General features: G+C 69.2%; 106 protein-coding genes. 57 read left to right on the top strand and 49 right to left on the bottom strand.

Annotation, left to right across the window (positions count from 1 at the left end; translation table 11 throughout):
* Positions 1-77 precede the first annotated feature (77 nt).
* Positions 78-1,067, top strand: coding sequence for a GlxA family transcriptional regulator (locus tag AC1RQF_RS11225; protein WP_273999479.1), 990 nt, complete (start codon positions 78-80; stop codon positions 1,065-1,067).
* Between the two features lie 364 nt (positions 1,068-1,431).
* On the opposite strand, the gene flgL is transcribed toward AC1RQF_RS11225, so the two are convergent.
* Positions 1,432-2,658, bottom strand: coding sequence for a flagellar hook-associated protein FlgL (gene flgL / locus AC1RQF_RS11220; RefSeq protein WP_273999480.1), 1,227 nt, complete (start codon positions 2,656-2,658; stop codon positions 1,432-1,434).
* Between the two features lie 15 nt (positions 2,659-2,673).
* A complete protein-coding gene (gene flgK / locus AC1RQF_RS11215; RefSeq protein WP_273999481.1) occupies positions 2,674-4,674 on the bottom strand; it encodes a flagellar hook-associated protein FlgK in 2,001 nt (666 codons plus the stop codon).
* 402 nt (positions 4,675-5,076) lie between these two features.
* Between flgK and AC1RQF_RS11210 the strand changes: the two genes are divergently transcribed.
* A complete protein-coding gene (locus AC1RQF_RS11210; RefSeq protein WP_492872060.1) occupies positions 5,077-5,754 on the top strand; it encodes a class I SAM-dependent methyltransferase in 678 nt (225 codons plus the stop codon).
* A gap of 40 nt (positions 5,755-5,794) precedes the next feature.
* Here AC1RQF_RS11210 and AC1RQF_RS11205 read toward each other — a convergent pair whose 3' ends face one another.
* From AC1RQF_RS11205 to flgB, 10 genes are all read right to left on the bottom strand, one after another.
* Positions 5,795-6,550, bottom strand: coding sequence for a flagellar brake protein (locus AC1RQF_RS11205; protein WP_492872059.1), 756 nt, complete (start codon positions 6,548-6,550; stop codon positions 5,795-5,797).
* 218 nt (positions 6,551-6,768) lie between these two features.
* Positions 6,769-7,707 carry a flagellar assembly peptidoglycan hydrolase FlgJ gene (flgJ, locus tag AC1RQF_RS11200; RefSeq protein ID WP_273999485.1) on the bottom strand — a complete coding sequence of 313 codons (939 nt, stop codon included), beginning with the start codon at positions 7,705-7,707 and terminating at the stop codon, positions 6,769-6,771.
* Positions 7,708-7,709: 2 nt separating this feature from the next.
* A complete protein-coding gene (locus AC1RQF_RS11195) occupies positions 7,710-8,891 on the bottom strand; it encodes a flagellar basal body P-ring protein FlgI (protein WP_443111543.1) in 1,182 nt (393 codons plus the stop codon).
* A gap of 5 nt (positions 8,892-8,896) precedes the next feature.
* Positions 8,897-9,595: a flagellar basal body L-ring protein FlgH gene (gene flgH / locus AC1RQF_RS11190; RefSeq protein WP_273999488.1), complete on the bottom strand. Its 699-nt coding sequence runs from the start codon at positions 9,593-9,595 to the stop codon at positions 8,897-8,899.
* 26 nt (positions 9,596-9,621) lie between these two features.
* Positions 9,622-10,410 carry a flagellar basal-body rod protein FlgG gene (gene flgG, locus AC1RQF_RS11185; protein WP_273999489.1) on the bottom strand — a complete coding sequence of 263 codons (789 nt, stop codon included), beginning with the start codon at positions 10,408-10,410 and terminating at the stop codon, positions 9,622-9,624.
* Between the two features lie 28 nt (positions 10,411-10,438).
* Positions 10,439-11,197: a flagellar basal body rod protein FlgF gene (locus tag AC1RQF_RS11180; RefSeq protein ID WP_273999490.1), complete on the bottom strand. Its 759-nt coding sequence runs from the start codon at positions 11,195-11,197 to the stop codon at positions 10,439-10,441.
* A gap of 31 nt (positions 11,198-11,228) precedes the next feature.
* The gene (flgE, locus tag AC1RQF_RS11175; protein WP_273999491.1) at positions 11,229-12,476 is read right to left on the bottom strand and encodes a flagellar hook protein FlgE; all 1,248 of its coding nucleotides are present in this window, start codon (positions 12,474-12,476) and stop codon (positions 11,229-11,231) included.
* Positions 12,477-12,503: 27 nt separating this feature from the next.
* Positions 12,504-13,310 carry a flagellar hook assembly protein FlgD gene (locus AC1RQF_RS11170; protein WP_492872058.1) on the bottom strand — a complete coding sequence of 269 codons (807 nt, stop codon included), beginning with the start codon at positions 13,308-13,310 and terminating at the stop codon, positions 12,504-12,506.
* 31 nt (positions 13,311-13,341) lie between these two features.
* Complete coding sequence (gene flgC, locus AC1RQF_RS11165) at positions 13,342-13,767, bottom strand: flagellar basal body rod protein FlgC (RefSeq protein ID WP_273999494.1); 426 nt, start codon at positions 13,765-13,767, stop codon at positions 13,342-13,344.
* A gap of 60 nt (positions 13,768-13,827) precedes the next feature.
* Positions 13,828-14,316, bottom strand: a complete 489-nt coding sequence (gene flgB, locus AC1RQF_RS11160) for a flagellar basal body rod protein FlgB (protein WP_273999495.1) — start codon at positions 14,314-14,316, stop codon at positions 13,828-13,830.
* Positions 14,317-14,517: 201 nt separating this feature from the next.
* Between flgB and flgA the strand changes: the two genes are divergently transcribed.
* The 4 genes from flgA to AC1RQF_RS11140 all read left to right on the top strand — a co-directional run bounded on the left by flgA (position 14,518) and on the right by AC1RQF_RS11140 (position 18,236).
* Positions 14,518-15,801, top strand: coding sequence for a flagellar basal body P-ring formation chaperone FlgA (gene flgA / locus AC1RQF_RS11155; RefSeq protein WP_492872057.1), 1,284 nt, complete (start codon positions 14,518-14,520; stop codon positions 15,799-15,801).
* A gap of 101 nt (positions 15,802-15,902) precedes the next feature.
* A complete protein-coding gene (flgM, locus tag AC1RQF_RS11150; protein WP_273999497.1) occupies positions 15,903-16,241 on the top strand; it encodes a flagellar biosynthesis anti-sigma factor FlgM in 339 nt (112 codons plus the stop codon).
* Between the two features lie 75 nt (positions 16,242-16,316).
* Positions 16,317-16,757, top strand: coding sequence for a flagella synthesis protein FlgN (locus tag AC1RQF_RS11145; protein ID WP_273999498.1), 441 nt, complete (start codon positions 16,317-16,319; stop codon positions 16,755-16,757).
* Between the two features lie 135 nt (positions 16,758-16,892).
* Positions 16,893-18,236, top strand: coding sequence for an SGNH/GDSL hydrolase family protein (locus AC1RQF_RS11140; RefSeq protein WP_273999499.1), 1,344 nt, complete (start codon positions 16,893-16,895; stop codon positions 18,234-18,236).
* Between the two features lie 166 nt (positions 18,237-18,402).
* On the opposite strand, the gene AC1RQF_RS11135 is transcribed toward AC1RQF_RS11140, so the two are convergent.
* The 4 genes from AC1RQF_RS11135 to AC1RQF_RS11120 all read right to left on the bottom strand — a co-directional run bounded on the left by AC1RQF_RS11135 (position 18,403) and on the right by AC1RQF_RS11120 (position 23,334).
* Complete coding sequence (locus AC1RQF_RS11135; protein WP_273999500.1) at positions 18,403-19,647, bottom strand: multifunctional CCA addition/repair protein; 1,245 nt, start codon at positions 19,645-19,647, stop codon at positions 18,403-18,405.
* On the bottom strand, positions 19,644-20,291 hold the full coding sequence (locus tag AC1RQF_RS11130; protein WP_273999502.1) for a glutathione S-transferase family protein: 648 nt from the start codon (positions 20,289-20,291) through the stop codon (positions 19,644-19,646). Before AC1RQF_RS11130 ends, AC1RQF_RS11135 begins: the two co-directional genes overlap by 4 nt.
* A 68-nt stretch (positions 20,292-20,359) precedes the next feature.
* Positions 20,360-21,319 carry a complex I NDUFA9 subunit family protein gene (locus AC1RQF_RS11125; protein ID WP_492872056.1) on the bottom strand — a complete coding sequence of 320 codons (960 nt, stop codon included), beginning with the start codon at positions 21,317-21,319 and terminating at the stop codon, positions 20,360-20,362.
* Positions 21,320-21,378: 59 nt separating this feature from the next.
* Complete coding sequence (locus tag AC1RQF_RS11120) at positions 21,379-23,334, bottom strand: lytic transglycosylase domain-containing protein (protein WP_273999505.1); 1,956 nt, start codon at positions 23,332-23,334, stop codon at positions 21,379-21,381.
* Positions 23,335-23,354: 20 nt separating this feature from the next.
* Here AC1RQF_RS11120 and AC1RQF_RS11115 point away from each other — a divergent pair, with 20 nt between their 5' ends.
* Positions 23,355-23,951 carry a 5-formyltetrahydrofolate cyclo-ligase gene (locus tag AC1RQF_RS11115; RefSeq protein WP_492872055.1) on the top strand — a complete coding sequence of 199 codons (597 nt, stop codon included), beginning with the start codon at positions 23,355-23,357 and terminating at the stop codon, positions 23,949-23,951.
* A gap of 7 nt (positions 23,952-23,958) precedes the next feature.
* Here AC1RQF_RS11115 and AC1RQF_RS11110 read toward each other — a convergent pair whose 3' ends face one another.
* Positions 23,959-24,471: a winged helix DNA-binding protein gene (locus AC1RQF_RS11110; protein ID WP_273999509.1), complete on the bottom strand. Its 513-nt coding sequence runs from the start codon at positions 24,469-24,471 to the stop codon at positions 23,959-23,961.
* Between the two features lie 149 nt (positions 24,472-24,620).
* Between AC1RQF_RS11110 and pxpB the strand changes: the two genes are divergently transcribed.
* From pxpB to AC1RQF_RS11085, 5 genes are all read left to right on the top strand, one after another.
* Entirely contained in the window at positions 24,621-25,277 is a 657-nt protein-coding gene (pxpB, locus tag AC1RQF_RS11105) for a 5-oxoprolinase subunit PxpB (RefSeq protein ID WP_273999510.1), read from the top strand.
* Entirely contained in the window at positions 25,274-26,344 is a 1,071-nt protein-coding gene (locus tag AC1RQF_RS11100; RefSeq protein ID WP_273999512.1) for a 5-oxoprolinase subunit C family protein, read from the top strand. Before pxpB ends, AC1RQF_RS11100 begins: the two co-directional genes overlap by 4 nt.
* 47 nt (positions 26,345-26,391) lie before the next feature.
* Positions 26,392-27,156: a 5-oxoprolinase subunit PxpA gene (gene pxpA, locus AC1RQF_RS11095; RefSeq protein WP_273999513.1), complete on the top strand. Its 765-nt coding sequence runs from the start codon at positions 26,392-26,394 to the stop codon at positions 27,154-27,156.
* 188 nt (positions 27,157-27,344) lie between these two features.
* The gene (locus AC1RQF_RS11090; protein ID WP_492872054.1) at positions 27,345-28,064 is read left to right on the top strand and encodes a DUF969 domain-containing protein; all 720 of its coding nucleotides are present in this window, start codon (positions 27,345-27,347) and stop codon (positions 28,062-28,064) included.
* Entirely contained in the window at positions 28,061-29,017 is a 957-nt protein-coding gene (locus AC1RQF_RS11085; RefSeq protein WP_252982494.1) for a DUF979 domain-containing protein, read from the top strand. Before AC1RQF_RS11090 ends, AC1RQF_RS11085 begins: the two co-directional genes overlap by 4 nt.
* Before the next feature lie 429 nt (positions 29,018-29,446).
* Here AC1RQF_RS11085 and AC1RQF_RS11080 read toward each other — a convergent pair whose 3' ends face one another.
* The 6 genes from AC1RQF_RS11080 to AC1RQF_RS11055 form a co-directional block, all read right to left on the bottom strand.
* Positions 29,447-30,592, bottom strand: coding sequence for a TraB/GumN family protein (locus tag AC1RQF_RS11080; protein WP_492872053.1), 1,146 nt, complete (start codon positions 30,590-30,592; stop codon positions 29,447-29,449).
* Positions 30,585-31,589 carry a peptide ABC transporter ATP-binding protein gene (locus tag AC1RQF_RS11075; protein WP_273999519.1) on the bottom strand — a complete coding sequence of 335 codons (1,005 nt, stop codon included), beginning with the start codon at positions 31,587-31,589 and terminating at the stop codon, positions 30,585-30,587. The genes AC1RQF_RS11080 and AC1RQF_RS11075 overlap by 8 nt, the downstream gene beginning before the upstream one ends.
* A complete protein-coding gene (locus AC1RQF_RS11070) occupies positions 31,586-32,581 on the bottom strand; it encodes an ABC transporter ATP-binding protein (protein ID WP_492872052.1) in 996 nt (331 codons plus the stop codon). The genes AC1RQF_RS11075 and AC1RQF_RS11070 overlap by 4 nt, the downstream gene beginning before the upstream one ends.
* Positions 32,582-32,665: 84 nt before the next feature.
* The gene (locus AC1RQF_RS11065; RefSeq protein ID WP_273999522.1) at positions 32,666-33,583 is read right to left on the bottom strand and encodes an ABC transporter permease subunit; all 918 of its coding nucleotides are present in this window, start codon (positions 33,581-33,583) and stop codon (positions 32,666-32,668) included.
* Positions 33,584-33,587: 4 nt separating this feature from the next.
* A complete protein-coding gene (locus tag AC1RQF_RS11060; protein WP_273999523.1) occupies positions 33,588-34,598 on the bottom strand; it encodes an ABC transporter permease subunit in 1,011 nt (336 codons plus the stop codon).
* A 114-nt stretch (positions 34,599-34,712) separates the two neighbouring features.
* Positions 34,713-36,341, bottom strand: coding sequence for an ABC transporter substrate-binding protein (locus tag AC1RQF_RS11055; protein WP_273999524.1), 1,629 nt, complete (start codon positions 36,339-36,341; stop codon positions 34,713-34,715).
* A gap of 57 nt (positions 36,342-36,398) precedes the next feature.
* On the opposite strand from AC1RQF_RS11055, the gene AC1RQF_RS11050 reads away from it, so the two are divergent.
* Positions 36,399-36,665: a hypothetical protein gene (locus AC1RQF_RS11050; RefSeq protein ID WP_492872051.1), complete on the top strand. Its 267-nt coding sequence runs from the start codon at positions 36,399-36,401 to the stop codon at positions 36,663-36,665.
* A gap of 73 nt (positions 36,666-36,738) precedes the next feature.
* On the opposite strand, the gene AC1RQF_RS11045 is transcribed toward AC1RQF_RS11050, so the two are convergent.
* The 4 genes from AC1RQF_RS11045 to AC1RQF_RS11030 form a co-directional block, all read right to left on the bottom strand.
* Positions 36,739-38,049 (bottom strand): MFS transporter, encoded by a 1,311-nt coding sequence (locus tag AC1RQF_RS11045; RefSeq protein ID WP_492872077.1) that lies wholly within the window; start codon positions 38,047-38,049, stop codon positions 36,739-36,741.
* A 172-nt stretch (positions 38,050-38,221) separates the two neighbouring features.
* On the bottom strand, positions 38,222-38,533 hold the full coding sequence (locus tag AC1RQF_RS11040; protein WP_273999527.1) for a high-potential iron-sulfur protein: 312 nt from the start codon (positions 38,531-38,533) through the stop codon (positions 38,222-38,224).
* A gap of 136 nt (positions 38,534-38,669) precedes the next feature.
* A complete protein-coding gene (locus tag AC1RQF_RS11035) occupies positions 38,670-39,785 on the bottom strand; it encodes an NAD(P)/FAD-dependent oxidoreductase (protein WP_492872050.1) in 1,116 nt (371 codons plus the stop codon).
* 69 nt (positions 39,786-39,854) lie between these two features.
* The gene (locus AC1RQF_RS11030; protein WP_273999529.1) at positions 39,855-40,832 is read right to left on the bottom strand and encodes an AAA family ATPase; all 978 of its coding nucleotides are present in this window, start codon (positions 40,830-40,832) and stop codon (positions 39,855-39,857) included.
* A gap of 223 nt (positions 40,833-41,055) precedes the next feature.
* Here AC1RQF_RS11030 and AC1RQF_RS11025 point away from each other — a divergent pair, with 223 nt between their 5' ends.
* The 9 genes from AC1RQF_RS11025 (at position 41,056) to AC1RQF_RS10985 (ending at position 49,547) form a co-directional block, all read left to right on the top strand.
* Complete coding sequence (locus AC1RQF_RS11025) at positions 41,056-41,763, top strand: nitroreductase (RefSeq protein ID WP_273999530.1); 708 nt, start codon at positions 41,056-41,058, stop codon at positions 41,761-41,763.
* Positions 41,764-41,838: 75 nt separating this feature from the next.
* Complete coding sequence (locus AC1RQF_RS11020; RefSeq protein ID WP_492872049.1) at positions 41,839-42,384, top strand: hypothetical protein; 546 nt, start codon at positions 41,839-41,841, stop codon at positions 42,382-42,384.
* Between the two features lie 6 nt (positions 42,385-42,390).
* Entirely contained in the window at positions 42,391-43,200 is an 810-nt protein-coding gene (locus AC1RQF_RS11015; protein ID WP_273999532.1) for an endonuclease/exonuclease/phosphatase family protein, read from the top strand.
* A gap of 70 nt (positions 43,201-43,270) precedes the next feature.
* On the top strand, positions 43,271-43,915 hold the full coding sequence (locus tag AC1RQF_RS11010) for a LysE family translocator (protein ID WP_273999534.1): 645 nt from the start codon (positions 43,271-43,273) through the stop codon (positions 43,913-43,915).
* A gap of 190 nt (positions 43,916-44,105) precedes the next feature.
* Positions 44,106-44,876 carry a ferredoxin--NADP reductase gene (locus AC1RQF_RS11005; RefSeq protein WP_273999536.1) on the top strand — a complete coding sequence of 257 codons (771 nt, stop codon included), beginning with the start codon at positions 44,106-44,108 and terminating at the stop codon, positions 44,874-44,876.
* Positions 44,877-45,288: 412 nt separating this feature from the next.
* Positions 45,289-46,116 (top strand): sensor histidine kinase, encoded by an 828-nt coding sequence (locus tag AC1RQF_RS11000; protein ID WP_273999538.1) that lies wholly within the window; start codon positions 45,289-45,291, stop codon positions 46,114-46,116.
* 9 nt (positions 46,117-46,125) lie between these two features.
* The gene (gene rqpR, locus AC1RQF_RS10995; protein ID WP_273999540.1) at positions 46,126-46,782 is read left to right on the top strand and encodes a response regulator transcription factor RqpR; all 657 of its coding nucleotides are present in this window, start codon (positions 46,126-46,128) and stop codon (positions 46,780-46,782) included.
* A 173-nt stretch (positions 46,783-46,955) separates the two neighbouring features.
* Complete coding sequence (gene bcaP, locus AC1RQF_RS10990; protein ID WP_492872045.1) at positions 46,956-48,356, top strand: branched-chain amino acid transporter BcaP; 1,401 nt, start codon at positions 46,956-46,958, stop codon at positions 48,354-48,356.
* Between the two features lie 162 nt (positions 48,357-48,518).
* Positions 48,519-49,547, top strand: coding sequence for an XdhC family protein (locus AC1RQF_RS10985; RefSeq protein WP_273999542.1), 1,029 nt, complete (start codon positions 48,519-48,521; stop codon positions 49,545-49,547).
* Here the strand turns inward: AC1RQF_RS10985 and AC1RQF_RS10980 are convergent.
* Positions 49,540-50,262, bottom strand: a complete 723-nt coding sequence (locus AC1RQF_RS10980; protein ID WP_273999544.1) for a PepSY-associated TM helix domain-containing protein — start codon at positions 50,260-50,262, stop codon at positions 49,540-49,542. The genes AC1RQF_RS10985 and AC1RQF_RS10980 overlap by 8 nt on opposite strands.
* A gap of 296 nt (positions 50,263-50,558) precedes the next feature.
* On the opposite strand from AC1RQF_RS10980, the gene AC1RQF_RS10975 reads away from it, so the two are divergent.
* Positions 50,559-51,671 carry an arginase family protein gene (locus tag AC1RQF_RS10975; protein ID WP_273999546.1) on the top strand — a complete coding sequence of 371 codons (1,113 nt, stop codon included), beginning with the start codon at positions 50,559-50,561 and terminating at the stop codon, positions 51,669-51,671.
* 831 nt (positions 51,672-52,502) lie between these two features.
* Here AC1RQF_RS10975 and AC1RQF_RS10970 read toward each other — a convergent pair.
* From AC1RQF_RS10970 to fliE, 5 genes are all read right to left on the bottom strand, one after another.
* Positions 52,503-52,835 (bottom strand): EscU/YscU/HrcU family type III secretion system export apparatus switch protein, encoded by a 333-nt coding sequence (locus AC1RQF_RS10970; RefSeq protein WP_273999548.1) that lies wholly within the window; start codon positions 52,833-52,835, stop codon positions 52,503-52,505.
* The gene (gene fliK / locus AC1RQF_RS10965) at positions 52,832-54,214 is read right to left on the bottom strand and encodes a flagellar hook-length control protein FliK (protein WP_492872042.1); all 1,383 of its coding nucleotides are present in this window, start codon (positions 54,212-54,214) and stop codon (positions 52,832-52,834) included. Before fliK ends, AC1RQF_RS10970 begins: the two co-directional genes overlap by 4 nt.
* A gap of 102 nt (positions 54,215-54,316) precedes the next feature.
* Positions 54,317-54,652, bottom strand: a complete 336-nt coding sequence (locus AC1RQF_RS10960; protein ID WP_273999550.1) for a flagellar protein FliT — start codon at positions 54,650-54,652, stop codon at positions 54,317-54,319.
* Positions 54,649-55,083, bottom strand: a complete 435-nt coding sequence (fliS, locus tag AC1RQF_RS10955) for a flagellar export chaperone FliS (protein ID WP_273999551.1) — start codon at positions 55,081-55,083, stop codon at positions 54,649-54,651. The genes AC1RQF_RS10960 and fliS overlap by 4 nt, the downstream gene beginning before the upstream one ends.
* Positions 55,084-55,224: 141 nt before the next feature.
* Positions 55,225-55,569 carry a flagellar hook-basal body complex protein FliE gene (gene fliE / locus AC1RQF_RS10950; RefSeq protein ID WP_273999552.1) on the bottom strand — a complete coding sequence of 115 codons (345 nt, stop codon included), beginning with the start codon at positions 55,567-55,569 and terminating at the stop codon, positions 55,225-55,227.
* 247 nt (positions 55,570-55,816) lie between these two features.
* On the opposite strand from fliE, the gene fliF reads away from it, so the two are divergent.
* From fliF to AC1RQF_RS10920, 6 genes are read left to right on the top strand one after another with little or no spacing between them, the layout of a single operon-like run.
* A complete protein-coding gene (fliF, locus tag AC1RQF_RS10945) occupies positions 55,817-57,595 on the top strand; it encodes a flagellar basal-body MS-ring/collar protein FliF (protein ID WP_273999554.1) in 1,779 nt (592 codons plus the stop codon).
* Positions 57,585-58,580, top strand: a complete 996-nt coding sequence (gene fliG, locus AC1RQF_RS10940; protein WP_252982468.1) for a flagellar motor switch protein FliG — start codon at positions 57,585-57,587, stop codon at positions 58,578-58,580. Before fliF ends, fliG begins: the two co-directional genes overlap by 11 nt.
* Positions 58,573-59,265 (top strand): flagellar assembly protein FliH, encoded by a 693-nt coding sequence (gene fliH / locus AC1RQF_RS10935; protein ID WP_273999555.1) that lies wholly within the window; start codon positions 58,573-58,575, stop codon positions 59,263-59,265. The genes fliG and fliH overlap by 8 nt, the downstream gene beginning before the upstream one ends.
* The gene (fliI, locus tag AC1RQF_RS10930) at positions 59,259-60,737 is read left to right on the top strand and encodes a flagellar protein export ATPase FliI (protein ID WP_443111545.1); all 1,479 of its coding nucleotides are present in this window, start codon (positions 59,259-59,261) and stop codon (positions 60,735-60,737) included. Before fliH ends, fliI begins: the two co-directional genes overlap by 7 nt.
* Positions 60,738-60,739: 2 nt before the next feature.
* Entirely contained in the window at positions 60,740-61,207 is a 468-nt protein-coding gene (gene fliJ / locus AC1RQF_RS10925; RefSeq protein ID WP_273999558.1) for a flagellar export protein FliJ, read from the top strand.
* 36 nt (positions 61,208-61,243) lie between these two features.
* Positions 61,244-62,629, top strand: a complete 1,386-nt coding sequence (locus AC1RQF_RS10920; protein ID WP_273999559.1) for a flagellar hook-length control protein FliK — start codon at positions 61,244-61,246, stop codon at positions 62,627-62,629.
* A gap of 33 nt (positions 62,630-62,662) precedes the next feature.
* On the opposite strand, the gene AC1RQF_RS10915 is transcribed toward AC1RQF_RS10920, so the two are convergent.
* Complete coding sequence (locus AC1RQF_RS10915; protein ID WP_273999560.1) at positions 62,663-64,297, bottom strand: GMC family oxidoreductase; 1,635 nt, start codon at positions 64,295-64,297, stop codon at positions 62,663-62,665.
* Positions 64,298-64,528: 231 nt separating this feature from the next.
* On the opposite strand from AC1RQF_RS10915, the gene AC1RQF_RS10910 reads away from it, so the two are divergent.
* Complete coding sequence (locus AC1RQF_RS10910; protein WP_273999562.1) at positions 64,529-66,211, top strand: isovaleryl-CoA dehydrogenase; 1,683 nt, start codon at positions 64,529-64,531, stop codon at positions 66,209-66,211.
* Positions 66,212-66,243: 32 nt separating this feature from the next.
* Entirely contained in the window at positions 66,244-67,662 is a 1,419-nt protein-coding gene (locus tag AC1RQF_RS10905) for a coniferyl aldehyde dehydrogenase (RefSeq protein ID WP_492872039.1), read from the top strand.
* A gap of 45 nt (positions 67,663-67,707) precedes the next feature.
* On the opposite strand, the gene AC1RQF_RS10900 is transcribed toward AC1RQF_RS10905, so the two are convergent.
* Positions 67,708-68,748 (bottom strand): serine/threonine protein kinase, encoded by a 1,041-nt coding sequence (locus tag AC1RQF_RS10900; RefSeq protein WP_273999564.1) that lies wholly within the window; start codon positions 68,746-68,748, stop codon positions 67,708-67,710.
* Between the two features lie 32 nt (positions 68,749-68,780).
* On the bottom strand, positions 68,781-68,993 hold the full coding sequence (locus AC1RQF_RS10895; RefSeq protein WP_273999565.1) for a hypothetical protein: 213 nt from the start codon (positions 68,991-68,993) through the stop codon (positions 68,781-68,783).
* A 315-nt stretch (positions 68,994-69,308) separates the two neighbouring features.
* On the opposite strand from AC1RQF_RS10895, the gene AC1RQF_RS10890 reads away from it, so the two are divergent.
* The 3 genes from AC1RQF_RS10890 (at position 69,309) to AC1RQF_RS10880 (ending at position 72,109) form a co-directional block, all read left to right on the top strand.
* The gene (locus AC1RQF_RS10890; RefSeq protein WP_492872037.1) at positions 69,309-70,529 is read left to right on the top strand and encodes an MFS transporter; all 1,221 of its coding nucleotides are present in this window, start codon (positions 69,309-69,311) and stop codon (positions 70,527-70,529) included.
* 340 nt (positions 70,530-70,869) lie between these two features.
* Entirely contained in the window at positions 70,870-71,739 is an 870-nt protein-coding gene (locus AC1RQF_RS10885) for a DMT family transporter (protein ID WP_273999568.1), read from the top strand.
* A gap of 184 nt (positions 71,740-71,923) precedes the next feature.
* Positions 71,924-72,109 carry a hypothetical protein gene (locus AC1RQF_RS10880; protein WP_252982457.1) on the top strand — a complete coding sequence of 62 codons (186 nt, stop codon included), beginning with the start codon at positions 71,924-71,926 and terminating at the stop codon, positions 72,107-72,109.
* 51 nt (positions 72,110-72,160) lie between these two features.
* On the opposite strand, the gene mgrA is transcribed toward AC1RQF_RS10880, so the two are convergent.
* Entirely contained in the window at positions 72,161-73,204 is a 1,044-nt protein-coding gene (mgrA, locus tag AC1RQF_RS10875; RefSeq protein ID WP_273999571.1) for an L-glyceraldehyde 3-phosphate reductase, read from the bottom strand.
* A 200-nt stretch (positions 73,205-73,404) separates the two neighbouring features.
* On the opposite strand from mgrA, the gene AC1RQF_RS10870 reads away from it, so the two are divergent.
* Entirely contained in the window at positions 73,405-73,611 is a 207-nt protein-coding gene (locus AC1RQF_RS10870; RefSeq protein WP_273999572.1) for a DUF3185 family protein, read from the top strand.
* A gap of 9 nt (positions 73,612-73,620) precedes the next feature.
* On the opposite strand, the gene AC1RQF_RS10865 is transcribed toward AC1RQF_RS10870, so the two are convergent.
* Positions 73,621-74,391, bottom strand: coding sequence for a phytanoyl-CoA dioxygenase family protein (locus tag AC1RQF_RS10865; RefSeq protein ID WP_273999574.1), 771 nt, complete (start codon positions 74,389-74,391; stop codon positions 73,621-73,623).
* 355 nt (positions 74,392-74,746) lie between these two features.
* Between AC1RQF_RS10865 and AC1RQF_RS10860 the strand changes: the two genes are divergently transcribed.
* Entirely contained in the window at positions 74,747-75,103 is a 357-nt protein-coding gene (locus AC1RQF_RS10860) for a hypothetical protein (RefSeq protein ID WP_273999575.1), read from the top strand.
* Positions 75,104-75,182: 79 nt separating this feature from the next.
* On the opposite strand, the gene metK is transcribed toward AC1RQF_RS10860, so the two are convergent.
* A complete protein-coding gene (metK, locus tag AC1RQF_RS10855; protein ID WP_492872036.1) occupies positions 75,183-76,370 on the bottom strand; it encodes a methionine adenosyltransferase in 1,188 nt (395 codons plus the stop codon).
* A gap of 261 nt (positions 76,371-76,631) precedes the next feature.
* Between metK and AC1RQF_RS10850 the strand changes: the two genes are divergently transcribed.
* From AC1RQF_RS10850 to hslU, 9 genes are all read left to right on the top strand, one after another.
* A complete protein-coding gene (locus tag AC1RQF_RS10850; RefSeq protein ID WP_492872035.1) occupies positions 76,632-77,516 on the top strand; it encodes a lipid A biosynthesis lauroyl acyltransferase in 885 nt (294 codons plus the stop codon).
* A 30-nt stretch (positions 77,517-77,546) separates the two neighbouring features.
* Positions 77,547-78,404 (top strand): diaminopimelate epimerase, encoded by an 858-nt coding sequence (gene dapF, locus AC1RQF_RS10845; RefSeq protein ID WP_492872033.1) that lies wholly within the window; start codon positions 77,547-77,549, stop codon positions 78,402-78,404.
* Between the two features lie 27 nt (positions 78,405-78,431).
* Positions 78,432-79,151, top strand: coding sequence for a DUF484 family protein (locus tag AC1RQF_RS10840; protein ID WP_492872032.1), 720 nt, complete (start codon positions 78,432-78,434; stop codon positions 79,149-79,151).
* A gap of 13 nt (positions 79,152-79,164) precedes the next feature.
* Positions 79,165-80,085: a tyrosine recombinase XerC gene (xerC, locus tag AC1RQF_RS10835; RefSeq protein WP_273999582.1), complete on the top strand. Its 921-nt coding sequence runs from the start codon at positions 79,165-79,167 to the stop codon at positions 80,083-80,085.
* Positions 80,086-80,178: 93 nt separating this feature from the next.
* Positions 80,179-81,381 (top strand): class I SAM-dependent rRNA methyltransferase, encoded by a 1,203-nt coding sequence (locus AC1RQF_RS10830; RefSeq protein ID WP_273999583.1) that lies wholly within the window; start codon positions 80,179-80,181, stop codon positions 81,379-81,381.
* Positions 81,382-81,556: 175 nt separating this feature from the next.
* Entirely contained in the window at positions 81,557-82,639 is a 1,083-nt protein-coding gene (locus AC1RQF_RS10825; protein ID WP_492872031.1) for a CobW family GTP-binding protein, read from the top strand.
* A gap of 443 nt (positions 82,640-83,082) precedes the next feature.
* Positions 83,083-83,499 carry an RNA polymerase-binding protein DksA gene (dksA, locus tag AC1RQF_RS10820; protein ID WP_010090354.1) on the top strand — a complete coding sequence of 139 codons (417 nt, stop codon included), beginning with the start codon at positions 83,083-83,085 and terminating at the stop codon, positions 83,497-83,499.
* Positions 83,500-83,724: 225 nt separating this feature from the next.
* Positions 83,725-84,261, top strand: a complete 537-nt coding sequence (gene hslV / locus AC1RQF_RS10815; protein ID WP_252982445.1) for an ATP-dependent protease subunit HslV — start codon at positions 83,725-83,727, stop codon at positions 84,259-84,261.
* Between the two features lie 12 nt (positions 84,262-84,273).
* Positions 84,274-85,617 (top strand): ATP-dependent protease ATPase subunit HslU, encoded by a 1,344-nt coding sequence (hslU, locus tag AC1RQF_RS10810; RefSeq protein WP_273999599.1) that lies wholly within the window; start codon positions 84,274-84,276, stop codon positions 85,615-85,617.
* Positions 85,618-85,726: 109 nt separating this feature from the next.
* Here hslU and AC1RQF_RS10805 read toward each other — a convergent pair whose 3' ends face one another.
* The 3 genes from AC1RQF_RS10805 to AC1RQF_RS10795 are packed head-to-tail and all read right to left on the bottom strand — an operon-like array spanning position 85,727 to position 87,823.
* On the bottom strand, positions 85,727-86,269 hold the full coding sequence (locus tag AC1RQF_RS10805) for a response regulator transcription factor (protein WP_252982443.1): 543 nt from the start codon (positions 86,267-86,269) through the stop codon (positions 85,727-85,729).
* The gene (locus tag AC1RQF_RS10800; RefSeq protein ID WP_273999600.1) at positions 86,266-87,591 is read right to left on the bottom strand and encodes an ATP-binding protein; all 1,326 of its coding nucleotides are present in this window, start codon (positions 87,589-87,591) and stop codon (positions 86,266-86,268) included. The genes AC1RQF_RS10805 and AC1RQF_RS10800 overlap by 4 nt, the downstream gene beginning before the upstream one ends.
* A gap of 16 nt (positions 87,592-87,607) precedes the next feature.
* The gene (locus AC1RQF_RS10795) at positions 87,608-87,823 is read right to left on the bottom strand and encodes a cysteine-rich CWC family protein (protein ID WP_273999601.1); all 216 of its coding nucleotides are present in this window, start codon (positions 87,821-87,823) and stop codon (positions 87,608-87,610) included.
* 225 nt (positions 87,824-88,048) lie between these two features.
* Between AC1RQF_RS10795 and argB the strand changes: the two genes are divergently transcribed.
* From argB to AC1RQF_RS10760, 7 genes are all read left to right on the top strand, one after another.
* Complete coding sequence (argB, locus tag AC1RQF_RS10790; RefSeq protein ID WP_492872029.1) at positions 88,049-88,948, top strand: acetylglutamate kinase; 900 nt, start codon at positions 88,049-88,051, stop codon at positions 88,946-88,948.
* A complete protein-coding gene (locus AC1RQF_RS10785; protein ID WP_273999605.1) occupies positions 88,945-89,721 on the top strand; it encodes a pyrimidine 5'-nucleotidase in 777 nt (258 codons plus the stop codon). The genes argB and AC1RQF_RS10785 overlap by 4 nt, the downstream gene beginning before the upstream one ends.
* Entirely contained in the window at positions 89,688-90,365 is a 678-nt protein-coding gene (slmA, locus tag AC1RQF_RS10780; RefSeq protein ID WP_273999606.1) for a nucleoid occlusion factor SlmA, read from the top strand. Before AC1RQF_RS10785 ends, slmA begins: the two co-directional genes overlap by 34 nt.
* A 387-nt stretch (positions 90,366-90,752) precedes the next feature.
* A complete protein-coding gene (gene metX / locus AC1RQF_RS10775) occupies positions 90,753-91,898 on the top strand; it encodes a homoserine O-succinyltransferase MetX (RefSeq protein WP_273999607.1) in 1,146 nt (381 codons plus the stop codon).
* On the top strand, positions 91,895-92,503 hold the full coding sequence (metW, locus tag AC1RQF_RS10770) for a methionine biosynthesis protein MetW (RefSeq protein ID WP_273999608.1): 609 nt from the start codon (positions 91,895-91,897) through the stop codon (positions 92,501-92,503). The genes metX and metW overlap by 4 nt, the downstream gene beginning before the upstream one ends.
* 15 nt (positions 92,504-92,518) lie before the next feature.
* The gene (locus AC1RQF_RS10765; RefSeq protein ID WP_273999609.1) at positions 92,519-93,832 is read left to right on the top strand and encodes an AmpG family muropeptide MFS transporter; all 1,314 of its coding nucleotides are present in this window, start codon (positions 92,519-92,521) and stop codon (positions 93,830-93,832) included.
* Positions 93,723-94,748 (top strand): M48 family metallopeptidase, encoded by a 1,026-nt coding sequence (locus AC1RQF_RS10760; RefSeq protein WP_443111605.1) that lies wholly within the window; start codon positions 93,723-93,725, stop codon positions 94,746-94,748. Before AC1RQF_RS10765 ends, AC1RQF_RS10760 begins: the two co-directional genes overlap by 110 nt.
* 9 nt (positions 94,749-94,757) lie before the next feature.
* Here the strand turns inward: AC1RQF_RS10760 and AC1RQF_RS10755 are convergent, their stop codons facing one another.
* Complete coding sequence (locus AC1RQF_RS10755) at positions 94,758-95,702, bottom strand: AraC family transcriptional regulator (RefSeq protein WP_273999613.1); 945 nt, start codon at positions 95,700-95,702, stop codon at positions 94,758-94,760.
* Positions 95,703-95,923: 221 nt separating this feature from the next.
* Between AC1RQF_RS10755 and AC1RQF_RS10750 the strand changes: the two genes are divergently transcribed.
* On the top strand, positions 95,924-96,988 hold the full coding sequence (locus AC1RQF_RS10750) for an NAD(P)-dependent alcohol dehydrogenase (RefSeq protein ID WP_492872028.1): 1,065 nt from the start codon (positions 95,924-95,926) through the stop codon (positions 96,986-96,988).
* Between the two features lie 60 nt (positions 96,989-97,048).
* On the opposite strand, the gene AC1RQF_RS10745 is transcribed toward AC1RQF_RS10750, so the two are convergent.
* From AC1RQF_RS10745 to gatC, 6 genes are all read right to left on the bottom strand, one after another.
* The gene (locus AC1RQF_RS10745) at positions 97,049-98,983 is read right to left on the bottom strand and encodes a right-handed parallel beta-helix repeat-containing protein (protein ID WP_492872027.1); all 1,935 of its coding nucleotides are present in this window, start codon (positions 98,981-98,983) and stop codon (positions 97,049-97,051) included.
* Positions 98,984-99,100: 117 nt separating this feature from the next.
* Complete coding sequence (locus tag AC1RQF_RS10740; RefSeq protein WP_273999618.1) at positions 99,101-99,871, bottom strand: exodeoxyribonuclease III; 771 nt, start codon at positions 99,869-99,871, stop codon at positions 99,101-99,103.
* A 31-nt stretch (positions 99,872-99,902) separates the two neighbouring features.
* The gene (locus AC1RQF_RS10735; RefSeq protein WP_492872026.1) at positions 99,903-100,742 is read right to left on the bottom strand and encodes a PPK2 family polyphosphate kinase; all 840 of its coding nucleotides are present in this window, start codon (positions 100,740-100,742) and stop codon (positions 99,903-99,905) included.
* Positions 100,743-100,865: 123 nt separating this feature from the next.
* Positions 100,866-102,335: an Asp-tRNA(Asn)/Glu-tRNA(Gln) amidotransferase subunit GatB gene (gene gatB / locus AC1RQF_RS10730; RefSeq protein ID WP_273999622.1), complete on the bottom strand. Its 1,470-nt coding sequence runs from the start codon at positions 102,333-102,335 to the stop codon at positions 100,866-100,868.
* 2 nt (positions 102,336-102,337) lie between these two features.
* Positions 102,338-103,828, bottom strand: a complete 1,491-nt coding sequence (gene gatA / locus AC1RQF_RS10725; RefSeq protein ID WP_273999624.1) for an Asp-tRNA(Asn)/Glu-tRNA(Gln) amidotransferase subunit GatA — start codon at positions 103,826-103,828, stop codon at positions 102,338-102,340.
* Between the two features lie 74 nt (positions 103,829-103,902).
* Positions 103,903-104,202: an Asp-tRNA(Asn)/Glu-tRNA(Gln) amidotransferase subunit GatC gene (gatC, locus tag AC1RQF_RS10720; RefSeq protein WP_273999625.1), complete on the bottom strand. Its 300-nt coding sequence runs from the start codon at positions 104,200-104,202 to the stop codon at positions 103,903-103,905.
* 357 nt (positions 104,203-104,559) lie between these two features.
* On the opposite strand from gatC, the gene AC1RQF_RS10715 reads away from it, so the two are divergent.
* The 4 genes from AC1RQF_RS10715 to mrdA all read left to right on the top strand — a co-directional run.
* A complete protein-coding gene (locus AC1RQF_RS10715; RefSeq protein ID WP_004189550.1) occupies positions 104,560-105,603 on the top strand; it encodes a rod shape-determining protein in 1,044 nt (347 codons plus the stop codon).
* Positions 105,604-105,723: 120 nt separating this feature from the next.
* Positions 105,724-106,779 carry a rod shape-determining protein MreC gene (gene mreC, locus AC1RQF_RS10710; RefSeq protein WP_273999626.1) on the top strand — a complete coding sequence of 352 codons (1,056 nt, stop codon included), beginning with the start codon at positions 105,724-105,726 and terminating at the stop codon, positions 106,777-106,779.
* Positions 106,776-107,288, top strand: a complete 513-nt coding sequence (gene mreD / locus AC1RQF_RS10705; protein ID WP_273999628.1) for a rod shape-determining protein MreD — start codon at positions 106,776-106,778, stop codon at positions 107,286-107,288. Before mreC ends, mreD begins: the two co-directional genes overlap by 4 nt.
* Before the next feature lie 110 nt (positions 107,289-107,398).
* Positions 107,399-109,650, top strand: a 2,252-nt coding sequence (gene mrdA, locus AC1RQF_RS10700; RefSeq protein ID WP_492872017.1) for a penicillin-binding protein 2, incomplete at its 3' end; no start/stop codon positions are given.

Raw genomic sequence — 109,650 nt, 5'->3', positions numbered from 1 at the left:
GCGCGCCCGTTCCGGGCGCGCGCCGCCGTAAGATGAGCGCTCCGCCGCTTCGCGCCGCCCCGGCGGCGCCTCCAGCCATGACCCGATCCATCGGCCTCGTCGCGCCGCCCGACGCACAGGCGCTCGACCTCAGCGGGCCGCTCGACGTCTTCGCCGAAGCCAATCGCTTCCTGCTGCCCGACGCACGCTACGAGGCTGCGGTCATCGGCATCGAACCCGGTGCGGTGCGCTGCTCCAACGGCATGCTGGTGCAGCCGCAGCATCACTACCGCGACGCGAACCGCGCCTTCGACCTGCTGCTGGTCGCGGGCGGCCCGTCGGTGCCCGCGCTCGCGCCGCCGGCGCCGTTCGAGGCCTGGCTGCGCCACGCGGCCGGCCGGGCCGCGCGCTTTGGTTCGATCTGCAACGGCGCGTTCCTGCTGGCCCGCGCGGGGCTGCTGGCCGGACGCACCGTCACGACCCACTGGAACGACGCGGCCGCGCTGGCCGCGCTGTGCCCCGACGCGCGCGTCGAGGCGGACCGGCTCTATGTCTGCGACGGCGCGCTGTGCACCTCCGCGGGCGTCACGGCGGGCATCGACCTCGCCTTGTTCCTGGTCGCGCTCGACCACGGGCAGGACCTCGCGCTCAACGTCGCGAAGCGGCTCGTCGTGTTCATGCAGCGCGCCGGCGGGCAATCGCAATTCAGCCCCTATCTGATGCCGTTCGCCGCCCCGGAATCGCCGATCGCGCACGTGCAGCAGCACATCCTCGCGAACCTCGCGGGCACATTGGACCTGCACGCGCTCGCGCGCGTCGCCAACATGAGCGTGCGGAATTTTTCTCGGGTGTTCCTGCGGGAGGCCCGCGTGTCGCCGGCGGAATTCGTCGAACGGGCGCGAGTGGACGCGGCGCGCCGGCTGCTGGAGCGCGGGCGCAAGCCGCTCAAGACGATCGCGGCCGAGTGCGGCTTTCGCGACGGCCAGCACTTGCGCGAGGTGTTCCGTCGCCGCCTCGGCGTCGCGCCGCTGCAATACCGTTCGAGCTTCGGCGGGATCGGCGAGCCGCGGGCCCGCGACGATGCCTGAGCGACACGCCGCCACGCGACGATCGACGTGGGGTCACGTCCCGCCGGTGGCGGCATGGTCTATTTCATCCGGATTTTAGGACCAGTCCTATTCGCTTGCGCGGCCGATCCCGATACATTCAAGTGACTGCACGGATCCGCACAGAGACGTGCAGGTCTTGAGGTATCTCTGCGTTGGCCGTTCGAACTGCCCTCTGTTCGAACGGCTTTTTTTGGTTCATCGCGGCAACGGCCGGAACACCGGCGAACCCCGGCGGCGTATCGCGTGCCCCGCACGCGGCCCGTGCCGGGCGGGCCGCGGCTCCTGTCGACAGCGTGGGCACGCGCGCGCAGAGCGAACGACACCCGAAGCGCGCCGCGCGCGATCAGGGATTGATGTACTGGAACAGCGACAGGTTCTGCATCTGCACGAAGGTCTTCTGCGTCGCCGTCAGCGCGTTCTGCACCTGCAGGAACTGGCTGATCGCCGCCGGCATGTTGGTGCTCGTCAGGTCGGCCAGCGAATTCGAGGTCTGCAGCGAATTGTTCGTCGTCACCGTCTGCATCGCCTGCACTTCCTGCGCGCGCCCGCTCACCGAAGCCTGCACGGTCAGCACGTTCGTCATCGTGTTGGTGAGCTTCGTCGCGCCCGTCGTCATGATGTTCTGCAACGCGGTCGCCGCGACGGTGCTGCTGCCCACCGGCTGCTGCAGCGCGGCGATCATCGTGTCGAGCGCGCCGAAGATGTCGGTGCCCGACTGCGGCGCCGGCGTCACCGTGAACGTGTCGCCCGCCGCCGGCGTGCCCGAGATCGCCACCTTCTCGCCGTTGCCCAGCGCGATCGCCGCGCCGCTCGTGTACGGCTGCGGGGTCGGCGGCGTGACGGCCGACGGCGTCACCGTGTAGGTCGGCGCGGCCGCGGTCCCGCCGAACGTGATCGTGAACTGTTGCGTGTTGCTCGTCGCCGTCGGGTCGGTGATCGTCACCGCGCCGATCGCGCCCGTGCCCGTGTTCGACGCGCCCGCGGCCGGCACCGGCGAGCTGCCGAGCATCGGCACGGACTGGAACACGCTCGCGCCGTCGTCGCTCTGCGCGACCGTGCTGTTCGCCGTGATCTGCACGACCCGCTGGCCGCCGTCGCCGCTGTACGACACCCCGCCGCCCGCCTTGTTCGTGAACGGCGGCGTGTTCGCCTGGAAGCCCGAGAACACGTAGTTGCCCGAGCCGTCCGTCGAATTCGCGAGATTCAGCAGCTGGTCGCGCGCGCCCTGCATCTGCGCGGCCAGCGCCGAGCGGTCGCTGTCGGACAGCGTGCCCTTGCCCGCGCTCATCACCGTCTGGTAGATGTTGTTCAGCACCGAGTTGACGCTGGTCAGCGTCTGGTACTCCATCTGCAGCGAGGTCAGCGCCGACGACTGGTTCGCGCTGTACTGCGTGAGCGTCGCCGAGGTCATCGACAGCTGCACCGCCTGCGCCGCGTTGAGCGGATTGTCGGCGGGCGTCGTCAGCGAGACGCCGCTCGCAATCTGCTGGTACAGCTGCGACAGCTGGGCCTGCTGGTTGTTCATCGTGCTGACGTTCTGGCTGTAGAACTGGGAAGTGGAGATGCGCATGGTCGTCTACCTTGATCAGTTGAACAGGCCCAGCACGGTCTGGAACAGCGTCGACGCCGTCTGGATCACCTTTGCGTTCGCCTGGTAAAGCTGTTGGTACTGCATCAGATTGGCGGCTTCCTCGTTCGTGTTCACGCTCGACACCGCCTGCATCGCGCTCGTGATCTGCCCGACCAGCCCCGTCTGCGCGGAACTCGACGCCTGCAGCTGGCTCGCGGCATTGCCGATCGTGTTCACGTAGCTCGAATACGCGCCCGTGAGCGTCAGGGTGCCGTTGTTCAGCGTCTTCGCGCTGACGAGCGCGGCCAGCGCCTGCGCGTTGCGCGGGTCGCTCGCGCCGTTGGTGTTCTTGCCGATGGTGAACGTATCGCCGTTCGCCGGCGCGCCCGCCATCGTCACCGTGACGGCGTTCAGGCCGCCCGTGCCGGTGATCGTCATCGCGTTGCCCTGCAGCGCGCTGTACGGCACCGACTGCACCTGCCCCGGCCCCGTGCCGATGTTGAACGACTGCGGCGGCGCGGTGTTGACCGTCACCACCGAACCGTTCGGGAAGCCCGACACCGACGGCGGCGTCGTGGTCCCGTTGTAGCTGAGCGTCACCCCGCCCGCCGGAATCTGGTAGCCGGCGCTCACCGAGCCCTGCGTGATCGTGCCGGTGCCGGTGTTGGTCGACACTTTCTGCGCGAGCACCGGCGACGCCGCCGCGATCGCGGAGTAGTTGGTCGTCGCGACGCCGAAGCCGTTGAGCGCGCCGCGCGTCGGCTGCACCGTGAACGAATCGCCCGCGTTCATCGTGCCGTTCACGTTGAGCTGCAGGTTGCCGATCGTGATCGGCATCGTGGAGCCCACCGGCTGCGCGCCGATGACGTTGCCGGTCGCGCGGTCGGTCAGCGTGTAGTTGCCGTTGTTGATCGCCAGCGTGTAGTCGCTCGTGGTCGGCTGCGAACCGTTCATGATCGATACGCTCAGCGTCGCGCTGCTCGTGTTCGCCTGGTTCGCATACACCACCGGCGCGCCGACCTTGAACAGGGCGCCGCCCGCATTGCCCGACAGGTCGAGACCCAGGCTGTTCTGCGCGTTGACTTGCGAGGCGAAGCTGGTCGCGATCGCGCCGAGCTGCGCTTCGGCCGGATCGAGCGTCTGGTTGCGGAACGACAGGAGGCCGCCGAGCGTGCCGCCCGTCAGCGACGATTCCGGCAGGTAGGTGGTCTGCCCCGGCGGGTTCGCACCCGCGACGCCTTGCGACGCGATCGTCAGCTCGGTCGGATCGGACGGCGACGTGACGGCCGCGAGCTGGTAGCTCTGCCCCGCGACGACGAGCGGCTGTCCGTTCGACATGAACACGCTGTAGCCGTCGCTGTTCTGCACCATCTGCACGCCGGTCAGCTGCGACAGGTTCGACAGCGCGAGGTCGCGCTTGTCCATCAACTGGTTCGGCGGCTGGCCCTGCGCGCTCGCCGCCGAGATCTGCTGATTCAGCTGCGCGATCTGCGAGGTGTAGCTGTTGATCTGCGTGACGGTGTTGCTGAGCTGGGTGTTGACGCTCTGGCGCAGCGCGTCGTACTGCTGGCCGGCGGCCGTGATCTGGTTGGCCAGCACCTGCGCGTTGCTGAGCGCGGTCTGGCGCGTGGCCGGATCGGACGGGTTGTTCGCGACGCTCTGCATCCCCGTGAAGTAGCTCGTGATCGCGGTGGAGATCCCGGTCGTCGGGTTGCCGATGTAGTTGTTCAGCTGCGAGACGAGGTTGTAGTACGTCGTCAGGGCCCCGCCCTGGGTCTGCGCGCTGTTCAGCTGGTTCGCCAGGTACTGGTTGTACTGGCGCTGCACCGTCGTGGTCGTCACGCCGGCGGGCAGGTAGCCGCTGCTCGTGTACTGGCCGCTCGTCTCGGCGTAGACCGGGCGTTCGACCGAATAGCCGGGCGTCGCCGAGTTGGCGATGTTCTGGCCCGTCGTCGTAATACCCCACATCGCGGCATTCAGTCCGCTGGTGGCGATATACATGAGATTGTTGGACATGCGCGATCCTGCTGGTGAGCCGGCCGCGCCGCGGCCGCCGGGTTGCGTGACTCCCGATATAACGGCGGCGGACGGAAAAAGTTGAGCGAAAAAACGCACGAAAACGCCAGCCGGCGAGGCCGTGCGCGAACGCCGCCCGCGCGACGCGCCGGCCCTTGCCCGGCGGGCGCTTCCGGCCGGACGCCCTCGACGCCGCCCAGGCCCGGCGCGGGGCCGCGGGCGTCTCGTCCGGAATCCCGCCGGGAAGGCTGGATGGGGCTTGTTTCCGAGCCCGGCGGATGCTTCCATATCGGCGGCGCCCCCGGCCCGCCGCCGCGCCGCGTCGATGCGTCCCGCCCCCCGCGCGGCAGCCGTTCCGTCACCGGCCCACCCGCGCCGGGCCTCATTCGCAAGGAGTCAACCGTGCCCGGCTCGTTCAACAATTTCGACGGCATCGTCCGCCATCTGATCACGGCCATCGCGCCGGACAGCCTGCTCGACATCGGCTGCGGCGCCGGCAAGTACGGGCGGATGGCCCGCGACGCGGCGCCGTCGTGCCGTCGCGTGGGCATCGAGGCCGCCCCGTCGTACGTGACGGCATTCGATCTGGGCGCGCTGTACGACGAGATCCGCGTCGGCGAGGCCTGGCCGGCCCTGCTCGCGAAGCCGGACGATTGCCATGATCTGTGCATCATCGGCGACTGCATCGAGCACATGCCCAAGTCGGTCGGTCTCGATCTGCTGAACTTCCTGACCTACCGCACCCGTTACCTGATCGTGCTCGCGCCCGAGTTCTACGTGCAGGGCAGCGTGAACGGCATCGCGTCGGAAGCGCATGTTTCCGTCTGGAGCGAACGCGATTTCACCTGGCACGACCGCTGGGCGTGGGATCACTGCTTCATGATTTCGTGCTTCGTGCTGCGCGGCTACCAGCCGTCGCCGCTCGACTTCGACACCCTGATCGACGGCCTGAACACGGCCCGGATCCCGATCGTCGCCCCCGACGACGGGCGCGACTTGCGGCCCGCCCGGTTCAACAAGCAGGTGACGCCGCGCGTGGACTGCATCGGCGGCGCGCGGCACGCCTTCCGTCCGCAGTAAGGACCGCGGCCGCCCCGGGCGGGGCGGCGCGCGCGCAGGATCAGGCGCGCGCGAGCTGGCGGCGCTTCATTTCAAGCTGCGTGATCAGGCGCTGGAGCGTGTTTTCCGCGCTGCCCGGCAGCGACATGAAGCGGAAGCCCAGTTGGTAGCGGCGCGTGCCGTTCGGCGCGTCGGTCGCGCGGTGCGACACGAGCTGAAGGTCGAGCGACAGCTTGCCGTGGCCGTTCAGGTTCAACTCGACGTCGGGCAGCGTCACGCCGACCTCGAGGGCGGCCACCCGCTCGTCCGCGGTGCGCAGGCCGAGACCGCCGAGCGACAGGTTGTGCACCTCGAACAGGAAGCTCTCGCCGTCGGGCAGGCTGCCCCGGCACACGTAGGGATCGAGCACGGGCGCGTCGACCCGGAAATACTCGCGGCGCTGCACGCAGTACAGCACCTCGGGGAACGCGGCCTCGAAGGCCGGCAGGTTCTCGTAGCGGGTTTCGCGCGGCGCCGCGGTCGCGAATTCGACCCGCACGCCTTCGGGCGAGGCGAGGAACATGCAGCGCGGCGCGGCGAGGATCCCCGCGTTCTGTTCGGCCAGCGCGCCCCAATCGAACACGAAGGTTCGGGCGCCGACATCGACATCGAGGAGTCGGGTAACGAGCTGACCGCCCTGGTACTGGACGGTCAGGAAATCCCCGCGATTGACGAGGTTGCGCAATTGCACGCCGATTTCCAGCGGATTGCGGCGGCCGTAGTCATGACCGGAATGCGCAGCATCCTGATCATGATCCGTCGACTGTTCGGTATTCATGGCTTGCCGATGTTCGTCTTCTTGTTTGCGCCCAGCGTGCCCCGGGGCGCCGATTGACCGGGACAAAACAGGCCCGGCCGCTGGTCTCTCACATTTAGCGGCAACAGCAAGCCAAAGTTTAGATCGAAAACGGCTTTTATTTTTTAAGCAAACGTTAAAACCGCGCGGAGCCCAAGCCCGGCGCGGCCCAAATGCCACGAACGACCGTTCGATTTCGTTCAGCCGAGCTGCTGCATGATCGAAATCAGCTTCTTCGCGTAGTGCGGATCGGTCGCGTAGCCGGCGCGCTGCATGCCGTGCGCGAAGCCTTCCGCGGTGCCGCCCGCGTTCAACACGCCCGCGTAGCGCGGGTTGTTCTTGAGCAGCGACGCGTAGTCGGTCATCGCGTGCTCGTAGGAGTCGTAGGCGCGGAACTGCGCGACCACCTTGCGCGGCGCGCCGTTCACGTACTCGGTCGTGACCGCCGACACCGTGCGGCCGGTCCAGCCCTTGGTCGCCTTGATGCCGAACACGTTGTGGCTCGTCGAGCCGTCCGAGCCGCGGATCTCGCGCTTGCCCCAGCCCGATTCGAGCGCCGCCTGGCCCACGATGAAGCGCGCCGGAATCCCGGTCGCCGCGCTCGCGGCCTGGGCGGGCGCGGCCATCTTGTCGACGAACGCATCGGCGTCCGGCGAGCTGCCGTTGCCCTTCACCGCCGGCGTGAGCGCGCTGTTCGACGAGAAGCCGCGCTTGCCGGCGAGCCCGCCGTTGTTCGCGGCGGCGTCCGAGTACGCCTTCGCCATCGCGTTCATCGCGACGAGGCCGCCCTCGCCGCCCTGGCCTTCCGCGTCGCCGCCCGACGGATCGATGTTGCGCATCAGCTGCTTCATCAGCGCGTCGGCGATGCCGATGCCTTTCGACGACATCTGCTGCGACAGCTGCTGGTCGAGCATCGACGTGTACATCTTCGAGGTGCTCGAATCGAACAGCCCGCCCGACGGCGTGGCGTCGCGCATGCTCTTCAGCATCATCTGCGTGAACATCGCGTCGAACTGGCCCGCGACCATCTTCGCGCTCTGGCGCGGCGAGGCAGTCGCCTGCGCGCGCAGGCCGTCGAAACCCTGTACATCGAGCGCGAAACGCTGCGACAGATCCGCGCCCTTCGGAAGATTCGCCATGATCAGATAATCTCCAGATCGGCCCTGAGCGCCCCGGCGGCCTTCATGGCCTGCAGGATCGACATCAGGTCGGCCGGCGTCGCGCCCAGCGAGTTCAACGCCTTCACGACATCGGCCAGGTTGGCGCCCGCCGTCACCATCTTCAGCGCGCCGTTGTCCTGCTTCAGCTGGATCTGCGACTGTTGCGCGACGACCGTCTGGCCGTTCGAGAACGGCCCCGGCTGCGACACCACCGGCTGGGTGTTGACCACCACCGACAGGTTGCCGTGCGCGACCGCGCAGCTTTGCAGCGTCACCATCTGGTTCATCACGATCGAGCCCGTGCGCGCGTTCAGGATCACCTTCGCCGCGGCCCGCTCCGGCTTCACGTCGAGGTTCTGCAGGCGCGCCATGAAGGCGACCTGCTGCGTCGAATCGGCCGGTGCGGTGAGCTGGATCGTGCGGCCGTCGAGCGCCATCGCGGTGCCCGGGCCGAAATTCGAGTTGACCGCCGCGACGATGCGCTCGGCGGTGCCGTAGTCCATGTCGTTCAGCTGCAGCTGCAGCATGCCGTTCATCTGCGCGATCGCGTTCGGCACCGAGCGCTCGACGATCGCGCCGCCGACGATCCGGCCGGCCGCGAGCTGGTTGACCTGCACGCGGCTGCCGTTCGCGCTCGCGCCCGCGCCGCCGACCGCCATGTTGCCCTGCGACAGCGCATAGACCTGGCCGTCCGCGCCCTTGAGCGGCGTCAGCAGCAGCGTGCCGCCGCGCAGGCTCTTGGCGTTGCCGAGCGACGACACCGTCACGTCGATCGCCTCGCCCGGCCGCGCGAACGGCGGCAGCGTGGCGGTCACCATCACGGCCGCGACGTTCTTCAGCTGCATGTTGGTCAGCGCCGACGCCCCGCCGTTCGCCGACCCGTTGTTGATCGAGATGCCGAGGTTCGCGAGCATGTTCGCGAGCGTCTGCGTCGTGAACGGCGTCTGCATCGTCTGGTCGCCGGTGCCGTCGAGGCCGACCACGAGGCCGTAGCCGATCAGCGGGTTGTCGCGCACGCCCTGGATCTGCGCGAGATCCTTCAGGCGTTCCGCGTGCGCGACGGCCGGCAGCCCGAGCGCCGCGCACGCGAGCGCCGCGGCCGCGACGCTCGCGCGCCAGGCGGCGGGCGAGCGCGGGAAACGGAGACGAGACAGGATCGACATGAGCATCACCACGGCGCGACGTTGAGGAAGAAGCGCTGCAGCCAACCCATGTTCTCGGCTTCGTTGATGTAGCCCTTCGCCGAGTATTCGATCTTCGCGTCCGCGACCTGCGTGGAGTACACCGAGTTCGCGCCCGAGATCGTGTTCGGATTGACGACGCCCGAGAAGCGCACGAATTCGTTGCCCTGGTTGATCAGCATCTGCTTCTCGCCGCTCACGACCAGGTTGCCGTTCGGCAGCACGTTGGTGACCGTCACCGTGATCGTGCCGTTGAAGGTGTTCGCCGCGCTCGCGCCGCCCGTCGCGGTGAACTTGTTCGCGCCGTCGGCCGTCAGGTTCGCGCGGTTGATGATGCCGCCGAGGAAGCCCGCCGTCGGCACCTCGAAGTTGGTGTTGCCCTGGCGGTTGGTGTTCGCGCCGGACGACTTGGTCGCATTGATGTTTTCCGCGATCACGATCGTCAGGATGTCGCCGATGTTGCGCGGCCGCTGATCCTCGAACAACGGCCGTCCCGCGTAGCCCGGGTTGTAGATCGAGCCCGGCGCCTGCATCGACGGCGGCGGCGGCGGCGCGGCCGTCATCGGCTGCTGGATGATCGGCTCGTGCGGCACGAGCCCGCAGCCGGACAGCGCCGCGGCGAACGCGACGGCCGCCGCCGCGCGCAGGCGGGCGGACGGGAACGGGAGAAAGCGGACCGGCTTCATTGCGACGTGACCTGCATGCGATTGGGTTAGCTCTTCATCTGATTGACGGTCTGCAGCATCTGGTCGGACGTCGTGACCGCCTTGCTGTTGATCTCGTACGCGCGCTGGGTCTGGATCATGTTGACGAGCTCCTGCACGACGTTCACGTTCGACGCCTCGACGTAGTTCTGGTTGATCGAGCCCGCGCCGTTCAGGCCCGGCTGCGACACGTTCGGCGCGCCCGACGTGCTGGTTTCCGCGAACAGGTTCTCGCCCAGGCCCTGCAGGCCGGCCGGATTGATGAAGGTGGCGACCTGCATCGCGCCGATCTGCACCGCGTTGCTCGAGCCCGGCTGCGTGATCGTCACCACGCCGTCCTTGCCGATCGTGAGCGAGGTCGCGTTCGCCGGGATCGTGATGGCCGGGATCACCTGGTAGCCGCTCGAGGTCACGAGCTGGCCCTGCGCGTTGGTCTGGAACGAGCCGTCGCGCGTGTACGAGGTCGTGCCGTCCGGCATCAGCACCTGGAAGAAGCCCGCGCCGTTGATCGCGACGTCCTTCGAGTTGCCGGTCGGCTGCAGCACGCCCTGCGTATACAGGCGCTCGGTCGCGACCTGCTGCACGCCGGTGCCGAGCTGCAGGCCCGACGGCAGTTCGGTCTGCTGGGTCGAGTTCGCGCCGGGCTGGCGGATGGTCTGGTACAGCAGATCCTCGAACACGGCGCGCGACGACTTGAAGCCGTTCGTGCTCACGTTCGCGAGGTTGTTCGAGGTCACATCCATCTGCGCCTGCTGCGCATTCATGCCGGTGGCGGCGATGTAGAGGGAACGGTTCACGGTGAATCTTCTCCTGGAAGCGGGGCGCTCAGCTGAAGTTGAGCAGCTGGTTCGCCGACTGCTCGTTCTGGTCGGCGGTTTCGATGAGCTTGGTCTGCAGCTGGAACGCGCGCACGTTGTCGAGCATCGACACCATCGCGCTCACCGGGTTGACGTTGCTGCCCTCGAGCGAGTTCGGCGTGACCACGACGGCCGGATCGACCTCGGCCGGATTGCCGTCGACGGTGCGGAACACGCCGTCGTCGCCGCGCGTCATCGTGCCCGCGTCCGGATTGACCAGCTTCATCTGGTCGACCATCGCGATCGCGGTCGGCGGATCGCCCGGCATCAGCGCCGACACGGTGCCGTCCTTGCCGATCGTGACCTGCGCGTTCGGCGGCACCGAGATCGGGCCGCCGTTGCCGACCACCGGCAGATTGCTCGCGGTCATCAGCTGACCGTTCTCGTCGATGTGCAGGTTGCCCGCGCGGGTGTAGCCCTCGCTGCCGTCCGGCAGTTGCACGGACATCCAGCCCGGGCCCTGCACCGCGACGTCGAGCGGGTTGCCGGTGCGGGTGATCGGCCCCGGGGTGTAGTCCGCGCCCGGCGTCGACGACAGCACGTAGGTGCGGGTGGTCTGCGGGTCGACCGCGCCGCCCGTGCCGAAATTCATCGGCACCGCGCGGAACGTCGCGAGCTGCGCGCGAAAGCCGGTCGTCGACACGTTCGCGAGATTGTTCGCGACGATGGCCTGCTGTTCGAGCGACTGCGTCGCGCCCGTCATCGCCGTATAGATCAGTCGGTCCATGGCTCGATGTGGTCCGTATGCGTGGCTACGTTCAGAGGTTGATCAGCGTCTGGTCGACCGTCTGCTGGGTCTTGATCGTCTGCGCGTTGGCCTGGTAGTTGCGCTGCGCGGTGATCAGGTTCACCAGCTCGCTCGTCAGGTCGACATTCGAGTTCTCGAGCGAGCTGCCCTGCAGCGTGCCGTGGTTGGTGCTGCCCGGCGCCGAGATCTGCGGCACGCCCGATGCCGCCGTCTCGATGTACTGGTTGCCGCCGATGCTCACGAGCCCGTTCGGGTTGTTGAAGTTCGCGAGCACGATCTGGCCGAGCGTCGCGGTCTGGCCGTTCGAGTAGTTGCCGGTCAGCTTGCCGTCCGCGCCGATCGTGAAGGTCGTCAGCGTGCCGCTCGCGAAACCGTCCTGCGCGAGGTTGTTGACGCCGTCCTGGCCGCCGTACTGGGTCGTGCCCGTCAGGTTCAGCGTCAGGTTCTGCGGGTTCGCGCCGCCCGTCGTGTTCGGGATCGTGAAGTTGAACTGGCCGACGTTCGCGGTCGGCGCGGGCGGCGTGCCCGTGGTCGTGCCGGTGATCTGGCCCGACGTGTTGAAGCTGATCGTGCCGAGGTTGGTCGGCGTCTGGCCCGACACGCCCGCGTAGGCCTGCCAGGTGCCGGCCGGCGCCGCGCTCTTCACGAAGTACATGTTGACCGTCTGCGTGCCGCCGAGCGTGTCGTACACCTGAACCGAGGTGTTGTAGTTGAACGTCGTGAGATCGGTCGGATTGAACGGCGTGTTGGTCGGCACCGCATCCTGCGAGTTCAGGTTGAACTGCGCGTTGATGTTGGCGGTCGCCTTGGGCGCGATGTTGGTGGTCGGCGCCTGCAGCGGCACGGTCGCGGCCGTGTTGATCACGCCGTTCGCACCGGCTGCGTAGCCCATCACGTTCATGTTCTGCGAATTGACGATGTTGCCGTTCTTGTCGCGCGAGAACGTGCCGTCGCGCGAATACGTGATCACGCCGTTGTTCGACATCTGGAAGAAGCCGTTGCCGTTGATCGCGACGTTCAGCGTCGAGTTGCTCGACGTGATGTTGCCCTGCGTGAACTGCTGCTGCACCGACGCCATCGTCGTGCCGATGCCGATCTGGTTGTTGACCGCCGACGCGATCGAATTCGCGTACATGTCGGCGAACTGCGCCTGGCTGGCCTTGAAGCCGACCGTGTTCGCGTTCGCGATGTTGTTGCCGATCACGTCGAGGTCGCTCGACGCGCCTGCCAAGCCGCTCAGACCTTGTTGATAGCCCATTTCGTGCTCCGTGCCGTGAATGCTGGATCAGTTGGATGAAGACGTGGACGGCGTGCTGGTCGACGCGGTCTTCGTGCTCGGGAAGATCGACGCCACCTGGGTCAGGCCGACGGTCGTGCCGTTGGACAGCACGAGCCCCGGGGTGCCGTCCGCCTGCTTGACCACGCTCAGCACCTGCGAGGCCGACAGCGTGGTCGGCGTGTACTGCTTGCCGCTCGCATCGGTGTAGCTCGCGCTGATCGTGTAGGTGCCGTCGGGCAGCGGATTGCCGGCGGCGTCGGTGGGCGTCCAGTTGAACGGCACGGTGCCGGCCGCCTGCTGCTTCGCGTTGATCGTGTTGACCACCGTGCCCGCCGAGTTCGTCACGGTGATGGTCAGGTTCGACACGGCGGTCGGGAGCTGCACGCCGAACGGCGAAGCGGCGCCGCCCTTGACCGGCACGGTGTTGCCCGGCGCGAGCACATTCGAGCCGATCAGCAGCGCGGCCTGGGTCTGCTGGCCTGCCGTCAGCTGCGTCGACAGCGACGTCAGCGACGAATTCAGCTGCGCGATGCCGCTCACGGTGTTGATCTGCGCGAGCTGCGAGGTCATCTGCGAGCTGTCGACCGGGCTGGTCGGATCCTGGTTCTGCAGCTGCGTGACGAGCAGCTTCAGGAAGGTGGTCTGCAGGTCGGCCGCCGAGGTGGTCGACAGGCTGCCGCTCGTGCTCACGCCCGTGCTGGTGCTCGTGCTGAGGCTCGACTTCGAGCCGCCGCCGTTCGAGCTCATCGTATCGAGCGGGATCGCGCCGATCGTCGTGCCGTTGCCGCCGATCGTGGTGGAAGAGGAAGTCATGTCCGATGCACCTTCACAAGAATTTTGCGGTTCAGGAACCGATCGTCAGCGTCTTCAGCATCAGCTGCTTCGCCGTGTTGAGCGTCTCGACGTTGGCCTGGTACGAGCGCGACGCCGAGATCATGTTGACCATCTCCTGCACCGGGTCGACGTTCGGCATCTCGACATAGCCGTCCTCGCCGGCGGCGGGATTCGACGGATCGTAGGTGCGCTTCATCGGCGACGGATCGTCGATCACCTGCGTCACCTTCACGCCGCCCACGCCCTGTCCCGAGCGGGTGCGCGCGCCGCCGACGGGATCGGCCGCGAACACCACCTGCTTCGCCTTGTAGGGCTTGCCGTCGGGGCCCGTCACGCTGTCCGCGTTGGCGAGGTTCGACGCGGTCACGTTCAGACGCTGGGACTGGGCCGACATCGCCGATCCGGCGACGTCGAAGATATTCATCAACGAAGGCATGCGTGCTCCTTAACGCGTGGCGTGCTGACTGAAAGGTTCCGGGCGGTGCGACGGCATCGCTCAGCTGCCCGACGAGATCGCCGCGAGCATCGACTTGATCTGCTGCGTCATCACGGTCAGGCCGGTCTGGTAGTGCAGCGCGTTGTCCGCGAACTGCACGCGCTCCATGTCGGGGTCGACGGTGTTGCCGTCGAGCGAGGGCTGGCGCGGGTTCCGATACTGCGCGCGCCCGTAGTCGTCGCTCGGGCCGCCCGTCGGGATCAGCTTCGCGTTGCCGGCCATGTGGCCCGCCGCGGTCGCCGCCATCGCCATCCCGGCCGTCACCCCGGCCGGCTGCGCGAGCTGCAGCTGCGCGGCGTTGCCGGCCGTGGCGCCGCCCGCATCCTTGCGCAGCGCGCGCGACAGCGTCGACGCGAAGTCGACGTCGCGGGCCTGGTACCCGGGGGTGTCGGCGTTCGCGATGTTCGACGACAGCAGCTCCTGGCGGTAGGCGCGCACGTCGAGCGCCTCGCGGCCGAAGGCAAAAGCAGCATCGAGTTGGTCCAGCATCGGGGCTCTCCGTCTCAAGCAGGGCAGTGCTCTTTCGCCGCGCGGCGGCCAAAGAGGCTTTTTTCCATGACACGGATAGTAGGCGGCCGAGGCAAGAGGCAATCGGGCGAATAACCGGGAAAGCCCCCCTCTGTTCGTCGTTTGCGCGCGCGCCCCGCTCCCTAGAATGCAATTCGTACCAACGGCTTACAGGAGGCGGCGATGACGATTGACGCAGGCGGCGCGGCGCGCACGCGCTGGCGGCATGCGCGCGCCGCCCTTGCCCTCGTGCTGGCCTGCGCGGGCCACGCCGCCCCCGCCCTCGCTCAGCAGGCTGCGGCGGGCCCGAACGACGGGATGATCGTGATCCCGGGCCGCGGCGAATCGGCCGAGGCCGCGCTCGCCAACGCCAATGCGCATGCGCCGTCGCGCCCGGCCGACGTGAGCGCCGCACTCGAGGCCGCCGCGCTGAACCGGCGCCAGATTACGCAGGCCCCGCAGACCGACCCGCAGCAGGACGACCCGGTGCAGCCCGGCTGGATCCGCGTCGCGCCGGCCGAGCCGACGCCGCGCGCCGCGCGGCCGATGCCCGGCGCGCCCATGGCAACCGCGTCTGCGCCGGCCGCGCCTTTCCAGGCCGCGCCTTTCCAGGCCGCGCCTATGCCGGCCACACCTATGCCGGCCGCGCCTATGCCGGCCGCGTCCGTCGCCCCCGCCCGGTCCGGCTTCGCCGGCGCGCAAGGCGCGAGCGGCGCACCGGCCCCAACCCCGGCCGCGCTGCGCACGCAGCCGGCCGCCCGGCCGCTGCCGCTCCAGGCCGCCGCGCGTCCCGCCCGCCCGATCGCGGCAGCCGCGCCGGCCGCCTCGGCCGCCGTCCCCGACGGGCAGCAGGACGGCGAATCGATCCGCCGCGCCGCGCTCGCGTTCCTGCAGCAGCAGTCGGCCGGCCTGCCCGGCAAGACCACCGTCACCGTGGCGCCGGCGTTTCCGCGCGGCCTGGCCGCCTGCACGACGCTCGAACCGTTCATGCCGACGGGCGCGCGCCTGTGGGGGCGCACGACGGTCGGCGTGCGCTGCGCGGGCGAACACCCCTGGACGATCTATCTGCAGGCGAAGCTGAGCGTGCAGGCCACCTATTACGTCGCCGCGCGGCAGATCGCGCCCGGCGAGGCGCTGAGCGCCGCCGACCTGGTGGCCCGCGACGGCGACCTGACGGCGCTGCCGCTCGCGATCATCACCGCCCCGTCGCAGGCGGTCGGCGCCACCGCGCTGTCGCGCATCGGCGCGGGCCTGCCGCTGCGTCAGGACATGCTGAGGAGCGCGGCGTCGGTATCGATCGGACAGACGGTGCGGGTGGTCGCGGCGGGCCAGGGTTTCACGATCTCGTCGGAGGGCAGCGTGCTCAACAACGCAGCGCCCGGCCAGCAGGTGCGGGTGCGGATGGCGGCCGGACAGATCGTCACCGCGATCGTCAAGGATGCCGGGACCGTGGAAATCCCGCTCTAGGATTGCAAAGTTTCGTTTAATCAGGCGTTTACCGAGGAACGGGTGCTAAAGTTTGAGCCGGCCCTGCCGTTATCTTGCTCAAACCGTTCAGGAAATCCATCGTGAAAGTCGATTCCACCTCCTCTTCGAGCGCCCGCCCGCTGTCGAACGCCACCGCCGGCGCGGCCCGCACCCCGTCCAGTCCGGCAGCCGCCGCGGGCGGCGCGCAAGGCGCCGCAGGCGCGGCGCCCGGCGACACGAACGTGAATTTGTCCGGCCTGTCCTCGAACCTGCGCGCGCTGGCGGCCTCCGGCAGCGCCGATATCGATACCGCGCAAGTCGAGTCGATCCGCGATGCGCTGCGCAGCGGCACGCTGTCGATCGACGCCGGCAAGATTGCCGACGGCGTCTTGCAGACGGCCCGCGAGCTGCTGCAGAACAAGCCGCAGACGGGCAACTGAACGGGCCCCGAGGCCCGCGACGGGAAGGAACAGGCGAGCGGACGGTCCGCCCGCCGGCGTTTTGAGCGAGACGCGATGAGAGAAGAACTGCTGGCCACGGTCAACGACGAGCATGCGACGGTCGAGGCATTCGCCTCGCTGCTCGCCTATGAGGAAAAAGCGCTGACGACCCCGTCGCCGCTCGAGGCGCTGCCCGGAATCATCGAGCGCAAGAACGCGCTGATCGAGCAGCTGGCAAGCCTCGAACGCCGGCGCGACAGCCAGCTCGGCGCGCTCGGCTTCCCGGGCGGCAAGGCGGGCATGGATCAGGCGTCCGGGCAGGACGCCCGGCTCGCGGGCAGCTGGCAATTGCTCCAGCAATCGGCCGAGCGCGCGCAACGCGCCAATGCGAACAACGGGATGCTGGTGCGCATCCGGATGGATTACAACGAACGCACGCTCGCGGTGCTGCGCGCGGTCCCCGAGCGGGCCGGCTTCTACGGCCCCGACGGCCGGGTCAGCGCCGCCACGCCCTGAATTTCCCCTGAAGCCCGAACCCGGGCTTCCCCCGATTCGATCAGACCGGGCCCGAGCCCGGCGTTTCCCGCGTCCTCCGATACAGCCATAGCCGTGCGGCCGCACGGCGCCAATAACAACGATTCGAGGGCAACCATGACCCATGACTGTCGCATCCACGCGATCCGCCGCCGGTTCGCACTGACGGCGCTCGCCGTCGCCCTGCCGCTCGCGGCGCACGCCGCCGCCGCGCCCCCCGCCGAACCGCCGATGCCGACGGGCGACATGACGCTGTCGCCGTCCGGCCCGCTCGCGGCGCCGCCCGCCCCGGCCTCCGACGCGCTGCGCGCGGCCGGCCAGGGCAAGGACACCTACACCTACCTGCGCTGCTGGTATCGGATCAGCGACAGCGCGCTCGCGCCGAAGGCCACCTACGAGTGGGCGCGCGACCCGGGCAGCGGCGACTGGTACCGGGTGCCCGGCTACTGGTGGGCCGACGGCATCACCCAATGGAAGAACATGTTCTTCAGTGCCGTCGCGCAGGAGACGCTCGCCGACGTATGCCGCCGCACGCTCGATGCGCGCGGGATCCGTCAGCCGCTGACCCAGGCGGTCGCGGCCAACAACGCGCTGTCGTTCAACCATACGATCTGGACGCTCGACGCCGCGCAGCAGCCGCCGCGCGCGAACAAGCTGATCGTGTTCGGCGACAGCCTGTCCGATACGCAGAACATGTTCAACGCGAGCCAGTGGACGCTGCCGAACGGCTCGACCTGGCACGCGGGCCGCTTCAGCAACGGGCCGGTGTGGGTCGAGTATCTGGCGCGCGCGCTCGGGCTGCCGATGTACAACTGGGCGATCGGCGGCGCGGCGACCGATCGCTACCTGGTCGTGCCGGGGCTGGTGCAGCAGGTGGATTCGTGGCGCGAGTACATGACGCGCGCGCCGGGCTACCGGGTCGAGAACACGCTGTTCGCGGTGTTCGCGGGCGGCAACGATTTCGTGAACTACGGACGCACGCCCGAGCAGGCCGCCGACGCAGTGCGCACGAGCCTCGAACGGCTGACGGCGGCGGGGGCGCGGCGCATCCTGCTGCTGACGCTGCCCGACGTCTCGCGCGCGCCGGTGTTCGCGACCCGCGACGACGCCACGCGCGTCGCCGCGCAGGTGCTGGACTACAACCGGCGGCTGGCCGAGACGGCCGCCGCGCTGCGGACACGCTATGGCGCGACGCTGAAGCTCGAGGTGTTCGATGCGTACGCGCTGTTCGACGATCTGCTGAGCAACCCGACGCGGTACGACTTCGACGATGCGCGGCACGCCTGCCTCGACATTCCGAAGCCGTCGTCGCTGACCTACATGGCCTCGCAGACACCGCGCGGCGACTGTCGCGATCCGGCGCGCTTCGTGTTCTGGGACACGCTGCACCCGGGCACGCGCACGCATGCGTGGCTCGCGGAGCGGATCGCGCCGGTCGTGCGCGACACGCTGATGGATTGAAGCGGCGCGGGACGAGGGTGGCGGCCGGGACGGTCGTCGCCGTCGTCCCGGGGCGGCGGCGGCCGGCGCGCCGCCCCGTCGGGCAGCACACCTCATGCGCCCGGCCCGCGCGCCTCGGACACCGACGCGCCACCGCTCGAACACGCCGGCCCCGGTCCGACGCGCGCTACGCCGCCTCCATCCCCAACGCCTGCGCCACCGCGCGCACCCGCGCGGCGTGCACGGCCTCCTTGATCCGCGCCGCCTCGCCCGCGTGCTCGCGCGCGACCGCGCCCGCATCCACCGCGCGCGCCGCGACGAGCGCGAGGCGCAGCCGCTCGGCCTGCGGATACGGCCGCGTCTCGAAGCCGAGCCGGCCGCGCGCATCGGATTCGCTCGCCTGCAGCGCCTCGGCGAAACGCGCGGGCTTGCGCAACGCGTCGGCGCGCTCGAGCAGCCGCACCAGCGCCGCCGCGCCCATCTCCATCACGCGATGCAGATTACCGTGCTCGCGCGCGACGAGCACCGCCAGATCGCGGCACTCGTTCGGCACCCGCAGACGCTCGCACAGCGGTTGCAGCAGGTCGACGCTGCGCCCTTCGTGGCCGAGATGGCGCGGCAGCACGTCGGCGGGCGTGGTCGCCTTGCCGAGATCGTGGGTCAGCGCCGCAAAGCGCACCGGCAGCGAATAGCCGTGCTTGGCCGCATGGTCGATCACCATCATCACGTGCACGCCCGTATCGACTTCCGGATGGTAGTCGGCGCGCTGGGGCACGCCGAACAGCGCATCGACCTCGGGCAGAATGCGCGCGAGCGCGCCGCATTCGCGCAGCACCGCGAACATCCGCGACGGCCGCGCCTCCATCAGGCCGCGCGCGACCTCCTGCCAGACCCGTTCCGGCACGAGCGCGTCGACCTCGCCCGCCGCGACCATCGCGCGCATCAGCGCGAGCGTGTCGGGCGCGACCGTGAACGCGGCGAAGCGCGCGGCGAAGCGGGCCACCCGCAGGATCCGCACCGGGTCCTCGACGAACGCGGGCCCCACGTGGCGGAACAGCCGCGCGCGCAGATCCGCCTGCCCGCCGTACGGATCGATGACCGGCCCGATCAGCTGACCGTCCGGGCTCAGCTCGCGCGCCATCGCGTTGATCGTCAGGTCGCGGCGCGCGAGATCCTCGTCGAGCGTCACGTCCGGCGCGAAGTGGAACTGGAAGCCGTGATAGCCGGCCGCCGTCTTGCGCTCGGTGCGCGCGAGCGCGTATTCCTCGTGGGTCGTCGGATGCAGGAACACCGGGAAATCCTTGCCCACCGGCTTGAAGCCCTGCGCCGCCATCTGCTCGGGCGTCGCGCCCACGACCACGTAGTCGCGGTCCTGCACCGGCACGCCGAGCAGTTCGTCGCGGATCGCGCCGCCGACTGCATAGAGGTTCATGCCGGGCCGCCGTACAGATCGATCTGGTGGGTCTCGCGCCGCGACGCGTCGATCCACGCCGCCACCGCCGGCAGCGCCGTGACGCGCGCCGCATATGCGGCCGCCTCGGGCGACAGCGGCGTCGCGTAGGTGTTGAAGCGCAGCACGACGGGCGCGTACATCGCGTCCGCGATCGAGAACGCGCCGAACAGGAACGGGCCGCCCGACGCCGCGATGCATTCGCGCCACAGCGCGTCGATGCGCGCGATGTCGGCCTGCGCGGCGCGCGTCGGCGTGCGTCCCGGCACCGTCTCGCGCACGTTGAGCGGCAGCTCGTCGCGCAGCGCGCCGAAGCCCGCGTGCATCTCGGCCGCGACGCTGCGCGCCCGCGCGCGCACGGCGGCGTCGCGCGGCCACAGCGCATGCTGCGGGAAGCGCTCGGCCAGGGTCTCCGCGATCGCGAGCGAATCCCAGATCGCGCCGAGCGCGTCGTCGACGAGGCACGGCACCTTGCCCGACGGCGAATAGGCGCGGATCCGCGCGGCGGTGTCGTCGCGCCGCAACTCGATCAGCACTTCCTCGAACGGGATGTCGAAGTGCGCGAGCAGGACCCAGGGCCGCATCGACCACGACGAATAGTTCTTGTCTCCGATGATGAGTTTCATGAGGCTTCCAGGTGCGTGAAAAATGGATAACGAAACCAATGGGTGCGACGCGGGGCGCCGCGCCCGGCTCAACGCCGCGCGCGCCACGCGTCGAAGCGGGAACGCGCCGCGCGCTCGTCCAGATAGGCGGGCGCGACGCTCTCGAGGCTCGCGGGGCGCAGCGCCAGCTCGGGCGCGAGCGGGCCGCTCAGCACGTTCGGCACGCGCATCGATGCGAGATTGTCGCGCGTGATCACGGGCTCGCCCGGCAGATGCTCGAATGCGAACGCCTGCCAGCGCGCGAGCGTGTCGGGCAGCCGCACGATGCGCGCCGAGCGGCCCGCGAGCAGGCCGCAGTAGCGCACCAGCTGTTCGAGCGTATAGACGGCGGGACCGCCCAGCTCATAGGTCCGGCCGCGCGCCGCCTCGAGTCCGAGCGCGGTGACGAGCGCCTGCGCGACATCGCCGACGTAGACCGGCTGGAACAAGGCGTCGGGCATCGCGAGCGGCAGGATCGGCAGGCTGCGCTGCAGGCGCGTGAAGGTGGTCAGGAACGCATCGCCGGGCCCGAACACGACGGACGGACGAAACACGGTCGCCGCGATCCCGCCCGCCGCCGCCTCGGCATGCAGCGCGACCTCGCCGTCGCCCTTCGAGCGCAGGTACATGCTCGGTCCGCGCGGATCGGCGCCGAGCGCGCTCACGTGCAGCAGGCGGGGCACGCCGACCTGCGCGCAGGCGGCCGCGAACGCGCCCGGCAGCGCGACGTGCAGGCGCGCGAAGCGCTCGCCGTAGGGCGCGCCGGACCCGCCATGCAACACGCCGACCAGATTGACGGCGGCGCGCGCGCCGGCGACGAAGCGCGCGAGCGCGCGCACCTCCAGGCCGTCCAGCTCGACGATCTCGATGGGCAGCATCGCCAGGTGGCGCGCGTGCTCGCGCCGCCGCACGCCGAGCCGCACATGCGCGCCCGCCGCGACCAGCGCGCTGACGAGCCGGCTGCCGACGAACCCGGTGCCGCCCAACACCGCGACGGGATGTGCGTGCATGGTCATGACCTGCGAAAACCGCCTGCCGCCTCAGGCGCGGCAGGCCGGCGAAACGATGGCTAGGGCGCGATGAAGCCCAGCCGCGCCTTCAGCGACTGCGGCTTGCCTTCGAACAGCGCCGCGTAATACGTGGTGTTGGACAGCACGTTCTTCACGTAGTCGCGGGTCTCGTTGAACGGGATCGTCTCCGCGAAGATCGCGCCTTCCACCGGCTGCACGAGCACCTGCCGCCACTGCCGCGGGCGGCCCGGCCCGGCGTTGTAGCCGGCCGTCGCGAGCACCGCGGAGTTGTCGAACTTCTGGTAGATATCCGACAGATACCAGGTGCCGAGCTGGATGTTGGTGTCGATGTCGTGCATCTGCGCGCGCGACACGGCGCCGAGCCCGAGCTTCTTCGCGACCAGCTGCGCGGTGGCCGGCATCAGCTGCATCAGGCCGCCCGCGCCCACCGACGAACGCGCATTGGTGATGAAGCGCGATTCCTGCCGGATCAGCCCGTACGCCCATTCGACATCGAGCCCGTTGCCCTGCGCGTAGCGCTCGACGATGCTGCGGTACGGCGACGGATAGCGCAGCGTGAAGTCGTGCTCGACCTTGGTGCGGTCGGCGGTGTTGACCGTGCGGTCGAGCAGGTCGACGCGCTTGCCGTATTCGGCCGCGGCGAGCAGTTGGCGATCGGTCATGCCGCGCAGCGGCCAGTTCCATTCGCGATTGCCTTCGAGGCGCAGGTTCAGCGCATAGAAACGCTGCGCGAGCGCGAAGCCCGGCACCTTGCTCATCTCGCTGATCTCGGCGTCGGTCACCGTGGTGCGCGGCGGGATCTCGGTCTTCTGGCCCAGTTCCTCGCCCGCCAGCTGGCCGTAGAAGTTGAACTGACCGGCGATCTGTTCGAATTCCTGGTTCGCCTTCAGCGTGTCGCCGCTGCGCTTGAGCGCGCGCGCATGCCAGTAGATCCAGGTCGGCTGGGCGCGCAGCGCATCGGGCATCTGCTCGATCGACCAGCGCACCATCGGCCAATCGCCGACCAGCAGCGCGCTGCGGGTGCGCCACTCGTACGCGCCGGTCGACAACGACGCGTCCTTCGATTTCTGGTACCAGAGCGCGGCCTGCGGCAGCCGCTTCAGCGCGGCCTGATAGCCGATCGCGCCCCAGGCGGTCGCCTGCTCCGCGTTGTTGAGCGACGCCGCGACCGAGGTCAGCGAGCCCGCCGCCGCGTCCGGATCGTTGCGCGCCATGCGCATGATCGCGAGCAGCGCGAGCTGCCGCGAAGCCGGATCGCTGCCGACGCCGCGCGCCAGATACAGCGGCGGCGCGCTGGTGGCCTGGTCGAAGCCGGCCGGGCGCGGGCCCAGCGCGTCGACCAGCTTGCCGCCGAGGGTCGTGTAGTTCTGCTCGTACGCGGCGCGCACCTGCGCCCACACGTCGTCGCTCGAGAACTGCTGGTTGACCGACAGCGCGGTGACCAGGTCGACGCACGCGTCGCCGTAATACTTGGGCTCGACGAGCAGCGCGCGCGCCGCGTCCGCGACGTTCTCGCCGCGCGACGCGCGCGATTCGAGCGCGTAGCACTTGACCTGGGTGTCGTCGTCGAGCACGAAGCGCTTGTACTGGTCGTCGAAGTTGCGCCAGTCGTGGCGCGCGCCGAGCACCAGCAGGTAGTCGTTGCGCAGCCGGTCGGCGATCGCCTGGCCGTCGTAGCGCGCAAGGAACGACAGCACCGGCGCGTCGGGCGCGTCGGGCCGCGCGCGGCCGCTCGAATCGAACAATTGCGGCTTGATCTGGAAATACTCGACGTAGGACTGCGCCGGATAGTTCGGCAGCAGCGCGGCGAGCTGCGCGGCGCGCGCGGGATCGTTCCTGCGCGCGGCTTCGCGCAGCTGCACGAAGGTCTGGTCGTCGCCCGAGGTGGCGTCGTCGGCGGACTGCGCGGCGCAGGAGACCGTCCCCGCGGTCAACACCGCGGCGACGAAGCTCATCAGGGCCGCGCGATATACTCGAAAAAAGCTGGTCGACATCGTTTTGAATGGAGCACGAAGTGAGCGAAAGCATAGCACGCCCCCCCGCCGCGAACGCGAAGCAGGCGCTGCGCAAAACGCTTGCCGCCGCCCGCCGCGACGCGGCCGCCGCGCCGCTTGCCGACGCCGCGCTCGCCCGGCGGCTGCGCGCGCTGCTCGATGCCCAGCCGGCGCGCACGCTCGGCTTCTACTGGCCCCTCGCGGGCGAGTTCGACGCGCGCCCGACGGTGTCCGACTGGCTCGCCGCCGACGCCCGCCGGCGCGCCGCGCTGCCGGTGATCGAGACGCCCCACGCGCCGCTCGCGTTCCATGCCTGGGCGCCCGGCGCGCCGATGCGCGAGGGCCATCACCGGATCCCCGAGCCGGCCGCGGGCGCGCCGCTCGTGCCGGAGCTGCTGCTGATTCCCTGCGTGGGCTTCGACGAGGCGGGCTACCGGCTCGGCTACGGCGGCGGCTACTACGACCGCACGCTCGCGGCCTGGCCCGGCGCCGCCCCGCCCGTCACGCTCGGCGTGGCCTACGACGCCTGCGGCGTGGCCGCGCTGCCGCGCGATGCGCACGACCGGCCGCTCGACTGGATCGTCACCGACGCGCGCACGCTGCGGCGCGCCGGCTGACGCGCGGCTACAACGACGCCGCCGCGCGCGCGGCCGTGTCGTAGAGGCCCGAGGCATTGCGCAAAAGCTGCGCGGATTCGCCGATCTGCTCGTTGGTCAGGCCGCTTTCCTTGAGCGTCTCGATCAGGCAATGCTCGCGCACCTCGCGATACTTGAGGCACAGGTCGCGACCGGCCGGGGTGGCCGAGAAGAACACCTCCTTGCCGGTCTTTTCGCTTTTTACATACCCTCGGGCCACAAGTTTCTTGAGGGCGTAGGTCGCGACATGCGTATCCTCGATATTGAGGACGAAGCAGATGTCCGCGAGCTTCTTCTTGCGCTCGCGGTGGCTCACGTGATGCAGCAGCGACACCTCGACCGCCGTCATGTCCTTCGCGCCCGCGGCCGCCATGCACCTCACCATCCAGCGGTTGAATGCGTTGCTCGCCATGATGAGGCCATATTCCAGCTCGGATAATTCCGCGCTGGACTCGGAGACGAGATGTTCGGAAGACACGATCTTGGTCGGTGCGCGCTGCATGGCGGAAACAATCCGGCTCGGGTCGAAGGTGAGCCGCAGTGTACGCCAGAACCCCCGCGCCGCCTGCTCCGCAAAAACGCTTATTGAGAAGTTATCGACATTTTATTGACAATGTATTCTTGATCGATGCCCTGCCGCATCCTGGACCGATGACCACACCCCGCCTCTATCCGCTCGGCGATTCCGCGCTGGTCTGCGAAACGCCTCCGCCCGCGACCCTGGACTGCCAGCGCCGCATCTGGGCCGTCGCCGACACCGCGCGCGGCTGGCCGCACGTCGTCGACGTCGTGCCGGGCATGAACAACCTGACCATTGTGTTCGACCCGCTCGCCACCTCCGCCGACGCGCTGCTGCCGCTGCTGCAGGCGGCCTGGGACGCGCCCGGCGACCTCGCGGACGACGGCCGCGAGGTCGAGATCCCGGTGGAATACGGCGGCGCATCCGGCCCCGATCTCGACGCGGTCGCCGCGCATACCGGGCTGTCGGCCGACGAAGTCGTGCGGCGTCACGCGGCCGGCCGCTACGTGGTGTTCTTCCTCGGCTTCCAGCCGGGCTTCAGCTACCTGGGCGGGCTCGAACCGGCGCTCCACACGCCGCGCCGCGCCGCGCCGCGGCTCGAAGTGCCGGCCGGCTCGGTCGGCATCGGCGGCGCGCAGACCGGCATCTACCCGGCCGCCGCGCCGGGCGGCTGGCAATTGATCGGCCGCACCCGGCTGCCGCTGTTCGACCCGGCGCAGACGCCGCCCACCTTGCTGCGGCCGGGCGACCGGGTCCGCTTCACGATCGCGGAGGGCCCCCGCCGATGAACCGTCACGCATCCGCAGGCAGCATCGAGGTGCTGCGCGCCGGCCCCTTGTCCACGGTGCAGGATCTCGGCCGGCAGGGCTTCCGCCACCTGGGCGTCGCGCAGGGCGGCGCGCTCGACTCGCTCGCGCTCGAGGTCGGCAACCGGCTGGTCGGCAACCGGCCGGACGCGGCGGCCGTCGAGATCACGCTCGGCCCCGCGTCGTTCCGCTTCCCGCGCGCGGCCCGGGTCGCGATCACCGGCACCGAATTCGGCGCGACGCTCGACGGCCAGCCCGTCTATTCGTGGTGGAGCCTGCCCGTCGCGGCCGGCCAGACCCTGGTGCTGCCCGCCGCGAAACGCGGGATGCGCGGCTACCTGTGCATCGCGGGCGGGATCGACGTGCTGCCGATGATCGGCTCGCGCAGCACCGACCTCGCCTCGCGCTACGGCGGCCTCGGCGGCCGCGCGCTGCGCGACGGCGACCGTCTGCCGGTGGGCGCGCCCGCGGCCGACACGCCGGGCTGCCTCGCGCCCGACGCGCGCGAATTCGGCGTGAAGGCGCCCGCCTGGTGCGCCTTCACCCGCTTCGACGACGCGCCGCGCCGCCACAAGAGCACGCACGCGGCCTGGGCGATGCCGGTGCGGGTGCTGCCCGGCCCGCAGTATCCGAGCTTCACGCCGGCCGCGCAGCAGGCGCTGTGGGACGACGAATGGCTCGTGACCCCGAACAGCAACCGGATGGGCTACCGGCTCTCGGGCACCGCCCTGACGCGCGCGAAGTCCGACGACCTGCTGTCGCACGCGGTGCTGCCCGGCACGATCCAGGTGCCGCCGAACGGCCAGCCGATCGTGCTGATGCATGATGCGCAGACGACGGGCGGCTATCCGAAGATCGGCTCGGTGATCCGCGCCGATCTGTGGAAACTCGCGCAGGCGCGCCTGAACCTGCCGATCCGCTTCGTGCTCGCCACGCCCGACGCCGCGCGCGATGCGCTCGCGGCCGAGCGCGCGTACCTGCGGCAGATCGACGTGGCCATCGACATGCACGAAGAAGCGCGCGCACGCGCGCAGTCCCGGGCCGCGTGACGGCGGCCCGCCCATCCCGACAACAACAGGCTCCTGACGAGGACAACATGGAAATCGATCTGAACGCCGATCTCGGCGAAGGCTGCGGCTCCGACGAGGCGCTGCTCGAACTCGTGAGTTCCGCCAACATCGCGTGCGGCTGGCACGCGGGCGGCGCGCAGGCGATGCGCGACTGCGTGCGCTGGGCCGTCGAGAAGAACGTCGCGATCGGCGCGCACCCGAGCTTCCACGACCCCGAGAACTTCGGCCGCAAGGAAATGGACCTGCCGGCGGGCGAGATCTATGCGGGCGTGCTGTACCAGCTCGGCGCGCTGTCCGCGATCGCGCAGGCCGAGGGCGGCCGGATCGCGCACGTGAAACCGCACGGCGCGCTCTACAACCAGGCCGCGCGCGACCCGCAGATCGCCGACGCCGTGGTGTCCGCGATCCATGACTTCGACCCGTCGGTGGCGGTGTTCGGCCTCGCCAACAGCGGCTTCATCGCGGCGGCGCGGCAGGCGGGCCTCAGCGCGGTCGAGGAAGTATTCGCCGACCGCGGCTACCGCGCCGACGGCTCGCTCGTGCCGCGCAGCCAGCCCGGCGCGCTGATCGAAAACGAAGACGAGATGCTCGAGCGCACGCTCGAGATGGTGCGCGGCCAGCGGGTGCGCGCGGTCACGGGCGAGTGGGTGCCGCTCAGCGCGCAGACCGTCTGCCTGCACGGCGACGGCCCGCATGCGCTCGCGTTCGCGCGCCGCATCCGCGCGGCGCTCGAACACGCCGGCATCGACATCGCCGCGCCCAACGCGCTGCACGCGGACGCGCGCGCCTGACGCGCAGCCGCCGCCAACCGTTTTTCGCTTTATCCGTCGCGCGCCGCTTCCGGCGGCGCGCGCGGCGACGTGCAGCCTCAAGCGGCCGTTAGAGCCGCTGAAGCGCGCCGGCGCGGCCCTGTCGCGCGCCGCGGCGCGCCGGCCCGCCATCGGCGGCCGGCGCCTTTTCCCTAGTTTGGAGATCGTCCATGCAGAGCACCGTGAATCTATGGCCGCTGATCGGCGTCGCCGTGATCATCCTCGGCTTCGTGCTGCGTTTCAATCCGATGCTGATCGTCACCGCCGCCGCGCTCGCGACTGCCGTGAGCGCCCACTTTCCACCAGATCGCATCCTCGCCGCGATCGGCGCCGGCTTCCTGAAGACCCGCAACATCCCGCTCATCATCCTGCTGCCGCTCGCGGTGATCGGCCTGCTCGAACGGCACGGCCTGCGCGAGCGCGCGCAGGCGTGGATCTCGACGATCCGCGCGGCCACCGCGGGCCGCCTGCTGATCGTCTACCTGCTGGTGCGCGAGCTGACGGCCGCGGTCGGGCTCACGGGCCTGGGCGGGCATCCGCAGATGGTGCGGCCGCTGATCGCGCCGATGGCCGAGGGCGCGGCCGAGCACCGCTACGGCCCGCTGCCCGAATCGATCCGGCACCGGCTGCGCGCGTATGCGGCCGCCACCGACAACGTCGGCCTGTTCTTCGGCGAGGACATCTTCGTCGCGTTCGGCGCGATCGTGCTGATGGTGACCTTCCTGAAGGAGGCGGGCATCGCCGTCGAGCCGATGCACGTCGCGCTGTGGGGCATCCCGACCGCGCTCTGCGCCTTCCTGATCCACGGCTTCCGGCTGTGGCTGCTCGACCGCCGGCTCGAGCGCGAGCTGGGCGGAGCCGCCGCCGCACCGTCGGGAGACCGCGCATGACGCTCACCCTCACCTATCTGTTCTGGCTGCTCGGACTCGTGCTGCTCGCGGTCGGCGCGATGATCGTCAGCGATCGCGACCATCCGCGCCGCTTCACCGCGGGCGGCTTCTGGATCGTCTATGCGCTGGTGTTCCTGGTCGGCGACCACCTGCCCGTCGAGCTGGTCGGCCTGCTCGTGATCGTGATGGCGCTGATCGCCGGCTTCGGCGGCGTGACGGCCGCGCGGCCGCGGCTGCTGTCCGACGACGCGCGCCGCGCCAGCGCCGCGCGGCTCGGCAACCGGCTGTTCGTGCCGGCGCTCACGATTCCCGCCGTGACGGTCGTGGTGACGCTCGCGGCCCCGCACCTGCACGTCGCGGGCGCGCCGCTGATCGATCCGAAGAACGCCACGCTGGTCGGCTTCGGCATCGGCTGCGTGGCCGCGCTCGCGCTCGCCTGCGCGCTGACCCGCGACACGGTCGGCCAGTCGCTGCGCGAAACGCGCCGCCTCGTCGACGCGCTGTCCTGGGCCGCGGTGCTGCCGCAGCTGCTCGGCATGCTCGGGCTCGTGTTCGCGGACGCGGGCGTCGGCAAGGCGGTCGCGCACCTGACCACCGCCTATATCAGCGTCGACTTCCGCCTCGTCGCGGTGGCCGTGTACTGCATCGGGATGGCGCTGTTCACGATGGTGATGGGCAACGGCTTCGCCGCGTTCCCGGTGATGACGGGCGGCGTGGGCGTGCCGATCCTCGTCAACGTGTTCCACGGCGACCCGGCGGTGATGGTCGCGATCGGCATGTTCTCCGGCTACTGCGGCACGCTGATGACGCCGATGGCAGCGAACTTCAACATGGTGCCCGCCGCGCTGCTCGAACTGCCGGACAAGAACGCCGTGATCAAGGTGCAGGTGCCGACCGCGCTCGCGATCCTCGCCGCCAACATCGTTCTGCTGAATATCCTGATGTTCCGGTGAACGCGCGCGGAAAAAGAAAAAGCGCCGAACCGGCGCTTTTTTTCGAACACGATGTGGCGAATCAATCAGCCATCCTTAAATGTGACATCGAAAGACGTCACCCTTATTCGTGGCCCGCTGCGCATCGCGGATCAAAACGCGTCCGCCCATCCGGTACGACCTCCCCCCGGCCAGACGGCGGAACGTTCAGATCAAGCTGCACGTGCCCGCATGCGATTCATTTTGATGTGGCCCCGCCTGCATGCAGACCGAACGCCGCCGGCACGTCGATACGTGCCGGCAACGCCAACCCCGCGCTGTTTTTCTGGTGCTTCCCCGTAGTGCTTTTGTCGATTTGAAAACGTTGTGGAGTGGAGAATAGATTTTGCCCGCGGGGGTGTCAATTACTGAAACGCGATTCATCGACAACCGGGGGAATGTCCCGATGCGTCAGCCGGCGTCGATCCGCCAACCTTGCTGACGCAACAGTTCGAGCACGCCTTTCAGGCCGCCGAGATGCAGCGCGCCGATCGCAACGAACACCGGCCGGTTCGGCGCGGCGATCTGCGTCATGCGGACCACGAAGCGCCGGTTGCGCTCGTACAGGATCTTGCCGTCGATGCGCTCCGCCACCGCCCTCACGCGCGCGAGCCGCTCGGTCTTCGCGGTCGCCCATGCGGCGAGCGCATCGGCGTCGCCAATTCGCCACAGTCGATGCAGCGCCTTCACGTCGGCCGCGTTCTGCGCGGGCGTCTGCACCATGTCCTGCGCGAGCATTTCGCGCTGCTCCGCGAGCGTGAGCCCGGTGAACGCGCGCATCTGCTCGGCCAGCGTTTCGAGGCCGACCACCTTGCCGCCCTTCTTGCCCAGGAACACGTTCTGCAATTGCGCCTCGGTGCCGTATTCCGTCTGCAAGCCGGCCGACAGCGAATCATAGGTTTCGACCACCAGCGCCGCGAGCCACGGGCGCATCCGGCGGATCCCCGCGAGCGCCGCCGGATTCCCGTGCAGGCGATTCGCGAGCTTCTGCCACAACGGCTCGGGCAGCAGCTTCGGCAGGCATTCGTAGCGGCACACGCCGTACTTCGATACGTCGTCCTGCGATTCGAGCAGGTCGTCCGGCGACAGTTCGAGCGCGAGCGTCGGCGACGCGGCGAGCGCGGCCAGGATCGTCCGGCGGAACGGCAGGGCCGGCGGATAGTCGGCGGGGTCGCCGATATGCAGCGTGCCGAGCACGTAGAGCGTGAGCTTGCCCTTGGTCGCGACGTAGAACGGCATGCGTGCGGGCTGGGTGCGCACCGCGCCGCTCGACACCGTGCCATTGGTCGTGGCGGGCGGCGCGTGGAAGCCCGGCAGCGACAGGCCGGGCGGCGGGATCTGCGCGGGATGCAGCGGCGCGTTCGCGGCGGCCGCGCCGCTCGCATGGGCGGGCCGCACCGGCGTCAGCACGCCGGCCGCCGCGCACGCACCGGCGAGCAGCAGCCCGGCGAGCGCGCGGATGCGCCAGCGCCGGGCCTGCCGGCGGGCCCGCATCACGCGGGCGCCGGCGCAACGCATACGGCGCGCGAACCGGCGCGCCGCTCCTGCTTCAGGCATTCACCTCCCCTACTTCCTCGGCGCGATGGCACGCCACGAGCCGGCCGTCGACCTCGCGCAACGCCGGCACCTCGGCCCGGCAGCGCGCGGCCGCATACGGGCAGCGCTGGTGGAACGCGCAGCCCGACGGCGGATTGAGCGGCGACGGCAGCTCGCCCTCGAGCTTGATCTGGATCCTGCGATCCGACTCGAAGATCGCGGGCGTCGCCGACATCAGCGAGCGCGTGTACGGATGGCGCGGCCGCGCGTAGAGCGTCTGCTTGTCGCCCACTTCCGCGACGCTGCCGAAATACATCACCATCACTTCGTCGGCGATGTGCTCGACCACCGCGAGGTTGTGCGAGATGAACACGTAGCTGGTGCCGAACTGTTCCTGCAGGTCCATGAACAGATTGAGGATCTGCGCCTGGATCGACACGTCGAGCGCGGACACCGGCTCGTCGGCGACGACAATCTGCGGATCGAGGATCATCGCGCGCGCGATCGCGACGCGCTGGCGCTGCCCGCCCGAGAACATGTGCGGATAGCGCTTCGCATGCTCGGGACGCAGCCCGACCGTGCGCATGATCTCGGCGATGCGCTGCGCGCGCTCGGCGGCCGACAGCGGCGTGTTGATCGCGAGCGGCTCGCCGAGCGTCTGCTCGACGGTCTTGCGCGGATTCAGCGACGCGAACGGATTCTGGAACACCATCTGCACGCGGCGGCGCAGCCCGGCGATCGTCGCGCGGTCCGCGCCGGCGACGTCGCGGCCGTCGATCGACAGGCGGCCCGAGGTGGGCGGCTCGATCAAGGTCAGCTGGCGCGCGAGCGTCGATTTGCCGCAGCCCGATTCGCCGACGACGGCAAGCGTCTTGCCGCGCTTCAGCTGGAACGACACGCCGTTGAGCGCCTTCACGGTGCCCTGCCCGAACATGCCGCGACGCACCGAATAATGCTTCGCGAGCTGATCGGCGACGAGCACGACGTCGTCGCGGGACGTTGCTGGTACTGCGTTCATCGTGCGCCTCCCGGTGTGCCGATCGCATGCAGGTTCAAGGGCTTGATGCAGCGCGCGCGCATCGCGTCGTTGCCGGCGACGAGCACGTCGAGCGCGGGACGCGCCTTCGTGCAGCCGTCGGCCACGTACTTGCAGCGCGGCGCGAACAGGCAGCCGCCCGGCCGGTCGTCGCGGCCCGGCACCATCCCCGGCAGCGCGGCCAGCCGGCGCGCGCCCGCGTTGTGCTCGGGAATCGCGGCCAGCAGCGCCTCAGTATACGGGTGATGCGGCGACGCGAAGATGTCGGGCACCCGGTTGGTCTCGATCACCTCGCCCGCATACATCACGGCAACCCGCTGCGCGACCTCGGACACCACCGCGAGATCGTGCGAGATCAGCACGAGCGCCATGCCGCGCTCTTTCTGCAGCCGCACCAGCAGGTCCATGATCTGGGCCTGGATGGTCACGTCGAGCGCGGTGGTCGGTTCGTCGGCGATCAGCAGCTTCGGATTGCACGCCACCGCCATCGCGATCATCACGCGCTGGTTCATGCCGCCCGACATCTGGTGCGGGAAGGTGTCGATGCGGTTCTTCGCATCGGGGATCCCGACCTGGTCGAGCAGCTCGAGCGCGCGCCGCTTGAGCGCATCGCCGCGCAGCCCCTCGTGCAGCTTCAGCACCTCCTTGATCTGGTAGCCGACCGTGTAGCTCGGGTTCAGGCTCGTCAGCGCATCCTGGAACACCATCGCGATGTCCTTGCCGATGATCCGGCGCCGCGCCTTCGGGCTCGCCTTGAGCAGGTCGACGCCGTTGAACGTGACCTCGTCGGCGGTGACGACGCCGGGCGCGTCGATTAGGCCCATCAGCGCCATCATCGTCACGCTCTTGCCCGAGCCGGATTCGCCGACCACGCCGACCACCTCGCCCGGCGCGATCGACAGGTTGATCCGGTCGACCGCGGGCAGGCCGTTGAAGTTCACCGCGAGATTGCGGATGCTCAGAAGATCGCTCATGCCGCCCTCCGCCGCGCCGTCCCGTCCAGGATGGCCGCGCCCCCTCGGGGCCGCGCGCACAACAAGCTTGGGAGTCGTTTCATCTCAGGCCATCCGTTTGAGTTTGGGGTCGAGCGCGTCGCGCAGCCCGTCGCCGAGCAGGTTGATCGCGAGCACCGAAATCAGGATCGACAGGCCGGGCATCGTGACGATCCACCAGGCGTTGTCGATGTAGTCGCGCGCGGAGGCGAGCATCGCGCCCCACTCGGCGGTCGGCGGTTGTACGCCGAGGCCGAGGAAGCCGAGCGCGGCCGCGTCGAGGATCGCCGACGAGAAGCCGAGCGTGGCCTGCACGATCAGCGGCGCCGTGCAGTTCGGCAGCACCTGCGAGAACATCAGGCGCAGCGTGCCGGCGCCCGCGACGCGCGACGCGGTCACGTATTCCTTTTGCAGCTCGCCGAGCGCGGAGGCGCGCGTCAGGCGCACATAGCCCGGCAGCGCGACGATCGCGATCGCGAACATCGTATTGGTGAGCCCGGGCCCGATGATCGCGACCACCGCGACCGCGAGCAGCAGCGACGGCAGCGCGAGCAGCACGTCCATCACGCGCATCACCGGCGTGTCGGCCCACTTCTGGAAGAACGCGGCGACGAGCCCGAGCACGATGCCCGGGATCAGCGCGAGCACGACCGACACGAAGCCGATCCAGAACGACATGCGCGCGCCGTACATCAGGCGCGAGAGGATGTCGCGGCCCGCCTCGTCGGTGCCGAGCACGAACTGCCAGTTGCCGCCCGCGAGCCACGCGGGCGGGATCTTCACGTAGTCGCGGTACTGCTCGATCGGGCTGTGCGGCGCGATCAGCGGCGCGCACAGCGCGACGAAGATCAGCACGAACACGACGAGGCCCGCGCCGACCGCGCCACGGTTGCGGGAGAAATTGGCCCAGAACTCGCGCAGCGCGAGCGCCCGGCCGCTCGCCGGCGCGACCCGGCCCGGCATGGCGTTTTGCAGATTGCTCATGGCATTACCTCGTATGACGGATGCGCGGGTTCAACACGCCGTACAGCAGGTCGACGACCAGGTTCACGACGATCACGAGCGTCGCGATCAACAGGATGCCGCCCTGCACGACCGGATAGTCGCGGCGGCCGATCGCATCGATCAGCCACTTGCCGACGCCGGGCCACGAGAACAGGGTTTCGGTCAGCACCGCGCCGGCCAGCAGCGTGCCGACCTGCAGGCCGATCACGGTGACGACCGGGATCAGCGCGTTGCGCAGCGCATGCACGACGATCACGCGGCCGGGCGACAGGCCCTTCGCGCGCGCGGTGCGGATGTAGTCCTCGCGCAGCACCTCGAGCATCGAGGAGCGCGTCATGCGCGCGATCACCGCGAGCGGGATCGTGCCGAGCACGATCGCGGGCAGGATCAGATGGCTGACCGCCGACGCGAACGCGCCTTCGTCGCCGGACAGCAGCGTGTCGATCAGCATGAAGCCGGTGGCGTGCGGGATCTCGTATTCGACCGCGATGCGGCCGGACACCGGGGTCCAGCCGAGGTACGACGAGAACACCATGATGAGGATGAGGCCCCACCAGAAGATCGGCATCGAATAACCGGTGAGGGCCGTGCCCATCACGCCGTGGTCGACCAGCGTGCCGCGCCGCAGCGCGGCGATCACGCCGGCCGGCAGGCCGACGGCGAGCGCGAACAGCAGCGCGCACAGCGACAGCTCGACGGTGGCGGGGAAACGGGCGAGGAACTCGCTCATCACGCTGGTGTTGGTGATGATCGAGGTGCCGAGGTCGCCGTGCAGCGCACGGCCGACGTAGTGCAGGTACTGGGTCGGCAGCGGCTCGTCGAGCCCGAGGCGATGCATCGCCTCGGCGTGCATCGCGGGGTCGACGCCGCGCTCGCCCATCATCACTTCGATCGGATCGCCCGGTATCAGGTGAATCAGCGCGAACGCAAGGATGGTGATGCCGATGAAGGTCGGAATCACCATCCCGATGCGGCGCAAGACAAATCGGAACATGAGGCGTCTCGAGTTTTCTTGGGGGGAAATGTGCGACCGGCGACGGGGAGCGTCAGGCCCCCCGTCGCCGGATGGTTATCGTCCAGCCGATGGGAACAGCTTACCCGCCGCGCCTTACTTGACGCCGACGCCGTCGAAGCGCAGGTAGCCGAGCGGCTCGATGCGCATGTCGACGACGTTCTTGCGCACCGGCAGGTAGACGGTCGAGTTCGCGATCGGCGAGAACGGCAGCTGCTGCGCGAAGATCTGCTGCGCCTGCATGTAGATCTTCGTGCGGGCGTCCTGGCCCGAGGTCACGCGGCCCTTCTGGACCAGGTCGTCGAACGGCTTGTAGCACCACTTCGAGAAGTTGTTGCCCTTGACGGCCTCGCAGCCGAGCAGCGTGCCGAGCCAGTTGTCGGGATCGCCGTTGTCGCCCGTCCAGCCGATCAGCATCGTGTCGTGCTCGCCCGCGTGGGAGCGCTTCATGTACTCGCCCCACTCATACGAGACGATCTTCGCGCGCACGCCGATCTTCGCCCAGTCGGCCTGGATCATCTCGGCCATCAGGCGCGCGTTCGGGTTGTACGGGCGCTGCACGGGCATCGCCCACAGCGTGATGTCGAAGCCGCCCGCGAGGCCGGCCTTCGCGAGCAGCGCCTTGGCCTTCGCGAGGTCGGTCGGCGCGGCCTTCAGGTTCTTGTCGTACGACCATTGGGTCGGCGGCATCGGCGCATCGGCGGCCTGGCCCGCGCTCTGGTAGACGGATTCGAGGATCGCCTTCTTGTTGATCGCCATGTCGAGCGCCTGCCGCACCTCGAGCTTCTCGAGCGGCTTGTGCTGGACGTTGTAGGCGACGTAGCCGAGATTGAAACCGGCCTGCGACGGCATGTCGACGCTCGGCTCGGCCTTGAGGGTCGCGATGTCGGCGGGGCGCGGATAGATCATCACCTGGCACTCGTTGCGCTTGATCTTCTGCACGCGCACGCCCGGGTCGGGGGTGATCGAGAAGATCAGCTTCGCGAGCTTCACCTCGCCCTTCTTCCAGTAGTCGGGATTGCCGTCGAAGCGGATCGTCGCGTCCTTCGTGTAGCTGCGGAACACGAACGGGCCGGTGCCGATCGGCTTCTGGTTGATGTCGGCGGCCTTGCCCGCCTTGAGCAGCTGGTCCGCGTACTCGGCCGACAGGATCGACGCGAATTCCATCGCCATGTTCTGGATGAACGGCGCGTTCGGCTCCGCGAGGACGAAGCGGACCGTGTACGGGTCGACCTTCTCGACCTTGGTGATCAGCTTGTCGAGGCCCATGTCGGTGAAGTACGGGAACGACGCCGGGTAGGCCTTGCGGAACGGCTGGTTCGGATCGAGCATGCGCTGGAACGTGAACACGACGTCGTCCGCGTTGAATTCGCGGCTGGGCTTGAAGTAGTCGGTGGTATGGAACTTGACGCCGTGGCGCAGCGAGAACGTGTAGACCTTGCCGTCGGGCGAGACGTCCCACTTCTCGGCGAGGCCGGGCTCGACCTTGGTGCCGCCGCGCTCGAACTCGACGAGGCGGTTGTAGACCGTGAAGGTGGCGGCGGTGAAATCGACGCCGGTGGTGTACTGCGCGGAATCGAAACCCGACGGGCTGCCTTCTGAGCAGTAGACGAGCGTTTTGTTCGGGATCTGCGCGAATGCGGAGCCCGCGATGCCGAGCGATGCCGCTGCGACGCCCGCGATGGCGGTAACACGCAGTGCGCGCAACAGACGGTTATGTTCCATGTTTCCTCCAAGTCTCCAGTTCGGGGCTGGCCTGGGGCCAGCGTAGGCGGATATTACTTGAGCTTTCGATCGGGAAACAAGCTGGAGAAAATTCGCGATGCGGAGCGAATTGCGGCGGGAGCGGTAAAGGGCTTTTATCGCGCGGCCGGCCGGCCTGCCCCGGCCCGCTTGCCTGACAAGCATCCGGCGACAACTCGCGCCATCGTCATGTCATTTTGCGCGCGAGTCCCGTTTATTTTGTCCGCAGCATTTTGCGCTATGACCGGATTTTCTTTGTTTAAGCGCCTTTTTGCTTTTTGTTTATCACTTTTTCGTCGACGATGATTTTAGACCGGGCGCAGGTCATGCATCGCGCGCCTGCGTTCGCCCACCCCCGCCGCGTCATCAATGCCGACGCTCAAGCCGGCCGCCGCCCCGAATCGAGGTCCGCCGAGCGCGCGGGCACGAACGCCACCGCGACGATCGACAAGGCGAGCCCGGCCATCACGTAGTAGGTCGGCGCGAGCGGCGTGCCGGTCGCCTGGATCAGCCAGGTCACGACGAACTGTCCGAAGCCGCCGAACAGCATCACCGCGACGTTGTAGGCCAGCGACAGGCCGGTCGACCGGATATGAGCGGGGAACAGTTCGGCGATCATCGCGCCGAACGGCCCGTAGTAGCCGGCCAGCGTGACCGACAGCACCGCCTGCACGATCACGAGGCGCGCGATGCTCGGCGCCGCGTCGAGCCACACGAACAGCGGATAGATGAGCACGAGCGTGAGGCCGAGCGACCACAGCGACAGCCCCTTGCGGCCGATCCGGTCGGACCAGGCGCCCGCGACGGGCGACAGCACGGTGAGCAGCAGGTTGCCGACGATCACCGCGTAGAACGATTGCGCATAGGGCAGCTTGAGTTGCTTGACCGCGAAGGTCGGCAGATAGCCGATCAGGATGTAGATCGTCACCGTCAGCGCGACCACCGAGCCCAGCCCGCAGACGACTTCGCGCCCGTGCGAGGCGAACACCTCGCGCAGCGTGGCGCGCCGCGCGCTCTGGCGCCCGTGCAGGAACGCCTCCGAATCGGCGAGATGCCGGCGGATGTAGAAGCCGACCGGCCCGATCACGAGCCCGAGCAGGAACGGCACGCGCCAGCCCCACGCATGCAGCGCCTCGGTCGAGAGCCCGCGCGTGACGGCCGCGCCGACCAGCGCGCCGATCAGGAACGCCGACGCCTGGCTCGCCATCTGCCAGCTGCCGTAGAAGCCGCGCTTCGAGAACGGCGCCGCCTCGATCAGCAGCGCGGTCGCGCTGCCGAATTCGCCGCCCGCCGAGAAGCCCTGCAACAGCCGCCCGAACACGATCAGGAGCGGCGCGCCGATGCCGATCGCCGCGTAGGTCGGGGCGACCGCGAGCAGGAACATGCCCACCGTCATCAGCAGGATCACGAGCGACAGCGCCGCCTTGCGCCCCGCCCGGTCGGCGTAGAGCCCGAGCACGACGCCGCCGATCGGGCGCATCACGAAGGCCACGCCGAAGGTGGCCGTGGTCAGCAGCAGGGACGCGTATTCGTCGTGAGTCGGAAAGAACAGCGCGGCGATCACCACCGCCATGAAACTGAACACGGTGAAGTCGTACCATTCGAGCGCATTGCCGATCACCGCCGCCACCACCGCGCGCCGGTTCAGCGTCCGGCCCGCCATCCTCGTCGAATCCGCCACCGATGCCATGCCTCCCCCACCCGTCGATTCCATGGCGTGCGCATTGTCGCGGCGCACCGCTCGTCTGTCGTGCAGCGAGTGTAGAAAGCACCGGAATCGTTTTCAAGCAATAAAAAAACGCCCGTCATCGTTTCATGACGGGCGCTCTTCAGGTCGTGCACGGCGCGATGCGCCGCGGGCGTCACGCCATCTTCGTGAAGGCGCTGCACCAGCCCTTCGCCGACACCTGCTTGCCCGCGAAGGCGCCGCACGGGCCCGAGGCCGCCCCCTTCTTGCCCTGGTACAGCATGCAGGCCGCGCAATCCTGGCCGGCCGCGTACCTCGGATACTTGGCCTTGTCGACCTTGGTCGCATCGGCCCTGTAGCCGAGCGCGGCCGCGGTCGGATCGGTTTCGGCCAGCAGCGGCGCATCGGCCAGCGCCTGGCGCGACAAGGCGAGCGCCGACACGGCGCCCACGCTCGAAATCAGGAAACTCCGGCGAGACGTTTTCATGGGAACTTGCTCCGACATATTGTGGGTGTTGTGCTGCTCTGGCGGCAGCAGCGCACAAGCATACCCCTCAAGTCCCCTGCGTGCGCCCCCAATTCCGGAGATAAGCCGCGGCGCACGCCGCCCGGGCGCGCCCCGGCTACGCGCGCGCCGCGAACTCGCCGACCCGCTGCGCGATCGCGAGCGCGGCGGTCAGCCCCGGCGACTCGATGCCGTACAGGTTCACGAGCCCGCGCACGCCGTGCTGCGCCGGCCCCTGGATCATGAAATCGGCGGCCGGCTCGCCCGGCCCGGCGATCTTCGGCCGGATCCCCGCGTAGGCCGGCTGCAGCGCGCCGTCGGGCAGGCCCGGCCAGTAGCCGCGGATCGCCGCGTAGAACGCCTGCGCGCGATGCGGATCGACGTCGTAGCGCAGCGTGTCGATCCACTCGACGTCGGGGCCGAAACGCGCCTGGCCGCCGAGATCGAGCGTGAGGTGCACGCCGAGCCCGGCCCGGTCGGGCATCGGATAGACGAGGTGGGAGAACGGCGCGCGCCCCGCGAGGCTGAAGTAATTGCCGCGCGCCAGATAGAGCGGCGGCACCCAGCGCGGATCGAGCCCCGTGATGCGCCGCGCGAGCGCCTGGGCGCCCAGCCCCGCGCAGTTGATCACGCAGCCCGCGCCGAACTCGGCCGGCTCCGCGCCGCCCGTGCGCACCACGAAGTCGCCGCCGCGCGTCGCGTCGATGGTCTCGACGGGCGACTGCAGCGCGCACGCCGCGCCGCCGCGCTCGGCGTCGCCGAGCAGCGCGAGCATCAGCTGGTGGCTGTCGACGATGCCCGTGCTCGGCGAGAACAGCGCGCCGATGCATTCGAGTTCGGGTTCGAGCGCCTGCACCTCGTCGCGCGACAGCGGCAGCAGGTCGAGCACGCCGTTTTCTTCGGCGCGCGCGGCGATCAACTTCATCTGCTTGAGCTGCGCGGGATTCGCGGCGACGATCAGCTTGCCGCAGCGCCGGTGAGGTACATGGTGGGTTTCGCAGAAGTGATACAGGAGATCGCGGCCGTGCACGCACAGCGCCGCCTTCAGCGAACCGCGCGGATAGTAGAGCCCCGCATGGATCACCTCGCTGTTGCGCGAGCTCGTGCCGGTGCCGATCGCGTCGGCGGACTCGAGGATCAGCGTCTCGCGGCCGCGGGCCGCCAGTTCCCGTGCAATCGCCAGGCCGACCACGCCGGCCCCGATCACCACACAGTCAATCCGCTCCATTGTCATTCGCGTCGCTCGCGCACGAAAGCAGAGCCCCGATTGTACGTCGTGCGGCGCAGCACTGCCGATCCCGGCTCAGAAACCGATCGGACGCCGCCGCCCGCCGCCCTCCGCGCGGATGTCGTGCGGCGCCACCGCATCGCGGCCGTCGAGGCGCGCCGCGCCGAACGCGTGCAGCAGCGCGCGCCGCATCGCGCGCGGCGGCAGCGCCGCGAGCACGTCGAGCACGGCGGCGTCGGGCGCCTCCGGGAAGCGCCGGCCCCAGGCGTGCGCCTCGCGGATCTCGCCGTAGATCGCGCGCGCGATGCGCCGCGCGCCCGCCGCGTCGGGCGGCTCGATCTCGTAGACGTTCATGCGGTTGAGAATCGGCTCGGGAATCGCCTGCGCGTCGTTCGCGGTCGCGATCCAGATCACGTTGCCCGCATCGATCGGCACCTCCGCGAACTCGTCGATGAACGCGCGCGCGGTATCGTGCTCGAGCAGCGCGTACAGCGCGCCGAGCGGATCGTACTGAGCGTCGCTGCCAGCCTTGTCGAGTTCGTCGACCGTGATCACCGGGTTCGCGTAGCTGCCGTTGACGAGCGCGTCGAACACCTTGCCCGGCTTCGCGTTCTTCCATTGCGACGACGCGCCCGACAGGATCCAGCCGGCCGTCAGCGAACTCATCGGCACGTAGTGGTACGCGGTGCCGAGCAGCTGCGCGAGCGCCTTCGCGAAATGGGTCTTGCCGATGCCCGGCGCGCCGAGCAGCAGGATCGGCATCAGTTCGAGCCGATCCTCGGTTTCGAGGCACAGCGCGACCTGCTTGCGCACGTCGTCGAGCGGCGCGGCGAAGTTCGGCAGCGCGTCGACCAGCTCGTCGAAGGCCGGCATCCGGTTCGGCTTCACGCAGAAGCGCAGGTTGCCCGTCTTCAGCATCTTCTCGTAGGTCGCGCGCAGCGCATCGCTCGCGCCTTCGTTCAGGTCGTTCAGCGCCGTCTCCACCCGCTCGAGATCGTAGACCGTGCTGAACGACGCGACCGCCAGTTCCTGCCTCACCATCGCCGTCGTCATCGCCCACCTCTTCCCGCCGTCGTCCATCCATCGGACCCCTTCGATTTCAGTGTAGCGGGCCCGCCCGCGCGCGCAAGCCAGCAGCCGACCGCGTCTGCTGCTGACACCGGCGCGCCGCTGCACGCGGCGCGCGCCGCGCGTATCATCTAAGCTTCGCCGTGCGGGCCGCGGGCGGGCCGTCGGGTCCGGCGCGCGGGCCGCGCCGCCGCTTCAGGAATCGCCGATGTCCGACCCTTCCCCCTCCGACGACGCGCTGCGCGCCGTCGACGCCGCCCTCGCCTCGCGCCGCTCGGTCCGCGCCTTCCTGCCCACGCCGGTGCCGCGCGCGACGCTCGAGGCGATCCTCGCGGCCGCGAGCCGCGCGCCGTCGGGCAGCAACCTCCAGCCGTGGCGCGTCTACGCGGCGACGGGCGCGACCCGCGACACCCTGGCGGCCGCGCTGACCGCCGCGCACGACGATCCCGCGCGCGACGCGAAATATGCTGCGGAATACCCCTATTACCCGCGCGAATGGCGCTCGCCGTACCTGGAGCGCCGCCGCAAGATCGGCTGGGACCTGTACGGGCTCCTCGGCATCGCGCGCGGCGACCACGCGCGCATGCATGCGCAGCTCGCGCGCAACTTCTGTTTCTTCGACGCGCCCGTCGCGCTGTTCTTCACGATCGACCGCCTGATGACGCAAGGGGGCTGGCTCGACTACGGGATGTTCCTGCAGAGCATCATGATCGCGGCCCGCGCACGCGGCCTCGACACCTGCCCGCAGGCGGCGTTCACGCCGTTCCACGGCGTCATCGCCGCGCACCTGGCGGTTCCGGCGCACGAACAGCTCGTATGCGGCATGTCGCTCGGCTACGCCGACCCCGGCGCGCGCGCGAACCAGCTCGTCACCGAACGCGCCGAGGTGACCGAGTTCACCCGCTTCTTCGCTTGAAGATGCCGGCGCGACGCCCCACCTGTTCTCCTCGTCCGGCCTGCTCCGCCCCCGTGCGCCGCATCCCGGCGTTCGTTGCTTTCGTACAAGCGTAAGATGACTCCCTGCTTCTTTATCCGGCGTTCGCGCCACCTCGTCATGCTCAGAACCTGCGTTGCCGGCGCGCTCGCCGCCGTCTCGCTCGCCGTGCTCGCGCAGAGCGGTGCGCCGCCCGTCGTGGACTGGCAGATCCAGGTGGTGCGCGACGGCCAGACGATCGATACGTTCGAGCATCGCACCACGGTCGGCCAGACCCGCACCGACACGCACCGCACGACGCCCGCCGGCTGCGCGGCGTCGGCGGCCGCCTCGGCCGCCGGCGCGCAGCCCGAGCCGTCGCGCACCGTGACGGTCGCGCCGCTCTACGTCGAGGGCGCCTCGATCGCGCTCGCGATCGACACGCAGGACACCCTCGCCGACACGTCGTCGCACGACAGCGGCGGCTGCGTCGCGGCCACGCGCCAGATCGTCGCGAGCCACCCGGGCCTGAACGTGCGCGCCGACGACTGGACCGACTGGGTCGTGGCCGAGCACGATCCGCGCCTCGTCTACCGCGTGCGCGCGCGCACCGCGCAGGACTGAGCCGTCATGGCCACGCCCGACCTTCGTCCGTTCGCCGCGCCGCAGGCCGCGCCCGCCAACGAGATCACCGCGGTCAGCTGGAACCTGCACAAGGGCCGCTCGCCGCTCGGCTTCACCGCGTGGAACGCGATGCGCAACTGGATGCAGTCGACCCACGCCGACGTGTACTTCCTGCAGGAAGCGATGGCGCGCCGCCTGCCGCGCCCGGTGCTCGCCCCCGGCTTCGGCGCGCCGATGGACGATGCGCTCGACGACGTCTGGCATTGCCAGGCGACCGAGATCGCCCGCGCGCTCGACTGGCAGATCGCGCTCGGCCCCAATGTGTTCAAGCCGTCATGGCGGCACGGCAATGCGATCCTGTCGCCGCATCCGCTCGACCTCGGCGGCCGCTGGGACATCTCCGCGCACCGCTTCGAACGGCGCGGGCTGCTCGTCGCGCGCGCGACGCTCGCGGGCGCGCAGCCCGTCACGCTGCTGTGCGCGCACCTCGCGCTCACGCGCGCCGCGCGCCTGCGCCAGATGAACTGGATCGCGCACTGGATCGACCGCCACGCGCGCACCGGCCCGCTCATGCTGGCGGGCGACTTCAACGACTGGCGCAACGATTCCGTGCCGCTGTTCGGCGAGATCGGGATGACGGAGGTCGCGACGCTGCTCGGCGAATCCGGCCGCACGTTCCCCGCGTTCTCGCCCGCGCTCGCGCTCGACAAGATGTTCGTGCGCGGCCTCACGCCGCTCGAATGGAGCGCGCCCGGGCAGGAAGCCGCGTGGCTGTCCGACCACCTGCCGTACATCGCGCGGCTGCGGCTCGACTGATGCGCGCGGGCGCGGCGGCGGCGCGTTACAGTAGCGGCTTGCCCCCGTTCCGTCCGTTCCGCGCCGCGCCATGAGCTACCTGCCGATCCTGCTGCAAATCGCCGTCGTCTACCTGGTCGCCGCCATCACGCCGGGGCCGAATTTCTTCATGGTGTCGCAACTGTCGCTCGCCGGCCGGCGCGGCCTCGGGGCCGCCTCGGCATGCGGCGTCGGCACCGCGTCGGTGATCTGGGCGAGCCTCGCGCTGCTCGGGCTGTCCGCGCTGCTGCATCAGGTCGCGTGGCTCTACGAGGGCATCCGGATCGCGGGCGCGCTCTACCTGGTCTACTTCGGCGCCAAGCTGCTGCGCGCGAGCGCACGGCCCGGCCCGGCCGCGCCGGACGAAACGGCCGGCGTCCCTGCCGGGCCGGCGCGGCCGGCGGACTATCTGCGCGCGTACCGCACCGGGCTCTTCACCTGTCTCACCAATCCCAAGTCCTGCGCGTTCTGGACCAGCGTGTTCGCCGCGATGCTGCCCGCCCGCGTGCCGACGTGGTTCGACGGCGCCGTGCTGGTGACGATCGGCGCGCTGTCGGCCGGCTGGTATCTCAGCGTCGCGCTGCTGTTCGCGAGCGCGCGCGCGCAGGCCGGTTACCGGCGCGTGCGCCGGCCGCTCGACGCGCTGTGCGGCGCGGCGCTCGTGGGCCTCGGCGCGAAGCTCGCGGCCGACCGCTGAGGCCCGCGCCGACGCGCTCGCCCGGCCGGCTTCCCCCGGTCGCGCCCGGGTCCGCCACGCGGGCGCGCCAAGCAAGGTAAAATAACGAGTTTCCCATTCGTCTGTTATCGAGTAGGCGTGCGTTCCCGCCCGCCATCGGCCGGTCCGCGGATCGGGCCGGTGCCCTCGTTTTTCGCCCGATTCCGAAGCCATGAGCAAATACGACACCGCTATCGTCCAATCCGTCCACCACTGGACCGACACGCTGTTCAGCTTTACCTGCACCCGCGAGCAGAGCCTCCGTTTCAACAACGGCGAATTCACGATGGTCGGCCTGGAAGTCGACGGCAAGCCGCTGGCCCGCGCGTACAGCATCGTCAGCCCGAACTACGAGGAGCACCTCGAGTTCTTCAGCATCAAGGTGCAGGACGGCCCGCTGACCTCCCGCCTGCAGCACCTGAAGGTCGGCGACCCCGTGCTGATCGGCAAGAAGCCGACGGGCACGCTGATCGCCGACAACCTGCTGCCGGGCAAGGTTCTGTGGCTGTTGTCGACGGGCACGGGCCTCGCGCCGTTCATGTCGATCATCCGCGATCCGGAGATCTACGACCGCTTCGACAAGATCGTGCTCACGCACACCTGCCGCCTGAAGGGCGAGCTGGCCTATATGGATTACATCAAGCACGACCTGCCGGGCCACGAGTACCTGGGCGACATCATCAAGGAAAAGCTCGTCTATTACCCGACCGTCACCCGCGAGGAATTCGAGAACGAGGGCCGCATCACCGACCTGATCGCGACGGGCAAGCTGTTCACCGACCTGGACCTGCCCGCGTTCTCGCCGGAACACGACCGCGTGATGCTGTGCGGCAGCACCGCGATGCTGCGCGACACCACGGAACTGCTGAAGCAGGCCGGGCTCGTCGAAGGGAAGAACAGCGCGCCGGGCCACTACGTGATCGAGCGGGCCTTCGTTGATTGAACCCCGTTAGTTAATCTGCATCAAGAACCGGAGCCGCGCGCTCCGGTTTTTTTATTTGGGGCCTTGGCAAAGTCGTAACAAGGCGTCATCTTGGCATCTCAAAATAGTTACAACTCCGATGCCACCCTCTACCCACGGTCTGTCGGTGTTTTTCCTACATCGGGTACATCCCGAGACGGGATGTGTGCGGTTAAACCAACGGCTGGTATGACTTTTCCTATAATTCTGGGATATCATGCGCGGCGCATAGAGGTAATCGGAAAGTGTGCTATCAGGGCCGGATCAAATGTTACTAAGTGTAAATTTTGTTACTCCGCTATCTGGCAAATCCCTTACAGTAGTTTCGCCTTCGCAACCGCGATCGACGCTGCTGGCAACGGATATCTGCTCAGCTTTCTGACAAGGGAGAGTCATGGATACGCCGTATAGCGCGTCGGCCGGCGCGAACTCCCCGTCCCCGTCTCCGCAATCGATTGCCGGCGACGTTCGCCCCCCCACCACCTTTCATCCCGCTGTCACGCACGCCACGATCGCCGCGCTCGAAACGCGCGTCGGGCAGCTTGCCGCCGAACTGGTCGCCGCGGGCGAATCCGCCCGCCGCCACTTCGCGGGCGAGCTGCATGACAGCCTCGGCGCCGACCTGACCGCGGCTCGATTTGCGCTCGCAAACGTTGACACCTGGCTGCCGGCCGATGCGCCGGAGGGATGCCGGCGCGCGCTCGCGCTTGCCCAGCAGGCGCTCGACGCCGCATCCGACACCAATCGCCGCCTGATCACCGACCAGGACGCGCCCGGGCTTGATACCGGCCTCGTCGGCACGCTGTCGGCCTGGATCGGCGCTTACTCGGAGCGCACCGGCCTGCGCACCAGCTTCATCTGCATCGCCGACGCGCGCATCGCGCACCTGAGCGCGAGCGGCGCGCTCGCCGTGTTCCGCGTCGCGCAGGAAGCGCTCGCCAACACCGCGAAGCATGCGCGCGCCCGCGCCGCCGACGTGCGGATCGAGGCCGAGGAGCACCATCTCGTGCTCGCCGTCAGCGACGACGGCGTCGGCCTGGGCGCGCCCCGCGGCCGCGTCGGGCATGGCCTGCGCGGCATGCGCGTGCGCTGCGAGGCATTCGGCGGCGCGCTCGAGGTCGGCGCGTCGCGCGCCGGCCGCGGCACGACCCTGCGCGCGCGCTTCGACTGGGCCGCGCTGAGCCCGGCCGAGTGCGCTCCCCGCAGCATCCAGCATTCGTGAGGCGCCGTCATGACCCTGCACATCCTGCTCGTCGATGATCACGCCATCGTCCGCCAAGGCATCCGGCAACTGCTGATCGACCGCGGCATCGCACGCGAAGTGGCGGAGGCGGAAACCGGCTGCGAAGCGGTCGCCGCGATCGACAAGGCCGCCTACGACGTGATCCTGCTCGACATCTCGCTCACCGACATGAACGGCATCGAGGTGCTCAAGCGCATCAAGCGCAAGCTGCCGCGCACGCCGGTGCTGATGTTCTCGATGTACCGCGAGGATCAGTACGCCGTGCGCGCGCTCAAGGCGGGCGCGGCAGGTTATCTGTCGAAGACCGTCAACGCCGCGCAGATGATCTCCGCGATCCAGCAGGTCGCCGCCGGACGCAAGTACGTGAGCCCGGCGATGGCCGAGGCGCTCGCCGAATACGTGTCGTTCGAGAACGAACCGCTGCCGCACGAGAAGCTCTCGGACCGCGAGTACCAGACCCTGTGCATGCTCGCGTCCGGCAAGCGCCTGACCGATATCGCGCACACGCTGTCGCTGTCGGTCAAGACCGTGAGCGTGTACCGCACGCGGCTGCTGGAAAAGATGAAATTGTCGAACAATGCCGAGCTGACGTTCTATGTCATGAGCAATCGGCTCGTCGACATGAATCCGCAGATCGGCGCGTGAAACGCCGCGCGCCGTTGTTGCGCGCGCAAGCATCTGTTTTCATTGGATGATTCAATGCCGGCTCCATCGCGCGCCGGCATCGCGGAACTCGGCGGCGCAGCCCTTATCCGTTAAAATTACGGATTTTCCACTATCCGACGCGCGCCTGGCGCGCCTCAGGTCATCCATCCGCAATGTCTCTCTTCCGCAAGAAAAACGTCGATCACATGATCGCCAGTGCGCATGCCGCGGGGCTCAAGAAAGCCCTCGGCGCGCTCGACCTCACGTTCCTCGGGATCGGCGCGATCATCGGCACCGGCATCTTCGTCCTGACCGGCACGGGCGCCGTGCAGGCCGGCCCCGCGCTGATGCTGGCCTTCGTGATCGCCGCCATCGCGTGCGGCCTCGCTGCGCTGTCCTACGCGGAATTCGCGTCGACCATCCCGGTCGCCGGCTCGATCTACACGTATTCGTACGCGACCCTCGGTGAGCTGGCCGCCTGGATCATCGGCTGGGACCTGATGCTCGAATACGGGCTCGCGGCCTCGGCCGTGTCGGTCGGTTGGTCGGGCTACCTGCAGTCGCTGCTGCAGGGCTTCGGCGTCTCGCTGCCGGCCGCGCTCAGCGCCGCGCCCGGCGCGATCCCCGGCGTCACCACCTACTTCAACCTGCCCGCGTTCCTCGTGATGCTGGTGATCACGACACTGCTGTCGGTCGGCATCCGCGAGTCGACCCGCGTCAACAACATCATGGTGTTCGTGAAGGTCTCGGTGGTGCTGCTCGTGATCGCGGTCGGCGTGTTCCACGTCAAGCCCGCCAACTGGACCCCGTTCATGCCGCACGGCTGGAACGGCGTGTTCGGCGCGGCCGCGGTGATGTTCTTCGCGTTCATCGGCTTCGACGCGGTGTCGTCGGCGGCCGAGGAAGTCAAGAATCCGAGACGCGACCTGCCGATCGGCATCATCGCCTCGCTCGCCGTGTGCGCCGTGCTGTACGTGACGGTGGCCGGCGTCGCGACGGGCATCGTGCCGTCCGCGCAGTACGCGAGCATCTCGCACCCGATCTCGTACGCGCTGCAGGCGGCGGGCGAGCGCTGGGTCGCGGGCTTCATCGACCTCGGCGCGGTGCTGGGCATGCTGACCGTGATCCTCGTGATGAGCTACGGCCAGACCCGCATCATCTTCGCGATGTCGCGCGACGGCCTGCTGCCCGGCGCGCTGTCGAGCGTGCATCCGCGCTTCGCGACGCCGTTCCTCACCACCTGGCTGGTCGGCCTGTTCTTCGGCCTGATCGCCGCGCTGATCCCGCTCAACGTGCTGGCGGAACTGATCAACATCGGCACGCTCGCGGCGTTCTCGATGGTGTCGATCGCGGTGCTGGTGCTGCGCCGGACCCATCCGGACCTGCCGCGCGCGTTCCGCTGCCCGGGCGTGCCGGTCGTGCCGCTGCTCGCGGTCGCGGCCTGCCTGTTCCTGATGCTGAACCTGCAATGGGTCACCTGGGTCGCGTTCCTCGTGTGGCTCGCGATCGGCCTCGTCGTGTACTTCGCGTACTCGCGCAGCCGCTCGAAGCTCGCGCACGGCAACCCGCACTGACCGGCCGCCGAGGGCGCCTCGCGCCCCGGGCCACGGCGCCCCGCTTCGGCGGCGGCGCCGTTTTTTTTGGCCGGCGCGGCCTGCGCCTGCAGCGTCGCGGCGGGCGGTTCATAATCGCGCCATCGGACGGCCCGCAGGCTGCCCCGCAACAAGGAACGGAAGATGGAAAGCGTCGATCTCGAAGTATTGAAGACGAGCGCGCGCTGGCTCGCCGAGGGCCGGCGCGCGCTGCTCGTCACGGTGGTGCAGACCTGGGGCTCGTCGCCGCGCCCCGAGGGCGCGATGCTCGCGGTGCGCGACGACGGGCTCGTGGTCGGCTCGGTATCGGGCGGCTGCATCGAGGACGATCTGATCGCCCGCGTGCACGCGGCCGGCATCGCGCCGCACGCGCGCCCGGAGGCGGTCAAATACGGCGTCACGGCCGAGGAGGCGCACCGTTTCGGGCTGCCCTGCGGCGGCACGATCGAGCTGGTGCTGGAGCCGCTCGGCGCCGCCGGCGAGATCGCGGCGCTGTGCGACGCGGTCGAAGCGGGCCGCCTCGTGACCCGCACCCTCGAACTCGCGACCGGCGCGGTTACCCTCGCGCCCGCGCAGGCCGCCGACACGCTGCATTTCGACGGCGCGCGCCTGACGACGGTGCACGGCCCCCGCTACCGGATGCTCGTGATCGGCGCGGGCCAGCTGTCGCGCTATCTGTGCCAGATCGCGGCGGGGCTCGACTATCAGGTGACGGTGTGCGATCCGCGCGAGGAATACACCGATGCGTGGGACGTGCCGGGCACGCGGATCGTGCGCACCATGCCGGACGACACGGTGCTCGACATGAAGCTCGACGCGCGCTCGGCCGTGATCGCGCTGACCCACGACCCGAAGCTCGACGATCTCGCGCTGATGGAGGCGTTGAAGACGCCCGCGTTCTATGTCGGCGCGCTCGGTTCGCGGCGCAACAACGCGGCGCGCCGCGAGCGGCTGCGCGAATTCGACCTGAGCGCGACGGAACTGGCGCGGCTGCACGGCCCCGCCGGCATCTACATCGGCAGCCGCACGCCGCCCGAGATCGCGGTGTCGATCCTCGCCGAGGTGACGGCCGCGAAGAACGGCGTGTCGCTGCCGACGATTCTTCAGGTGGAAGGGGCGAAAGCCGCGCGCGAGCTGGCCGCGACGGACGGCGGAACCTGCGGCGTCAGCTGAGGCCCGCCGCGAGCGCGGCCGCCACCGAGCCGACGACGAGCACGACGCCGACCGTGCGGCGCTTGTTCAGCTCGGTCCACAGCAGCACGCCCGTCAGCGACAGCAGGATCATCGAGCCGGCGATGGTGTCCATCAGCAGCACCCAGAACAGGTTCATGCCGACGCCGCGATGCAGGTTGTTGAGGGTCGCGAGGAACGCATTCTCGCTGCGTTTCACCGACACGTAGCCGTTGCCCACCCAGTATTCGGCCTGCACGTTGCTGCCCGGGCCGAAGATGCCGACCTGCCAGCGCTCGGGCTGGATCAGCTTGCGCTGGCCCCAGGCGACCGGCTGCGCCGGTTCCTTGCGGAGCCGGCCGGGCTCGCCGTCGAACTTCAGCTCGCGCTTGAGCCACGCGGCGAGCGCCGCCGGGGTCGCCGGCGCGGGCGTGGGCAGCGCCAGCTGCAATTGCTGGACCTGCGGCTCGCCCGACGAGATCTTGAGCGGCGGCGCGCGGTGGTTGAGCAGCACGCCCGTCACGCCGAACAGCAGCCCCATCACGGCGCCCCACAGCCCCACCCAGCCGTGCACCTTGCGCAGCCACTTGATGAAGGTCGCGCGGCGCGAGCGCTGACGGCGGGCCGCCAGCTCGCCGGCCTCCATCGCGCGGGGCGCGGGACGCAGCACGGTGACGCCGGCCAGCCGGGGGGATTCGATCGATTCGGGCGCGTTCACGCTGCTGGCTCCATCCGCACAAAGGCAACGGGCGGCGCACGACTCCGTCGTGCGCCGCCCATTCGGTTCAAAATGAGAATGGATATCATTACATAAATTTCATCCCGGCTCAATCCGCGCCGGGTCCGGGAGCGGTCCGGGCGCCTCGCCGGGGCGCGCGCCGCGCGTCCGCCCTATCCGGATGCCGCGCCGATGCGTACGCTATCGGCAGCGGCCGGCCGTCGAGACCGGGGCCGCCTTCGTCATCGCATTCCGCCGGGCGCGCCCCGGCGGCGCCAGCCCAGGGAGGCGACCCCGTGATACCGACCGGCCTGCTGTTCGATCCCGCGTTCCTGCAGCACCGGCAGGGCGATCTCGTCTACACGGTGCCGCACGGCACGCTGACTCTCGGCGAGCAGTTCGACAGCCCGCTGCGGCTCGCCTACACGATGCAGTTGCTCGATGCGGTCGGCATGAATGCGCGCCTCACGCGCCTCGCCTTCGCGCCGGCGACCGACGCCCAGCTGCTGCGCGTGCATGAGCCCGGCTACCTGCGCTGGCTCGCGGAAACCTGTGCGCTCGCCGGCCCGGCGATCGTGCCGCTCGGCGACGACGCGGCGGGCGGCAGCGACACCGAGCGCATCGCGCGGCTCGCGGCGGGCGCCGCCTGCGCGGCCGTCGACGCGGTACTGGCGGGCCCGCTGCGGCAGGCCTACGCGCTCGTGCGGCCATCGGGCCACCATGCGGGCGCCGAGGTCGCGATGGGCTATTGCTACTACAACAACATCGCGGTGGCGGCCCGCCACGCGCAGGCCGCGCACGGCATCGAGCGCGTCGCGATCGTCGACTGGGACGTGCATCACGGCAACGGCACCCAGCAGGTGTTCTACGCGGATCCGTCGGTGCTGTTCATCTCGCTGCACGAGACCGGCAACTTCCCGCTCGACGGCGGGCGGCCGGACGAAACCGGCGTCGCGCCCGCGCTCGGCCACAACGTGAACGTCGCACTGCCGTCCGGCACCGGCGACGCGGGCTACGCGCACGCGTTCGACGCGCTGGTGCTGCCGCTGCTCGACGCGTTCCGGCCGGCGTTGATCCTCGTGTCGGCCGGACAGGATGCGAACGCGCTCGATCCGCTCGGCCGCATGCGCGTGCAGCGCGACGGCTTCCGCCGGATGGCGCGCGCGCTGCGGCAGGCCGCGCAAACGCTGTGCGGCGGCCGGATCGCGTTGGTCCAGGAAGGCGGCTACAGCCTGCCCTACCTGCCGATCGCGACGCTGGGCGTGCTGGAGGGGCTCGTCGATTGGGACGCGCCGTTCGTCGATCCGCATGCGTTCGTCCAGCATGCGCTGAGCCAGCCCGAACGCGACGCGGTGGCGGCGACGCGCGCGTCGCTGCGCGGCTATTGGCCGGTCTTGCGGGACGGGTGAGCCGGAGGGCGGGCGATGAGCGGACCGCGATGTCGATGCGGTCGCGCGGCTGACGACAAGTCAGGCTTGTCATTTACGCCAGGAAATTGGGCGGGCGAGCGCGGTGCGTTCGGATTTCGACGTCGAGGCGTTCGCCTCCCTATCGCGCGCGATTGCCCCATTTGCGAAGGCATTCGGCGGCAGGCCACGCGGATGTGGCAAATGAAAATTGACAATAGCTGCTTGTCACGCCTCATCCGAGCAGAACACGCCTCGGGCATTCGCTTCCGCGCCGCAATGCTTGCACGCGCATGGCCGGGATGCATCTCGATTCGATCAAGCGCCGTCCGAGGATAGGTCGGCAAGCGCTCGCATTCGCGCCGAACGTGCACGGTGCCGCGTCGGGGCGGTTGTCGCGCCATCACGCGCGATTGCCCCGTCTGCTGAGGCATTCGGCAGCAGGCCGCACACATGCAATGAATGCAAATTGACAATGGTTACTTGTCATATTTCGTCCGAGCAAAACACGTCTCGTGCATTTGCTTCCGCGCCGCGACGCTTGCGCGCGCATGGCAGAGTCGCATTTCGACTCGATCAATCGCCGCCCGAGGGCAGATCGGCAAGCGCTCGCATTCGTCGAGTGGAAATCGACAATGTTCGCTTGTCAGATACGATTCAGGACAGACGTCGGCACATCGACGTCCCTACCGGGCCCCTTGAGCCCGCTGCTCGGCAACGCTCACCTCCACTCAGGTCGGAAGCGTCGGGCAGTCCGCTCGGGAACCGCTTGGGATGCCGCGAGACATAGACAATAGTCGCTTGTCATTTTTCACCAAAACCCGCCTTCTCCACTCAACGCGCCGGCTTCAGCGTCGGAAATGCCGGCTCGGGCTCGGACTCGCCCCCCGCGCCGTCCCCGACGTCGCTTTCGAGCGCGTACAACCATGCGAGCAGTTCGGCCACCGCCTGATACAACTGCGGCGGAATCCTCGAATCCAGATCGACCTGCATCAGCAGCGACACCATCTCCGGCGCCGTATGCACGTAGAGGCCCGCCTCCTTCGCGCGCGCGACGATCATCTCGGCGACCAGCCCGTAGCCCTTCGCGATCACGCGCGGCGCCGCATCCCCGCCCTTCGCGTCGTAGGCCAGCGCGGCCGCGCTCTTGCGATGGGTGCGGCTCATGGCAGCAGCTCCCAGTCGTCGAGCGGATCGCGCACCGGGGCCCGGGCGGGCTGCTTCGGCTTCGGTTCGGCCGGCAGCACCTCGGTCACGACCGCGCTGCGCGCATAGGCCGACGCGGCGGCGTGCGCGGCGGCGGTGTCGAAGCTCTCCGGGGCATCCTCGATCGCGCGGATCGACAGCCCGCTCAGTTGCAGACCCGCCGCCGCGAGCCGCTGGCGCAGCTGTTCCCCATGCGATGAAAGCCGCGCCGCGCCGGTCTCGTTCGCGCGCAGGCGCGCGGTGATCTGCTCGCCATTCAGCGTGAGGTCCGCGTCGACCATGCCGAGCGACGGCAAGGCCAGCGTGAGCCGGGTGCGCCAGGCGATCCCGTCGCCGGGATCGGCCGCCCCCGGGTCGCGCCCGCGCGTGTCGTCCGGCTCGATCAGCCAGTCGAGCCGCGCGCCCGGCCACACCTCGCCGATCCAGCGAAACTGGTCGGTCGCCAGCAAGTCGAGCTGTTGGCGCACGATCGGCAGCGTCGCCGGATGCAGCGACGACGCGAGCGAGGCGGGCGGATCGGCACTCGCCTCGCCGCGCGTCGCGCCCTGGGTCGCGCTGCTGCTCAAGGTCTTGGCGTCCGGCTCCGGCGTTCCATAGGCGCCGGCCGCGCGGGCGGGCGGCGCGCCCGCGCCGGATTGGGCCGGGTTCTGCGGCGCGGCGGAGGCGCCCTGCGTCTGCGCGCCGGCGTCGCCCGCCGGCCGGCCCGCCTGCGGCAAGGGCAGGCGCGCGGCGAGCGCCTCGGCGAGCGGATCGTCGGGCGCGGGCTGCGCCCCGCCCGGCCGCGCCGACGCAAACACGCCGTCATCCGCGAATTGCGCCTGCGGCTCGCGCGCGAGCATCGCGAAGCTGCGCTGGCCGGCCAGCCATTGGGCAAGATGGGATTCGTAGAACAGGCCGCTGTCGGCCACCGCCTGCACGAGCGCGCTGCTCAGCGCCGCCGCGGGCGAAGCCGGCGCGCCGCCCGAGGCCTGCGCGCGCGCCGCGGCGTCGGCCGGCGCGCCGCCGGCTGCCGCCGGCTGCTGCGCGGTCGCGGCCTGCGGACTCGGCCCGCTCGGCAACAGGGGCGCGTTGCCCAGCACCGGCGCGCTCGCTTCGCCGCCGAAACGGGAAATCGCATCGAGCGTCAGCGCCACCTCGGACAGCACCGCCTGCGCCGACGCGAGCGGCGGCCCGGCCGCGCCGGCCGGCAGCGGCGCGGGCGCGGCCGTGCCCGACGCGGTCGCCGAGGTGCCGACCTGCGGCGTCGCGGCGCCGGCCGACGGGGCCGTCACGGGGGTATTCAGCAGGCTGTCGATGCGGCTCGCCAGGATGGCGGCGGCAACTGTGTCGATACCGGTCATCGTGAATCCTGGCGCGGGCCGGAGAGAAAGCGGGACGATTCCGCGCAGCGGCCGTCCGGCGCGACGGGCGCCGCGCGGCGCCGGCGCGTGTGCATCGGACGGTCAGCGACGCGCCTGGTACAGGTCCTTCAACACCTTGGTCGAACGCCCGGTTTCGAACAGCGCCGACAGGCGCGCGACGTCGGGGCTCGCGAGATCGCGGATCGCCGCGTCGTCGGCGAGAATCTGGCGAATCAGTTCGTACTTGCGGCCGCGCTCGGACTCGTCGAGCGCAATCCCCGGCCCGGCGGCCTCCTTCAGGCTGTCGACGAGCCGCAGATATTCCTCCTGCAACCCGCCCAGCGCCTGCCACTCCTCGCCGCGGGCGGCGATCAGCATGCGGCCGGACACGGCCGCGATCGCTTCGTAGCGTGCGATGTATTCGGCTTTCGGGCTCATCTCGGCAATTCCGTCCCGGCTTGTGCGCTCATCTTCGCGAATTCGGGCGCGATCCCCGTCCAGGCTTCCTCGAGCGTGGCGAGCAGCCCGTCGACCTCGACCAGCATCGGTTCGCTCGATTGCACGTTGGCTTCGAGCAGCCGGCGGCTGATATAGGTGTAAAGCGCGTCGAGCCGGCCCGCGATCTCGCCGCCGACGTCGAGGTTCAGCGATTGCTGCAAACCGTTCTCGACGATCCGGATCGCCTTGCCGATCGCATCGCCGCGCGCCGCGACATTGCCCTGTTGCAGATGCATCCGCGCCAGCGCGATGGCTTGCCGCGCCCCCTGGTACAGCATGGCGATCAGACGATGAGGGTTCGCGCCCATCACCCCTGTTTCGACGCCGACCCGAGCATAGGCGCTGGCTCCAGCGTGTCCTGGGGAAAACATGGCGGCCTCCTAATTTTGAGATAAGTGGCGTAGGTCAGGCCCGCCGCCGCGCAGCGCACGGTGCGAGAAGGTCTACCGGAGTTATCGGAAAGGAATGTAAAAGCTTTAGGGAAAACGCCCGGAAAACACCCCGAAACCGACTCAAACCGACATTTGCATGATGTCGTTGTAGGCGCTCACCAACTTATTGCGCACCTGCAGGCCGAACTGGAAGCCGATGCCGGCCTTCTGCATGTCGACCATCACGTCGTTGAGCGACACGTTCGAGGCGCCGATCTCGAATGCCTTGGCCTGTTCGAGCGAGCGCTGCTGGTCACCGCTGATCTTGTCGAGCGAGGCCTTCATCGCGCTCGCGAAAGTGCCCGCCGTGGCCGCGCCCGATCCCGCCAGGGCGGCGCTGGGGCTGGCGGTTCCGCCCGACGCCTGCGCGGCCATCGCCTGCATCTGTTGCAAAGCCGAAGCGATTCCGTTGACGGGGGCAGTCATGTGGTTCTCCGCGAAAAAGCCGGCCGGGTCGAGGGCCGGCCGTCGTCCGGTGGCGCGCCCGTCGCGGGGGCCATGCCGGATTGCGAAAAAGCATAGCAGCCGGGCTCGCATCAAAGCCGCGAAAGTACGGGTGAAACCCCGCTCTATTCCTCCGATCAGCCCGCACGCGCGTACGGATAATCGCATCGTGTCAATGTGCGCCCGCTCGTCCGAACGGGCCCTAAGCCCGCTTGGAGAACACCGAAGCATGGATTCGCAGGCCAACTCGCTGATCAACCCCGATGCCCGCGCGAGCCTCGCCGCCACGCCGCCCAATGCCGCGGCCGCGGCCGGCGCGCTGCCGGGCGGCGCAGGGGCAGGCGCGGACTTCGGCCTGGGCGGCTTCGCCGAGCGCTTCTCCGGCCTGTCGCGGATGCGCACCAACCCGCGCCTGCCGTTCATCATCATCACCGCGCTCGCGATCGCCGCGATCGTCGGCCTCGTACTGTGGAGCCGCGCGCCCGATTACCGCGTGCTGTACAGCAACCTGTCCGACCGCGACGGCGGCGCGATCATCGCCGCGCTGCAACAGGCCAACGTGCCGTACAAGTTCGCCGATGCCGGCGGCGCGATCCTCGTGCCGTCGAACCAGGTGCACGAGACGCGTCTGCGGCTCGCGTCGATGGGGCTGCCCAAGGGCGGCTCGGTCGGCTTCGAGCTGATGGACAACCAGAAATTCGGCATCAGCCAGTTCGCCGAGCAGGTGAACTACCAGCGCGCGCTCGAAGGCGAGCTGCAGCGCACGATCGAATCGATCAACGCGGTGCGCGGCGCGCGCGTCCACCTCGCGATCCCGAAGCCGTCGGTGTTCGTACGCGACCGCGAGGCGCCGTCGGCGTCGGTGTTCGTCGACCTGTACCCGGGCCGCGTGCTCGACGAGGGTCAGGTGGCGGCGATCACGCGGATGGTCGCGTCGGGCGTGCCCGACATGCCGGTCAAGAACGTCACGATCGTCGACCAGGACGGCAACCTGCTGACCCAGCCCGCCGCCGCGAGCGGCCTCGACGCGAGCCAGCTCAAGTATGTGCAGCAGGTCGAGCGCAACACCCAGAAGCGCATCGACGCGATCCTCGCGCCGATCTTCGGCGCCGGCAACGCGCGCGCGCAGGTCAGCGCCGACATCGATTTCGCCAAGGTCGAGCAGACCTCGGAGAGCTACGGCCCGAACGCCACGCCGCAGCAATCCGCGATCCGCAGCCAGCAGACCAGCACCGCGACGGAACTCGCGCAGAGCGGCGCCTCGGGCGTGCCGGGCGCGCTGTCGAACACGCCGCCGCAGCCGGCGTCCGCGCCGATCGTCGCGGGCAACGGCCAGAACGGCGCGCAGTCGACGCCGGTCAGCGACCGCAAGGACTCAACGACCAACTACGAGCTCGACAAGACCGTGCGCCACGTCGAGCAGGCGATGGGCGGCATCAAGCGGCTGTCGGTCGCGGTGGTGGTCAACTACCAGCCGAGCGCCGACGCGAAGGGCCACGTGACGATGCAGCCGCTGCCCGCGCCGAAGCTCGCGCAGATCGAGCAGCTCGTGAAGGACGCGATGGGCTACGACGAGAAGCGCGGCGACTCGGTCAACGTGGTCAACAGCGCGTTCACGACGGCCGCCGATCCGTACGCCGACCTGCCGTGGTGGCGTCAGCCGGACATGATCGAGCTGGCCAAGGATGTCGCGAAGTGGCTCGGCATCGCCGGCGCGGCCGCCGCACTCTACTTCATGTTCGTGCGCCCGGCGATGCGCCGCGCGTTTCCGTCCGCCGAGTCGGTCGCCGCGGCGGCGCTGCCCGCGCCGAACGAACCGATCGCGCTCGACGGCCTGCCCGCGCTGGACAAGCCGGCCGCCAACGACGAACCCGATCCCGCGCTGCTGGCGTTCGAGAACGAGAAGGGCCGCTACGAACGCAATCTCGACTACGCGCGCACCATCGCGCGCCAGGATCCGAAGATCGTCGCAACCGTCGTGAAGAACTGGGTGTCCGATGAACGCTGAAGGTTTGACCAAGAGCGCGCTCCTGCTGATGTCGATCGGCGAGGAAGAGGCCGCGCAGGTATTCAAGTTCCTCGCGCCGCGCGAGGTCCAGAAGATCGGCGCCGCGATGGCCGCGCTGAAGAACGTCACGCGCGAGCAGGTCGAGGAGGTGCTGCACGAATTCGCCAAGGAAGCCGAGCAGCACACCGCGCTGTCGCTCGATTCGAGCGACTACATCCGCACGGTGCTGACCAAGGCGCTCGGCGAGGACAAGGCCGGCGTGCTGATCGACCGGATCCTCCAGGGCAGCGACACGAGCGGCATCGAAGGCCTCAAGTGGATGGACTCGAGCGCGGTCGCCGAGCTGATCAAGAACGAGCACCCGCAGATCATCGCGACGATCCTCGTCCACCTCGATCGCGACCAGGCCTCCGAGATCGCATCGTGCTTCACCGAGCGGCTGCGCAACGACGTGCTGCTGCGGATCGCGACGCTCGACGGCATCCAGCCGGCCGCGCTGCGCGAGCTGGACGACGTGCTGACGGGTCTGCTGTCCGGCAGCGACAACCTGAAGCGCAGCCCGATGGGCGGCATCCGCACGGCGGCCGAGATCCTCAACTTCATGACGAGCGTGCATGAGGAAGCGGTGCTGGAGAACGTCAAGCAGTACGACGCGGACCTCGCGCAGAAGATCGTCGACCAGATGTTCGTGTTCGAGAACCTGCTCGACCTCGAAGATCGCGCGATCCAGCTGCTGCTCAAGGAAGTGGAATCCGAGGCGCTGATCATCGCGCTGAAGGGCGCGCCGCCCGCGCTGCGCCAGAAGTTCCTGTCCAACATGTCGCAGCGCGCGGCCGAACTGCTCGCCGAGGATCTCGACGCGCGCGGCCCGGTGCGCGTGTCCGAGGTGGAAACGCAGCAGCGCAAGATCCTGCAGGTCGTGCGCAACCTCGCCGAGAGCGGCCAGATCGTGCTCGGCGGCAAGGCGGAAGACGCCTATGTCTGATCCGTCGAGCGCTCGCGCGAAGCCGCTCACCGCGTACCAGCGGTGGGAGATGGCCTCGTTCGATCCGCCGCCCCCGCCGCCGCCCGACGACGGCGGCGTGGCGGCCGCGGCGGCCGCGGCGGCGCTCGCGGCGGACCTGCAGCGCGTGCGCGACGCAGCGCATGCGGAAGGCCATGCGGCGGGCCACGTCGAAGGCCAGGCGCTCGGCTACCAGGCCGGTTATGAACAGGGCCGCGCGCAGGGCTTCGAGGCCGGCCAGATCGATGCGCACACGCAGGCCGCCCAGCTCGCGGCGCTCGCCGCCTCGTTCAGGGACGCGCTCGCCGGCGTCGAACACCTCCTCGCCGACGACCTCGCGACGCTCGCGCTCGACATCGCGCAACAGGTCGTGCGCCATCACGTGCAGCACGACCCCGCCGCGCTGATCGCGGCGGCCCGCGAGATCCTCGCGGCCGAACCCGCGCTCGCGGGCGCCCCCTACCTGCTCGTGAATCCGGCCGACCTGCCGGTCATCGAGGCCTACCTGAAGGACGAACTCGACGCGCTCGGCTGGAGCGTGCGCACCGAGCCCGCGATCGAACGCGGCGGCTGCAGCGCGCACGCCGCGACGGGCGAAGTCGACGCGACGCTGACGACCCGCTGGGAGCGGGTCGCCGCCGCGCTCGGCAAGGTGAGCGCGTGGTGAACGCGATCGCCCGCGACGACCTCACGCCGCTCGAACACGAGCTGGCGCTGGCGTCGCACGGCGCGCGCGCCGCCGCGCCGGCCGCGCTCGCGAATCCGCATCTCGCCCACTGGCGCCAGCATCTCGACGCGCTGCGCGCGCGTAACGCCCGCGCGCTGCCGCTGCGCCCGTGCGGGCGCCTGACGCGCGCTGCCGGCCTGGTGCTGGAAGCGATCGGGCTGCGCCTGTCGGTCGGCGCCGAGTGCACGATCGAATTGCCCCCGGGCAGCACACTGCCGCTCGCCGAGGCCGAAGTCGTCGGCTTCGCGGGCGAACGCCTGTTCCTGATGCCGACCACCGACGTCGCCGGCGTGCTGCCGGGCGCGCGCGTGTGGCCGCTCGAAAGCGCGCCCATCGCCGACCCGATGTCCGGCGCGAAGCGGCTGCCGGTCGGCTGGAACCTGCTCGGCCGCGTCGTCGACGCGTCGGGCCGCCCGCTCGACAGCCTCGGGCCGCTCGCCGCGCAGGTCGATGCGCCGCTCACCGCGCCCTCGATCAACCCGCTCGACCGCGAACCGATCCATCACGTGCTCGATGTCGGCGTGCGCGCGATCAACACCTTGCTGACCGTCGGCCGCGGCCAGCGCATGGGCCTGTTCGCGGGCTCCGGCGTCGGCAAGTCGGTGCTGCTCGGCACCATGGCGCGCTACACCAGCGCCGAGGTGATCGTGATCGGGCTGATCGGCGAACGCGGCCGCGAAGTGAAGGAGTTCATCGAGCAGATCCTCGGCGAGGACGGGCTCGCGCGCTCGGTCGTGGTGGCCGCGCCGGCCGACGTGTCGCCGCTGCTGCGCATGCAGGGCGCCGCCTACGCGACCACGCTCGCCGAATATTTCCGCGACCAGGGCAAGCACGTGCTGCTGCTGATGGATTCGCTGACGCGCTATGCGATGGCGCAGCGCGAGATCGCGCTCGCGATCGGCGAGCCGCCCGCGACCAAGGGCTATCCGCCGTCGGTGTTCGCGAAGCTGCCCGCGCTCGTCGAGCGCACCGGCAACGGCCCGGAAGGCGGCGGCTCGATCACGGCGTTCTATACCGTGCTCACCGAGGGCGACGACCAGCAGGATCCGATCGCCGACTCCGCGCGCGCGATCCTCGACGGCCACATCGTGCTGTCGCGCTCGCTCGCCGAGGCGGGCCACTATCCGGCCATCGACATCGAGCAATCGATCAGCCGCGCGATGACCGCGCTGATCGACGACGCGCATCTCGACCGCGTGCGCCAGTTCAAGCAGATGCTGTCGCGCTACCAGCGCAATCGCGACCTGATCGCGGTGGGCGCCTACGCCGCCGGCCGCGACGCGCAGCTCGACCGCGCGATCGCGCTCTATCCGCGCATCGAGGCCTTCCTGCAACAGGGCTTCCGCGAATGCGCGCCGTTCGCGCCGAGCCTCGCCGCGCTCGACGCGCTGTTCGACACCGAAGGAGGCTGACCATGGCTCAAAGCTTTCCGCTCCAGTTGCTGCTCGATCGCGCGCTCGACGCGCTCGACCACGCGACCAAGCAACTCGGCCACGCGCAGCGCGACCGCACCGATGCGCAAACGCAGCTCGACGCGCTGCTGCGCTACCGCGACGAATACCACGCGAACTTCGCGATCTCCGCGCAGACCGGCATGCCGGCCGGCAGCTGGCTCAACTTCCAGGCCTTCATCAACACGCTCGACGACGCGATCGGCCAGCAGCGGCGCGTGCTGGCCGCGGCCGAGGCGCGCATCGACGCGGCCCGCCCCGAGTGGCAGGCCAAGAAACGCACCGTGGGCTCGTTCGAGATCCTGCAGGCCCGCGGCGCGCAACAGGAAGCCCAACGCGTCGCGAAACGCGAGCAGCGCGACGCCGACGAACACGCGGCCAAAGTGCTGCGGATGCGCAAAGACGCGGCAAACGCCGACGCGGCAAAATAAGCGCCGCGCGAACCGAACCCGAACCTGAGACCCGCCATGCCCTCTCTTCCTCTCCTCGGCACGCTTCTCGACACCGCCGGCGCCGCCGTCGGCGGCGCACGCGGCGCGAGCCCGGCCCCCGCGACGGGCAGCCCGGACACGCCCGTCTCGACCGCGCCGTTCGCGCAGACCCTGCGGCAGAGCGTGCAGTCGCAGCGCCAGGCCAATGCCAACGGCGCGCAGGCGGGCGGCGCGGCGACGCAGTCGAACGGCAGCGCGAGCGCCAACGATCCGAGCGCGCCGACCACCACGCCGACGGCCGGCGCGGGCACGACGACGGGCGGCACGAAGCCGTCCTCCGGCAAGGACGACGGCAAGACGGGCGACAGCACCGCGCAAACCGCGCCCGATCCCGCCCAGGCCGCCGCGCTCGCCGCCGCCGCGGTCCAGGCGCAACTGCAAGCGCGCCCGGACGCGGCGTCGCAGCCGGTCGACGAAGCCGCGGACGCCGCCGCCTCGATCGCGGATGCGGCCAGCACGCTGGCCGCCAAGCTCGACGCCAAGGCCAACGGCGCCCAGACGGATACGACCGACGCGGCCGGCAGCGCGCCCGCGACGATCCGCGACGCGCTGCAAAGCGCGCTCGACAAGCTCACGAACGGCGGCCAGGGCGCCGCGGCGCCGACCGTCACCCCCGGCACCGGCGGCGGCAGCAGTGCGGGCGCGGACAGCGCGCCGCTGCGCGCGCCGCTCACCGCCAAGGGGCTGATGGCCGACAAGACGCTCGCCGCCTCGAACGCGACGGCGACCGCCGCCGATACGGCCGCCGCGACCGCCCCGACGGGCGAGGCGAAGCCGGCCGCCGGAGCGCTCACCACGTCGCAGCCGGCCGTCGATTCCGGCCAGGCGTCGCTCGCCGCCGCGAGCGCCGCGCTCCAGCAAAGCGTGCCGACCACGCAACAGGCGGGCGCGGCCGTGGCCGGCACGACCCACGTCGCGCCGCCCGTGGGCGGGCCCGACTGGGCCGACGCGCTGGGCCAGAAGGTCGTGTTCCTGTCGAACGCGCACCAGCAAAGCGCGGAACTCACGCTCAATCCGCCGGATCTCGGGCCGCTGCAGGTCGTGCTGCGGGTGGCCGACAATCATGCGCACGCGCTGTTCGTGTCGCAGCATGCGCAGGTGCGCGAAGCCGTCGAGGCGGCGCTGCCCAAGCTGCGCGAGGCGATGGAATCGGGCGGGCTCGGGCTCGGCAGCGCGAGCGTCAGCGACGGTAGCTTCGGCGCCGCGCAGCAGCAGAACCCGCAACAGCAATCGGCGCGCGGACAGGGCGCGCAGCGCGGCTTCGGCGCGTCGGCGGCCGACGATGGGCTCGGCGACGCCGACGCAACGCTCGCCGGCACGGCGACGCGACGCGTCGTCGGGATGGTCGACACCTTCGCGTAAGCGACGTCGCCGCGCCGCGCCCGCGCGCCGCCATCAGCGGCCGTGCAGCGCGGGCGAGCGCACCGCTTCGCGCCCCTGCCGCGCGGCGACGATGAAGTCCGCCGCGCGCTCGCCGATCATCACGGTCGGCGCATTCGTGTTGCCGCCGATCAGGGTCGGCATCACCGACGCATCCACCACCCGCAATCCCTCGACTCCGCGCACGCGCAATTGCGTGTCGACCACCGCGCGCGCGTCGCTGCCCATCCGGCAGGTGCCGACCGGGTGGTAGATCGTGTCCGCGTGCGCGACGATCGCCGCGCGCAGCGCGTCGTCGGAATCATCCGGGTGCGTGTACAGCTCGCGGCCGCCCTGCGACGCGAGCGGCTCGGCCGACAGGATCGCGCGCATCGCCTTCGCGCCGCGCAGCAGCAGCGCGAGATCGCGTTCGTCGCTGAAGAAGCGCGGATCGATCAGCGGCGCGACGCGCGCGTCGCCGCTCGCGAGCGCGACGGTGCCGCGGCTCTTCGGCCGCAGCGCGCACACGTGCAGCGAATAGCCGAAGCCCCAGTGCATGCGCCGATTGTGGTCATCGACGATCGCGGTGCAGAAATGCAGCTGCAGGTCGGGCCGGTCGAGCCCGGGCTCGCTCTTGATGAAGCCGCCCGCCTCCGCGACGTTGCTCGACATCATGCCGTCGCGCTTCGACAGATAGCGAAACAATTGCGGCGTCATTTTCGCGAGGCCGCGCACGCAGATGCCGACGAGCGCGGACGAGTTCACGCGCTTGTTGATGATGAAATCGATATGGTCGATCAGGTTCTCGCCGACGTCGGGCGCGTCGTGCACGACCGCCACGCCGTGCCGGCGCAGCTGCGCCGCCGGCCCGACGCCCGAGCACATCAGCAGCTGCGGCGTATTGAACGCGCCCGCCGCGAGGATCACCTCGGCGCGCGCATCGAGCGTCTCGACGCGGCCGTTCCGCGCGAGTTCGACGCCCGCCGCGCGCTTGCCCTCGAACACGACGCGCAGCACGGTCGCGTCGACGATCACGTGCAGGTTGGAACGCTCGCGCCCATAGACATAGGCCCGCGCGACGCTGCAGCGCGCGCCGTCGCGATGCGTGACCTGATAGAAGCCGACGCCTTCCTGCTGCGCGCCGTTGAAATCGTCGTTGAGCGGATAGCCGGCCGCGTGCGCGGCCGCGATGAATCGTTCGGAGAACGGATTGCGAAAGCGCAGGTCCGACACCGTCAGCGGGCCGTCGGCGCCGTGCCATGCGTCGGCGCCGCGCTGGTTGCCTTCCGCCCGGCGGAAATACGGCAGCACGTCGCGCCAGCCCCAGCCGTCGCAGCCGAGCTGCGCCCACTCATCGTAGTCCTGAGGATGGCCGCGCGTATAGATCATCGCGTTGATCGCACTCGATCCGCCCATCCCGCGCCCGCGCGGCTGATAGCCGCGCCGTCCGCCGAGCCCCGGCTGCGGCACCGTCTCGTAGCCGTAGTTGGTGCCGAACTTGAACGGCACGAGCGCGGCGATGCCGACCGGCATGTTGACGAGCACGTTGCGCTCGGTGTGCCGACCCGCCTCGACGAGCGCGATCGTCGCGTCGGGGCACGCGTCCGCGAGACGACCCGCGAGGCTCGCCCCGCCCGAGCCCCCGCCAACGATGATGTAGTCGTACTGCATGTCATGTCTCCTTCATGCATGAACAGTAAGCGGCGCGCGCGCCGTCCGACGGCCTGGTGCGACCTTGTAATGTTCGCGCATTGTAGGAAGCCCGCCCGGCGCGGCGGCGCATCAATTCAAGAGCGATTCCTCTAAACGCATCCCCGATCTCACTCTAAGATGAATGTCTTCGCCTTGCGCGCACCAACGCGGCCGCCAGAAGCCGCCCGTCGCGAAACGGGAGAGACAGGCATGCACGAACACGTTCTGACAGTCACGCATCAGGTCACGAATCAGGCGCCGCCGCTTGTCGATTACAACGCGTTTGAAACGGACGTCGCGCTCGCCGCCGCGCTGGAACGCCACGCGGCAGCGTGGTATCGAACGAAGCTCGCCGAGTTGGGCGCCGCGTTGACGACCCCCGAGGCGCTCGCGCTCGCCGAGGCCGCGAACCGCCATACCCCCGAACTCGTGACGCACAGCCCGCGCGGCGAACGGATCGACGCGCTCGAATTCCATCCGAGCTGGCATGCGCTGCTCGGCATGGTGCGCGGCGCGGGCCTGCACGCGCTGCCGTTCGCAACGCCGCGCGCCGGCGCGATGCCGGCCCGCTGCGCCGGCTATTTCCTGCACTCGCAACTCGAATCGGGCTCGCTGTGCCCGCTCACGATGACCTTCGCGAGCATTCCCGTGTTGCGCCGCGAACCGGCCCTTTTTGAAACGCTGCGCACGCGCCTGTACGCGTGCGAATACGATCCGCGCGACGCGCCGCTCGAGCAGAAGCGCGCGATCATGGTCGGGATGGGGATGACGGAAAAGCAGGGCGGCTCCGACGTGCGCACGAACACGACCCGTGCGACGCCGCTCGGCACGGGCGGCCGCGGCGGCGCGTATCGCCTGGTCGGCCACAAATGGTTCTTCTCCGCGCCGCAATGCGACGCGCATCTCGTGCTCGCGCGCACCGACGCGCATCCGGGTGTGTCGTGCTTCTACGTGCCGCGCTACACGCCCGACGGCGCGAAGAACGCCGTGCAGATCCAGCGCCTGAAGGACAAGCTCGGCAATCGCTCCAATGCGAGCAGCGAGGTCGAGTTCCTCGACGCCTATGGTCTGATGATCGGCGAGGAGGGGCGCGGCGTGCCGACCATCATCGAAATGGCGAACTATACGCGGCTCGATTGCGTGGTCGGCAGCGCTTCGCTGATGCGCATCGCGCTCATCGAGGCGATTCATCATACGCGCCACCGGAGCGCATTCGGCCGCCTGCTCGTCGAACAACCGCTGATGCGCAATGTGCTCGCCGATCTCGCGCTCGAGTCGGAAGCCGCGACCGTGCTGTTCATGCAGCTCGCGCACGCGTTCGAGGCGGCCGACGGCGCCGCGCCGCCGGCCCTTGCGCGCGGCTGGCGGCAGATCGTGCTGCCGGCTGCGAAATTCTGGGTCTGCAAGCGCGCGCTCGCCTTCACCGGCGAGGCGATGGAAGTCTGGGGCGGCAACGGCTACGTCGAGACCGGCCCGATGGCGCGCTTCTATCGCGAGGCGCCCGTCAATTCGATCTGGGAAGGATCCGGCAACGTGATGTGCCTCGACGTGCTGCGCTCACTCGAGCGCGATCCCGACGCCGCCGCCGCGCTGCTCGACGATTGGCGCGACGACGCGCGGCGCGACCCGCGCTTCGCCGCCGCGCTCGCCGGGCTCGACGATCTGCTCGCGCTCGCGCCCGAGGCGCGCGAAGCGTGCGCGCGCGGGATCGCCCAGCGCATCGCGCTGCTCGCGCAGGCCTCGCTGCTGCTGCGCGACGCACCCGCGCCGGTTGCCGACGCGTTCCTCGCGACGCGCCTCGCCGCGTCGAACCACGACACCGGGCGCGTGTACGGCACGCTGCCCGCCCGCTTCGACCACGCCGCGCTCGTCGAGCGGGCGTTCCCGGCCTGACGGCCGGCCACACCCGCTGCCAAGGAGACCCAGTGAAAAACGACCTGCCCGATCTCGCCCATCTCGATGCGCTGCTGCGCGACCAGCGCGCCGCGTACCTGCGCGCGCCGTATCCGTCCTGGGACGCGCGCGCGAGCCACCTGCGCGCGCTGCGCGCGATGCTGCTCGACCATCGCGACGCGTTCGCCGAGGCGATCAGCGCCGACTTCGGCCATCGCGCGAAGGAAGAGGTGCTGCTGTCGGAAGTGTGGCTCGCGAAGGAGGAAATCGACGACGCGCTGCGGCACGGCAAGCGCTGGATGAAGCCGAGCCGCCGCCCGATGAGCAAGTGGATGCAGCCGGCGCGCGCGAAGGTGATGCCGCAGCCGCTCGGCGTGGTCGGCATCATCGCGCCGTGGAACTACCCGCTGCTGCTCGCGGCCTCGCCGCTCGCCTGCGCGCTCGCGGCGGGCAACCGCGCGATCATCAAGATGTCGGAGCTGACGCCGCGCACCGCCGCGCTGTTCGAGCAGCTGATCGCCAAGACCTTCTCGCGCGACCACGTCGCGGTCGTGAACGGCGACGCCGAGGTGGGCGCGGCGTTCAGCGCGCTGCCCGTCGATCACCTGCTGTTCACCGGCTCGACCCAGGTCGGCCGTCACGTGATGCGCGCGGCCGCCGAGCATCTGACGCCCGTCACGCTCGAACTGGGCGGCAAGTCGCCCGTGATCGTCGGCCCGCACGCGCGCTTCGACGCGGCGGTCGACGCGGTGATCGCCGGCAAGACCCTGAATGCCGGGCAAACCTGCATCGCGCCCGACTACGTGCTGGTGCCGCGCGGCCAGGAGCAGGCGTTCATCGCGCGGGCGCGGGCGCGGGTCGCGCGCCTGTACCCTGACTTCGCGCGCAACGCCGATTACACCTCGATCGTCTCGGATCGCCATTTCGCGCGCCTGCAGCGGCTCGCGGACGAAGCCGAGGCGGCGGGCGCGCAACTGCATCCGCTCGCCGACGTGGCGTCCGACCCGGCGCGGCGGCGCTTCGTGCCGACCATCGTCACGCAGGCGCCCGACGCGGCCACGCTGATGCAGGAGGAAATCTTCGGGCCGCTGCTGCCGGTCGTTCCGTACGACCGGCTCGACGATGCGATCGCGTACATCAATGCGCGGCCGCGGCCGCTCGCGCTGTATTTGTTCGACGAAACGCGGGCGACGGTCGAGCGCGTGATGCGCGACACGATCTCGGGCGGCGTGACGGTCAACGACACGCTGATGCATATCGCGTGCCTCTCGCTGCCGTTCGGCGGCGTCGGCGCGAGCGGGATGGGCGCGTATCACGGCCATGACGGCTTCGTGACGTTCTCGAAGATGAAGCCCGTGCTCACGCAACCCCGCTTCAATACCCGCAATCTGCTCGCGCCGCCTTACGGCAAGCGCTTCGCCTCGGTCATCAAGATGATGCTGCGGTTCTGAACCAAGCTCAGGAAGCGGGCCGGCCGGGACGCGGGCGCGCCGCGCTCAGACCGGCCACAGCGGCCCTTCCTGCATCGCGCCGACCTGCTCGCGCAACTCGAGCACGCGCGCTTCCCAATAGCGCGGCGTGTTGAACCACGGGAACGCGGCCGGGAATGCCGGATCGTCCCAGCGCCGCGCCAGCCAGGCCGCGTAGTGGATGAGGCGCAGCGTGCGCAGCGCCTCGACGAGGTGCAGCTCGCGCGGATCGAATTCGCAGAAATCCTCGTAGCCCGCCAGCAGGTCCGTCAACGCGCGCGCCGCCTCGGGGCGGTCGCCCGGCAGCAGCAGCCACAGATCCTGGATCGCGGGCGCCATCCGGCTGTCGTCGAAATCGACGAAGTGCGGGCCGGCGTCGGTCCACAGCACATTGCTCGGATGACAGTCGCCGTGCGCGCGCAGCCTGCGCACGTCGCCCGCGCGCGCGAAGGCCGCCTCGACGCCCTCCAGCGCGAGCGCAAGCACCGCTTCGTACGCGGGACGCACGTCGTCCGGCACGAGGCTGCCGGACAGCAGGAAATCGCGCGGCGCGTGGCCGAAGGTCGCGATGTCGAGCGCGGGCCGCGCCGCGTAGTCATGCGTCGCGCCGACCGCATGGATGCGGCCGATGAAGCGGCCGAGCCATTCGAGCGTGTCGGCCCGGTCGAGATCGGGCGCGCGGCCGCCGCGCCGCTCGAACAGCGCGAAACGGAAACCGTCGAAATGATGCAGCGACGCGCCGTCGAGCACGCGCGCGGGCACGGCGGGAATCTCGCGCGCCGCAAGCTCGGCGACGAACGCATGCTCTTCGAGAATCGCATCGTCCGACCAGCGATGCGGCCGGTAGAACTTCGCGACGACGGGCGGGCCGTCCTCGATGCCAACCTGGTAGACCCGGTTTTCGTAGCTGTTGAGCGCGAGCAGGCGGCCGTCGGTGCGCGCGCCCGTGGGCATCAGCACGCTGTCGAGCGCATCGAGCACGCATTCCGGCGTGAGGCCGGCAAAAGGCACGCCGGCGCTCGGGCCGGCGGCGGATGAATCAGGAAGGGCGTCGTTCATGTCCCGCATTGTGCCGTGCACGGGACCGAAAGACGAGCGCTTCAGTGCAGCGCCGCGCCCGCGGGCAGCACCGATTCGCCTGTATCGATCAGGTCCTCGAGGAAGAAGGGCTCGGTGTTGAGTTCCTTGGAATCGCCGGGCACGCCCGCGTACCAGGTCACCATCGCCATGTCGCCGAGGATGCGCTGGACGATGCCGCGCGCGCCCTTGGGCACTGCGATATGAGTGGTACAGACAATCGAACCGACATGCATGATGTTCCCCCGCTTTCAGGGCCGGCCGGTGGTCGCCCGGCCAGGCAAATACACGAAACGCGCGCCGCCGCACGAAGGGCGGTGCTGCGCATCCATTGTCAATCGCGGCTGAAATCGCGAAAAGAGAAAATAGCGCTGAATGGGCCGGTGTCCACGCGGATGTCGCCATTCAGCCACGGCCGTCGCATCAGGCTTGCGCGACGGCTTCGCATCATCATAACCTGACAGGTGAGACGGACGTCTACATCCGTTCGTCGCGCCACCGCAACCGCGCCGTCCGCACACCCCGCCCCTCCCGCCGCCCGGAGAACCCGCTTGACCGCCGCCCCCGGATCCGCCCGCTATCTCGAACGCGGCACGCGCGATTACCGGCGGGCCAGCGCCGCGCTGCTGTGCGCGGGCTACGCGACCTTCTCGCTGCTCTACTACGTGCAGCCGCTGCTGCCCGCATTCTCCGCGCAGTTCGGCGTGAGCCCCGCGCAGAGCAGCCTCGCGCTGTCGCTGTCGACGGCCTCGCTGGCCGGCGCGATCTTCGTCGCCGGCTTCGTGTCCGAAGCGCTCGGCCGCCGCCAGTTGATGACCGCGTCGCTGACGCTGTCGGCCCTGCTCACGCTCGGCGCCGCATGCGCGCCGCATTGGTCACAGCTGCTCGCGCTGCGCGCGCTCACCGGGCTCGCGCTCGGCGGCGTGCCGGCCGTCGCGATGGCCTATCTCGCCGAAGAGGTGCACCCCGACGGCCTCGGCCTCGCGATGGGCCTCTATGTCGGCGGCACCGCGATCGGCGGCATGTCCGGGCGGGTCGTCGCCGGCGTGCTGGCCGATCTCGGCTCGTGGCGGATCGCCGTGGGCGCGACCGGGGTGCTCGGCCTCGCAGCGATGCTCGCGTTCCGCGCGCTGCTGCCGCCGTCGCGCCATTTCACGCCGCGCCGCGGCGTCGGCTTCGCGCAGCATCGCGCCGCGCTCGTCGGCCATCTCACGCGCCGCCCCGGGCTGCCCGCGCTGTTCGCCACCGGCTTCGTGCTGATGGGCAGCTTCGTCACGCTCTACAACTACCTCGGCTACCGCCTGCTCGCGCCGCCGTACCGGATGAGCCAGGCGAGCGTCGGCGCGCTGTTCGTGGTCTATCTGGCGGGCGTCGTCGCCTCGCCCTGGTCCGGTCGCGCGGCCGACCGGCTCGGCCGCGGCCGCGTGCTGATCGCGAGCCTCGGGCTGATGCTCGCGGGCCTCGCGCTCACGCTGCTGCGTCCCGTGCCCGCGATCGCGGCCGGCCTCGCCTGCGCGACCTTCGGCTTCTTCGCCGGCCATGCGGTCGCGAGCGGCTGGGTCGGCCGCCTCGCGAACACCGGCAAGGGGCAGGCCGCCGCGCTGTATCTGCTCGCCTACTACCTCGGTTCGAGCTTCGTGGGCTGGTTCGGCGGACAGTGCTGGAGCGCGGCCGGCTGGCGCGGCGTCGTCGCGCTGACCGGCGCGCTGCTGCTGCTCGGGCTGGCGCTCGCGGTCCGGCTGCGGCAACGCGAGCGGCGCGGCCTCGCGTAAACCTCACCCGCGTTCGATTGCCAGGAAGCCGCGACATCGGCTATCGTTGCGATTCGTCACTCACGTCACGCACGATTCACCCTTCGTCTCGATGCAGCCTCTCGCGCCCGCCTTCGCCGTTTCGCAGCCGCCCTGTCAGGGCTCGCTGCACGCCTGCGCGCGCGCGTCCGCCCCGCCCCCACCTGTCGATCCGCCGCGCGTCGGCGCACCGCCGCCGCCCGTCGCACTGCACGGCTGAACGCCGCGCGGTCGTCCCTCGTTCCAGTCGTCGCACCGGCGCGCCTTGCGCGCGGCGTCCGCACGCCTGGTCCTGCCCGTTTCACTCGACAGGTGAACCCTCATGCATTCCGTCAAACACGCGCTGGCCGCATATGGCGCCACCACGCTCTTCGTGCTGCTGTGGAGCAGCGGTGCGATCTTCGCCGAACTCGGCCTGCGCCATGCGAGCGCCTTCGCGTTCCTGATCGCGCGCTTCGCGCTCGCGTCCCTCGTCCTGCTGCCGCTCGCGCTCGCGCGCGGCCGCTGGCTCCCCGAACCCGGCGCGCGGCGCCTCGCGATCGCGACCGGGTTCCTGCTGATGGGCGGCTACTCGATCCTGTACCTGCTCGCGCTCGAACGCGGCCTCGCGCCGGGCGTGCTCGCGACCCTGCTCGGCGTGCAGCCGATCCTCACGCTCGCGCTGCTCGAACGCCGCTGGTCCGGCGCGCGCCTCGCGGGTCTCGCGCTGGCGCTGGGCGGCCTCGCGCTCGTCGTCTATCGCGGTGGCGGGGCGGTACCGCCGTCGGGCATCGCCTGCGCGCTCGGCGCGCTGCTCGCGATGACCTTCGGCGCGCTGCTGCAAAAGCGCATGAAGGCCGCGCCGATCGACGTGCTGCCGGTGCAGAACGCGATCGGCCTCGGCCTGTGCCTGGCGTTCGCGCCGTTCAAGCCGCTCGCGTTCGAGGTGAGCTGGGCGTCCGTGGTGCCGCTCGTCTGGCTCGGCATCGTGATCTCGGTGTGCGCGCAACATCTGTTCTACCGGTTGATGCAGCGCGGCGATCTCGTCAACGTGACGAGCCTGTTCTATCTGGTGCCGGTCGTGACCACGCTGATGGACGCGCTGTGGCTCGGCCATCCGCTCGAACCGCTGGTGCTCGCCGGCATGGCGGCGATCCTCGCGGGGCTCGCCCTGGTGTTCCGCAGCGGCTCCCGGGCGGCAGCCCCGGCATGACGCGGTGCGGCATGCGCGGCCCGCGCATGCCGCACCGATGGAAAGCAATACGAAAGAATCGGCCGCCGGCTTGATCTGAGTCGGCTTTTAAGGGTACGGATAGCGAAAAAACGCGCGGCGTTTCCTATACTCGAAGTAACCGTCCTGCGGCACGTGGTCGGGGTGAGATAACAAGGAGACGAGCATGTCGACTTACTTCACGATTGGCGACTTCATCCTGCTGATTCCGATGGCGCTCGCCGGCGCGCTGTTCCTGGGCGCCGTGCCCTGTGCGACCGAATTCCGCCACAACGTCCTGCGCGTGTTCGGCGCGATGCTGGGGGTGATGGTCGCCGTGCTGCTCGTGGAAGGGCTGCCCGCGCTGATCTAGCGGCACGGATCGCCGCGGCGTGCGACGTGGCGCACGCGCGGCCCCGGTCGATCAGATCGCCTGATCCGTGGATGGCTTCTCCCACAGATTGATGCCGCCCTCGGTCGCATGGCGATCGATCTCCGCGCGTTCGTCCGCGCTGAACGACAGGTTCTTCAGCGCGGCGACGTTTTCGCGCACCTGTTCCGCGCGACTCGCGCCGATCAGCGCCGAGGTCACGCGGCCGTCGCGCAGCACCCAGGCGAGCGCCATCTGCGCGAGGGTCTGGCCGCGCCGCTCGGCGATCGCGTTGAGCTTGCGCACGTGCTCCAGATTCTCCTCGCTCAGGTGCGACTCCTTCAACGAGCCGCCGCCCGGCTTGTTGATCCGCGCATCGGCGGGAATCCCCTTCAGGTACTTCGACGTCAGCAGCCCCTGGGCCAGCGGCGTGAATGCGATGCTGCCCGCGCCGACCGCGTCGAGCGTATCGAGCAGTTCGTGCTCGGCCCAGCGGTTCAGCAGGTTGTAGGCGGGCTGATGGATCAGGAGCGGCACCTTGTATTCGGCGAGCAGCGTCGCGATCTCGCGGGTCTTGGCCGCCGAGTACGACGAGATGCCGATGTACAGCGCCTTGCCCTGCTGCACCGCGGTCGCGAGCGCGCTCGCGGTCTCCTCGAGCGGCGTGTGCGCGTCGAAGCGATGCGAGTAGAAAATGTCGACATAGTCGAGCCCCATCCGCTGCAGGCTCTGGTCGAGACTCGCGAGTATGTACTTGCGCGAGCCGCCGCCGCTGCCGTACGGGCCGGGCCACATGTCCCAGCCGGCCTTCGACGAAATCAGCAGCTCGTCGCGATACGGCCGGAAATCTTCCTTCAGCAGGCGGCCGAAGTTGGTCTCCGCGCTGCCGTACGGCGGGCCGTAGTTGTTGGCGAGATCGAAGTGCGTGATGCCGAGGTCGAACGCGGTGCGCAGGATCTCGCGCTGGGTCGAGATCGGCGTCGTGTCGCCGAAGTTGTGCCACAAGCCGAGCGACAGAGCGGGCAGCTTGAGCCCTGACTTGCCGCATACGCGGTACTGCATCTCTGCATATCGTTCGGAGGCTGCTTCGTAGGCCATGAGAAGTCCCGGTTAAGACGTGTCGAGAAGGCGGCCGGCGCGATCGCGCCAGACAGGCGGCATGCCGCTGGGCGGCATCCCGGACCGGCTATGTTAGCCAACCCGCCCCGATCGCGCATGCGGCGCGCGCGGACATGGACGCGATAGCGGCGCTCCCCTACACTGCGACGTCCTGATGGTTCGTTATTGCGAGGATTTTCATGACCCGGGCGATTTCCGTTGCGCTCATCGTCGGCGGCATCGTGCTGCTGTATTTCGGCGGCCAGTCGTTTCATTCGATCAACGACGACGTCGCGCGCTTCTTCAGCGGCTCGCCGTCGAACAAGACCATCATGCTGATCGCGGGCGGCGTGGTCGCCATGCTGGCCGGACTGATCGGCATCGCGATCCCGTCCGGCAAGCGCTGAGCCGCGCGCTCAGAGCGTCACGTCGGGCGTGGCCGCCGAGCGCGAGCCGGGGACCGGCCGGTTGCTCGCGCCGTGGTAGGTGAACACGAGCGAGAACTTCACGCGGTCCGAGGTGTTCTGGCCGGCCGAATGCAGCGTGTTGCAGTGGAAGAACACGACGTCGCCCGCCTCGAGCGGCGGGCACACGGCCTGCTCGATCAGCGGGCGATTCGCCGGCAGATCGGCGCGGAAGAACTTGGCCGCGTCGAAGCTGTCCGCGCCGAACTCGGCCGTGTGCGAGCCCGGCACCAGCCACAGCGCGCCGTTCTCGTGGGTCTCGGCGCCGAGCGCGAGCCACACCGACACCAGGTCGGGCCGCTCGAACGACCAGTAGCGCGCATCGCGGTGCCAGCCGGTCAGGCTGCCGTACATCGGATGCTTGGTCATCATGCAGTTGTGATGCGCGCGCGACAACACCGGCGCCTCGTCGAAATACGCGCGCATCCACGCGCCGATTTCGGGCGCCGTCGCGCGCTGCGCGAACGCCGCGTCGCGCCCGTACGCATCGAGCAGCCGCCGCACGGTATGGCCGCCCGGCGCGCGCTTCGATTCGGGCGCGCCCGGATAACGCAAATCGGCCTCGAATTCGACCGGCTGCGCGGCCTCCCCGAGTTGTCGCTCGGCCAGCGCCTTCAGCGCCGCACACCGCTCGGGGGACACGAGCCCCTTTGCCACGACAAAACCGTGCTCGCGCACCGCCTGCACCTGCGCGTGAATCGACTCCGACTGCAACCAAGACATGGGACGCTCGATGTATTTGTATGTGAACGATTCGATTGTAAAACGGTGTGAACCAGTACGCGCACCACCAATACTGGCTGCATGGAATTGAGTGCCGGTACGGATTGATGTAACGCAAGGGAACTGCGCGACGCCGCCCGGCCACTAAGCTCGAAGCAGGCGCGCAGGTCCGCCGTCCGCCGCGGGTTTGCGCGACTTCTCGGCGTCATGAATCGCCTGTAGTCTCGGCGAGCCTGTCAGTTCTTGCGGGCGCGGGATAGCGCGCCTTTCGGTAAGATTTTCGCCAGGCGCCCACCGGGCCTTTGATCCGCACGTCCGTCCCGGACGTCATCCATTCGAGCGAAGCACTGTACTCATGTCTGTCCGCCTTACTTCCCGTCTCGGCCGCGTTGCCCGGACCGCCCTGCCCGCCGCACCGCGCCGCATCGTGCGGGCGCTGCGCCACCACAGCGCCCGCGCGCGGGCCCTCGCCGAACGTGCGCAGCAACCGCTGCGCTTCACCGGCATCCGCGGCTGGCTGCAGGCGCTCGTGGCGATCATGAGCGCGCACGCGGCGGCGCGTCGCGGCGCGCTGCGTTCACTGCTGCAAAAACCCTCGTCGCTGCGCGAACTCGCCGCGCGGCGCGCCGCCCCGCGCCGCCGCGTCAATCGGCCGCGCCGGCTCGCGGCCAGCACCGCCGGCTGGTTCGGCTTCGGTTTCGGCGCACGCTGATCCCCCGGCCGCCCGCGCGACGCCCATAAAAAAACCCCGGCAATGCCGGGGTTTTTCATTCGACGGGGATGCCGCGCGTTCAGGCGGTTTCCACGGCCGGTTCGACGCCGGCGGCTTCCGCCAGCACGAGCGCCTTGTCGGTCGCTTCCCACGAGAATTCCGGCTCTTCGCGGCCGAAGTGGCCGTAGGCGGCGGTCTTTTCGTAGATCGGACGCAGCAGGTCCAGCATCTTGATGATGCCCTTCGGACGCAGATCAAAATGTTCGCGCACGAGCTTCGTGATCGTCTCGTCCGACACGCGGCCGGTGCCGAACGTGTTGACCATCACGGAAGTCGGCTCAGCCACGCCGATTGCATACGAAACCTGGATCAATGCGCGCGATGCCAGGCCCGCCGCGACGATGTTCTTCGCGACGTAGCGGCCCGCGTACGCGGCCGAGCGGTCGACCTTCGACGGATCCTTGCCCGAGAACGCGCCGCCGCCGTGCGGCGCCGCGCCGCCGTAGGTATCGACGATGATCTTGCGGCCCGTCAGACCGCAATCGCCTTGCGGGCCGCCGATCACGAACCGGCCGGTCGGGTTCACCAGGAACTTGATGTCGCCCTTGATCAGGTCGGCGGGCAGCGTCGGCTTGATGATCTCCTCGATCACCGCCTCGCGCAGCATGTCCAGTTCGATTTCCGGTGCATGCTGGGTCGACAGCACGACCGTGTCGATCGAGTGCGGCTTGCCGTCGACGTAGCGGATCGTGACCTGCGACTTCGCGTCCGGGCGCAGCCATTGCAGGCGGCCGTCGCGGCGCAGGTTGGCCTGGCGTTCGACGAGACGGTGCGACAGGTGGATCGGCAGCGGCATCAGTTCCGGCGTTTCGTCGCACGCGTAGCCGAACATCAGGCCCTGGTCGCCCGCGCCCTGGTCGAGGTTGTTGTCGTGCGCGCGGTCGACGCCTTGTGCGATGTCCGGCGATTGCTTGTCGTACGCGACGAGCACCGCGCAGCCGCGGTAGTCGATGCCGTAGTCGGTGTTGTCGTAGCCGATCCGCTTGATGGTGTCGCGCGCGATCTGGATGTAGTCGATGTTGGCGGTGGTGGTGATTTCACCGGCCAGCACGACGAGACCCGTGTTGCACAGCGTTTCAGCTGCGACGCGGGAGTATTTGTCCTGCGCGAGGATCGCGTCGAGGATCGCGTCGGAGATTTGGTCGGCGACCTTGTCCGGATGGCCTTCCGATACGGATTCAGACGTGAAGAAGAAGTCGTTTGCCACGGTATCAGGCTCCTGTTGTGGTTACGGTGCGTTCACGTAGCCAGCTTCTTGAGGCCTGAAGTGGCGACGCTTTAGCGGATTTCCTGCCCGATAGCGCTGGTGGCGCCCATCGGCTTCGCCCCGCAAGTTGTCAGTTAACTCGGCGAAGCCCTTATTATAACGGCTTTCTCGAAATGTAGCAGGCCACCCCGTGCCGTCCGAATTGCTGTTTTATTCCCCCGTCCGCACCGCGCCGGCTCGCCGGCCCGCCGGAGGCGACGCATGCTAGGCCGACTCGGCACGCAACTCGCCCTCGGCTTCCTGAAGCTGCTCGCCCAGCTGCCGTACGGCCTCGTGGCGCGGCTCGGCGACGGCCTCGGCTGGCTGCTCTACCAGATCCCGAGCCGCCGCAAGCGCATTGTCCATACCAATCTGAAGCTGTGCTTCCCGGAATGGAGCGACGCGCGCCGCGAGACGGTCGCGGGCCAGCACTTCCGGCACGCGATCCGCAGCTACGTCGAGCGCAGCATCCAGTGGTTCGGCTCGGCGAAGAAGCTCGAGAAGCTGATCGAGGTCGACAGCGCGGTCGACCTGACCGATCCCGCCCTGCCGCCGACGCTGTTCCTCGGCCTGCATTTCGTCGGCATCGAGGCCGGCTCGATCTTCCTCAACTACGCGCTGCGGCGGCGCTGCGGCTCGCTGTACCAGCCGTTCTCGAATCCAACGCTCGAGGCGGCCGCGAAGGCCGCGCGCGGGCGCTTCGACGCCGAGATGGTCGGCCGCGCCGACAGCGCCCGGGTGGTGCTGCGCTGGCTGCGCGACCGCAAGCCCGTGATGCTCGGCGCCGACATGGACTACGGCCTGCGCAATTCCACCTTCGTGCCGTTCTTCGGCGTGCCCGCGTGCACGCTGACCGCGGTCGGCCGGCTCGCGAAGACGGGCCGCGCCCAGGTGGTGCCGTTCATCGGCGAGGTGCTGCCGAACTACAAGGGCTACCGGCTCAAGGTGTTCAGGCCCTGGAACGACTACCCGACCGGCGACGACGACCTCGACGCGCGCCGCATGAACGCGTTCCTCGAGGAGCAGATCCCGCTGCTGCCCGAGCAGTACTACTGGGTGCACAAGCGTTTCAAGACCCGTCCGCCCGGCGAACCCGGCTTCTACTGAGCGGCTCCGCCGCAGCTTACAATAGCGCCCATGAAACTCTCGTTCACCAAGATGCACGGCGTCGGCAACGACTTCATCGTGCTCGACGGCTATCGCCACGACCTCGCGCTCAGCGCCGAGCAGGTGCGCGCGCTCGCCGACCGCCATTTCGGCATCGGCGCCGACCAACTGCTGCTCGTCGAGAAGCCGACGGTCGACGGCGTGGACTTCCGCTACCGGATCTTCAATTGCGACGGCGGCGAGGTCGAGCACTGCGGCAACGGCGCGCGCTGCTTCGTCAAGTTCGTGCGCGACCAGGGCCTCACCGACAAGCGCAGCGTGCGCGTCGAGGTGAAGCACGGCATCATCACGCTGACCATGCAGGACAACGGCGAGGTCGTCGTCGACATGGGCGCGCCCGGCTTCGATCCGGTCCGCGTGCCGTTCGACGCGCAGGGCCTCGACGGCCGCCGCGAAGGCGCGGACACGCTGTGGCCGCTCGAGGTCGACGGCGCGACGCGCTGGATCTCGGCGGTGACGATGGGCAACCCGCACGCCGTGCAGGTGGTCGACGACGTCGACACCTACCCGGTGCTGGCCGAGGGCCCGCTGATCGAGCACCATCCGCGCTTTCCGCGCCGCGTGAACGCCGGCTTCATGCAGATCGTGTCGCGCCGCGAAGTGAAGCTGCGCGTCTACGAGCGCGGCGCGGGCGAGACGCTCGCCTGCGGCACGGGCGCGTGCGCGGCGGTCGCGGCCGGCGTGAGGCGCGGGCTGCTCGAGGCGCCCGTCACCGTGCATACCCGCGGCGGCCCGCTGACGATCACCTGGGACGGAACCGCCGCGCCGCTGTGGATGGCCGGCCCGGCCACGACCGTGTTCGAAGGCATGATCGACCTGCCCGCCTGACCCCTTATTCGCCCCCGATACAGCGCCATGAACGATCGCGAAGTCGCCGACTACCTGCTCGCCAACCCCGAGTTCTTCTCCCGGCACGCGGAGCTGCTCGCCACCATCCGTCTCGCGAATCCGCACGGCAAGGCGGCCATCTCGCTGCAGGAGCGCCAGATGGAGATGCTGCGCGACAAGAACAAGCATCTCGAACGGCGCCTCGCCGAACTGCTGCGCTACGGCCACGAGAACGACGGGCTGGCCGAGAAGTACGGCCGCTGGACCGCCCGCGTGATCGCCGAGCGCGATCCGTACGCCCTGCCGCGCGCGATCGCCGACGGCCTGGCCGAAGTGTTCGACGTGCCGCAGACCGCGCTGCGTCTGTGGGACGTCGCCGACACCTACGCGCAGGCCGAGTTCGCGCGCAACGTCGGCGAGGAGCTGCGGCTGTTCGCGAACAGCCTCGCGACGCCCTACTGCGGCGCGAACACCGGCTTCGAGGCCGCGCACTGGCTCGCGCCGGTCGCGGCGACGGCGGCCGCGGACGGCGACGCCGCGGCGGGCGCGGCCGAATCGGGCGCCGCGGCGTCGGTTGCGCTGATCGCGCTGCGTGCGCCGCAGGCTGACGCCGACGCGAACGCGTTCGGCCTGCTCGTGCTCGGCTCGCCGGACGCGCGCCGCTTCCACGACGGCATGGGCACCGACTTCCTGACCCAGATCGGCACGCTCGCGAGCGCCGCGCTCACGCGCCTGCTGCCGCACTGAATCGGCCCGCGCGATGACCGACGATCCGATCGCCGCCTACCTGTCGCACCTGAAACACGTCAGGCAGCTGTCGGACCACACGCTGCGCGCCTACGCGCACGCGCTGGACGAACTGGTCAAACTCGCCGACGGCCGGCCGCTCGCGAGCCTCACCGCGGTCGACATGCGCGGCGCGGTGGCCCGCGCGCACGGCGGCGGGCTGTCGGCGCGCTCGATCGCGCACCGCCTGTCCGCGTGGCGCGCGTTCTACCGCTGGTACGCGCAGCACGTCGAAATGAGCGCGAACCCGGTCGCCGCGGTGCGCGCGCCGAAGCGGCCGAAGACGCTGCCGAAGGCGCTCTCGGTCGACGACGCGAGCGCGCTGATGGACGCGCGCCTGCCCGACACGACGGAAGGCGCGCGCGACCACGCGATCCTCGAGCTGTTCTATTCGTCGGGCCTGCGCCTCGCCGAGCTGGTGGGCCTCGACGCCGTCTACGCGAACGCGGACGGCTACCGCTCGTCCGGCTGGCTCGACCTCGCCGAGGCCGAAGTCACGGTGCGCGGCAAGGGCAGCAAGGAGCGCAAGGTGCCGGTCGGCCGCAAGGCGATCGAGGCGCTCCAGGCGTGGCTCGCGGTGCGCGGCGAATTCGTGCGCCTCGATCCGCATCCGCTGTTCCTGTCCGCGCGCGGCAACCGGATGTCGCCGAACGTGGTGCGCGAGCGCGTGAAGCGCGCGGCGCTGATGGCCGGGATTCCGGCCAACGTGCACCCGCACGTGCTGCGCCACTCGTTCGCGACCCACGTGCTGCAGTCGAGCGGCGACCTGCGCGCGGTGCAGGAGCTGCTCGGCCACGCGAGCATCACCGCGACCCAGGTGTACACGTCGCTCGACTTCCAGCATCTCGCCAAGATTTACGACAGCGCGCACCCGCGCGCGAAAAAGCGCGGCTGAGCGCCGCCCAACCCGCGCTTCAACCCGCGCTTCAACCCGCGCTTGATCCCGCGCTTGATCCCGCCGCGTCCGACGCGGCTTTTTGATGACGCCATGCAAACCGTTACGCTCAAACCGTCGAAAGACAAATCCCTGCTGCGCCGTCACCCGTGGGTCTACGCGAACGCGATCGACCGCGTGGACGGCCGCCCCGCGTCCGGCGCGACCGTCATCGTGCGCGCGCACGACGGCCGCTTCCTCGCGCGCGGCGCGTTCAGCCCGCAGTCGCAGATCCGCGTGCGGGTCTGGAGCTTCGACGAAGCCGAGCCGATCGATCATGCCTTCTTCAAGCGCCGCGTGCAGCGCGCGCTCGCGCACCGGCAGGCGATGGTGACGGACACCGGCGCCGTGCGGCTCGTGTTCGGCGAGGCCGACGGCCTGCCCGGCCTGATCGTCGACCACTACCAGTCCGACGAGACGCCGTCGCGCGGCCAGCTGGTGTGTCAGTTCATGGCGGCCGGCGTCGAGGCCTGGAAGACCGCGATCGTCGACGCGCTGGTCGGCGCGACCGGCTGCCCGAACGTCTACGAGCGCTCCGACGTGTCGATCCGCGAAAAGGAAGGGCTCGAACAGGTGACGGGCGTGCTGGCCGGCGACCCGCCGCCCGCGACCCTGATCGCCGCCGAGCACGGCGTGCGCTACCACGTCGACGTGCCGAACGGCCACAAGACGGGCTTCTACGTCGACCAGCGCGACAACCGCGCGCTCGTCGCGCAGTACGCGCGCGAGCGCGACGTGCTGAACTGCTTCTGCTACACCGGCGGCTTCTCGCTCGCGGCGCTCAAGGGCGGCGCGCGGCGCGTGGTATCGATCGACTCGTCGGGCGATGCGCTCGACCTGGCGCGACGCAATGTCGCGGCCAACGGCTTCGACGCGGCCCGCGCCGAATGGCTCGACGCCGACGCGTTCAAGACGCTGCGCCGCCTCGTCGACGACGGCGAGCGCTTCGACCTGATCGTCCTCGATCCGCCGAAGTTCGCGCCGTCGCGCGAGCACGTCGACCGCGCGGCCCGCGCCTACAAGGACATCAACCTGAGCGGCTTCCGGCTGCTGCGGCCGGGCGGCCTGCTGTTCACCTACTCGTGCTCGGGCGCGATCGACCTCGACCTGTTCCAGAAGATCGTCGCGGGCGCCGCGGCCGACGCGCGCGTCGACGCGCGGATCCTGAAGCGGCTCGGCGCGGGCGTCGACCATCCGCTCCTGAGCGCATTCCCCGAGGGCGAATATCTGAAGGGCCTGCTGTTGCAAATCGCCTGATCGCCCCGATCTTGGCAGCCAACCGCGCGCGGCGGCCAATGCGACGGTCATCCGGCCGGCGCGCGGGGGCTTGACAGGTGTGCTTCAATAGTCGGTTGCAGGCCTGCGCTTCGCGCGCGGGCGCCGCGCGCACTCCTACGTTTTGACCCCGTTTCACGAACCACAGGCGATCGACATGGCCATTCCCGTCACCATCCTCACCGGCTTTCTCGGCAGCGGCAAGACGACGCTGCTCAAGCGCATCCTGAACGAACAGCACGGCATGAAGATCGCCGTGATCGAGAACGAGTTCGGCGAAGAGAACATCGACAACGAGATCCTCGTTCAGGATTCGAACGAGCAGATCATCCAGATGAGCAACGGCTGCATCTGCTGCACGATCCGCGGCGATCTGGCGCGCGCGCTCGGCGACCTCGCCGCGAAGAAGCGCGACGGCTCGCTCGATTTCGACCGGGTCGTGATCGAAACCACCGGCCTCGCGAATCCGGGCCCCGTCGCGCAGACCTTCTTCATCGACAGCGAGATCGCCGACGACTTCCTGCTCGACGCGATCATCACGCTGGTCGACGCCAAGCACGCGAACGCGCAGCTCGACGAGCACGAGGTCGTGCAGCGCCAGGTCGGCTTCGCGGATCGCCTGTTCATCACCAAGGCCGACCTGGTCGACGACGCGACGCTCGCGGGGCTCAAGCACCGCCTGCTGCACATGAATCCGAAGGCGACCGTGAAGATCGTCAATTTCGGCGACGCGGACATCAAGGAGATCTTCGACCTGCGCGGCTTCAACCTGAACGCGAAGCTCGAGATCGATCCGGACTTCCTCGCCGAGGACGACCACGCCCACGCGCATCACGACCACGACCACGGCCACGGCCACGACGACCACGCGCATTGCGACCATGATCACGGCCATTGCGAGCACGAGCACGGCCACGCGCACCATCACCACGCGCACCACGACGACAAGATCAAGTCGTTCGTCTACCGCAACGACCGCCCGTTCGACCCGAACAAGCTCGAGGACTTCCTCGGCGGCATCCTGCAGATCTACGGCGAACGGATGCTGCGCTACAAGGGCGTGCTGTACATGAAGGGCGTCGACCGCAAGGTGGTGTTCCAGGGCGTGCACCAGATGATGGGCAGCGACCTCGCCGCCAAGTGGCTGCCGATCGAGAAGAAGACCAGCAAGATGGTGTTCATCGGCATCGACCTGCCGCAGGACCTGATCACCGACGGCCTCGACGCCTGCCTCGCCTGAGCGCCGCGGCCGGTGCGGCGGCCGGTTCGCGCCGCATCGGACGTCATCGCTTTTTCGCGGTTTGCAGGTTATATTTTCAGGATGCCGGCCGTACCGGACGGGGATCGACCCGATACGGTGGGCGCTTGCGATTCAGTTACAATACCTGCCCACTGGAAGTGGCATGACGACAACGGGCCCGGTTCTTGCATGATGAATCGGGCGCAACGCACCGGCGAACGCCGCCGCGAGTTGGCCGGTCCGCGCGGTGCGACATGGAACGCCGCCGACCGGTTGGCGGCGCCCGCATCCGGCCCAGGGGGACCTTGGATGATGGACAACCGGTAATCCAGAGGCTTTCGGCCCCGCCCGGCGCAATGGCAAATAATTGCAAGGCCAGTTGCGGGTAATCCCAAAGTGCGGGCAATATCTCGCGGTTTGCCGCACATTGAAGAAGCAAGCAGATGACGAAGAAACTCTTGACCGAAGCCGAAATCCTGAAGATGAGCGACAAGGATTACATGAACGAGGATCAGCTCGCCTTCTTCAAAGCTCGGCTCGAACAGTTGCAGGCGGAAATCCTCCACAACGCTGGCCAGACGACCGAGAACCTGCGTGAGACGGTGATCGTGCCGGATCCCGCCGATCGCGCGACGATCGAAGAGGAGCACGCGCTCGAACTGCGTACGCGCGATCGCGAGCGCAAGCTCCTCAAGAAGGTCCAGCAATCGCTCGCGCGCATCGAGTCCGGCGACTACGGCTGGTGCGAAGAGACCGGCGAGCCGATCGGCATCCCGCGTCTGCTCGCCCGTCCGACGGCCACGCTGTCGCTCGAGGCGCAGGAGCGGCGCGAGTTGCGCCAGAAGCTGTTCGGCGACTGATCGCCCCGGCGCGGGCCGCCTCCCGCGCCCCCGACACGCTGCTTCGAGACAAGCGCGCGGCCTGCCGCGCGCTTTTGCTTTTTGGGCCGCCGCGCTCTTGATATCGCGGCGCACGCCCTAAAATGAAGGCCATGCGCGTCGAGCATCCTGCTCCGCGCAGCGCCACATTCCAGCGGCGACGCTCGTGCGCCGCCGCGTCTTCCCCGTTTTTCTGAAGGAACGCAGATGGAGCAATTTCACGGCACGACGATCGTTTCCGTACGGCGCGGCGACAAGGTCGCCCTGGGCGGCGACGGCCAGGTGACGCTCGGCAACATCGTGATGAAGGGCGGCGCGCGCAAGGTCCGCCGCATCTACAACAATCAGGTGCTGGTCGGCTTCGCGGGCGGCACCGCCGATGCGTTCTCGCTGCTCGACCGCTTCGAGGCGAAGCTCGAAAAGCACCAGGGCAACCTGACCCGCTCCGCCGTCGAGCTGGCGAAGGATTGGCGCACCGATCGCATGCTGCGCCGTCTCGAGGCGATGCTGATCGCCGCCGACGCCACCACGACGCTCGTCATCACCGGCAACGGCGACGTGCTCGACCCCGAAGGCGGGATCTGCGCGATCGGTTCGGGCGGTTCGTATGCGCAGGCCGCGGCGCGCGCGCTGGCCGAGAACACGGATCTGTCCCCGCGCGAGATCGTCGAGAAGTCGCTCGCGATCGCGGGCGACATGTGCATCTATACGAATCACAACCGCATCATCGAGACCATCGAGTAAGGACGCGCATCAATGAGCACCATGACCCCTGCCGAGATCGTCTCGGAACTCGACAAGCACATCATCGGCCAGGCGAAGGCCAAGAAGGCCGTGGCCGTCGCGCTGCGCAACCGCTGGCGCCGCCAGCAGGTCGCGGAGCCCCTGCGCCAGGAAATCACGCCGAAGAACATCCTGATGATCGGGCCGACGGGCGTCGGCAAGACCGAGATCGCGCGCCGTCTCGCGAAGCTCGCGGATGCGCCGTTCATCAAGATCGAGGCGACCAAGTTCACCGAGGTCGGCTATGTCGGCCGCGACGTCGACAGCATCGTGCGCGACCTGATCGAGATCTCGGTCAAGCAGACCCGCGAATCGGAGATGCGCAAGGTGCGCAGCAAGGCGCGGGACCAGGCTGAAGACCGGATCCTCGACATCCTGCTGCCGCAGCCGCGCGCGGTCGGCTTCGGCGCGGGCAGCGAGCACGCGAACGACGACAACAACGTCACCCGCCAGACCTTCCGCAAGCGTCTGCGCGAAGGCCAGCTCGACGACAAGGAAGTCGAGCTCGACCTCGAGCAGCCGCAGGCCGGCATGGACATCATGGCGCCGCCGGGCATGGAAGAGATGACCGAGCAGATCCGCTCGATGTTCTCGAACCTCGGCAACGCCAAGAAGATGCGCCGCAAGGTGAAGATCAAGGAAGCGCTGAAGCTGCTCACCGACGAGGAAGCGGCGAAGATGCTCAACGACGAGGAAGTGAAGACGAAGGCCGTGCAGAACGTCGAGCAGAACGGCATCGTGTTCCTCGACGAGATCGACAAGATCGCGTCGCGCAACCAGGAAGGCGGCGGCGGCGAAGTGTCGCGGCAGGGCGTGCAGCGCGATCTGCTGCCGCTCGTCGAGGGCACCACGATCAACACCAAGTACGGGATGGTGAAGACCGACCACGTCCTGTTCATCGCGAGCGGCGCGTTCCACCTCGCCAAGCCGAGCGACCTGATCCCCGAGCTGCAGGGCCGCTTCCCGATCCGCGTCGAGCTGGAATCGCTGTCGGTCGAGGATTTCGAAGCGATCCTCGTGTCGACCGACGCGAGCCTCGTCAAGCAATACCAGGCGCTGCTCGAGACGGAGGACGTCAAGCTCGAGTTCGCCGACGACGGGATCCGCCGGCTCGCCGAAATCGCCTACTCGGTCAACGAGAAGACCGAGAACATCGGCGCGCGGCGCCTGTACACGGTGATCGAGAAGCTGCTCGAGGACGTCTCGTTCTCGGCCGGCAACCACGCCGGCGAAAACGTGACGATCGACGCGGCCTATGTCGACCGCGCGCTCGGCCAGGTGTCGCAGGACGAAGACCTGTCGCGTTACGTGCTGTGACGTAACGTCGCGGCGCACGTCACGCGCCGCGACGACGCAAACGAAACGGGCGGCTCCCTCGCGGGAACCGCCCGTTTGTCTTGGCGCGCGCCGGCGCGCCGCCGCGCGCTTACTGCCGCACCGGCTTCTTCGCGAGCTTGCGCTGCAGCGTGCGGCGGTGCATGTTGAGCGCGCGCGCCGTCGCCGAGATGTTGTTGTTGTTTTCCGCGAGCACGCGCTGGATGTGCTCCCATTCGAGCCGATCGACCGACAGCACGACCGGGTTCTCCAACGCCTCTTCCGCCTGCACCTCGGTGGCATTGGTCTGCAGCGCGGCCAGGATCGATTCGACGTTGGCCGGCTTCGCGAGGTAGTTGTCCGCGCCGTCCTTCACCGCCTGAACCGCGGTCGCGATGCTCGCATAGCCCGTCAGCACAAGGATCCGCGCGTCCGCCTGCAGGTCGCACAGCGGCGCGATCAGGCTCAGGCCGGAGTCTTCGCCGAGATGCAGGTCGACGGTGATGAACTGGTACTGCTGCTCGGCCGCGAGCCGCAGCGCCTCGTCCTTGTTGTGCGCCTGCCGCACCGTGTAGCCGCGGCGTTCCAGCCCGCGCGCGAGCGTGCCCGCGAACACCTCGTTGTCGTCGATCACGAGGAAGTGGTTGTCGCTCATCTGTCGTTCTCCATCTGGTCAGCGTGTGTCGTTGAGTCGTGGCCGGCGCCGCGGGCCGCGGGCGCGACTTCGCGCACCGCCGGCAGCCGCAGCCATGCGCGGGTGCCGCGCGGCTTCGCGTCGGCCAGCTCGATCGAGCCGCCCAGCCGCGCCGCCGCGCTGAATGCAAGGTACAGGCCGACGCCGTGGCCGCCCTGCGTGCTGTCGACCGGCATCGCGCCGAGCTGGTCGCGCAGCGCGGCCGGAATGCCGGGGCCGTTGTCGCAGACCTCGAATTCGATCTCGTCGCGCGCGCCGTCGTGCACGAGCTTCGCCGCCAGCGTAACGCGATCGCGGCTCGCGCGGGCGGCATTGTCGAGCAGGATGGTCAGGATCTGCCCGGCGGCGACCGTGTCGTCGAGCGCGACCCCGGCGGGCTGCGCGCCCAGCTGCTCGAAGCGCACATGCGGATGGCGCAGCCGCCAGTGCTGGACGAAACTGTCGAGCCAGTGCGCGACGGGCTGCCGGCTCGCGGGCTCGCTCGCCCGGCTCCTGAGCCGCGCGAGCGCCGACGTGCATTGCGCCATCTGCTCCTCCAGCACCTTCAGGTCCGCCTCGTAGCGGGCGAGCCCCGGGTCGGTGCGCGCCGCGTCGCGCAGCTCCTCCGCCAGCATCGCGATGGTCGACAGCGGCGTGCCCATCTCGTGCGCGACCGTGGCGGCCTGCACGCCGAGCGCGACCGCGCGTTCGTCGCGCAACAGCAGCTGCTGCGCGTCGCCGAGCGCCGCGTCGCGCTGGCGCAGCGCGCTCGACATGCGCGCGACGAACCAGGCGATCAAGCCGACGCTGACCATGAAGTTCACCCACATCCCGGCGCGGAAATAGTCGAACAGGTTGGCCGGGTTGTCGAGATTGAGCGGCACCGAATCGAAACCGAGCGCCAGGTAGCAGGCGACCGCGAACGCGGCGAGCCAGATCATCAGGTGCCACGGCAGCACCGCGGCCGCGATCGCGAGCGACGGCAGGTACAGCGATACGAACGGATTGGTGGTGCCGCCCGACAGGAACAGCAGCGCCGACAGCGCGCCGAGGTCGACCCACAGCTGGCCGAGCAGCTCGAAGTTGGTCTCGGGGCGCGCGCGCAGGACGCGCACCCAGGTCAGCGCATTGAAAACGATCTCGAGCGCGATGACCATGAGCATCGCGGGCAGCGGCAGATGGACGCCGAAGTAAGCCTGGACGACCGCGATCGTGACGAGTTGCCCGATGATCGCCAGATTGCGCAACCAGAACAAGTGGCTCAGGTTGACGCGGCCGGTGGTGGTGATTCGGATTCGTTGCATCCGCGCAGTTTACCTCCTACCCACGCTCCGCCGAGACCCGCCGCGCGATTTCGTCCGCGAGGCATTCCGGGCACAGGCAGCGCGCGCCGCCCGCCGGCCGGGGGGCCGGCGGCAGGCTCGGCATGGCCTGGCACCAGCACATGAACGGCGCGGTGCGCGCGCCGCAGTCGAACGAGCGGCCGCAGCGCGGACAGCGCTTGATCGCGATGGCGGGTTCGGCGGCGTCGGTCATCGAAGTGGGAAGTGGGAAGCGGCGAGGGTGTCGCTACAAGCATAGCGCGGCCGGCGGAAATTGCCTGCCCGGCCGCGCCCCGATCGCCCCCCCTTTTTATCGACGGGAAACCCGGCCCGGGCGGGGCCTCCGACGCCCGGCCGAACGGTCAAAAACCGCATGCTGCACTGCGCCAGTCCTGTACAATTCGGCCTGTTTCAACCGTTCCCAGCCTGAGCCGCCGCCATGTCCGAGCCTATCGACCTCTCGCAGATCGCCCCCACGCTGAAAGCCGAAATCCTCGCGGAGGCGCTGCCGTACATTCGCCGCTATCACGGCAAGACCGTGGTGATCAAATACGGCGGCAATGCCATGACCGAGGAACGGCTCAAGCAGGGCTTCGCGCGCGACGTGATCCTGCTCAAGCTGGTCGGCATCAATCCGGTGATCGTGCACGGCGGCGGCCCGCAGATCGACCAGGCGCTCAAGAAGATCGGCAAGCAGGGCACCTTCATCCAGGGCATGCGCGTGACCGACGAGGAGACGATGGAAGTCGTCGAGTGGGTGCTCGGCGGCGAGGTGCAGCAGGACATCGTGATGCTGATCAATCACTTCGGCGGCCACGCGGTCGGCCTGACCGGCAAGGACGGCGGCCTGATCCACGCGCGCAAGCTGCTGATGCCGGATCGCGACAATCCCGGCCAGTACGTCGACATCGGCCAGGTCGGCGAGGTCGAGGCGATCAACCCCGCGGTCGTGAAGGCGCTGCAGGACGACGCGTTCATCCCGGTGATCTCGCCGATCGGCTTCGACGAGCAGGGCCTGTCGTACAACATCAACGCCGACCTCGTCGCGGGCAAGCTCGCGACCGTGCTGAACGCCGAGAAGCTCGTGATGATGACGAACATCCCGGGCGTGATGGACAAGGATGGCAACCTGCTCACCGATCTGTCGGCGCGCGAGATCGACGCGCTGTTCGAGGACGGCACGATCTCGGGCGGCATGCTGCCGAAGATCGCGTCGGCGCTCGACGCGGCGAAGAGCGGCGTGAAGTCGGTCCACATCGTCGACGGCCGGATCGAGCATTCGGTGCTGCTCGAAATCCTGACGGAACAGCCGTTCGGCACGATGATCCGCTCGCATTGAGCGCGGCGCCCGCCGCGCCCGCCCGGCGCCGCCCGCCGCGCCCCCGGCCGCGGGCGGGCCGGCCGGTCTGGCTGTTCGACCTCGACAACACGCTGCACCACGCGTCGCACGCGATCTTCCCGGCCATCAACCGGGCGATGACGCAATACATCATCGATACGCTGCAGGTCGACCCCGCCCGGGCCGACTACCTGCGCACCCACTACACGCACCGCTACGGCGCCGCGCTTTTGGGCCTCGTGCGGCATCACCCGATCGATCCGCACGATTTTCTGAGGATCGTCCATACTTTTCCCGACCTGCCGTCGATGGTGCGCGCCGAGCGCGGGCTCGCGCGCGTGGTCGCCGCGCTGCCCGGCCGCAAGATCATCCTGACCAACGCGCCGGAGGATTACGCGCGCGACGTGCTGCGCGAACTGGGCATCGAGCGGCTGTTCGAGCGGGTGATCGCGATCGAGCACATGCGCGACCGGCGCCGCCTGCGCGCGTGGCGCGCCAAGCCCGACGCGGCGATGCTGCGCCGCGCGCTGCGCGACGCGCGGGCGCGGCTGGCCGACGCGATCCTGGTCGAGGACACGCGCAGCCACCTGAAGCGCTACAAGCGGCTCGGCCTGCGCACGGTATGGATCACCGGGCACCTGCCCGACCATACGCAGAAGGTCGGGCGACCGCACTATGTCGATCGTCGCATTGGTTCGTTAAAATCGCTGCGATTGGGCACTCGATCGGGGCGACAGAAATGCAACCGACTCAACCGCAGGATCCGGCCGTAACCCCGCCAGACGACGACGCCGGCCAGCCGGCCCGTCCCCGCGCCCGCCCGAAGCCGGGCGAGCGCCGCGTGCATATCCTGCAGACGCTCGCCGCGATGCTCGAGGCGCCCAGGATCGAGAAGATCACCACCGCCGCGCTCGCGGCGCGGCTCGCCGTGTCGGAAGCCGCGCTGTACCGGCATTTCCCGAGCAAGGCGAAGATGTTCGAAGGGCTCATCGATTTCATCGAGGAAACCTTCTTCGGCCTGATCAACCAGATCGTCGCGAAGGAACAGGACGGCGTGCTGCAGGCGCGCGCGATCGCGCTGATGCTGCTGAACTTCGCCGAGAAGAATCCCGGCATGACGCGCGTGCTGACCGGAGAAGCGCTCGTGGGCGAGCACGCGAGCCTCAGCGAACGGGTCAACCGGCTGCTCGACCGGGTCGAGGCGTCGCTGCGGCAGTGCCTGCGCGTCGCGCGCAGCGCGGCGGACGGCGCCGCGGAACCGGGCGCCGTGCCGCTGCCGGCCGACTACGATCCCGCCGTGCGCGCAAGCCTGCTGCTCAATTTCGTCCTGGGCGCATGGAGCCAGTATGCGCGCAGCGGCTTCGCGAAGCCGCCCGGCGAGCATTCGGACGCCAAGCTGCGCCTGATCCTCCAGTAGCCGGGCCGACCTCGGCGCCGCGCGCAGGGGCACCGTTCCCTGCAAGCCGCCGCGAACGCCGGGCCTTGCTCGACGCTCGCGGCGGCACGCATGCCGAACGCCATGCGCAGGCGCGCGCGGCGGCATCGCCGCGCGCCCGCCCTCGTCCGAGGGGCGTCGCGCCCCCATCCGAGTTCCGCTATACTTGCGCGGTTGTCTGCCGCCGTCCGAGGATGGCCAAGGCAGCCGACGCGCCGATTTGCTGACTCGATTGCGGGCGCGCGAACCACCAGGACAGGGGTCCCGGCCGGGTTCAATAGAAATGCGGCTAAAGAGGTCGTCAGCCGCGCCCCGCCTCACCCCGCGCCCGCCGACACCATTTAGCCGCCCAGTCATAAGGCGGAACGAATGGAATCGATCGGCATCGTCGCTCCACAGACCATGCACTTCGCCGAGCCGCTGCGCCTGCAGAGCGGCAGCGTCCTCGGCAACTACCAGCTCGTCGTCGAGACCTACGGCGAACTCAACGCCGCGCGCTCGAACGCGGTGCTCGTCTGTCACGCGCTCAACGCATCCCATCACGTCGCCGGGGTCTACGCGGACGATCCGCGCAACACCGGCTGGTGGGACAACATGGTCGGCCCGGGCAAGCCGCTCGACACCAACCGCTTCTTCGTGATCGGCGTCAACAACCTCGGCTCCTGCTTCGGCTCCACCGGCCCGATGAGCCTCGACCCGGCCACCGGCACGCCGTACGGCGCGCGCTTTCCGGTGCTGACCGTCGAGGACTGGGTGCACGCGCAGGCGCGCGTCGCCGATGCGTTCGGCATCGAACGCTTCGCCGCGGTCATGGGCGGCAGCCTCGGCGGCATGCAGGCCTTCGCGTGGAGCCTGATGTATCCGGAGCGGGTCGCGCACTGCATCGACATCGCGTCGACGCCCAAGCTGTCCGCGCAGAACATCGCGTTCAACGAGGTCGCGCGCTCCGCGATCCTGTCGGACCCCGATTTTCACGGCGGCGACTACTACGCGCACGGCGTGAAGCCGCGTCGCGGCCTGCGCGTCGCGCGCATGATCGGCCACATCACCTATCTGTCCGACGACGACATGGCGGAGAAATTCGGCCGTGCGCTGCGCCGCGCGGAGGGCGCGCTCGACGCCTACAACTTCAACTTCGACGTCGAATTCGAGGTGGAGTCGTACCTGCGCTACCAGGGCGACAAGTTCGCCGACTACTTCGACGCGAACACCTACCTGCTGATCACGCGCGCGCTCGACTACTTCGATCCGGCGAAGGCGTTCGGCGGCAACCTGAGCGCGGCGGTCGCGCACACCCGCGCGAAATACCTGATCGCGGGCTTCACGACCGACTGGCGCTTCGCGCCCGCCCGCTCGCGCGAGATCGTGAAGGCGCTGCTCGACAACCGGCGCACGGTCACCTACGCGGAGATCGACGCGCCCCACGGGCACGACGCCTTCCTGCTCGACGACGCGCGCTATCACAACCTGATGCGCGCCTATTACGAACGCATCGCCAACGAGGTGGGCGCATGAACCCGCAAGCGCTGAACGCCCTGTCCGCCCGCGCCGATTTCCGCGCGATCGCCCGCTGGGTCGAACCCCGCTCGACCGTGCTCGATCTCGGCTGCGGCGACGGCACGCTGCTGTCGCTGCTCGCCGAGGAGCTGGACGTGGTGGGCTACGGCATCGAGATCAACGACGCGGGCGTGCTCGCATCGACGCGCAACGGCGTCAACGTGATCCAGCAGAACCTCGAGGACGGCCTCAAGCTGTTCGAGGATCACAGCTTCGATTTCGCGGTGCTGTCGCAAACCCTGCAGACCATCCACCAGACCGCCCAGATCCTGCGCGAGACGGTGCGGGTCGGCCGCGAGTGCATCGTGTCGTTCCCGAATTTCGGCTACTGGGCGCACCGTTTGTCGGTGATGCAGGGCCGCATGCCGGTGTCGAAATCGCTGCCGTACCAGTGGCACAACACGCCGAACGTGCGGGTGCTGACCATCCGCGATTTCGAGGCGCTCGCGCCGGAAGTCGGCATCGAGATTCTCGATCGCGTGGTGCTGCACGACGGCCAGCCGATCCGGTGGGGGGTGAACTGGCGTGGTAGTCTTGCGGTCTACCGTGTCAAGCGCAGATAACCCTAGTACTCCTCCATGACGAAACCGCAGCACGATTCCGCCGCCCTCAACGCTCACGAAGGGCACGCCGGCTGGCGCGCCTACCTGAATACGCACATGCTGATCTGCGTGTTCCTGGGCTTCACGTCGGGTCTGCCGCTGTTCACGCTCGTCTATCTGGTGCAGGCATGGCTGCGCTCGGAAGGCGTGAACCTGAAGGAAATCGGCCTGTTCGCGCTGATCCAGTTCCCGTATACGTGGAAATTCCTGTGGGCGCCGCTGATGGACCGCTTCCTGCCGCGCCTGCCCGGCTGGCGGCCCGGCCGCCGGCGCGGCTGGATGCTCGTCACGCAGCTGCTGGTCGCGGGCGCGATCGCCGCGCTCGGCTTCGTGTCGCCGCGCGACTCGATCTGGACCGTCGCCGCGCTCACCACGCTCGTCGCGTTCTTCGGCGCCAGCGCCGACATCGTGATCGACGCCTATCGCCGCGAACTGCTGCGCGACACCGAGCAGGGCCTCGGCAACGCCGTGCACGTGAACGCGTACAAGGTCGCCGCGCTGATCCCCGGCTCGCTGTCGCTGATCCTGTCCGATCACCTGCCCTGGGACGCGGTGTTCGCGCTCACCGCCGCATTCATGCTGCCCGGTATCCTGATGACGTTCTTCGTGCGCGAGCCCGAGGTGCACGGCATCCCGCCGAAGAACCTGCGCGACGCGGTGATCCTGCCGTTCCGCGAATTCATCGGGCGCGACGGCTGGCGCGGCGCGCTCCTCGTGCTCGCGTTCATCTTCCTGTTCAAGCTCGGCGACACGATGGCCACCACGCTGTCGACGTCGTTCTTCCTCGACATCGGCTTCAACAAGACCCAGATCGGCGTGCTCGCCAAGACCACCGCGTTCTGGGCCAGCCTCGCGGGCGGCATCATCGGCGGGATCTGGCTGATGAAGATCGGCATCGCGCGCGGGCTGTGGATCTTCGGCGTGCTGCAGATCGTCTCGACGCTCGGCTTCGCCTGGCTCGCCAAGGTCGGCCCGTCGCCCGTGCTGATGGCGGGCATCTACGGCTTCGAGACCTTCTCCACGGGCCTCACGCTGGCCGCGTTCACCGCCTACATCGCGAGCACCACCGACCCGCGCTACACCGCGACGCAGTTCGCGCTGTTCACGAGCCTCGCCTCGGTGCCGCGCACGCTCGCCTCCGCGTCGAGCGGCTTCATCGTCACGCAGATCGGCTGGTTCGATTACTTCCTGGTGTGCGCCGCGCTCGGCATCCCCGGCATGCTGCTGCTGTTCAAGGTCGCGCCGTGGCGCGGCGGCGACGCGAGCCCCGAGGCCGTCCGTGCAGGCTGAACTGCGGCGCGCCGCCCGGGCCGCCTGCGCCGGTGTCACGCTGTTGGCGGCCACGCACGCGCTGGCGGGCGACGCCGTCGCGCCGGCCGACCACGCGGCCTCGCCGGAATCCCCGCCGCAGCTCCGCTACGGCAATGCGATCGCGTTCCGCAACCTGATTCCGTCGCCGCTGCTCGAACAGGTCACGGCGGCCGAATACCGCCAGCTCGTGCAGGGCGCAGCGCAAAACGATCGCCTGCTGCCCGCGGGCAATGCCCGGGTCCGGCGCGTGTCCGCGATCGTCGGGAAGCTCGCGCCGTATTCGGTGAAATGGAACGACCGGGTCCGGAACTGGAACTGGGAAATCAACGTGATCCGCTCGCGCACGATCCGCGCGGCCTGCCTGCCCGGCGGCAAGATCCTGATCGACAGCGGCCTGCTCGACCGGCTGCGCCTCAGCGACGACGAACTCGGCCTGCTGCTCGCGCATGAGATCGCCCATGCGCTGCGCGAGCATGCGCGCGCCAGCCTCGGCGAGCAGCCGCCCACCATCGGCGCGAATCCGATGCCGTCGCTGTTCGGGCTCGCGGCGCCGTTGCCCGCGCAGATCGGCAACGGCGAGCGGCTCGCGGCGCTGCGCTACGATCCGACCGACGAGACCGAGGCCGACGTGATCGGCGGCGACATCGCCGCGCGCGCGGGCTTCGATCCGCGCGCCGCCATCACGCTGTGGGACAAGCTCGCCGCCGCGACCCGCGCGGACAAGGAAGACGGCTTCATCTACACCCACCCCTACGATGCGCGCCGCCGGCAGGATCTGCTCAAGCGCCTGGGCGACCTGATGCCGCTCTACGCGAAGGCCATCGGCAAGAATCTCGACACGCTGCCGAGCTACGCGGGCATCAGCGCGAAGCGCCGCCGTCTCGTCGGCCGCTGAGCCACCCCGTCAGCGGGACGGATCGAGCGCGAGCGGCCGCTCGCCGCCCGCCTGCGCCCAGCGCAACTCCTCGCTCGGATTGCGGCCGAACAGCCGCTTGAACTCGCGGCTGAACTGCGACGCGCTCGCATAGCCGACCCGCGCCGCCGCCGCGCCCGCGCTCACGCCGTCCTGCACCATCATGAGCCGCGCCTGATGCAGGCGCGCCGCCTTCACGTATTGCATCGGCGAGGTCGCGGTCACGCTCTTGAATTGCGCATGAAAGGCCGCGAGGCTCATGCCGGCCTCGCGCGCGAGCGTCTCGACGTCGAGATCCTGCTCCAGGTTCGCGTGGATCCGCCGCAGCGTCTTCGCGATCCGGCCGAAATGATGCTGCTGCGCGAGCGCCGCGCGGATCGCGTCGCCCTGCTCGCCCGTCAGCACGCGGTAACCGATCTCGCGCATGATCGACGGCCCCAGCACGCGCGTATCGGCGGGCGAGGCGAGCGCCTCCAGGAGGCGCAGCACCGCGTCGGCGAGCGGCGTGTCGAGCGGCGTCGAGTAGACGCCGCGCGGCTCGGCGGCGATCGCGCCGTGGGTTTCGTCGAGCAGGATCGCCAGCTCGGCGATCACCGACAGATCGACGCGGATCGAGATCGCGAGAAACGGCTCGTCCGGCGTGGCCTGGGTTTCGCACTCGAACGGCAGCGGCACCGACAGCACCAGATACTGCCGCGGGTCGTACACGAAGGTCTGTTCGCCGAGATAGCCGTGCTTGCGCCCCTGGCACACCACGATGATGCTCGGCTCGTACAGCACGGGCCGGCGCGGCATCGGGCGGTCGGCGCGGATGAAGTACACGCCTTCGAGCGACGCCTGCGTGAACCCCTCGCGAGGGGCGAGCCGCGTGAGCAGTTCGATCATGCGGCGCTGCGCGTGCGCGCCATCGTCGGAGGAAAGGGTTTGAAAGCTCATCGTCCGGTCGTCGTTCGCTGGAGAATCAGGCTCGCAATCTAGCACCGATCGCTGACGTTCGCGGCACGCGCACGACAATCGTGGAGGAATAGGCAAACATCCAAGACGATCAGGTATTCCGTCCGCCTCCCCGCCTCCTTAGCATGGGAACCCATGCCGCCGCCCCATCGCCATGCGCGCGAATGCGGCGCATCCCTTGTGTTCCGAGTCAGGAGTCCTTCATGTCCCCCATTCAAGCCTACGCGGCGGCCGACGCCCGCACGCCGCTCGCCCCGTTCTCGTTCGAGCCGCGCGCGCTGCGCGAACTCGACGTGCAGATCGAGATCCTGTACTGCGGCGTCTGCCATTCCGATCTTCACCAGGCGCGCAACGAATGGCGCAACACGATCTACCCGGTGGTGCCGGGCCATGAGATCGTCGGCCGGATCACGGCGACGGGCGCGGACGTGTCGCGCTTCAAGACGGGCGACCTGGTCGGCGTCGGCTGCCTGGTCGACGCGTGCCGCACCTGCCCGAGCTGCGCCGAGGGCCTCGAACAGTATTGCGAGAACGGCTTCGTCGGCACCTACAACGGCCGGGACCGCCTGACGGGCGCGACCACCTACGGCGGCTATGCGTCGCAGATCATCGTCGACGAGGCGTTCGTGCTGCGCGTGCCCGACACGCTCGACCCCGCGGGCGCCGCGCCGCTGCTGTGCGCGGGCATCACGACCTACTCGCCGCTGCGTCAATGGGGCGCGGGGCCGGGCAAGAAGGTGGGCATCGTCGGTCTCGGCGGCCTCGGCCACATGGGCGTCAAGCTCGCCCGCGCGATGGGCGCGCACGTCGTGCTGTTCACGACCTCGCCGTCGAAGATCGAGGACGGCAAGCGCCTCGGCGCGCACGAAGTGGTGATCTCGAAGGACGACGCGCAGATGAACGCGCACCTGAACAGCTTCGACCTGATCGTCAACACCGTGGCCGCGCCGCACGACCTGAATCCGTTCCTGAACCTGCTCAAGCGCGACGGCACGCTGACGCTGGTCGGCGCGCCCGAGCACGACCATCCGTCGCCGCAGGTGTTCAACCTGATCTTCAAGCGCCGCCGCCTCGCCGGCTCGCTGATCGGCGGCATCGCCGAAACGCAGGAGATGCTCGATTTCTGCGCGCAGCACGGCATCACGTCGGAGATCGAGGTGATTCCGATGCAGCAGATCAACACGGCCTACGAACGGATGCTGAAGAGCGACGTGAAGTATCGGTTCGTGGTCGATCTCGCGTCGCTCAAGACGCAGCAGGCGGCCTGAGCGCAAACGCGGACGCATCATCCGCGCGCGCGGCCAGGCCGGCTGCGCGCGCGGGTTTCACTACTGTTGGCACGAATTGTCCGGGCTCGCCGGCACCTGCGGGTTGATCGGCGCCCAGTTCACCGTATCGGCCCAGCTTGCATCCTTGTCCACACCGAACCAATTGGCGTCCGAGTTCGACGCGCGGTTGTTGACGACCCAGTTGTGCAGGGGCGTCCTGCCCACGTTCAGCTTGATCATCGAGTCCACTTTGCCGTCGAGCGTGCCCACCTTGCGCATGAGATTGTCGCGCACGGTCAGGTAGTCGCTGCCCTGGTCGAGGTAGATGCCCGTAGGCGGGTACCCGCAGTACAGCTTCGACAATTGCATGTTCCCGATTCTGTTCCCGCTGATCTCGGACTGCTGCTGGACGCCCTGCGTATAGATCGCCCCGCCGTCGTAAAGCAGCTGCATGAAATCGAACACATTGTTGCCCGTGACGACATTCGCATTCATGCCGACGTCGACGTCGCCCCATCCCCAGCCGACGCTGATGCCGGTGTACGGCAGATAGCGCAGCTGATTCCCCGACACCGTGAGGCCCTTCGCATACATCGCGAAGATCCCGACGGAGCCCGCGTAGCGGGTGCCGCAGGACCAGATATTATTTTTCGTGACCGTATCGTGATCCGACAGCCCCGTGGACGACGGGCTTCCCGGGCCGCCGCCGCCCAGGCTCAGGCAACTGCCGCCGATGTCATGGAACACGTTCCCCGTCACGCTGTCGTCGCGGCTGGAATCGATCAGCTGCAAGCCTTCCGCGCCGAGATTCATGAAGGTATTGCCGGTAAAGACCAGCCCCTGGACATAGCTCGCGCTCACCGCGGCCGGCTGGCGGACATAGCTGTCACCGCGCCGGTACATGCTGGCCTGCTGGTTCACGTAGCCATAGCTCGCGGGGTCGTAGAACGTCGTGTTCTCGAACGTCAGACCGGTGAAGGTCAGATTCATGACCGGCTGGCTCGCGGAACGACCCTGGATGCGGATCAGGGTTTCGAGCGTGGGGATCATGAATTCCATCGCGTTCGGATCCGCGCCGTCGGGCGGCTGGTAATACAGCTTCGACGCCTCCGCATCGAAGTACCACTCGCTGGTCGCGCTCAGGAAATCGAGCGCGTTTTCGAGGTGGTACGGTGAAACGGACAGCAGCGTCCCCGCCCCGTCGCCGTGCTGCAGTGCGCTCAGTTCCGCCACGCACGGGCGCAGCGACAGGGCCGCCGTGCCCCCGGACGTCACGCGGTCGACGGCGGCGATGCGGATCGCGCTCTGCGTCCACTGCTGCTGGCTGATAAATTCCACCGGATGCCGCTTGCTTGCGTTCAAGCAATCCGCGCCCTGCTTCGCCACGATCGCGGCGAGATCCGGCGCGCCCGAAGCAAGGGCGATCTGCGGAAATTTCGCGCTCTTGTTCCAGTCGCTCGTCTTCAGGTAGGAACCTGCCGGAGCCGACGTCAGCTTCGGATAGCGCGCGCGGATCGCCGGCTTACGGTTGACGTACAGGTCCCGGAACACCGGGTTGGCGACCCGCTGCCCGTTCCGGTCATAGGCGGCCAGATAGCTGTACGGATCGATGGCCGCCACCCAGATCGGGCCCGAGTAGCGCTGCCAGTTCAGCTTCGTGGTGAGGCCGCCGACGATCCGCGGCTGCGCGCCGGGCTGGTTCTCGTAGTAGACCCGCGTGCGGGCCGTCCCGGAATCATCGTTCGTGAAGATCAGCGGCCCGTCGATGAAATAGACGCCGTCGCCGAGCTTCACGTGGATGTCCTCGTTGAGCGTCCCCGTGCTCAACAGCGCCCGCACCATGCCCTTGGCCTTGCCGAGCGAGGCAACCGGCGTCTGCGGCCCCCCGTCTGCGCTGTCGGACCCCGTCGGCACAACGTAGATGTCTCGCGCCGCCGCCGGCCCCATCGCCAGCATGGCGCACAGCGTGGCCGCCACCATCCCGATTCCGCGCATGCGCGCCCTCTCTCTCATGTCATTGTCGTTCGATGCGCGTCGAGCCGCGCGAGCGTGTCCTGCGTGCGCCGCGCGCGGGACGGCCGACGGGCGGTCGGTCGTCGTCGCGCGGGCGGCTTACTTGTAGTCGTAATCGACCGTCAGCGGCGCGTGATCGCTGAACTTGATGTCCTTGAAGATCGAGGTGGCCTTCGCGCTGCCGGCGATGCCCGGCGTCGCGATCTGGTAATCGATCCGCCACCCGACGTTCTTCGCGTACGCCTGCCCGCGGTTGCTCCACCACGTGTACTGCTCGGCGCGCGGGTCGAGCGTGCGGAACACGTCGACGTAGCCGACATCGTCGAACAGCTTCGTGAGCCACGCGCGCTCTTCCGGCAGGCAGCCGGAATTCTTCTGGTTGCTCTTCCAGTTCTTGATGTCGATTTCCTTGTGGACGATGTTGACGTCGCCGCACAGGACCACCTCGCGGGTGCTTTTCAGTTCCTCGAGGTGCGGCATGAACTCGTCCATGAAGCGGTACTTCGCCTGCTGGCGCTCGTCGCCGCTCGACCCCGACGGCACGTAGACCGACACGACCGACAGCTTGCCGAAGCGCGCCTCGACATAGCGCCCCTCGGCATCGAATTCGCTGCTGCCGTAGCCGATGATCACGTCGTCCGGCTCGCGGCGGCAGTACAGGCCCGCGCCGCTGTAGCCCTTCTTCTCGGCGTGGTGGAAGTAGCCCTTGAAGCCGTGCGGCGCGACGAACTCGGCCGGCAGGTCGTCGGCCGACACCTTGATTTCCTGCACGCACACGCAATCGGCGCGCTGCTCGCCGAGCCAGTCGAAAAAGCCCTTCTTCGCGGCGGAGCGGATGCCGTTCAGGTTCGCGGTAATGACACGCAGCATGTTGGGTTCCAGTGAAAATGAACGTTACGGTTTATTGGATCTTGACGCCTTCCAGCTCGGGCTTCGCCGGCGGGAATTCGAGCTTCATGCCGGTCAGCTCGCGCAAAAGCAGCTCGGCGATCATCACGTTGCGGTGCGTCTTCGAATCGGCGGGGATCACGTACCACGGCGCATGCTCGTCCGAGGTCGCGGCGAGCGCGTCGCGATACGCGGCCTGATAGGCGTCCCAGTGCTTGCGCGCCTCCAGGTCGGAGATGTCGAACTTCCAGTGCTTGGCCGGATCGTCGATGCGCGCCTGCAACCGCTCGCGCTGCTCGTCCTTCGAGATGTGCAGGAAGCACTTGATGATCGTCGTGCCAGCCTCGACCAGCATCTCCTCGAACTGCCGGATGCGCCGGTAGCGCCGCGCGCATTCGTCCGCGTCGATCGTGCCGAGCACGCGCGGCACCAGCACGTCCTCGTAGTGGCTGCGGTTGAAGATCGCCAGCTCGCCCGCCGCGGGCGCCTGCGCATGCACGCGCCACAGGAAGTCGTGGGCCAGCTCCACCGGAGTCGGCGCCTTGAACGACACGATCCGCAGGCCGAGCGGATCGACCTCGTGGAACACCGCGCGCACCGTGCCGTCCTTGCCGCTCGTGTCCATGCCCTGCAGCACCAGCAGCACGCGCTTGCGCGTCTGCGTGTGCAGCCGTTCCTGCAGCGCGTCGAGCTGCGCGGACACAGCCGACAGGCGCTCGCGGTCCGCCTCCTTGCCGCCCGTCGAGAACGGCTTCGCGCCCGCATCGAAGGCGTCGAGCGCGAAGGCGGCCGCCTCCTTCTCGCGCGCGTGGTACGGCACCCGGTAGTCGTCGAGCGACGCTTGCTTCGCCATCAGCCTCTCCTGTCGTCCTGCGATGCGGCGCCGACCGCGCGCCAGACGCGCACGGGCCGCCCGAACCCGACGGTTCGGCGCGGCCCGCGCGCGGTGTGGAGCCGGCCTCGCGGCCGGCGGATCTCAGCCGAGCTTCTTCTTGAGCAGCTCGTTGACCTGCTGCGGGTTCGCCTTGCCCTTGGTCGCCTTCATCGCCTGGCCGACCAGCGCGTTGAACGCCTTTTCCTTGCCCGCGCGGAATTCCTCGACCGACTTCTCGTTGGCCGCCAGCACCGCGTCGATGATCGCCTCGAGCGCGCCGGTGTCGGAAATCTGCCGGAGGCCCTTCGCGTCGATGATGCGATCGGCCGCCGCGTCGTCGGCCGCCTTCTCGTCCCAGATTGTCGCGAAGATTTCCTTCGCGATCTTGTTCGAGATCGTGCCGTCGGCGATCCGCTGCAACAGCAGCGCGAGCTGCGCGGCCGACACCGGGCTCGCGTCGATCTCGAAGCCGTCGCGGTTAAGCAGCGACGATACATCGCCCATCAGCCAGTTCGCGACCGTCTTCGCCTGCGCGACGCCGGCCTTCGCGACCACCGCCTCGAAGTAGCCGGCCATCGCCTTGCTCGACGTCAGCACCGTCGCATCGTACGGCGTCACGCCGTACTGCTCGCCGAAGCGCCGCTGCATCGCGACCGGCAGCTCGGGCAGCTCGCCGCGCACGCGCGCGACCCATGCGTCGTCGATCACGAGCGGCATCAGGTCGGGATCGGGGAAATAGCGGTAGTCGTGCGCGTCTTCCTTGCTGCGCATCGAGCGCGTCTCGCGCTTGTCCGGATCGTACAGGCGGGTTTCCTGCACGACCTCGCCGCCGTCCTCGATCAGCTCGATCTGGCGGCGCACCTCATAGTTGATCGCCTCTTCCAGGAACCGGAACGAGTTCAGGTTCTTGATTTCGGCGCGGGTGCCGAACTGCTCCTGGCCGAGCGGGCGCACCGACACGTTCGCGTCGCAGCGGAACGAGCCTTCCTGCATGTTGCCGTCGCAGATCCCGAGCCACACGACGAGGCCGTGCAGCGCCTTCGCATACGCGACCGCCTCGGCGGCGCTGCGCATTTCCGGCTCGGTGACGATCTCGAGGAGCGGCGTGCCCGCGCGGTTCAGGTCGATGCCCGTCATCCCCGCGAAGTCCTCGTGCAGCGATTTGCCCGCGTCCTCCTCGAGGTGTGCGCGGGTCAGGTTGATGGTCTTCGCGTAGGCATCCTTGCCGGCCTTCTCGTTGGCGGGCACCTGGATCGTGACCTGGCCGCCCTGCACCACCGGGATCTCGTACTGGCTGATCTGATAGCCCTTCGGCAGATCCGGGTAGAAGTAATTCTTGCGCGCGAAGATGCTGCGCGGCGCGATCGTCGCGCCGATCGACAGGCCGAAGCGGATCGCCCGCTCGACCGCGCCGCGGTTCATCACGGGCAGCACGCCCGGCAGCGCCAGATCGACGGGGCTCGCCTGCGTGTTCGGCGCCGCGCCGAACTGCGTCGACGTGCCGGAGAAGATCTTCGACGCCGTCGACAGCTGCGCGTGCGTCTCAAGACCGATAACGACTTCCCATTGCATGTTTACACCCCCGCCGGAACTTGCCTGTGCCATTCGGTCGCGCGCTGGAACGCGTCCGCGACCTGCAGCATCCGGGCTTCGTTGAAATAGTTGCCGATGATCTGCAGGCCGACCGGGCGCTGCGCGTTCGCGCCCGCGCCGAAGCCGCACGGCACGCTCATGCCGGGCAGGCCGGCGAGGCTCACCGACAGCGTATAGATGTCGGCCAGGTACATCTGCACCGGATCGTCGCCCTTCGCGCCGAGATCCCACGCGACGGTCGGCGACGCCGGCCCCATGATCACGTCGCACGACTCGAACGCTTCCTGGAAGTCCTGCGCGATGATGCGGCGGATCTTCTGCGCCTGCAGGTAGTAGGCGTCGTAGTAGCCGTGCGACAGCACGTAGGCGCCGACCAGGATGCGCCGCTTCACCTCGGGGCCGAAGCCTTCCGCGCGCGACTTCTTGTACATGTCGAGCAGGTCGCGGTACTCGGCCGCCCGGTGCCCGTAGCGCACGCCGTCGAAACGCGACAGGTTCGACGACGCCTCGGCGGGCGCGATCACGTAGTAGACCGGGATCGACAGCTCGGTCTTGGGCAGCGACACCTTCACGAGCGTCGCGCCGAGCGCCTCGTACTGCTTGAGCGCGGCCTCGATCGTCGCGCGCACGTCGTCCGCGAGGCCCGCGCCGAAATATTCCTCGGGCAGGCCGATGCGCAGGCCCGCGAGCGGCCGGGCGGCCGGCGCGTCCGGCGTCCAGGCCTGGCCCAGGTGGCGCGTGAAGTCCTCGTCGTCGCGCTCGAGGCTCGTCGAGTCGCGCGTGTCGAAGCCGGCCATCGCGTTCAGCAGCAGCGCGCAGTCGGCCGCGCTCTGCGCCATCGGGCCGCCCTGGTCGAGCGACGAGGCGAACGCGATCATGCCGTAGCGCGAGACCCGGCCGTAGGTCGGCTTGATCCCCGTGACGCCCGCGAACGACGCAGGCTGGCGGATCGAGCCGCCGGTATCGGTGCCGGTCGCGGCGGGCGCGAGGCGCGCGGCGACCGCGGCCGAGCTGCCGCCCGAGCTGCCGCCCGGCACGGCCCGGCGGTCCCACGGGTTCTTCACCGCGCCGAACGCCGAGTTCTCGTTCGACGAGCCCATCGCGAACTCGTCCATGTTGGTCTTGCCGAGCGTCACCATGCCGGCGGCGGCGAGCCGCTCGACGACGGTCGCGTCGAACGGGCTCGTGTAGTTCGCGAGCATCTTCGAGCCGGCGGTCGAGCGCCAGCCGCGCGTGACGAACACGTCCTTGTGCGCGATCGGCAGGCCGGCCAGCGGGCCGGCCGCGCCCTGGGCGAGCGCCGCGTCGGCGGCGCGCGCCTGCGCGAGCGTCAGGTCGGGATCGACATGGACGAACGCGTTCAGATCGCGCGCCGCGTCGATCCGGTGCAGATAGTGCTGCGCGAGCTCGACGGCCGAGTACTCCTTGGCGTCGAGCGCGGCGCGCAGTTCGGTCAGGCTGTGTGCATGCATTGCGTGGATTCCTGGATTCTGGAGCGCTCGCGACGAGGTCCCGAGCAAAAGCGGGTGGGTGCGGCGAGCGCCCCTTACTCGATCACCTTCGGCACGAGGTACAGGCCGTCCTGGACGGCCGGCGCCGGGCGCTGGTACGCGTCGCGGTCGACCGTCTCGGTGACGGCGTCGTCGCGCAGCCGCAGCGCGACCGCCTGGATCTGCTCGATCGGGTGGGCGAGGGGCGCGATGCCCGTCGTGTCGACGGCCTGCATCTGCTCGACCAGGCCGAAGAATTCGTTGAGCTGGCCGAGCGTCTGCTCGGCGTCGGCGTCGGCCATTTCGAGCCGCGCAAGGTGCGCGATGCGTTTCACATCGGTCAGGGTCAGAGCCATGCGGTCACCGGAAGAACTAAAGGCTTGCGCGGCATGCAAAAACACACGCCGCGGCAGGGGGTTGGAGGGTCGATCGATCCCTCAAAAATCGGAGGCGAAGCGGCGAAAATACAGGCCGTTACCATTCAAATACTGCGAAATTATAAGGTATCATTACGCGTTCGACCCAGACCCGGGCTGCCTTCCCCGCGTTGCCGCCCCGGTGGTCGAGGGGCCGCGCAGGCCCCGGTAGATTTCACTCGCAGCTTCGCGTTCCTGAGGCGGCCGCTCCCGCCCGATCCGAGGCTGTTATTTTTTCCGCTGCCGCCCTTCGTGCGTTCCCCGCCGGGGCCGGCCCACAGCGAGACAGGATTCTGAATGTTCGGTTTTTTGCGCAGCTACTTCTCCAACGATCTGGCGATCGATCTCGGCACCGCAAACACCCTCATCTACATGCGCGGCAAGGGCATCGTGCTCGATGAGCCCTCGGTTGTGTCGATCCGCCAGGAAGGCGGTCCCAACGGCAAGAAGACGATCCAGGCGGTCGGCAAGGAAGCCAAGCAGATGCTCGGCAAGGTGCCGGGCAACATCGAGGCGATCCGCCCGATGAAGGACGGCGTGATCGCCGACTTCACGGTCACCGAGCAGATGATCAAGCAGTTCATCAAGACCGCCCACGAATCGCGGATGTTCTCGCCGTCGCCGCGCATCATCATCTGCGTGCCGTGCGGCTCGACCCAGGTCGAGCGCCGCGCGATCAAGGAGGCCGCGCACGGCGCGGGCGCCTCGCAGGTCTACCTGATCGAGGAGCCGATGGCGGCCGCGATCGGCGCGGGCCTGCCGGTGTCGGAAGCCACCGGCTCGATGGTCGTCGATATCGGCGGCGGCACGACCGAGGTCGGCGTGATCTCGCTCGGCGGCATCGTCTACAAGGGCTCGGTGCGGGTCGGCGGCGACAAGTTCGACGAGGCGATCGTCAACTACATCCGCCGCAACTACGGCATGCTGATCGGCGAGCAGACCGCCGAGGCGATCAAGAAGGAAATCGGTTCCGCGTTCCCGGGCTCCGAAGTCAAGGAAATGGAAGTCAAGGGCCGCAACCTGTCGGAAGGCATTCCGCGCAGCTTCACGATCTCCAGCAACGAAATCCTCGAGGCGCTCACCGATCCGCTGAACCAGATCGTGTCGTCCGTGAAGATCGCGCTCGAGCAGACGCCGCCGGAACTGGGCGCCGATATCGCCGAGCGCGGCATGATGCTGACGGGCGGCGGCGCGCTGCTGCGCGACCTCGATCGCCTGCTCGCCGAGGAAACCGGCCTGCCGGTGCTCGTCGCCGAGGATCCGCTCACCTGCGTGGTGCGCGGCTCCGGCATGGCGCTCGAGCGCATGGACAAGCTCGGCAGCATCTTCTCCTACGAGTGATCGTCTAAGCATCGGCATATGACGCACGCGCGGCGCTCCCGGCTCGCAGTCCCCGGCCGAACCGCCGCGCGTTTTACGCGTCTTAGCATCAACTAACCGATCACGCGCCCGGCGCCGACCATGGAATACAGTCCGCCGCCCCTCTTCAAGCAAGGTCCGTCCGCGTTCGCGCGGCTGCTCTTCTTTGTCGCACTGGCCGTCGCGCTCCTCATCTCGGATGCGCGCTTCAACACGCTCGAAATCGTCCGCGGGGTGGTCGGCACCGCGCTCTATCCGCTGCAGCGCGCGGCGCTCGTGCCGCGCGACCTGTTCATGGGCGCGGCCGACCTCGCCGTCACCGGCGCGTCGCTGCGCCACGAGAACCAGCAGCTGCGCGACCACAACCTGAAGCTGTCGCTGCAGGCGAACCAGGCGGGCCAGCTGAGCGCCGACAACGCGCACCTGCGCGCGGTGCTCGCGCTGCGCGAGCGCGTCTCCACCCAGTCGACCCCGGTCGAAATCCAGTACGACACCAGCGATCCCTTCTCGCAGAAGGTCGTGATCGGCCACGGCTCGCAGGCGGGCATCCAGGACGGCTCGCCCGTCGTCAGCGAGGACGGCGTGATCGGCCAGGTCACGCGGGTGTTCCCGCTGCAGTCGGAGGTCACGCTGATCACCGACCGCGACCTCGCGATTCCCGTGCAGGTGCTGCGCACCGGCCTGCGCAGCGTGATCTACGGCACCCCGAAGGGCGACTCGCTCGACCTGCGCTTCGTGCCGACGAGCGCCGACCTGCTGGTCGGCGACGAACTGGTGACGAGCGGGCTCGACGGCGTGTATCCGCCCGGCCTGCCGGTCGCGAAGGTGGTGCGGGTCGACAAGCTCGCCGACACCGCGTTCGCGCACGTGGTCTGCATGCCGGTCGCGGCGGTGCGCGGCGCGCGCGAGATGCTGGTGCTGCACTACCGCAACGACATCCCGCCGCGCCCGGCCGAGCCGGACCCGGCCAGCGACAAGAACGCCAAGGTGAAGAAAACCCCGAAGAGCACCGAAAAGGGCACCCAGCCCGCCGACGCCAACGCCGCCGCCGCGAGCGGCAAGGCGACGGCCGCCACCGCGCAGTCGCGCCCGGCGGGCGGCGCGGCGCCGGCCGGCCCGACCCGGCCGGCCGCCCCGGCCCAGGGAGCGAAGCCATGAGCCGCCCCCAATACATCCTGCAGCCGGTCAACCCGTCCTTCATCATCTTCAGCCTGGCCGCCGCGTTCCTGCTGAACCTGATGCCGTGGGGCCGGATGCCCGGCGTGCCCGACTTCGTCGCGCTCGTCCTGCTGTTCTGGAACATCCACCAGCCGCGCAAGGTCGGCATGGGCATCGCGTTCCTGCTCGGAATCCTGATGGACGTGCACGACGCCGGCCTGCTCGGCGAGCATGCGCTGGCCTACACGCTGCTGTCGTACGGCGCGATCACGATCCACCGCCGCGTGCTGTGGCTGCCGCTCGGCGTGCAGGTGTTCTACGTCGCGCCGCTCCTCGTGCTCGCGCAGCTCGTGCCGTTCGTGATCCGCCTGCTGATGGGCGCCGCGTTCCCGGGCTGGGGCTACCTGGTCGACGGGTTCGTCGAGGCCGCCCTGTGGCCGCTCGCCAGCCTGCTGCTGCTGATGCCGCAGCGCCGTCCGGTCGATCCGGACGACACGCGGCCGATCTGAGCCGCGCCAGGAATCCGGATGAACGCCCACCGCCCGCTCGCCCGACTGCGTCCCGCTAGCGTCCGGCGGGACGGCCGGCGCGCGGCCGCCCTCCCTTCATTCGTACCCGCATGACCGAATTCAAGGACACCCAGCAGCAGCTCTCGAAGTTCCGCGTGCGCGTCGCCGCGGCGGGCGTGTTCGTGTTCGTCTGCTTCGGCCTGCTCGCGACGCGCTTCTTCTACCTGCAGGTCTGGCAGCACGGCAAGTACGCGCTGCAGGCCGAGGAGAACCGCATCTCGGTCGCGCCGATCGTGCCGAACCGCGGCATCATCACCGACCGCAACGGCGTGGTGCTCGCGAAGAACTACTCCGCGTACACGCTCGAAATCACGCCGTCGAAGCTGACCGACACGCTCGAGAACACCATCAACGCGCTGTCCGAGGTCGTGCCGATCGACGCGCGCGACCGCCGCCGCTTCAAGAAGCTGCAGGAGGACTCGAAGAACTTCGAGAGCCTGCCGATCCGCACCCGGCTGACCGACGACGAGGTCGCGCGCTTCACCGCGCAGCGCTTCCGCTTCCCCGGCGTCGACGTGCGCGCGCGCCTGTTCCGCCAGTACCCGCTCGGGCCGACCGCCGCGCACGTGATCGGCTACATCGGGCGGATCTCGAAGCGCGACCAGGACCGCATCGACGCGATGAGCGACGAGAACGACAGCGATCCGGAAACCTACGATCCGCGCCGCGACGGCAACAACTACAAGGGCACCGACTACATCGGCAAGGTCGGCGTCGAGCAGAGCTACGAGACCGAGCTGCACGGCCTGACCGGCTTCGAGGAAGTCGAGGTGACGGCGGGCGGGCGGCCCGTGCGCACGCTGTCGCGCACCCAGGCGACGCCCGGCAACAACCTGGTGCTGTCGCTCGACATCGGCCTGCAGCAGGTGGCCGAGCAGGCGTTCGCGGGCAAGCGCGGCGCGCTCGTCGCGATCGAGCCCAAGACGGGCGACGTGCTCGCGTTCGTGTCGTCGCCGAGCTTCGACCCGAATTCCTTCGTCGACGGGATCGACCAGCAGACCTGGGACGAGCTCAACAACTCGCCCGACAAGCCGCTCCTGAACCGCCCGCTGCACGGCACCTACCCGCCCGGCTCGACCTATAAGCCGTTCATGGCGCTGGCGGGCCTCACGCTCGGCAAGCGCACGCCCGGCTGGGGTTTCCAGGATCCCGGCTACTTCACCTTCGGCGGCCACACGTTCCGCAACGACGTGCGCTCCGGCCAGGGCTGGGTCGACATGAACCGCGCGATCATGGTGTCGAACGACACCTACTTCTACATGCTCGCGCGCGACCTCGGCGTCAATTCGATCGCGAACTTCATGAAGCCGTTCGGCTTCGGCCAGATCACGGGCATCGACGTGCAGGGCGAGGCGCGCGGCATCCTGCCCTCGACCGACTGGAAGAAGAAGGCGTTCAAGAAGGCCGCCCAGCAGAAGTGGTTCGACGGCGAGACGATCAGCCTCGGCATCGGCCAGGGCTACAACTCGTTCACGATCCTGCAGCTCGCGCACGCGACGGCGACGCTCGCGAACAACGGCATCGTCATGAAGCCCCACCTCGTGAAGGAGATCGAGAACCCGATCTCGCGCGACCGGCACCTGACCGTGCCGAAGGAAAGCGAGATGATCCCGCTCAAGCAGTCGGACATCGACGTCGTGAAGCGCGGCATGGAGAACGTGGTCGAGAACCCGTCCGGCACCGGCTACAAGATCTTCCGCGGCGCGCAATACCTCGCGGCGGGCAAGACCGGGACGGCGCAGGTGTTCTCGCTGCAAGGCGGCAACTACCACGGCCACCTGCTCGCCGAGCACCTGCGCGACCATGCGCTGTTCATCGCCTACGCGCCCGCCGACCATCCGCAGATCGCGATCGCGCTGATCGTCGAGAACGGCGGCTGGGGCGCGCAGGCGGCCGGGCCGATCGCGCGCCGCGTGCTCGATTTCTATCTCGTCGACCGCAAGAACCCGGCGACCGAAGCGGCCGCCGTGGCCGCCGCCGCGTCGGCGACCGAACCCATCAATGCGCCCGTGATCGGCGATGCGTCGAAGGCCGTGACCGTCGCGGCCGGCTTCAAGGCGCTGCCGCAGCCGGCGACGGCCGCGAGCGCCGTCGGCGCGGCGGGCGCGGGCGCATCGGGCGCATCGGGCGCGTCGGGCACATCGGGCACATCGGGCACATCGGGCGCGTCGGGCACATCGGGCGCATCGGCTGCATCGGCTGCATCGGGCGCGTCGACCGCCGTGGCCGCGCCGGCCGCCGCCGGCAGCACCGCCGCGGCCGGTTCGCCGCCCGTTCGCCCGCCGCCGCGCAAGCCGCGCCG

The sequence above is a fragment of the Burkholderia sp. GW821-FHT14F03 genome (genome assembly GCF_058803765.1).
Note: the sequence above shows the minus strand (reverse complement) of the source record. Positions and strands in the feature narration are given on the sequence as shown.

Coding starts and splice junctions, on each gene's coding strand:
- AC1RQF_RS11225 (WP_273999479.1), top strand. CDS start 78: ATGACCCGATCCATCGGCCTCGTCGCGCCGCCCGACGCACAGGCGCTC.
- flgL (WP_273999480.1), bottom strand. CDS start 2,658: ATGCGCATCTCCACTTCCCAGTTCTACAGCCAGAACGTCAGCACGATG.
- flgK (WP_273999481.1), bottom strand. CDS start 4,674: ATGTCCAACAATCTCATGTATATCGCCACCAGCGGACTGAATGCCGCG.
- AC1RQF_RS11205 (WP_492872059.1), bottom strand. CDS start 6,550: ATGAATACCGAACAGTCGACGGATCATGATCAGGATGCTGCGCATTCC.
- flgJ (WP_273999485.1), bottom strand. CDS start 7,707: ATGGCGAATCTTCCGAAGGGCGCGGATCTGTCGCAGCGTTTCGCGCTC.
- AC1RQF_RS11195 (WP_443111543.1), bottom strand. CDS start 8,891: ATGTCGATCCTGTCTCGTCTCCGTTTCCCGCGCTCGCCCGCCGCCTGG.
- flgH (WP_273999488.1), bottom strand. CDS start 9,595: ATGAAGCCGGTCCGCTTTCTCCCGTTCCCGTCCGCCCGCCTGCGCGCG.
- AC1RQF_RS11180 (WP_273999490.1), bottom strand. CDS start 11,197: ATGGACCGACTGATCTATACGGCGATGACGGGCGCGACGCAGTCGCTC.
- flgE (WP_273999491.1), bottom strand. CDS start 12,476: ATGGGCTATCAACAAGGTCTGAGCGGCTTGGCAGGCGCGTCGAGCGAC.
- AC1RQF_RS11170 (WP_492872058.1), bottom strand. CDS start 13,310: ATGACTTCCTCTTCCACCACGATCGGCGGCAACGGCACGACGATCGGC.
- flgC (WP_273999494.1), bottom strand. CDS start 13,767: ATGCCTTCGTTGATGAATATCTTCGACGTCGCCGGATCGGCGATGTCG.
- flgB (WP_273999495.1), bottom strand. CDS start 14,316: ATGCTGGACCAACTCGATGCTGCTTTTGCCTTCGGCCGCGAGGCGCTC.
- flgA (WP_492872057.1), top strand. CDS start 14,518: ATGACGATTGACGCAGGCGGCGCGGCGCGCACGCGCTGGCGGCATGCG.
- AC1RQF_RS11145 (WP_273999498.1), top strand. CDS start 16,317: ATGAGAGAAGAACTGCTGGCCACGGTCAACGACGAGCATGCGACGGTC.
- AC1RQF_RS11140 (WP_273999499.1), top strand. CDS start 16,893: ATGACCCATGACTGTCGCATCCACGCGATCCGCCGCCGGTTCGCACTG.
- AC1RQF_RS11135 (WP_273999500.1), bottom strand. CDS start 19,647: ATGAACCTCTATGCAGTCGGCGGCGCGATCCGCGACGAACTGCTCGGC.
- AC1RQF_RS11130 (WP_273999502.1), bottom strand. CDS start 20,291: ATGAAACTCATCATCGGAGACAAGAACTATTCGTCGTGGTCGATGCGG.
- AC1RQF_RS11125 (WP_492872056.1), bottom strand. CDS start 21,319: ATGCACGCACATCCCGTCGCGGTGTTGGGCGGCACCGGGTTCGTCGGC.
- AC1RQF_RS11120 (WP_273999505.1), bottom strand. CDS start 23,334: ATGTCGACCAGCTTTTTTCGAGTATATCGCGCGGCCCTGATGAGCTTC.
- AC1RQF_RS11110 (WP_273999509.1), bottom strand. CDS start 24,471: ATGCAGCGCGCACCGACCAAGATCGTGTCTTCCGAACATCTCGTCTCC.
- pxpB (WP_273999510.1), top strand. CDS start 24,621: ATGACCACACCCCGCCTCTATCCGCTCGGCGATTCCGCGCTGGTCTGC.
- AC1RQF_RS11100 (WP_273999512.1), top strand. CDS start 25,274: ATGAACCGTCACGCATCCGCAGGCAGCATCGAGGTGCTGCGCGCCGGC.
- pxpA (WP_273999513.1), top strand. CDS start 26,392: ATGGAAATCGATCTGAACGCCGATCTCGGCGAAGGCTGCGGCTCCGAC.
- AC1RQF_RS11090 (WP_492872054.1), top strand. CDS start 27,345: ATGCAGAGCACCGTGAATCTATGGCCGCTGATCGGCGTCGCCGTGATC.
- AC1RQF_RS11085 (WP_252982494.1), top strand. CDS start 28,061: ATGACGCTCACCCTCACCTATCTGTTCTGGCTGCTCGGACTCGTGCTG.
- AC1RQF_RS11080 (WP_492872053.1), bottom strand. CDS start 30,592: ATGCCTGAAGCAGGAGCGGCGCGCCGGTTCGCGCGCCGTATGCGTTGC.
- AC1RQF_RS11075 (WP_273999519.1), bottom strand. CDS start 31,589: ATGAACGCAGTACCAGCAACGTCCCGCGACGACGTCGTGCTCGTCGCC.
- AC1RQF_RS11070 (WP_492872052.1), bottom strand. CDS start 32,581: ATGAGCGATCTTCTGAGCATCCGCAATCTCGCGGTGAACTTCAACGGC.
- AC1RQF_RS11065 (WP_273999522.1), bottom strand. CDS start 33,583: ATGAGCAATCTGCAAAACGCCATGCCGGGCCGGGTCGCGCCGGCGAGC.
- AC1RQF_RS11060 (WP_273999523.1), bottom strand. CDS start 34,598: ATGTTCCGATTTGTCTTGCGCCGCATCGGGATGGTGATTCCGACCTTC.
- AC1RQF_RS11055 (WP_273999524.1), bottom strand. CDS start 36,341: ATGGAACATAACCGTCTGTTGCGCGCACTGCGTGTTACCGCCATCGCG.
- AC1RQF_RS11045 (WP_492872077.1), bottom strand. CDS start 38,049: ATGGCATCGGTGGCGGATTCGACGAGGATGGCGGGCCGGACGCTGAAC.
- AC1RQF_RS11040 (WP_273999527.1), bottom strand. CDS start 38,533: ATGAAAACGTCTCGCCGGAGTTTCCTGATTTCGAGCGTGGGCGCCGTG.
- AC1RQF_RS11035 (WP_492872050.1), bottom strand. CDS start 39,785: ATGACAATGGAGCGGATTGACTGTGTGGTGATCGGGGCCGGCGTGGTC.
- AC1RQF_RS11030 (WP_273999529.1), bottom strand. CDS start 40,832: ATGACGACGGCGATGGTGAGGCAGGAACTGGCGGTCGCGTCGTTCAGC.
- AC1RQF_RS11025 (WP_273999530.1), top strand. CDS start 41,056: ATGTCCGACCCTTCCCCCTCCGACGACGCGCTGCGCGCCGTCGACGCC.
- AC1RQF_RS11015 (WP_273999532.1), top strand. CDS start 42,391: ATGGCCACGCCCGACCTTCGTCCGTTCGCCGCGCCGCAGGCCGCGCCC.
- AC1RQF_RS11010 (WP_273999534.1), top strand. CDS start 43,271: ATGAGCTACCTGCCGATCCTGCTGCAAATCGCCGTCGTCTACCTGGTC.
- AC1RQF_RS11005 (WP_273999536.1), top strand. CDS start 44,106: ATGAGCAAATACGACACCGCTATCGTCCAATCCGTCCACCACTGGACC.
- AC1RQF_RS11000 (WP_273999538.1), top strand. CDS start 45,289: ATGGATACGCCGTATAGCGCGTCGGCCGGCGCGAACTCCCCGTCCCCG.
- rqpR (WP_273999540.1), top strand. CDS start 46,126: ATGACCCTGCACATCCTGCTCGTCGATGATCACGCCATCGTCCGCCAA.
- bcaP (WP_492872045.1), top strand. CDS start 46,956: ATGTCTCTCTTCCGCAAGAAAAACGTCGATCACATGATCGCCAGTGCG.
- AC1RQF_RS10985 (WP_273999542.1), top strand. CDS start 48,519: ATGGAAAGCGTCGATCTCGAAGTATTGAAGACGAGCGCGCGCTGGCTC.
- AC1RQF_RS10970 (WP_273999548.1), bottom strand. CDS start 52,835: ATGAGCCGCACCCATCGCAAGAGCGCGGCCGCGCTGGCCTACGACGCG.
- fliK (WP_492872042.1), bottom strand. CDS start 54,214: ATGACCGGTATCGACACAGTTGCCGCCGCCATCCTGGCGAGCCGCATC.
- AC1RQF_RS10960 (WP_273999550.1), bottom strand. CDS start 54,652: ATGAGCCCGAAAGCCGAATACATCGCACGCTACGAAGCGATCGCGGCC.
- fliS (WP_273999551.1), bottom strand. CDS start 55,083: ATGTTTTCCCCAGGACACGCTGGAGCCAGCGCCTATGCTCGGGTCGGC.
- fliE (WP_273999552.1), bottom strand. CDS start 55,569: ATGACTGCCCCCGTCAACGGAATCGCTTCGGCTTTGCAACAGATGCAG.
- fliF (WP_273999554.1), top strand. CDS start 55,817: ATGGATTCGCAGGCCAACTCGCTGATCAACCCCGATGCCCGCGCGAGC.
- fliG (WP_252982468.1), top strand. CDS start 57,585: ATGAACGCTGAAGGTTTGACCAAGAGCGCGCTCCTGCTGATGTCGATC.
- fliH (WP_273999555.1), top strand. CDS start 58,573: ATGTCTGATCCGTCGAGCGCTCGCGCGAAGCCGCTCACCGCGTACCAG.
- fliJ (WP_273999558.1), top strand. CDS start 60,740: ATGGCTCAAAGCTTTCCGCTCCAGTTGCTGCTCGATCGCGCGCTCGAC.
- AC1RQF_RS10920 (WP_273999559.1), top strand. CDS start 61,244: ATGCCCTCTCTTCCTCTCCTCGGCACGCTTCTCGACACCGCCGGCGCC.
- AC1RQF_RS10915 (WP_273999560.1), bottom strand. CDS start 64,297: ATGCAGTACGACTACATCATCGTTGGCGGGGGCTCGGGCGGGGCGAGC.
- AC1RQF_RS10910 (WP_273999562.1), top strand. CDS start 64,529: ATGCACGAACACGTTCTGACAGTCACGCATCAGGTCACGAATCAGGCG.
- AC1RQF_RS10900 (WP_273999564.1), bottom strand. CDS start 68,748: ATGCGGGACATGAACGACGCCCTTCCTGATTCATCCGCCGCCGGCCCG.
- AC1RQF_RS10895 (WP_273999565.1), bottom strand. CDS start 68,993: ATGCATGTCGGTTCGATTGTCTGTACCACTCATATCGCAGTGCCCAAG.
- AC1RQF_RS10885 (WP_273999568.1), top strand. CDS start 70,870: ATGCATTCCGTCAAACACGCGCTGGCCGCATATGGCGCCACCACGCTC.
- AC1RQF_RS10880 (WP_252982457.1), top strand. CDS start 71,924: ATGTCGACTTACTTCACGATTGGCGACTTCATCCTGCTGATTCCGATG.
- mgrA (WP_273999571.1), bottom strand. CDS start 73,204: ATGGCCTACGAAGCAGCCTCCGAACGATATGCAGAGATGCAGTACCGC.
- AC1RQF_RS10870 (WP_273999572.1), top strand. CDS start 73,405: ATGACCCGGGCGATTTCCGTTGCGCTCATCGTCGGCGGCATCGTGCTG.
- AC1RQF_RS10865 (WP_273999574.1), bottom strand. CDS start 74,391: ATGTCTTGGTTGCAGTCGGAGTCGATTCACGCGCAGGTGCAGGCGGTG.
- AC1RQF_RS10860 (WP_273999575.1), top strand. CDS start 74,747: ATGTCTGTCCGCCTTACTTCCCGTCTCGGCCGCGTTGCCCGGACCGCC.
- AC1RQF_RS10850 (WP_492872035.1), top strand. CDS start 76,632: ATGCTAGGCCGACTCGGCACGCAACTCGCCCTCGGCTTCCTGAAGCTG.
- dapF (WP_492872033.1), top strand. CDS start 77,547: ATGAAACTCTCGTTCACCAAGATGCACGGCGTCGGCAACGACTTCATC.
- AC1RQF_RS10840 (WP_492872032.1), top strand. CDS start 78,432: ATGAACGATCGCGAAGTCGCCGACTACCTGCTCGCCAACCCCGAGTTC.
- xerC (WP_273999582.1), top strand. CDS start 79,165: ATGACCGACGATCCGATCGCCGCCTACCTGTCGCACCTGAAACACGTC.
- AC1RQF_RS10830 (WP_273999583.1), top strand. CDS start 80,179: ATGCAAACCGTTACGCTCAAACCGTCGAAAGACAAATCCCTGCTGCGC.
- AC1RQF_RS10825 (WP_492872031.1), top strand. CDS start 81,557: ATGGCCATTCCCGTCACCATCCTCACCGGCTTTCTCGGCAGCGGCAAG.
- dksA (WP_010090354.1), top strand. CDS start 83,083: ATGACGAAGAAACTCTTGACCGAAGCCGAAATCCTGAAGATGAGCGAC.
- hslV (WP_252982445.1), top strand. CDS start 83,725: ATGGAGCAATTTCACGGCACGACGATCGTTTCCGTACGGCGCGGCGAC.
- hslU (WP_273999599.1), top strand. CDS start 84,274: ATGAGCACCATGACCCCTGCCGAGATCGTCTCGGAACTCGACAAGCAC.
- AC1RQF_RS10805 (WP_252982443.1), bottom strand. CDS start 86,269: ATGAGCGACAACCACTTCCTCGTGATCGACGACAACGAGGTGTTCGCG.
- AC1RQF_RS10800 (WP_273999600.1), bottom strand. CDS start 87,591: ATGCAACGAATCCGAATCACCACCACCGGCCGCGTCAACCTGAGCCAC.
- AC1RQF_RS10795 (WP_273999601.1), bottom strand. CDS start 87,823: ATGACCGACGCCGCCGAACCCGCCATCGCGATCAAGCGCTGTCCGCGC.
- argB (WP_492872029.1), top strand. CDS start 88,049: ATGTCCGAGCCTATCGACCTCTCGCAGATCGCCCCCACGCTGAAAGCC.
- slmA (WP_273999606.1), top strand. CDS start 89,688: ATGCAACCGACTCAACCGCAGGATCCGGCCGTAACCCCGCCAGACGAC.
- metX (WP_273999607.1), top strand. CDS start 90,753: ATGGAATCGATCGGCATCGTCGCTCCACAGACCATGCACTTCGCCGAG.
- metW (WP_273999608.1), top strand. CDS start 91,895: ATGAACCCGCAAGCGCTGAACGCCCTGTCCGCCCGCGCCGATTTCCGC.
- AC1RQF_RS10765 (WP_273999609.1), top strand. CDS start 92,519: ATGACGAAACCGCAGCACGATTCCGCCGCCCTCAACGCTCACGAAGGG.
- AC1RQF_RS10755 (WP_273999613.1), bottom strand. CDS start 95,702: ATGAGCTTTCAAACCCTTTCCTCCGACGATGGCGCGCACGCGCAGCGC.
- AC1RQF_RS10750 (WP_492872028.1), top strand. CDS start 95,924: ATGTCCCCCATTCAAGCCTACGCGGCGGCCGACGCCCGCACGCCGCTC.
- AC1RQF_RS10745 (WP_492872027.1), bottom strand. CDS start 98,983: ATGCGCGGAATCGGGATGGTGGCGGCCACGCTGTGCGCCATGCTGGCG.
- AC1RQF_RS10740 (WP_273999618.1), bottom strand. CDS start 99,871: ATGCTGCGTGTCATTACCGCGAACCTGAACGGCATCCGCTCCGCCGCG.
- AC1RQF_RS10735 (WP_492872026.1), bottom strand. CDS start 100,742: ATGGCGAAGCAAGCGTCGCTCGACGACTACCGGGTGCCGTACCACGCG.
- gatB (WP_273999622.1), bottom strand. CDS start 102,335: ATGCAATGGGAAGTCGTTATCGGTCTTGAGACGCACGCGCAGCTGTCG.
- gatA (WP_273999624.1), bottom strand. CDS start 103,828: ATGCATGCACACAGCCTGACCGAACTGCGCGCCGCGCTCGACGCCAAG.
- gatC (WP_273999625.1), bottom strand. CDS start 104,202: ATGGCTCTGACCCTGACCGATGTGAAACGCATCGCGCACCTTGCGCGG.
- AC1RQF_RS10715 (WP_004189550.1), top strand. CDS start 104,560: ATGTTCGGTTTTTTGCGCAGCTACTTCTCCAACGATCTGGCGATCGAT.
- mreC (WP_273999626.1), top strand. CDS start 105,724: ATGGAATACAGTCCGCCGCCCCTCTTCAAGCAAGGTCCGTCCGCGTTC.
- mreD (WP_273999628.1), top strand. CDS start 106,776: ATGAGCCGCCCCCAATACATCCTGCAGCCGGTCAACCCGTCCTTCATC.